The sequence below is a fragment of the Streptomyces sp. NPDC048417 genome (genome assembly GCF_040651615.1).
Classification (GTDB): Bacteria; Actinomycetota; Actinomycetes; order Streptomycetales; family Streptomycetaceae; genus Streptomyces.
Window position 1 is genome coordinate 285,838 of record NZ_JBEZKI010000003.1, and the last position, 111,655, is coordinate 397,492.

107 protein-coding genes, 1 tRNA gene and 3 pseudogenes (1 of these 111 cut by a window edge) are annotated in these 111,655 nt (G+C 70.3%); 54 read left to right on the forward strand and 57 right to left on the reverse strand.

All coding sequences use genetic code 11. From position 1 onward, the window contains the following. A protein-coding gene (locus AB0D59_RS06205; protein ID WP_362561389.1) for a DUF4097 family beta strand repeat-containing protein crosses the window boundary here: on the reverse strand, positions 1–630 show its 5' portion. Its footprint begins 36 nt before the window's first position; 630 of the gene's 666 nt are visible here — the first part of the coding sequence; its start codon is at positions 628–630; its stop codon lies off the left edge, out of view. A gap of 232 nt (positions 631–862) precedes the next feature. Here AB0D59_RS06205 and AB0D59_RS06210 point away from each other — a divergent pair, with 232 nt between their 5' ends. From AB0D59_RS06210 to AB0D59_RS06220, 3 genes are all read left to right on the forward strand, one after another. Next, complete coding sequence (locus AB0D59_RS06210; RefSeq protein WP_362561392.1) at positions 863–1,642, forward strand: helix-turn-helix domain-containing protein; 780 nt, start codon at positions 863–865, stop codon at positions 1,640–1,642. 71 nt (positions 1,643–1,713) lie between these two features. Then, entirely contained in the window at positions 1,714–2,631 is a 918-nt protein-coding gene (locus tag AB0D59_RS06215) for a 1-phosphofructokinase family hexose kinase (RefSeq protein WP_362561395.1), read from the forward strand. Between the two features lie 141 nt (positions 2,632–2,772). Then, on the forward strand, positions 2,773–3,114 hold the full coding sequence (locus AB0D59_RS06220; RefSeq protein ID WP_362561733.1) for a peptidase inhibitor family I36 protein: 342 nt from the start codon (positions 2,773–2,775) through the stop codon (positions 3,112–3,114). A gap of 69 nt (positions 3,115–3,183) precedes the next feature. Here the strand turns inward: AB0D59_RS06220 and AB0D59_RS06225 are convergent, their stop codons facing one another. Continuing rightward, positions 3,184–4,119, reverse strand: a complete 936-nt coding sequence (locus AB0D59_RS06225) for a carbohydrate-binding protein (RefSeq protein WP_362561397.1) — start codon at positions 4,117–4,119, stop codon at positions 3,184–3,186. Positions 4,120–4,237: 118 nt separating this feature from the next. Beyond that, positions 4,238–5,899 (reverse strand): diguanylate cyclase CdgB, encoded by a 1,662-nt coding sequence (gene cdgB / locus AB0D59_RS06230; protein WP_362561400.1) that lies wholly within the window; start codon positions 5,897–5,899, stop codon positions 4,238–4,240. 340 nt (positions 5,900–6,239) lie between these two features. Here cdgB and AB0D59_RS06235 point away from each other — a divergent pair, with 340 nt between their 5' ends. Then, the gene (locus tag AB0D59_RS06235) at positions 6,240–6,812 is read left to right on the forward strand and encodes a flavin reductase family protein (RefSeq protein WP_362561403.1); all 573 of its coding nucleotides are present in this window, start codon (positions 6,240–6,242) and stop codon (positions 6,810–6,812) included. Between the two features lie 272 nt (positions 6,813–7,084). Here AB0D59_RS06235 and arfB read toward each other — a convergent pair whose 3' ends face one another. Further along, entirely contained in the window at positions 7,085–7,513 is a 429-nt protein-coding gene (arfB, locus tag AB0D59_RS06240; RefSeq protein ID WP_362561406.1) for an alternative ribosome rescue aminoacyl-tRNA hydrolase ArfB, read from the reverse strand. A gap of 181 nt (positions 7,514–7,694) precedes the next feature. Between arfB and AB0D59_RS06245 the strand changes: the two genes are divergently transcribed. Beyond that, entirely contained in the window at positions 7,695–8,270 is a 576-nt protein-coding gene (locus AB0D59_RS06245) for a TerD family protein (RefSeq protein WP_351484356.1), read from the forward strand. 64 nt (positions 8,271–8,334) lie between these two features. Here AB0D59_RS06245 and AB0D59_RS06250 read toward each other — a convergent pair whose 3' ends face one another. Further along, the gene (locus AB0D59_RS06250; RefSeq protein WP_362561409.1) at positions 8,335–8,634 is read right to left on the reverse strand and encodes a DUF397 domain-containing protein; all 300 of its coding nucleotides are present in this window, start codon (positions 8,632–8,634) and stop codon (positions 8,335–8,337) included. After that, on the reverse strand, positions 8,631–9,488 hold the full coding sequence (locus AB0D59_RS06255) for a helix-turn-helix transcriptional regulator (RefSeq protein WP_362561412.1): 858 nt from the start codon (positions 9,486–9,488) through the stop codon (positions 8,631–8,633). Before AB0D59_RS06255 ends, AB0D59_RS06250 begins: the two co-directional genes overlap by 4 nt. A gap of 191 nt (positions 9,489–9,679) precedes the next feature. On the opposite strand from AB0D59_RS06255, the gene AB0D59_RS06260 reads away from it, so the two are divergent. The 6 genes and pseudogenes from AB0D59_RS06260 (at position 9,680) to AB0D59_RS06285 (ending at position 13,651) form a co-directional block, all read left to right on the forward strand. Then, positions 9,680–10,054, forward strand: coding sequence for an ATP-binding protein (locus tag AB0D59_RS06260; protein ID WP_362561735.1), 375 nt, complete (start codon positions 9,680–9,682; stop codon positions 10,052–10,054). A 257-nt stretch (positions 10,055–10,311) separates the two neighbouring features. Next, a complete protein-coding gene (locus AB0D59_RS06265) occupies positions 10,312–11,232 on the forward strand; it encodes a helix-turn-helix domain-containing protein (RefSeq protein ID WP_362561415.1) in 921 nt (306 codons plus the stop codon). A gap of 93 nt (positions 11,233–11,325) precedes the next feature. After that, the gene (locus AB0D59_RS06270) at positions 11,326–12,258 is read left to right on the forward strand and encodes a hypothetical protein (RefSeq protein WP_362561418.1); all 933 of its coding nucleotides are present in this window, start codon (positions 11,326–11,328) and stop codon (positions 12,256–12,258) included. A gap of 104 nt (positions 12,259–12,362) precedes the next feature. After that, positions 12,363–12,452 (forward strand): annotated as a pseudogene (locus tag AB0D59_RS06275) (helix-turn-helix domain-containing protein); the annotation flags it as partial. A 52-nt stretch (positions 12,453–12,504) separates the two neighbouring features. After that, the gene (locus AB0D59_RS06280) at positions 12,505–13,107 is read left to right on the forward strand and encodes a Uma2 family endonuclease (protein ID WP_362561421.1); all 603 of its coding nucleotides are present in this window, start codon (positions 12,505–12,507) and stop codon (positions 13,105–13,107) included. A 19-nt stretch (positions 13,108–13,126) separates the two neighbouring features. Then, on the forward strand, positions 13,127–13,651 hold the full coding sequence (locus tag AB0D59_RS06285) for a GNAT family N-acetyltransferase (RefSeq protein WP_362561424.1): 525 nt from the start codon (positions 13,127–13,129) through the stop codon (positions 13,649–13,651). On the opposite strand, the gene AB0D59_RS06290 is transcribed toward AB0D59_RS06285, so the two are convergent. Continuing rightward, positions 13,648–15,033, reverse strand: coding sequence for a M1 family metallopeptidase (locus tag AB0D59_RS06290; protein ID WP_362561737.1), 1,386 nt, complete (start codon positions 15,031–15,033; stop codon positions 13,648–13,650). The genes AB0D59_RS06285 and AB0D59_RS06290 overlap by 4 nt on opposite strands. A 49-nt stretch (positions 15,034–15,082) precedes the next feature. On the opposite strand from AB0D59_RS06290, the gene AB0D59_RS06295 reads away from it, so the two are divergent. Beyond that, the gene (locus AB0D59_RS06295) at positions 15,083–15,583 is read left to right on the forward strand and encodes a hypothetical protein (RefSeq protein WP_362561738.1); all 501 of its coding nucleotides are present in this window, start codon (positions 15,083–15,085) and stop codon (positions 15,581–15,583) included. 175 nt (positions 15,584–15,758) lie between these two features. After that, positions 15,759–21,203: a hypothetical protein gene (locus tag AB0D59_RS06300; protein ID WP_362561427.1), complete on the forward strand. Its 5,445-nt coding sequence runs from the start codon at positions 15,759–15,761 to the stop codon at positions 21,201–21,203. 53 nt (positions 21,204–21,256) lie between these two features. On the opposite strand, the gene AB0D59_RS06305 is transcribed toward AB0D59_RS06300, so the two are convergent. Next, a complete protein-coding gene (locus tag AB0D59_RS06305) occupies positions 21,257–21,943 on the reverse strand; it encodes a pentapeptide repeat-containing protein (protein WP_362561430.1) in 687 nt (228 codons plus the stop codon). A gap of 288 nt (positions 21,944–22,231) precedes the next feature. Here AB0D59_RS06305 and AB0D59_RS06310 point away from each other — a divergent pair, with 288 nt between their 5' ends. Continuing rightward, complete coding sequence (locus AB0D59_RS06310; protein WP_362561432.1) at positions 22,232–23,737, forward strand: MFS transporter; 1,506 nt, start codon at positions 22,232–22,234, stop codon at positions 23,735–23,737. On the opposite strand, the gene AB0D59_RS06315 is transcribed toward AB0D59_RS06310, so the two are convergent. Next, entirely contained in the window at positions 23,730–24,602 is an 873-nt protein-coding gene (locus AB0D59_RS06315) for an aminoglycoside phosphotransferase family protein (protein WP_362561435.1), read from the reverse strand. The genes AB0D59_RS06310 and AB0D59_RS06315 overlap by 8 nt on opposite strands. Before the next feature lie 34 nt (positions 24,603–24,636). Between AB0D59_RS06315 and AB0D59_RS06320 the strand changes: the two genes are divergently transcribed. From AB0D59_RS06320 to AB0D59_RS06335, 4 genes are all read left to right on the forward strand, one after another. Continuing rightward, positions 24,637–25,293: a rhomboid-like protein gene (locus AB0D59_RS06320; protein WP_362561438.1), complete on the forward strand. Its 657-nt coding sequence runs from the start codon at positions 24,637–24,639 to the stop codon at positions 25,291–25,293. 9 nt (positions 25,294–25,302) lie between these two features. After that, on the forward strand, positions 25,303–26,709 hold the full coding sequence (locus AB0D59_RS06325) for an FAD-binding oxidoreductase (RefSeq protein ID WP_362561440.1): 1,407 nt from the start codon (positions 25,303–25,305) through the stop codon (positions 26,707–26,709). A gap of 100 nt (positions 26,710–26,809) precedes the next feature. Then, positions 26,810–30,058 carry a Tat pathway signal protein gene (locus AB0D59_RS06330; protein ID WP_362561442.1) on the forward strand — a complete coding sequence of 1,083 codons (3,249 nt, stop codon included), beginning with the start codon at positions 26,810–26,812 and terminating at the stop codon, positions 30,056–30,058. 100 nt (positions 30,059–30,158) lie between these two features. Then, the gene (locus AB0D59_RS06335) at positions 30,159–31,922 is read left to right on the forward strand and encodes a SpoIIE family protein phosphatase (RefSeq protein ID WP_362561444.1); all 1,764 of its coding nucleotides are present in this window, start codon (positions 30,159–30,161) and stop codon (positions 31,920–31,922) included. Between the two features lie 308 nt (positions 31,923–32,230). Here AB0D59_RS06335 and AB0D59_RS06340 read toward each other — a convergent pair whose 3' ends face one another. Together AB0D59_RS06340 and AB0D59_RS06345 are read right to left on the reverse strand one after the other, a co-directional pair. Then, entirely contained in the window at positions 32,231–32,410 is a 180-nt protein-coding gene (locus AB0D59_RS06340) for a hypothetical protein (protein ID WP_362561446.1), read from the reverse strand. Between the two features lie 106 nt (positions 32,411–32,516). Further along, positions 32,517–33,584, reverse strand: a complete 1,068-nt coding sequence (locus AB0D59_RS06345) for an alpha/beta hydrolase (RefSeq protein WP_362561449.1) — start codon at positions 33,582–33,584, stop codon at positions 32,517–32,519. Between the two features lie 317 nt (positions 33,585–33,901). On the opposite strand from AB0D59_RS06345, the gene AB0D59_RS06350 reads away from it, so the two are divergent. The 6 genes from AB0D59_RS06350 (at position 33,902) to AB0D59_RS06375 (ending at position 39,606) form a co-directional block, all read left to right on the forward strand. Then, complete coding sequence (locus AB0D59_RS06350; protein ID WP_362561451.1) at positions 33,902–34,540, forward strand: response regulator transcription factor; 639 nt, start codon at positions 33,902–33,904, stop codon at positions 34,538–34,540. Beyond that, positions 34,537–35,580, forward strand: a complete 1,044-nt coding sequence (locus AB0D59_RS06355) for an ATP-binding protein (RefSeq protein WP_362561453.1) — start codon at positions 34,537–34,539, stop codon at positions 35,578–35,580. The genes AB0D59_RS06350 and AB0D59_RS06355 overlap by 4 nt, the downstream gene beginning before the upstream one ends. 171 nt (positions 35,581–35,751) lie before the next feature. Beyond that, positions 35,752–35,913: a hypothetical protein gene (locus AB0D59_RS06360; protein ID WP_362561456.1), complete on the forward strand. Its 162-nt coding sequence runs from the start codon at positions 35,752–35,754 to the stop codon at positions 35,911–35,913. A 281-nt stretch (positions 35,914–36,194) separates the two neighbouring features. Further along, positions 36,195–36,539: a hypothetical protein gene (locus AB0D59_RS06365; RefSeq protein WP_362561458.1), complete on the forward strand. Its 345-nt coding sequence runs from the start codon at positions 36,195–36,197 to the stop codon at positions 36,537–36,539. 110 nt (positions 36,540–36,649) lie between these two features. Then, the gene (locus AB0D59_RS06370) at positions 36,650–37,369 is read left to right on the forward strand and encodes an ABC transporter ATP-binding protein (protein WP_362561460.1); all 720 of its coding nucleotides are present in this window, start codon (positions 36,650–36,652) and stop codon (positions 37,367–37,369) included. Positions 37,370–37,512: 143 nt separating this feature from the next. Continuing rightward, positions 37,513–39,606 (forward strand): hypothetical protein, encoded by a 2,094-nt coding sequence (locus AB0D59_RS06375; RefSeq protein ID WP_362561463.1) that lies wholly within the window; start codon positions 37,513–37,515, stop codon positions 39,604–39,606. 265 nt (positions 39,607–39,871) lie between these two features. Here the strand turns inward: AB0D59_RS06375 and AB0D59_RS06380 are convergent. Further along, a tRNA-Thr gene (locus AB0D59_RS06380) sits at positions 39,872–39,945 on the reverse strand. 216 nt (positions 39,946–40,161) lie between these two features. On the opposite strand from AB0D59_RS06380, the gene ugpC reads away from it, so the two are divergent. The 3 genes from ugpC (at position 40,162) to AB0D59_RS06395 (ending at position 42,916) form a co-directional block, all read left to right on the forward strand. Then, positions 40,162–41,298, forward strand: a complete 1,137-nt coding sequence (ugpC, locus tag AB0D59_RS06385; RefSeq protein WP_362561464.1) for a sn-glycerol-3-phosphate ABC transporter ATP-binding protein UgpC — start codon at positions 40,162–40,164, stop codon at positions 41,296–41,298. A gap of 338 nt (positions 41,299–41,636) precedes the next feature. Further along, the gene (locus AB0D59_RS06390) at positions 41,637–42,098 is read left to right on the forward strand and encodes a hypothetical protein (RefSeq protein WP_351709132.1); all 462 of its coding nucleotides are present in this window, start codon (positions 41,637–41,639) and stop codon (positions 42,096–42,098) included. 86 nt (positions 42,099–42,184) lie between these two features. Beyond that, on the forward strand, positions 42,185–42,916 hold the full coding sequence (locus AB0D59_RS06395) for a nucleotidyltransferase family protein (protein ID WP_362561466.1): 732 nt from the start codon (positions 42,185–42,187) through the stop codon (positions 42,914–42,916). 126 nt (positions 42,917–43,042) lie between these two features. Here AB0D59_RS06395 and AB0D59_RS06400 read toward each other — a convergent pair whose 3' ends face one another. The 6 genes from AB0D59_RS06400 to AB0D59_RS06425 form a co-directional block, all read right to left on the reverse strand. Next, complete coding sequence (locus AB0D59_RS06400) at positions 43,043–44,701, reverse strand: DoxX family membrane protein (protein WP_362561468.1); 1,659 nt, start codon at positions 44,699–44,701, stop codon at positions 43,043–43,045. A gap of 153 nt (positions 44,702–44,854) precedes the next feature. After that, positions 44,855–45,796 carry a 23S rRNA (guanosine(2251)-2'-O)-methyltransferase RlmB gene (gene rlmB / locus AB0D59_RS06405; protein ID WP_362561470.1) on the reverse strand — a complete coding sequence of 314 codons (942 nt, stop codon included), beginning with the start codon at positions 45,794–45,796 and terminating at the stop codon, positions 44,855–44,857. Between the two features lie 98 nt (positions 45,797–45,894). Beyond that, positions 45,895–47,292, reverse strand: coding sequence for a cysteine--tRNA ligase (gene cysS, locus AB0D59_RS06410; RefSeq protein ID WP_362561472.1), 1,398 nt, complete (start codon positions 47,290–47,292; stop codon positions 45,895–45,897). A gap of 161 nt (positions 47,293–47,453) precedes the next feature. Beyond that, positions 47,454–47,948, reverse strand: a complete 495-nt coding sequence (gene ispF, locus AB0D59_RS06415) for a 2-C-methyl-D-erythritol 2,4-cyclodiphosphate synthase (protein WP_362561474.1) — start codon at positions 47,946–47,948, stop codon at positions 47,454–47,456. Next, positions 47,938–48,702: a 2-C-methyl-D-erythritol 4-phosphate cytidylyltransferase gene (gene ispD, locus AB0D59_RS06420; protein ID WP_362561476.1), complete on the reverse strand. Its 765-nt coding sequence runs from the start codon at positions 48,700–48,702 to the stop codon at positions 47,938–47,940. Before ispD ends, ispF begins: the two co-directional genes overlap by 11 nt. A 270-nt stretch (positions 48,703–48,972) precedes the next feature. Then, positions 48,973–49,455, reverse strand: a complete 483-nt coding sequence (locus tag AB0D59_RS06425) for a CarD family transcriptional regulator (protein WP_003953493.1) — start codon at positions 49,453–49,455, stop codon at positions 48,973–48,975. A 602-nt stretch (positions 49,456–50,057) separates the two neighbouring features. On the opposite strand from AB0D59_RS06425, the gene AB0D59_RS06430 reads away from it, so the two are divergent. Continuing rightward, positions 50,058–50,723 (forward strand): DUF461 domain-containing protein, encoded by a 666-nt coding sequence (locus AB0D59_RS06430; RefSeq protein ID WP_362561478.1) that lies wholly within the window; start codon positions 50,058–50,060, stop codon positions 50,721–50,723. 220 nt (positions 50,724–50,943) lie between these two features. On the opposite strand, the gene AB0D59_RS06435 is transcribed toward AB0D59_RS06430, so the two are convergent. Both AB0D59_RS06435 and AB0D59_RS06440 read right to left on the reverse strand, forming a co-directional pair. Continuing rightward, positions 50,944–51,624 (reverse strand): response regulator transcription factor, encoded by a 681-nt coding sequence (locus tag AB0D59_RS06435; RefSeq protein WP_010358452.1) that lies wholly within the window; start codon positions 51,622–51,624, stop codon positions 50,944–50,946. After that, on the reverse strand, positions 51,621–52,883 hold the full coding sequence (locus AB0D59_RS06440; RefSeq protein ID WP_362561481.1) for an ATP-binding protein: 1,263 nt from the start codon (positions 52,881–52,883) through the stop codon (positions 51,621–51,623). Before AB0D59_RS06440 ends, AB0D59_RS06435 begins: the two co-directional genes overlap by 4 nt. A gap of 221 nt (positions 52,884–53,104) precedes the next feature. On the opposite strand from AB0D59_RS06440, the gene phoU reads away from it, so the two are divergent. Further along, positions 53,105–53,794: a phosphate signaling complex protein PhoU gene (gene phoU / locus AB0D59_RS06445; protein WP_362561483.1), complete on the forward strand. Its 690-nt coding sequence runs from the start codon at positions 53,105–53,107 to the stop codon at positions 53,792–53,794. Positions 53,795–53,967: 173 nt separating this feature from the next. Beyond that, positions 53,968–54,123 carry a hypothetical protein gene (locus tag AB0D59_RS06450; RefSeq protein ID WP_351746889.1) on the forward strand — a complete coding sequence of 52 codons (156 nt, stop codon included), beginning with the start codon at positions 53,968–53,970 and terminating at the stop codon, positions 54,121–54,123. A gap of 143 nt (positions 54,124–54,266) precedes the next feature. On the opposite strand, the gene AB0D59_RS06455 is transcribed toward AB0D59_RS06450, so the two are convergent. The 3 genes from AB0D59_RS06455 to AB0D59_RS06465 form a co-directional block, all read right to left on the reverse strand. Continuing rightward, positions 54,267–55,238, reverse strand: coding sequence for an alpha/beta hydrolase (locus AB0D59_RS06455; protein WP_362561486.1), 972 nt, complete (start codon positions 55,236–55,238; stop codon positions 54,267–54,269). 307 nt (positions 55,239–55,545) lie between these two features. After that, the gene (locus tag AB0D59_RS06460; protein WP_362561489.1) at positions 55,546–56,499 is read right to left on the reverse strand and encodes a hypothetical protein; all 954 of its coding nucleotides are present in this window, start codon (positions 56,497–56,499) and stop codon (positions 55,546–55,548) included. Between the two features lie 199 nt (positions 56,500–56,698). Continuing rightward, the gene (locus tag AB0D59_RS06465) at positions 56,699–57,967 is read right to left on the reverse strand and encodes a helix-turn-helix domain-containing protein (protein ID WP_362561491.1); all 1,269 of its coding nucleotides are present in this window, start codon (positions 57,965–57,967) and stop codon (positions 56,699–56,701) included. 419 nt (positions 57,968–58,386) lie between these two features. Here AB0D59_RS06465 and AB0D59_RS06470 point away from each other — a divergent pair, with 419 nt between their 5' ends. The 7 genes and pseudogenes from AB0D59_RS06470 (at position 58,387) to AB0D59_RS06500 (ending at position 65,403) form a co-directional block, all read left to right on the forward strand. Beyond that, positions 58,387–60,828, forward strand: coding sequence for a SpoIIE family protein phosphatase (locus AB0D59_RS06470; RefSeq protein WP_362561740.1), 2,442 nt, complete (start codon positions 58,387–58,389; stop codon positions 60,826–60,828). Positions 60,829–61,074: 246 nt separating this feature from the next. Next, positions 61,075–63,045 carry a SpoIIE family protein phosphatase gene (locus AB0D59_RS06475; protein ID WP_362561494.1) on the forward strand — a complete coding sequence of 657 codons (1,971 nt, stop codon included), beginning with the start codon at positions 61,075–61,077 and terminating at the stop codon, positions 63,043–63,045. A gap of 213 nt (positions 63,046–63,258) precedes the next feature. Next, positions 63,259–63,786 carry an SMI1/KNR4 family protein gene (locus AB0D59_RS06480; RefSeq protein WP_362561497.1) on the forward strand — a complete coding sequence of 176 codons (528 nt, stop codon included), beginning with the start codon at positions 63,259–63,261 and terminating at the stop codon, positions 63,784–63,786. 138 nt (positions 63,787–63,924) lie between these two features. Further along, positions 63,925–64,335: a VOC family protein gene (locus tag AB0D59_RS06485; protein ID WP_362561500.1), complete on the forward strand. Its 411-nt coding sequence runs from the start codon at positions 63,925–63,927 to the stop codon at positions 64,333–64,335. A gap of 154 nt (positions 64,336–64,489) precedes the next feature. Then, a pseudogene (locus AB0D59_RS06490) lies at positions 64,490–64,675 on the forward strand (DUF6415 family natural product biosynthesis protein); the annotation flags it as partial. Next, positions 64,672–64,896 carry a hypothetical protein gene (locus AB0D59_RS06495; protein ID WP_362561503.1) on the forward strand — a complete coding sequence of 75 codons (225 nt, stop codon included), beginning with the start codon at positions 64,672–64,674 and terminating at the stop codon, positions 64,894–64,896. The pseudogene AB0D59_RS06490 and the gene AB0D59_RS06495, both read left to right, overlap by 4 nt. Before the next feature lie 231 nt (positions 64,897–65,127). Beyond that, entirely contained in the window at positions 65,128–65,403 is a 276-nt protein-coding gene (locus AB0D59_RS06500; RefSeq protein WP_362561505.1) for a ribosomal protein L7/L12, read from the forward strand. A 104-nt stretch (positions 65,404–65,507) separates the two neighbouring features. On the opposite strand, the gene AB0D59_RS06505 is transcribed toward AB0D59_RS06500, so the two are convergent. Continuing rightward, positions 65,508–66,269 (reverse strand): phosphoglyceromutase, encoded by a 762-nt coding sequence (locus tag AB0D59_RS06505; RefSeq protein ID WP_362561507.1) that lies wholly within the window; start codon positions 66,267–66,269, stop codon positions 65,508–65,510. 165 nt (positions 66,270–66,434) lie between these two features. Here AB0D59_RS06505 and AB0D59_RS06510 point away from each other — a divergent pair, with 165 nt between their 5' ends. Then, positions 66,435–67,790, forward strand: coding sequence for an MFS transporter (locus tag AB0D59_RS06510; RefSeq protein ID WP_362561509.1), 1,356 nt, complete (start codon positions 66,435–66,437; stop codon positions 67,788–67,790). Positions 67,791–67,898: 108 nt separating this feature from the next. Here the strand turns inward: AB0D59_RS06510 and AB0D59_RS06515 are convergent, their stop codons facing one another. Further along, entirely contained in the window at positions 67,899–69,041 is a 1,143-nt protein-coding gene (locus AB0D59_RS06515) for a hypothetical protein (RefSeq protein WP_362561511.1), read from the reverse strand. A gap of 219 nt (positions 69,042–69,260) precedes the next feature. Then, entirely contained in the window at positions 69,261–69,806 is a 546-nt protein-coding gene (locus tag AB0D59_RS06520) for a DUF2000 domain-containing protein (RefSeq protein WP_362561514.1), read from the reverse strand. Between AB0D59_RS06520 and AB0D59_RS06525 the strand changes: the two genes are divergently transcribed. After that, a complete protein-coding gene (locus tag AB0D59_RS06525) occupies positions 69,805–70,614 on the forward strand; it encodes an AraC family transcriptional regulator (RefSeq protein WP_362561516.1) in 810 nt (269 codons plus the stop codon). The two genes, AB0D59_RS06520 and AB0D59_RS06525, sit on opposite strands and share 2 nt — an antisense overlap. Here the strand turns inward: AB0D59_RS06525 and AB0D59_RS06530 are convergent. The 3 genes from AB0D59_RS06530 to mshA form a co-directional block, all read right to left on the reverse strand. Continuing rightward, on the reverse strand, positions 70,593–72,266 hold the full coding sequence (locus tag AB0D59_RS06530; RefSeq protein ID WP_362561743.1) for a glycosyl hydrolase family 28-related protein: 1,674 nt from the start codon (positions 72,264–72,266) through the stop codon (positions 70,593–70,595). The genes AB0D59_RS06525 and AB0D59_RS06530 overlap by 22 nt on opposite strands. 174 nt (positions 72,267–72,440) lie before the next feature. Then, positions 72,441–72,941, reverse strand: a complete 501-nt coding sequence (locus tag AB0D59_RS06535) for a YbjN domain-containing protein (RefSeq protein WP_362561518.1) — start codon at positions 72,939–72,941, stop codon at positions 72,441–72,443. Further along, entirely contained in the window at positions 72,934–74,271 is a 1,338-nt protein-coding gene (gene mshA, locus AB0D59_RS06540; protein WP_362561520.1) for a D-inositol-3-phosphate glycosyltransferase, read from the reverse strand. The genes AB0D59_RS06535 and mshA overlap by 8 nt, the downstream gene beginning before the upstream one ends. Positions 74,272–74,654: 383 nt before the next feature. Here mshA and AB0D59_RS06545 point away from each other — a divergent pair, with 383 nt between their 5' ends. The 3 genes from AB0D59_RS06545 (at position 74,655) to AB0D59_RS06555 (ending at position 78,276) form a co-directional block, all read left to right on the forward strand. Further along, complete coding sequence (locus AB0D59_RS06545) at positions 74,655–75,374, forward strand: class I SAM-dependent methyltransferase (protein ID WP_362561744.1); 720 nt, start codon at positions 74,655–74,657, stop codon at positions 75,372–75,374. A gap of 189 nt (positions 75,375–75,563) precedes the next feature. Next, positions 75,564–76,673, forward strand: coding sequence for a C40 family peptidase (locus AB0D59_RS06550; protein ID WP_362561523.1), 1,110 nt, complete (start codon positions 75,564–75,566; stop codon positions 76,671–76,673). Between the two features lie 289 nt (positions 76,674–76,962). Next, positions 76,963–78,276, forward strand: a complete 1,314-nt coding sequence (locus AB0D59_RS06555; RefSeq protein ID WP_362561526.1) for a SpoIIE family protein phosphatase — start codon at positions 76,963–76,965, stop codon at positions 78,274–78,276. A gap of 246 nt (positions 78,277–78,522) precedes the next feature. On the opposite strand, the gene AB0D59_RS06560 is transcribed toward AB0D59_RS06555, so the two are convergent. From AB0D59_RS06560 to AB0D59_RS06570, 3 genes are all read right to left on the reverse strand, one after another. Continuing rightward, entirely contained in the window at positions 78,523–78,864 is a 342-nt protein-coding gene (locus tag AB0D59_RS06560; RefSeq protein ID WP_362561746.1) for a DUF2516 family protein, read from the reverse strand. Positions 78,865–78,990: 126 nt separating this feature from the next. Beyond that, positions 78,991–79,635, reverse strand: coding sequence for a hypothetical protein (locus tag AB0D59_RS06565; protein ID WP_362561528.1), 645 nt, complete (start codon positions 79,633–79,635; stop codon positions 78,991–78,993). 77 nt (positions 79,636–79,712) lie between these two features. Then, on the reverse strand, positions 79,713–80,216 hold the full coding sequence (locus AB0D59_RS06570; RefSeq protein ID WP_362561531.1) for a helix-turn-helix domain-containing protein: 504 nt from the start codon (positions 80,214–80,216) through the stop codon (positions 79,713–79,715). Between the two features lie 269 nt (positions 80,217–80,485). Here AB0D59_RS06570 and AB0D59_RS06575 point away from each other — a divergent pair. From AB0D59_RS06575 to AB0D59_RS06585, 3 genes and pseudogenes are all read left to right on the forward strand, one after another. After that, positions 80,486–80,578 (forward strand): annotated as a pseudogene (locus tag AB0D59_RS06575) (SAM-dependent methyltransferase); the annotation flags it as partial. Between the two features lie 376 nt (positions 80,579–80,954). Further along, positions 80,955–82,652, forward strand: a complete 1,698-nt coding sequence (locus AB0D59_RS06580; protein WP_362561533.1) for a stealth family protein — start codon at positions 80,955–80,957, stop codon at positions 82,650–82,652. 15 nt (positions 82,653–82,667) lie between these two features. Continuing rightward, positions 82,668–84,521, forward strand: a complete 1,854-nt coding sequence (locus tag AB0D59_RS06585; protein ID WP_362561534.1) for a stealth family protein — start codon at positions 82,668–82,670, stop codon at positions 84,519–84,521. A 124-nt stretch (positions 84,522–84,645) separates the two neighbouring features. Here the strand turns inward: AB0D59_RS06585 and AB0D59_RS06590 are convergent, their stop codons facing one another. From AB0D59_RS06590 to AB0D59_RS06630, 9 genes are all read right to left on the reverse strand, one after another. Beyond that, the gene (locus tag AB0D59_RS06590; protein WP_362561537.1) at positions 84,646–85,017 is read right to left on the reverse strand and encodes a VOC family protein; all 372 of its coding nucleotides are present in this window, start codon (positions 85,015–85,017) and stop codon (positions 84,646–84,648) included. Between the two features lie 165 nt (positions 85,018–85,182). Next, positions 85,183–85,746: a DUF6817 domain-containing protein gene (locus tag AB0D59_RS06595; protein WP_362561748.1), complete on the reverse strand. Its 564-nt coding sequence runs from the start codon at positions 85,744–85,746 to the stop codon at positions 85,183–85,185. Positions 85,747–86,073: 327 nt separating this feature from the next. Next, complete coding sequence (locus AB0D59_RS06600; protein ID WP_362561540.1) at positions 86,074–86,559, reverse strand: HAD domain-containing protein; 486 nt, start codon at positions 86,557–86,559, stop codon at positions 86,074–86,076. A gap of 15 nt (positions 86,560–86,574) precedes the next feature. Continuing rightward, positions 86,575–88,569: an AAA family ATPase gene (locus AB0D59_RS06605; protein WP_362561543.1), complete on the reverse strand. Its 1,995-nt coding sequence runs from the start codon at positions 88,567–88,569 to the stop codon at positions 86,575–86,577. Positions 88,570–88,609: 40 nt separating this feature from the next. Further along, positions 88,610–89,224 (reverse strand): TetR family transcriptional regulator, encoded by a 615-nt coding sequence (locus AB0D59_RS06610; protein ID WP_362561545.1) that lies wholly within the window; start codon positions 89,222–89,224, stop codon positions 88,610–88,612. A gap of 24 nt (positions 89,225–89,248) precedes the next feature. Beyond that, a complete protein-coding gene (locus AB0D59_RS06615; protein WP_362561750.1) occupies positions 89,249–91,306 on the reverse strand; it encodes an aminoglycoside phosphotransferase family protein in 2,058 nt (685 codons plus the stop codon). A 407-nt stretch (positions 91,307–91,713) separates the two neighbouring features. Beyond that, a complete protein-coding gene (locus AB0D59_RS06620) occupies positions 91,714–92,580 on the reverse strand; it encodes a winged helix-turn-helix domain-containing protein (RefSeq protein ID WP_362561548.1) in 867 nt (288 codons plus the stop codon). A gap of 317 nt (positions 92,581–92,897) precedes the next feature. Continuing rightward, a complete protein-coding gene (locus tag AB0D59_RS06625; protein WP_362561550.1) occupies positions 92,898–93,692 on the reverse strand; it encodes an HAD family hydrolase in 795 nt (264 codons plus the stop codon). Next, the gene (locus AB0D59_RS06630) at positions 93,641–94,516 is read right to left on the reverse strand and encodes a winged helix-turn-helix domain-containing protein (RefSeq protein ID WP_362561552.1); all 876 of its coding nucleotides are present in this window, start codon (positions 94,514–94,516) and stop codon (positions 93,641–93,643) included. The genes AB0D59_RS06625 and AB0D59_RS06630 overlap by 52 nt, the downstream gene beginning before the upstream one ends. A 143-nt stretch (positions 94,517–94,659) precedes the next feature. Between AB0D59_RS06630 and AB0D59_RS06635 the strand changes: the two genes are divergently transcribed. Further along, entirely contained in the window at positions 94,660–94,851 is a 192-nt protein-coding gene (locus AB0D59_RS06635; RefSeq protein WP_362561555.1) for a hypothetical protein, read from the forward strand. A gap of 78 nt (positions 94,852–94,929) precedes the next feature. Here AB0D59_RS06635 and AB0D59_RS06640 read toward each other — a convergent pair whose 3' ends face one another. The 3 genes from AB0D59_RS06640 to AB0D59_RS06650 all read right to left on the reverse strand — a co-directional run bounded on the left by AB0D59_RS06640 (position 94,930) and on the right by AB0D59_RS06650 (position 98,164). Continuing rightward, positions 94,930–95,844, reverse strand: coding sequence for a GntR family transcriptional regulator (locus AB0D59_RS06640; protein WP_362561557.1), 915 nt, complete (start codon positions 95,842–95,844; stop codon positions 94,930–94,932). Between the two features lie 346 nt (positions 95,845–96,190). Beyond that, positions 96,191–97,435, reverse strand: a complete 1,245-nt coding sequence (locus tag AB0D59_RS06645) for a GNAT family N-acetyltransferase (protein WP_362561560.1) — start codon at positions 97,433–97,435, stop codon at positions 96,191–96,193. 135 nt (positions 97,436–97,570) lie between these two features. After that, complete coding sequence (locus tag AB0D59_RS06650) at positions 97,571–98,164, reverse strand: aerial mycelium formation protein (protein ID WP_362561563.1); 594 nt, start codon at positions 98,162–98,164, stop codon at positions 97,571–97,573. 158 nt (positions 98,165–98,322) lie between these two features. Between AB0D59_RS06650 and dtd the strand changes: the two genes are divergently transcribed. Next, positions 98,323–98,748 carry a D-aminoacyl-tRNA deacylase gene (gene dtd, locus AB0D59_RS06655; RefSeq protein ID WP_362561566.1) on the forward strand — a complete coding sequence of 142 codons (426 nt, stop codon included), beginning with the start codon at positions 98,323–98,325 and terminating at the stop codon, positions 98,746–98,748. Positions 98,749–99,086: 338 nt separating this feature from the next. Here dtd and AB0D59_RS06660 read toward each other — a convergent pair whose 3' ends face one another. The 8 genes from AB0D59_RS06660 to AB0D59_RS06695 all read right to left on the reverse strand — a co-directional run bounded on the left by AB0D59_RS06660 (position 99,087) and on the right by AB0D59_RS06695 (position 104,763). Beyond that, the gene (locus AB0D59_RS06660; RefSeq protein ID WP_362561568.1) at positions 99,087–100,052 is read right to left on the reverse strand and encodes a folate-binding protein; all 966 of its coding nucleotides are present in this window, start codon (positions 100,050–100,052) and stop codon (positions 99,087–99,089) included. A gap of 10 nt (positions 100,053–100,062) precedes the next feature. After that, on the reverse strand, positions 100,063–100,524 hold the full coding sequence (locus tag AB0D59_RS06665; protein ID WP_351746990.1) for a Fur family transcriptional regulator: 462 nt from the start codon (positions 100,522–100,524) through the stop codon (positions 100,063–100,065). 29 nt (positions 100,525–100,553) lie between these two features. Next, positions 100,554–101,129 carry an FABP family protein gene (locus AB0D59_RS06670; protein WP_362561570.1) on the reverse strand — a complete coding sequence of 192 codons (576 nt, stop codon included), beginning with the start codon at positions 101,127–101,129 and terminating at the stop codon, positions 100,554–100,556. Positions 101,130–101,337: 208 nt separating this feature from the next. Beyond that, a complete protein-coding gene (locus AB0D59_RS06675) occupies positions 101,338–102,174 on the reverse strand; it encodes a hypothetical protein (RefSeq protein WP_362561573.1) in 837 nt (278 codons plus the stop codon). Beyond that, entirely contained in the window at positions 102,171–103,073 is a 903-nt protein-coding gene (locus AB0D59_RS06680) for a hypothetical protein (protein ID WP_362561575.1), read from the reverse strand. The genes AB0D59_RS06675 and AB0D59_RS06680 overlap by 4 nt, the downstream gene beginning before the upstream one ends. Continuing rightward, entirely contained in the window at positions 103,070–103,762 is a 693-nt protein-coding gene (locus tag AB0D59_RS06685; RefSeq protein WP_362561577.1) for a hypothetical protein, read from the reverse strand. The genes AB0D59_RS06680 and AB0D59_RS06685 overlap by 4 nt, the downstream gene beginning before the upstream one ends. Before the next feature lie 159 nt (positions 103,763–103,921). Next, entirely contained in the window at positions 103,922–104,281 is a 360-nt protein-coding gene (locus AB0D59_RS06690; RefSeq protein WP_362561580.1) for a DoxX family protein, read from the reverse strand. After that, positions 104,278–104,763, reverse strand: a complete 486-nt coding sequence (locus AB0D59_RS06695) for a cupin domain-containing protein (protein ID WP_362561582.1) — start codon at positions 104,761–104,763, stop codon at positions 104,278–104,280. The genes AB0D59_RS06690 and AB0D59_RS06695 overlap by 4 nt, the downstream gene beginning before the upstream one ends. Before the next feature lie 106 nt (positions 104,764–104,869). Between AB0D59_RS06695 and AB0D59_RS06700 the strand changes: the two genes are divergently transcribed. The 3 genes from AB0D59_RS06700 to AB0D59_RS06710 all read left to right on the forward strand — a co-directional run bounded on the left by AB0D59_RS06700 (position 104,870) and on the right by AB0D59_RS06710 (position 106,417). Beyond that, the gene (locus tag AB0D59_RS06700; RefSeq protein ID WP_362561752.1) at positions 104,870–105,724 is read left to right on the forward strand and encodes a LysR substrate-binding domain-containing protein; all 855 of its coding nucleotides are present in this window, start codon (positions 104,870–104,872) and stop codon (positions 105,722–105,724) included. 63 nt (positions 105,725–105,787) lie between these two features. After that, positions 105,788–106,036: an antitoxin MazE7 gene (locus AB0D59_RS06705; RefSeq protein WP_362561584.1), complete on the forward strand. Its 249-nt coding sequence runs from the start codon at positions 105,788–105,790 to the stop codon at positions 106,034–106,036. A 3-nt stretch (positions 106,037–106,039) separates the two neighbouring features. Then, positions 106,040–106,417 (forward strand): toxin Doc, encoded by a 378-nt coding sequence (locus tag AB0D59_RS06710; protein WP_362561586.1) that lies wholly within the window; start codon positions 106,040–106,042, stop codon positions 106,415–106,417. Positions 106,418–106,480: 63 nt separating this feature from the next. Here AB0D59_RS06710 and AB0D59_RS06715 read toward each other — a convergent pair whose 3' ends face one another. Further along, the gene (locus tag AB0D59_RS06715) at positions 106,481–107,221 is read right to left on the reverse strand and encodes an SDR family oxidoreductase (RefSeq protein WP_362561589.1); all 741 of its coding nucleotides are present in this window, start codon (positions 107,219–107,221) and stop codon (positions 106,481–106,483) included. A 125-nt stretch (positions 107,222–107,346) separates the two neighbouring features. Between AB0D59_RS06715 and AB0D59_RS06720 the strand changes: the two genes are divergently transcribed. After that, the gene (locus tag AB0D59_RS06720) at positions 107,347–107,907 is read left to right on the forward strand and encodes a helix-turn-helix domain-containing protein (RefSeq protein ID WP_362561591.1); all 561 of its coding nucleotides are present in this window, start codon (positions 107,347–107,349) and stop codon (positions 107,905–107,907) included. Here AB0D59_RS06720 and AB0D59_RS06725 read toward each other — a convergent pair. Together AB0D59_RS06725 and AB0D59_RS06730 are read right to left on the reverse strand one after the other, a co-directional pair. Then, positions 107,885–108,079 carry a DUF397 domain-containing protein gene (locus tag AB0D59_RS06725; RefSeq protein ID WP_362561594.1) on the reverse strand — a complete coding sequence of 65 codons (195 nt, stop codon included), beginning with the start codon at positions 108,077–108,079 and terminating at the stop codon, positions 107,885–107,887. The two genes, AB0D59_RS06720 and AB0D59_RS06725, sit on opposite strands and share 23 nt — an antisense overlap. Beyond that, entirely contained in the window at positions 108,061–108,903 is an 843-nt protein-coding gene (locus AB0D59_RS06730) for a helix-turn-helix transcriptional regulator (protein ID WP_362561597.1), read from the reverse strand. Before AB0D59_RS06730 ends, AB0D59_RS06725 begins: the two co-directional genes overlap by 19 nt. Before the next feature lie 176 nt (positions 108,904–109,079). Between AB0D59_RS06730 and AB0D59_RS06735 the strand changes: the two genes are divergently transcribed. After that, positions 109,080–109,454, forward strand: a complete 375-nt coding sequence (locus AB0D59_RS06735; protein WP_362561599.1) for a hypothetical protein — start codon at positions 109,080–109,082, stop codon at positions 109,452–109,454. Between the two features lie 23 nt (positions 109,455–109,477). After that, positions 109,478–109,840, forward strand: coding sequence for a DsrE family protein (locus AB0D59_RS06740; RefSeq protein WP_046732507.1), 363 nt, complete (start codon positions 109,478–109,480; stop codon positions 109,838–109,840). Between the two features lie 24 nt (positions 109,841–109,864). Here AB0D59_RS06740 and AB0D59_RS06745 read toward each other — a convergent pair whose 3' ends face one another. Continuing rightward, complete coding sequence (locus tag AB0D59_RS06745) at positions 109,865–110,266, reverse strand: helix-turn-helix domain-containing protein (protein ID WP_351747012.1); 402 nt, start codon at positions 110,264–110,266, stop codon at positions 109,865–109,867. Between the two features lie 107 nt (positions 110,267–110,373). On the opposite strand from AB0D59_RS06745, the gene AB0D59_RS06750 reads away from it, so the two are divergent. Beyond that, entirely contained in the window at positions 110,374–111,219 is an 846-nt protein-coding gene (locus tag AB0D59_RS06750; RefSeq protein ID WP_362561603.1) for an NAD(P)H-binding protein, read from the forward strand. A gap of 35 nt (positions 111,220–111,254) precedes the next feature. On the opposite strand, the gene AB0D59_RS06755 is transcribed toward AB0D59_RS06750, so the two are convergent. Continuing rightward, complete coding sequence (locus AB0D59_RS06755; RefSeq protein ID WP_351328377.1) at positions 111,255–111,518, reverse strand: DUF3099 domain-containing protein; 264 nt, start codon at positions 111,516–111,518, stop codon at positions 111,255–111,257. Positions 111,519–111,655 lie beyond the last annotated feature (137 nt).

Sequence of the window (111,655 nt, forward strand, 5' to 3'; positions counted from 1 at the left end):
GGTGGCGCGGATGTCGAGTTCGGCGGTGCCGTCGTTCTTGAGGGCGTTGCTGACGCGGCCGTAGTCGGTCCCGGCGTCCAGGGCGGCCGAGACGCCGGCGGCGGCGCCGACCGAGATGTCGCCGTCCTGGGTGCGGAGCACGACCGCGCCGCGCACGGCCTCGGCGATCCGGATGTCACCCCGCGCGGTGCTGATCTCCGCGGGGCCGCCCAGCCGGCCGACCTCGACATCGCCGTCGAGGGCGGTGAGGCGGACGCTCGCGGCCTCGTCGATCTTGATCTGGCGGTACGCGCCTTCGAACGCGATGTCGCCGAGGCGTCCGACACCGCGCAGCTCGGCACCGCTGGTGCGGGCCTCGACACGGGAGCCGGCGGGCAGCTTGACGGTGACCTCCACCGACCCGGACGGGCCGAAGAGCTGGTTGCCGGAGGCCGCGGCGGTGATCCGCAGGACGCCGTCGGCGTAGGCGACGGTGGTCTGCTCGGCGGTCTTGACGTCACGGTTCCGGGCGGGGTTGGCTGGCAGCACCTCGACGGTGGTGTCGGTGCGGTCCGCGGCGATGAACTGGATGCGTCCGGCGGGGATGTCCAGGACGGCGGAGATCGGGGCCGGGGTGTCGAACTTCTGCATCGTCTTCTCCTGTGACTCGCCGTTTCCGATGAACGAAAAGCTACGTTGCATTCACTGATCCAGCAACAGACTCGTTGCGCAAAATCGCCATCATTGCAGGCCGCAGCTCAGAAATTGTTGCATTGACCTTCGAGGTGAATGCAACGATGGTCATACGTTCGTTGCAATGACTTGGAAGTGAACGCTATGCTGGAGGCCGCAAGGACCGCCGAGGGGCACGAAGGAGACCGCGATGCCGGGAGGCAGGCTCACCCAGCAGGAACGCCAGCAGATCGCGCTGGGACTGGCCGACGGCCTCGCCTACGCCGAGATCGCCAGGCGCCTCGACCGTCCGACCTCGACGGTCACGCGCGAGGTGCTGCGCAACGGCGGCCCCTCCGACTACCGCGCCGACCTGGCCCACCGCGCCACCGAACGCCGAGCCCACCGCAGCAGGGGGACCGCGCCCCGAGGAGCCGGGGCGCCGCCGCCGGCCCACGGACGTGACCCGGAGGCCGTGCGCGAGTACGAGGAGACGCTGACCACCGTCATGATGGCGTCGGGCATGACCGCGATGCCGGCCCGGGTGATGGCCTCCATCACCCTCACCGACACCGGCAGCCTCACCGCGGCCGAACTCGTCGAGCGCCTGAAGGTCAGCCCGGCGTCCGTCTCCAAGGCGATCGCGTTCCTCGAGAGCCAGGGCCTCGCCCGCCGGGAACAGGGAGAAGGCCGCCGCGAGCGCTACATCGTCGACGACGACATCTGGTACCAGTCGATGATGGCCAGCGCCCGCTCCACCGCGCAGATGGTGGAGATCGCACGGCAGGGCGTCGGCGTCCTCGTCCCCGGCACCCCGGCCGCCACCCGCCTGGAGAACATCGCCCGCTTCCTCGACTTCGTCAGCGAGAGCATCGCCCGCGCCGCGGAACAGGCCCGCGAGGTCCTGCACACCAAACCCGAGGCAACCTCCCCCGAGGCAACCTCTCTTGAGGGGCGGCTTGAGGGACGGCTTGAGGGACGGCAGCTCTAGGCCGGTCGCCGTCTCTTTGGCATGATCGACCCCCGACGGACGGCACAGGCATGCGCGAGGGAGGTCGCCCGGTGATCCTCACGGTCACGCTGAACACCGCTCTCGACATCACCTACCGGGTCGGCGCGCTGCGCCCGCACGCCTCGCACCGCGTCTCGGAGGTGACCGAACGGCCGGGCGGCAAGGGCGTGAACGTGGCCCGGGTGCTGGCCGCCCTCGGGCACGAGACGACGGTGACCGGTTTCGCGGGCGGCGCGACCGGGCGCACGGTACGGGAGCGGCTCGCGGACACCCCGGGCGTGCGGGACGCACTACTGCCGGTCACCGGGCCGACCCGCCGCACCATCGCCGTCGTGGACCAACTGACCGGTGACACGACCCAGTTGAACGAGCCGGGCCCGCAGATATCTCCCGCCGAGTGGGGCGCCTTCCTCGACCACTACGAGGAACTGCTGCCCGGCGCCTCGGCGGTGGCGCTGTGCGGCAGCCTGCCGCCGGGAGTGCCGGTGGGTGCGTACGCGGGCCTGATAAAGAGCGCCCGGTCGGCCGGTGTCCCCGTCCTCCTCGACACCAGCGGGGAGCCGCTGCGGCGCGGGGTGGCCGCGCGCCCTGACCTGGTCAAGCCGAACGCCGCCGAACTGGCCGAACTCACCGGCTCCCACGACCCGTCACGCGCCACCCAGGACGCCCGGCGCCGCGGCGCCCGCACGGTGGTCGCCTCCCTGGGCCCACAGGGCCTGCTGGCCCGCGCCCCGGAGGGCCACTGGCGCGCCACCCCACCCACCCGTGAACACGGCAACCCCACCGGCGCCGGCGACTCAGCGGTCGCCGGCCTGCTCTCCGGCCTGGTGGACCAACTCCCCTGGCCGGACCGCCTGTCCCGGGCCGTCGCGCTGTCCGCGGCGACCGTACTGGCACCGGCGGCGGGCGAGTTCGACCGCTCGGCCTACGAGAAACTTCTGGCGCGCGCGTCGGTGACGGAGGTCTGACAGCTCTGCAATCCTCGCAGGATATGCCCGCCTGGCATTTTGGCCGAGAAGCACCCTTCCCTTTACGTCAACCGAATGATCGGATGATCATCCATCGCTATATGACCAATAGCGAGAGATGCAGGGGAACCTCATATGAGTATGCTTAAGAAAAGCCTGACAACGGTGGCTGTGACCGGCGCATTGCTGGCTGGCGCCTTTTCCACGCCGGCCGCGGCAGCTGATCCCAACACCTGTCCGTCAGGGAAGGTCTGCGGATGGTCGAAGCCGAACAGGACCGGAACCAGGACCGTCCTCTCCGTAACACCCGGCTGCTATCCCTTCACCACTGCCCGGTCCGTCTCGAACCAGACGTCCTATCGCATAGAGTTCTGGCGCATCACCACCGGCTGCGACGCCGGTACCCGGCTAGTCACGCTGAAGCCGCACACCTATTCAGACAACCCCGGCACCGTTGACGGTATCGCAGTCTACGGGAGTTAGTCAGGCCAGCGGCCTCAGCCTCATGACAGTCCGCCGGGCTACCCGGCGGACTGTTTGGCCATCAGGCCCTTATTGCAGCCACAACTGGTCGAAGAGTGCGTCGCACTGATTACCCTCATTGCAGGCTATCTCAATAACATTGGCCCCCTTGCTCAGGGTGACCGGAGCCCACGTACTCTGCCAGCCTTTTTCGTAGTCCCCTTTGGGGGATCCGATGAAGTTCTTCAGGCCGATTGGCTGATTGTTCACCTTACCGTTCACCGACAGCGTGGCGTTGGCATCGGCACCGGGGATGCTGTAGCGCGCGTACAGCCGGAAGTCTCCGGCTTTCTCGATGCCGTTGACCGTCCAAGTGATCTTGGCTCCGACATGGTTGAAGTCCGTCACGTAAATCCCGCCATCGGACTTTGCGCCCTTCACGTCCGAGGCAAGGGTCGCGCCGCCGTCCAGGTGCAGCGCCTTCGCGTCTATCTTCGGCAGCTGACCCGACACCGAGCTCGTGCTCGACGGCGACGGCGAGGCGCTCTGGGACGTGGACGTGGAAGGGGAGGCGTCGCCGCTCGCCTTGTCGTCGTCGCCGTTGCCGTTCAGCATCGCGACGCTGATGCCTATGACGACCGCGGCGACCACCGCGATGGCGCCGATGAGGAGGCCCTTGGTGTTCGGGCCCCGGCCGCGGCCGCCGCCCGAGGACGGCATCGGCGTGCGGGTGGTCGGCGCGCTGCCCGGGAAGGTCTCCGGGGCCTGGTAGGCCGCGCTCGGCGGCTGGCCGTAGCCGCCGGGCTGCTGCTGCGGGATGGTCTGGTTGCCGCCGTACTGCGGTGCCTGCTGCTGTCCGCCGTACGTGCGCTCACCGACCGAGCGCACTCTGCTGACCGCGTTCGGGTAGCCATAGCCACCGGAGCCGGACGGCGGCTGGGCCCCTCTGGCCTGGCCGTCGGCGTACAGATAGCCGAACGGGTCGTCGTCCTCGGGCGTGCTCGCGCCGTTGTCGCCGGGCGTCATCCCTTGGTACTCCTCAACAGGTGCGGGCGGATGCGGTACAGGTATTGAGAGTCGAGCCTACCCGGTCTGGCTGAGCCAAACGGGTGACTCGGACCGCATCAATGCGATGACCTGGGAATCATCCGGCACGGCGATGTTGTTTGGGACGAGATCGTTTCTCTACGTACATCCGCTCGTCGGCGGATTTCAGGACTTCGTCCGCCGTCATGCCGCAGTGCGCCCATCCGATGCCGAAGCTCGCGCCCACCCGGACCGCCCGGCCCTCGGCGCGGATCGGCTGGATGATCTCGTTGCGCAGGCGTACGGCGAGGTCCTGGGCGTCGGCCTTGCCGAGTCCGTCGGCGAGGATCACGAACTCGTCGCCGCCGAGGCGGGCCACGGTGTCGCCGTCGCGGACACCTCGGGAGAGCCTGCGGGCGACCTCGATGAGGACCGCGTCGCCCGCGTTGTGCCCGAACCGGTCGTTGATCGACTTGAAGCCGTCGAGGTCGCAGAAGAGCACCGCGAGCCCCTTGGCGCCGTCGTCGCGGCCCTCCTCGGGGGCGACGGTGTGCACATGGTGGTCGTAGCCGTCGTACGACGACGAGCCGCCCGCCGTGCCGGCGAAGTCGAAACCGTGGCCGTTGACGTCGTAGGCGGGGTGCCCGTAGGCCGCGTCCAGGGATTCCAGCTCGCCGGCGTGCCCGGCGCGCCGGCAGAGCCGGGAGGCGAGGCGGGAGCGGAGTTCCGCGGAGTTCGGCAGGCCGGTGAGGGAGTCGTGGGAGGCGCGGTGGGCGAGCTGGAGCTCGCGGCGCTTGCGCTCCTCTATCTCCTCGACGTGGGTGAGGAGGAAACGGGGACCGTCGGCGGCGTCGGCGACCACGGAGTTGCGGAGCGAGACCCAGACGTAGGTGCCGTCGCGGCGGCCGAGGCGGAGTTCCGCGCGGCCGCCCTCCGCCGACGTGCGCAGCAGGGTGCCGATGTCCTCGGGGTGGACCAGGTCGGAGAAGGAGTAGCGGCGCATCGCGGAGGCGGGGCGGCCCAGCAGGCGGCACAGGGCGTCGTTGGTGCGCAGTATTCGGCCGTGCTGGTCGCCGCCCATCTCGGCTATCGCCATGCCGGAGGGGGCGTACTCGAAGGCCTGCCGGAAGGACTCCTCGCTGGCACGCAGGGCCTGCTGCTCGCGCTCCAGCCTGACCAGTGCCCGCTGCATGTTCGCACGTAGACGCGCGTTGCTGATCGCGATCGCGGCCTGGAAGGCGTACATCTGCAGGGCCTCGCGGCCCCAGGCGCCGGGATGCCGGCCGTTGCGCGGGCGGTCCACGGAGATCACGCCGAGCAGTTCGCCGCAGGAGCTGCCCGAGATACCGGGCGTGTACATGGGGGCGAAGAGCCGGTCGGAGGGGTGCCACTCGTCCTCGAAGCGGGGCGCGGGGCCCTCGGTGTACCACTGCGGGACGTCGTCGTCGTCGAGGACCCAGCCCTCGGTGTGCGGTATGAAGACGAGGTCGCCCCACTTCTCGCCCATGTTCAGCCGCCGCTCCCAGGAGTCACGGGAGCCGACCCGGCCGGTGATCAGGGCCTCGGCGGCGGAGTTGCCGGAGAGGGCCGCGACCACGAGATCGCCGTCGGGGCGTACGAGGTTCACGCACGCCATCTCGAACCCGAGGGCGGTGATCACGCCGTCGGCGACGGTCTGCAGTGTGTCCGCCAGACTGCGGGCGGTGTTCATGTCGGCCATGACCTGGTGCAGTTGTCGCAGGGACGCAAGACGGACGTAGGGTTCCGACTCGGTCTCCATGTTCGCCCTCCCCCCGAGACCTCGCAGCGAATCAAGGGTCTGCTTCGGCGCTACTTTCCCTTGCCACTGAATCACAGCGCGCTGCCCACTCGGTACACAGGGTCAACAATAAATGCCCCTTGTGACTCAAGTCACAGGAGAACGTGAGCAATTGCGTGGAGTTTCTGCGTTTTCCCTGTGTGTTTACTGAACACAGTCTTTGTGCGCGTGGGACATGATGCACGCATCTCCGGCGACCGTGATCCGCGGTCCGGTACCGGCCTTCGTTCTTCGGTCCTAGGACCCGGCTCGGGCCGATGGCCGATGCGGGCGCACAGGGGCCGACACTAGCGTTTCCGGCGTGCTGAAGACTCCCTCCCTCACCGCCACAGAAGCCACCGGGCATGCTGTGGGGGTGAGCAACGAAGCGTTCAAGGCGGCCCTGGCCCGGCTCGCCGCGGGCGTGGTCCTGGTGACCGCGCAGGAGCCGTCACTGGACCCTGACGACCCGCTGGCACCGACGGGCGAGGACGTCGGCATGACCGCCACGGCGTTCATGTCGGTGTCGCTCGACCCGCCGTTGGTGCTGGTCAGCCTGCGTGAGGGCTCCCGGATGGACGACCTGCTCGACGAACAGCCGCGGTGGGCGGTCTCGGTGCTCACCGAGAGCCAGCGCCACATCGCCGGCCGCTTCGCGATGAAGGGCCGCATCAGCGACCGCCTGCTCTTCGAGGACATCCCGTACGTGCGCGGCGAGGCCTCGGGTGCGCCCCTGGTCGGCGGCGCCCTCGCGACCCTGGAGTGCCGCACCGAGCAGCGGGTGGTGGCCGGGGACCACACCCTCGTGATCGGCCGCGTCCTCACCGCCGAACTGCCGAGCGCGGAAGGCGGACCGCTGATGTATTTCCGGGGCCGATACCGGCAGCTGGAATGAAACCGCGCGGTCTGTTTTTCAATTTCCGCGGGCACGTGCCGAAAGGCCGATCCAGGACGCGAAGCGATGCGATGCGATCGCGAACGGATGCGAAAGACACGACCCGTGCCGGGCGACGACCGACCGGTCGACTGCTCGCGGCCGAGAATTCCGGTGGCCCCCTGGCGATCTCCCCGCAGGGAAGAGCCGGCCGCGGAGAAGATCTGCCGGAGGAGATCCGACGGAGAAGATCCGACGGAGAAGATCTGACGGAGAGGATCTAAAGGCGACCGTTACGACCAGTCGCGGCCCGTCCGGCCCCGCTTGGTGTCCGAGCGCTGCTTCTTCTCGCGCAGCCGGCGTTCGTTGATGCCGCGTGGGATGCGGGTCGGTGTGCGGGGCTTGGGCGGGGGCGCGCTGGCCTCGGCGAGGAGGGCCGCGAGGCGTACGGCGGCGGTCTCGCGGTTGCGCCACTGGGAGCGGTGCTCGGACGACCGTACGACGACCACGCCGTCGACGAGCCGCCCGGCCAGCCGTGCCAGCGCTCGCTCCTTCCACACCGGCGGCAGTGCCTCGGTGTTCGCGAGGTCGAAGCGCAGCTCCACCTGCGAGTCACTGGTGTTGACGTGCTGCCCGCCCGGCCCGGACGACCGCGAGAAACGCCAGTTGAGCTCGGCCTCGGGGAGCGAGACGGAGCCACGGATGACATACGGACCGGCCATGCCCCCATGGTCGCGCGCCTGACCGGCACACGTCACGCGAATATCGCCCATCACCCGTTTGGCAAAGAAAGTAAAGGGAGCTGGAACCTTCGGTACCCCTCGTGGCGTTCATACGGGTAGCTGTAGCTTCAAGCCCGTACGCCGCACGGCCGTACGCAAACGAGGGAAAGGACTCCCGACCATGGCTGTAAGCCTGTCCAAGGGTGGCAACGTCTCGCTCACCAAGGAGGCTCCAGGCCTGACCGCCGTCACCGTGGGCCTCGGCTGGGACGTCCGCACCACCACCGGCACGGACTTCGACCTCGACGCCTCGGCGATCGCGGTCAACACGCAGGGCAAGGTCTATTCCGACGCCCACTTCGTCTTCTTCAACAACAAGCAGACCCCGGACAACACGATCGTCCACACGGGCGACAACCGCACGGGCGAAGGCGCCGGCGACGACGAGGCGATCAACGTCAACCTGGCGGCCCTCCCGGCCGACATCGACAAGATCGTCTTCCCGGTCTCGATCTACGACGCGGAGACCCGCTCGCAGAACTTCGGCCAGGTCCGCAACGCCTACATCCGCATCGTCAACCAGGCCGGCGGCGCCGAGATCGCCCGCTACGACCTCTCCGAGGACGCGGCGACGGAGACGGCCATGGTCTTCGGCGAGCTGTACCGCAACGGCGCGGAGTGGAAGTTCCGCGCGGTGGGCCAGGGCTACGCGTCCGGCCTGGTCGGCATCGCCCAGGACTTCGGCGTCAACGTCTGACGGTCGCTGCGCTGTGCGGGAGCCCCTGGCCGGGTGGGTACGGCCGGGGGCTCCCCGCGTCCGCTCACTTCACGGGCGCTGACGCGTACGACACGAAGGCCGCCCAGGCGGAGGGGGAGAGGGCGAGCCGGGGGCCGGGGGTGGTGGTCGTGTGCGTGTACGCGTACTTGGAGTCGCGGATGTGGATGGTGGTGGGGGTGGGGGCTATTTCGAGGCAGCTGTCGCCCTCAGGACCGTCGCTAAAGCTGCTCTTGAACCAGGCGAGGGCGACTTCGACGCAGGACTCGCCGTCATTGCCACCGCTGTAGCTGCTCTTGAACCACACCAGTTCGGAAGCGTCCCCGGAGGGGGCCTTGGGGATCATGTTTCTCCCAGCAGTTGCTCGATGAGGGCCAGCGACTCACGTGGTGAGAGCGCCTGCGCCCGGATGGTGCCATACCGCAGCTCAAGGATGCGGAGCTGTTTCGGGTCGGATGTCGCTCGGCCGTTGAACGCGCCGTCAGAGCGCCCCACCGCCGTACCGTCTGGAAACTTCAGCACCTCGATCCGTCCGTCCAAACCGGAGTGGACCTCAGAGCACAACGGCATCACCTGGAGCGTGACGTTGTGCAACCGTCCCGCCTCCAGCAGGTGTTCAAGCTGCCGTCGCCACACCATTGTGCCTCCGATAGGACGGCGCAGCGGCGCCTCTTCCAGCACGAAGTGCATGGAAGGAGCGGGGTCACGCTCGAAGACCGACTGCCGAGCCAGACGAGCCGTCACCATGCGTTCCACGTCGTCCGGTGAGTAGGGCGGCTGCGCGGCAGAGATCACGGCTCGCGCGTGCTCAGGCGTCTGAAGCAGCCCGGCGATGATGTTGCACTCGTACAAGCCGATCTCAACGGCCTGCCCCTCCAACTTGGCCAGCTCCCGCACCTTCTTCGGGTACCGGACCTTCTTCACGTCCTCCCACATCGCGGAGACCTGGCCACCCGCGTCCAGGACCTCGTCCGCCCGGTTCAGGTACTCCTGACGGGGAATCCGCTTCCCGCCCTCGACCTTGTAGACCATGTCCTCGCCGTAACCGACCACCTCCCCGAACTCGGCGGCACGCATCCCCACCGCCTCCCGCCGCAGCTTCAGCTGACGCCCGACGGTGGCGATGACCGCCACGCCCCAGTCGTCGTCCGGGTCGACCTCCCAGCCCGGCTCGGTCACCTCGCCGCTGTCCACGCTCATCGCACACCCCTTTGTGCCGTACGCCCGTACCCGCGACCGCCCCTACCCGTACGACCGCCCCCGACAGCCAGGACAGCACTGGACAAGCACCGGACAGTCACCGTACGCAAGGGCTTCGTCACTGGTCACGGTATGCGTGCTCGGCCACGCTGAGTGACGTGAACGATGAAATCTCCACCCCCGTCCGCAACATGAGCCTGCGGCTCTCGTCCACGCCGCGGGGCGCCCGCCTGGCCCGTCTGCTGGCCGTCGAGCAACTGCGTGCCTGGGGGCTGCCGTTGGATCCGGCGAGGCAGATCGTGGCCGAGCTGGCGGCGAACGCGGCAACGCACGGGCGGGTGCCGGGACGCGACTTCGGCCTCACGCTCTACGTCGTGGGAGACACCCTGCGGATCGAGGTCACGGACACCCGGGGTGACCGCACGCCGCACACCCAGCCGCTCGCACCGGACGCCGAGTCGGGCCGGGGCCTGGTCCTCGTGGAGGCGCTCGCCGACAAGTGGGGCGTGGCACCGGGGCTGTCGCCGCGCAAGACGGTGTGGGCCGAGATCGGGGTGTCGCCGTAGCCCGGAAACGCGGGCGTCGGTCGCGAGGGACGTCACCACCTAAGGAACGACGGGGAGAAAGAACCCCACCAAGCCCCACCCCTCCCGCCCGTCGCGCAGCGTCACTCCCGCGAGTGAATATGCCCAAGTGGGCTGGATTTGGGGCGGGTTGCGTGCCCTACGCTCTGTGCAACAGAACCGCAGAAAAACTTCGGCCCTCGCCGGGACGGGCAATCCCAGTGCGAGGGCCTGACCACCAAGGAAGAGAACGCTTCCCGATGGATACGGAAAACCCTAGCGCGCCCTCGTGCGCCGAGTCCCGCGCTGCCGCCAAGAAGCACCCGAACCGGGGATCCGGCGGCCTCCTGCACGACAACGCCCGCCACACCTCCCACTTCGTGGTGATCGGCAACCACCTGGCCCAGCACCCCGATCTGTCGGGGCTCGCGGTCGGGATCGGCGTGCACATCCAGTCGCTTCCGGCTGGTTCCCGGGTCGACATCAAGACGCTGGCGGAGCGCCTGAAGGAGGGCAGGACCCGTATCGCGGCCGCGCTGCGGGAGCTTGAGGCGGTCGGGTACCTGCGCCGCGAACGCGTACGCCTGCCCGACGGCCGCATCATCACCCGCACGGTCTCCTGCAACCGGCCCGGCCACAGCAGCCGCGCCCATCAGCCGGAAGCCGCAGCACGACCGAAGACACCGCAGAAGCCGGCCCGCAAGGCCCTCCCACCCGTGCCACGCCCGGCCTGCCCCTCCCCCGCGCTGCTCCACACAGCCCTCGACATCCTCACCGGCCTCCGCCGCCGCGACCCCCGCCTCCTCCTCTCCGCCACCGACGCCGAACACCTCGCCCCGGGCGTCGCCGCCTGGCTGGAGCGCGACATCGCCCCCACAGCCGTACGCCACGCCCTCACCGACAACCTGCCGGCGGAACCCCTGATCCGCCCGGCCGCCTTCCTGGCCCACCGCCTGGCCGCACAGCTTCCGCCCCCGCCCCCGTTCCGGCCTCCGACCGCACCGGCCGCGCAGCCCAGACACCCGTTCCAGACCTGCGACGGCTGCGAGCGCCCCTTCCGTGCCCCCGCACCCGGCCGCTGCCGCGACTGCCGATCCGATCTCCCGGAGGCCGCCCAGCAAGCGCCCCGCCACATGCCTCGGCAAACGGACATACTTCACACAACGAGGTGTGTGGGATGACTGGTGGCAGCGCCGCAGGCTGCCGGGCACGAACGACCGCTCGCCATCCGAGGAAAGTGCCACCCCGGCACGCGGCTATCTGGAGGTGCGACTGTGACCGGCGACAGCTGGCGTGAGCGCAGGCGCGCGCTCCTTGGAGGCGACCAGGCCGAGTCCCAACGCGCTGCCCGTCTCCTGGACGCATTGGGCACCGAGGAACGGGACGACGAGGAGATCGAGGCGGAACACCGGGCGAGCCGACTGGCGGCAGCACGTGAGTACGCACCGGACGCTCTGCTCGAAGAGGAACTCCAACTGCGGCTGACCGGGCCGGACGCAGACGGCGGTGCTCTCCGCTTCCAGTGGGGCGATGCACTTCTCGAACCCGTGGAGCACCTGGTCTCCGTTGCCGCAGGTACGCCGGTACAGCTAGAACTCACGGGCATCTCGGCAGGCAGCACCGTCGTACACGCCCGGCCCGTCACCCCACCCGTCGAGTCCGCCCGAACCGACGCCCTCGACGCGCCCCCCACATCCGCTGCCTCCACCGGTCTCGGCACCCTCACCATGCTGCTCGACGCTCTTGAGTCGGAACGCGACATCCGCGAATGGGCGAAGATCTTCGACGCGGTCGAAACGGTGTCCCGGGCCCTGAGCAGGTACGCGCTGGACCTGGGCGTGACCTGGTACGGGGCTGACGGCAGCCTGCGCCGCGCCCGCTTGACCGAACAGGGCAGGAATTACGTGAAACGGTTGCGGGAGACCAGGGATCGCGACCAGGAGATCACCATCTCCGGTCGCATCACCGAACTACGGGAAAGCGGCCTGGTGAAGGTCAAGACGGGTACCGCCAAGAACGCACCCGCATACGACGTCCGCTTCGAGGAACCTGACGAACTGCTGCGCATGCGTCCCGGTCTCGGCGACAACGTCCACTTCCGGGTCCGATTCCGGCAGCAGCTGGACTCCATGGGTATCGCGCGGTCCACCGAGTACACCTATTTGGGACCAGCCGCGGAACAGCCCTCACTTCCGCTTGAGCCCTGATCAGAGCGTCCGGAAGGCACGATGAACGCCGAGGTCGGCCCCGGGGGCGAACTGATCACCCGCCCCGAACAAGACCACGAAGGACGACGCTTTCGCCAAAGCCGCAGAACTGCGACAAGTGCGACCGCGGCTTCCGCGCACCCGCCCCGGGACTGTGCCGTGACTGCCGAACCGATCTCCCCGAGGACACCTAGCATGAAGGCGACGATCCTTGCCCCTGGGCACAGACGACGAGGAGCGAGCGCCATGACCATCGCACCGGACGACGCGCAGCAGGGCGCCTCCCATGTCTATCGAGCCATGCGGGAACTCGTTCAGTCCATGGACGACTCACTGCCTGGCAAATTCGAGATCACCAAGGAAGGAATCGTCCACGACATGACGTCTCCGGGGGGACCACACGAAGTGACGGCAGCCCATATCAGCCGCCGCCTGGAGAGGACCATGCCGGACGAGTTGTTGGCGCACAACGGCACACCGGACGTGGAGGACGCGCCAGAAGGGATCATGCGTCACCCCGACGTGATGGTGATCGCGTGGGACGACCTGAACGTCGAGGGCTCCATCGATCCGCACACCCTCATCGCCGCCATCGAGGTTGTCTCCCGCTCCAACCCTGACAACGACTGGGTCACCAAGATGCGTGACTACCCCCTGATCGGCGTCCCCGTCTACGCGGTCTTCGACCCCCGCACCGGCACCGGCGCCGTCCTCACCGACATCCACCCCACCCCCGACGGCCCGCGCTACGCGACCCGCAAGGACTTCGTCTACGGCGAGGACGTCACCATCGCCGACTGGACCATCGCGACGGACGGCCTGCCCCGCTACCCGCCTCCGGGCCAGTAGGGCCGGATAAGTTGCCCGCATGATCCTCGCCCCCCTCCCCCTCACCCCCGACCGCGACATCCCGGCCCCGGTGCTCACCGAGCTCACCGCGCTGTACGCCTCCGATCGGGAGTTCCAGGCGCTCAGCGGGGACTTTCCGGATCCGGACGACATCCGGCCGGAGCAGGTGGCCGGTGCGCTGGCCGAGGAACTGGCGAACCCTGAGGTCGAGGTGTTGCTGGCGCGTGCCGAGGGGCAGCTGGTCGGGGTGGTCGTCACGCTGGCCCGGCACCCTGACCCGGCCGACCCGGATCCGTGGATCGGGCTGCTGATGGTGGACGCGGCGGCACGGGCGCGGGGATACGGGCGGCGGATCGCGGAGGGCGTCGAGGAGAGGTTCCGGGCGGCGGGGCGGGACGCCCTACGGCTCGCCGTATTGGAGAACAACCCGAAGGGGCTCGCCTTCTGGACGGCCCTCGGGTACGAGGTGATCGGGCATCGCCCGGATCGTCAGCTCGGGCGTCCGTGTGCGGTGCTGCGCAAGGAACTGGGCCCGGGTTTCTAGGGCCGGGACGGTTTGCCGTCGCCGTACAGCCAGTTCTTCCAGATCGCGCCGAAGTCCTTGCCGGGGGCCTTCTTCTCCACGTACGCCGTGAACTCGGCGGTGTCCGCGTTGCCGTGGCGGTGGGTGGCGGCCCAGCCCTGGATGATGTCGTAGAACGTGTCGTCGCCGACCTTCTGGCGGATCTTCTGGAGGACCATCGCGCCCCGGTCGTACACCGGCCGCTCCGAGATGTACGCGGCGCTCGGCGGCTTCGCGGGCGGGAACCCCCAGAGGCCGGCGTCGTCCTTGGGGGTGGCGTAGGTCTTGTCGAAGGTCTGCTGGGCGCTGGGCCCGCCGTGGTCCTCGGCCCAGAGCCACTCGGCGTAGGTCGCGAAGCCCTCGTTGAGCCACATGTCCCGCCAGGTCCTCGGGGTGACGGAGTCGCCGTACCACTGGTGGGCGAGTTCGTGGACGAGGGTCTCGGTGTCCGGGGCGCCGGGGAAGACGGGCCGGGTCTGGGTCTCCAGGGCGTACCCGGCGTCGGCCGGGCGGTCGACGATCACGCCGGTGGAGGAGAAGGGGTAGGGGCCGAAGTTGTAGGCCTCCCATTCCATGATCTCGGGGAGCTTCGCCAGTACCGCCCGGCTCGCCTTCACCTGCGTCGGGTCGACGGCCGTGTACACCGGCAGGCCGTCGGAGAGGGTGGAGCGGGTCACCGTGTAATGGCCAACGGCGACCGTGGCCACATAGCTCGCCATCGGCTCGGCGGTGTGCCAGACGAAGGCGGTACGGCCGTTCTTCGTCGTCTCGCTCTTCAGCTCCCCGTTGGAGACGGCCTGGAGGCCCTTCGGGACGGTGACCGTGATGTCGTACGACGCCTTGTCGGAGGGGTGGTGGTTGCCGGGGAACCAGGCCATGGCGCCGACCGGCTCACCGAGGCCGAGCGCGCCGTCCGCGGTGCGCAGCCAGCCCTCCTTGGAGCCGTCGGGGTCGATGATCGTCTCCGGGCGGCCCGAGTAGCGCACGGTCGTGGCGAAGGTCTCGCCCTTGTCCAGGTCGTCGTGCGGACGGACGGTCAGCTCCTGGCCGGCCCGGTTCCAGCGGGCCTCCCTGCCCTCGACGGTAACCGAGTCGACGTGCAGCCCCCGCAGGTCGAGGTCGAACGCGGACAGGTCCTGGCCGACCCGTGCGGTGATCACGGCGGTGCCGGTGAGGCGGCGGGTGCCGGGGTCGTAGCCGATGTCCAGGGCGTAGTGGCTCACGTCGTAGCCGCCGTTGCCCGCCTTCGGGAAGTACGGGTCGTGGACGCCCGCGCCGCCCGGGGCGCCGTGCACCCCGCCGTCGCACGCGGCCAGCACGAGGCAGAGCAGGACGGACGGGAGAACGGGCACGGATCGGGGCATGGATCGGGGCACGCACGTGATCGTAGGACGCCATGACACCATCGACGACGTGCTCGACATCGGCTACGCCCTCTCCAACCGGTTCCCGGACCCGCCCCAGACCGACTACCGGCGGGTGGACGTCCACGCGCTGCGCCACGACCTGTTCTGCGGGGACGTCTACCTCGCGGACACCAAGGCGGACCGCGAGCTGTCCACAGCCTGGGGATGGGTGCCGGTGCTCGACTTCGCGTGGGCGCTGTGCGACATCGTGGAGCGGATCGACCGCGACCCGGCGGGGTCCCGGGCCGCCCGCCCCCAGCACGCCGAACTCGACTTCACCGAGTCCACCGACCGCATGCTCTTCGAGCGCCGCTTCGGCTGGGTGGACGTCGAGGCCGACTGGATGCCGGCCGAGGAGGCACCCCTGACCTTCTCCCACGCCGAACTGCGCCGGGAGGCACGGGACTTCCTGCACGACCTGCTCGCCGACCTGACCGACATGCACGAGGGCCTGGCCGACAACCCGGCGATCTGGACGCTCCAGGCCCGTTTCCCGAGGGTGTCGTAGCCTTCCCTGGCACCTTCCGGGGCGCCTTCCCGGAAGCCTTCCCAGGCGCCTTCCTGAGCGTTTGAACGACCTCCGGATGTACGGAAGTTGACTGCCCACCGAGGCGGGAGTGACAAGTGGGGCGGGAGTCCACGGAAGGCGTTCCGTCTGACCCGGCCGCCCATACGTTGACTCCGTGCGGACGCAGCGACAGGCAGGCGACAGCGGAAAAGACGCCTCTCCCCCGGCACCGGTACCGGTCACCGCCAAGCCCATCGGCTCCACCGTGCCCGTCGGGCCCACCACGTCTGTCGGGCCCACGGAACACGCTCTGCTCGCCCTCATGGGGACCGCCGGGAACGCGGCAACCACGCAGGCGCTGCGGGACGCGAAGGGGAAAGGCGTCTCCCGGCCGTCGGCGGTGCGCAGCCGGCCGGTGGCGCCCGTGGCCCCCGTCGAGGAGGAACACACCGCGCCGGGGCTGGTGCTGCCGACGTACCTGATGGACTTCCAGGCCGCCGGACTGTCCACGGCATACGGGCTGACCGGGCACGAGTTCGTACGGAACGCGGTGGCCGCCGTAGTCGGGCACGGCGACGGCACAGTCGCCGACATCGGCGCCGAGCTCGCCGCCCGCCCCGAGTCGTTCTACGGGCAGGGCCGCGCCTTCGCGGTCCAGGGCAGGACCGGCAAGGAGTGGTTCGACGTCACCGTCAGCATCTCCCGCGCCCCCGACGACCGGCCGCCGGTCTTCCATCCCAAGGACCTGCTCGCGAACACCGTGCCGGACCCGGACGGAGCGCCGCTCGCCGCGGTGGACGAGGCCGAGGGCAAGGACACCAAGGTCGACGTCCAGCACAACACCGCCGCCACCGTCGCGACCACCGCGAGCGGCGGATCCAGCACCGGCCTGGGCGGCATGGGCTTCGGGCTCGCGCCCGTCGTACCGGGGCTGTGGCTGGGCGGCGCCGGGCTGGCGAACGCGCAGCCCTGGCAGTCCTCGCGGGAGTCCCGCAGCCAGCGCAACGTGGCCGAACCACGGGTGCTGCGCAGCGAGAAGGGCTCCGTCGAGGCGCCGCGCAAGGTGCGGTACGGGGTACGGATCAAGAAGCACGGGGCCGCGAACGAACAGATCTTCCACGGCTCGGGCACCCTCGCCCAGCGCGTGCCCACCGAACACCTCGTCCCGGCCGGTACCGCGGCGCCCGCCGCTCCGGGGCCCCTCCCGGCGGACACCGCCCGGCGCGTCTCGCTCGCCGACTCCATGGCCCCGGTCGCGGTGACCGACAGCGCGGCCCCGCACCAGGGCGGCGGCGGGCTCTTCGACGCGGTCGCCACCGTCCTGCACCCCTCGCTCACCGCCCCCGGGGCACCCGGACGCGCCCGCCTCTACGAGGCGACCTCCACGGCGACCGTCCTGGAGGACCTGCCCCGGCTGCTGCGCGACGGCGTCACGGGCGAGGACCTGGCCGCCAAGGACGGCAGCAGCGTCGGCAGCTACCGCATGCGCGCCGAGATCACCGGCATGTCGCCCGCCTGGGGCACCGGCGGGACCCAGCTGCGCACCCATCAGCAGACCCAGCACACGGTCACCGAGAGCGCGGGCAAGGGGCGTGCCGTCACCGGCGGCCTGGGCCCGGCCATCGGCGTCGGAGCGGTCGGGAACGCCGCCGTCGTACGGGCCACGGCCATGCCGGTCGCGGCGGCCCGCAAGGCGCGGTTCACGGTGGCCGAGCAGACCGTGTCGAGCCGCCAGGGCGCGGAGGTGCGCGGCGACAAGGCGCTCTACCTAGCGACCGTCCGGTTCACCGCGGAGGGCACGGGGCCGCGCTCGGCCGAGATGATCCTGCGCCCCGGGACCCGGGTCGCCCGGCACACGATGCGGGTGTGGATGAGCCTGCGGGCCGACGAGGCGCGGTCGCTCGGGCTGCCGCTGCCGCCGGACATCGAGGCCAAGGAGGCCGAGAAGGCCAAGGGGTTCATCGAGAAGCCGAAGCGGACCGACGAGAACGGCGACGAGGTCGACGTCGAGCGGCACCTCCCCTTCGGCGCCATGGGCTCCAGCGTCACCCTCAGCCGGCTCGACACCGGTCCCATGGTCCGGGCCGTACAGGAGCTGTTCGCGACCGATCCCCGGCTGGCCGGCTACCTGCCCTCCTTCGGCACGGACGCAGTGGCTTCGGTGCCGGGCAGGGAGGAGGCCGCGCTCCAGCGGCGCAACCACCGCGAGCTGATGGCCGCCCTGTCCGAGACCAACCTGCGGGTCAACAAGGACCAGTTGACCTCGACCGGCATCCGGGTGCGGCTGCGCCGCAAGACCACCCTGCACGCGCACGACGTGCAGCTCCGCGTCACAGGGCAGCTCCGCGAGACCGGCTACCTCGGCGACACCGACGACTGGCTGGTGCGCAGCCACTCCGGTGTCACCGGCAACGCGCAGAGCGGACGGAGCAGTTCGCGCTCGATCGGCGGTCTTGTACTCGGGCAGGCCAGGATCGTCCCCGGCATCCTGACCGGCTCGGCCCGCTACGAGAGGCACCGCACCGGCACCCGCCGCAACCAGGCCGGCCCCACCACCCGCACGGACGTCCTCACCAACGGCTCCGAGCAGGCCAGTTCCTTCGGGGCGGCCCTGCGCCTCGACGTCGACGTCACCATGACCTCCCGGCAGCGCAAGCTCGGCCGCGCCCTCACCCCCGGCTCCCCGGGCCAGGACGCACCCGAGCCGACGCGGCTGGCCGGACTGCATCTGGACGAGCAGGACGTACGGCTGGTCACTCCCACCGAGTTCACCCTCGACGAGGAGGGCAAGCGGCGGCAGGACGCGGTGGGCGACCGGCGGCGGGCGCAGCCCCCGCGGCCCGAGCACGCCGTCACCGCGGAGGGCATCGGCGACCTGGCCACGCTCGTGCCCCGGCCGTCCATCGGACAGGCGCTGCGGGACTGGCAGCTGGTGGAGACGGTCGGCGACGGACAGGCCGTCCGGGACCTCGCCTTCCAGCTGCTGTCCCGGGCCGCCGCCCGCAACAAGGGGGTACGCGAGGATCCCGCGCTGCAGGCGGAGGGGCTCGCGCCACGGCTGGCGATCGAGGAGCGGTTCGGCCCGCAGGCCATCACGGCGGCTTTGCGGCAGGCCGCGTCCGCCGGGTGGGTGGTGAAGAACCTGCGCTATCCGCGGCGGCTCGCCGCGCTGAACGGGGCCGTGGGCACCCGGTTCACGCTGGCCAACCCGAAGTTCCTGCACCGGGGCGCGGGTCCCGGCACGGAGACCTTCGTGCTCGGCGGCCACCAGGCCGCCGGCCAGGAGGGGCAGGGCACCACCAGCACCTGGCAGTTCGGCGCCACCGGCTCGGAGAACGGCCCCGAGTGGCGCCTGGGCCAGGGCCTGTCCGGGAGCCGCACCACGAGCGAGGGCGACGCCCGGTCCGCGACCCTGTCCGGCACGGTCGAGCGCAACGCCCACACCCCGAAGAAGGCGCCGCTCTACCTAGTCCAGTGCGACCTGCTCGTCACCATGGTCGCCGAGGTCAAGGTCACCGGCGGCGGCCCCTACGTGGCGACGGCCGCCCGCACCCTGCCGGCCGAGGCGGCGGTGTGGCTGACGGAGGCGCAGCTGCCGGCGTCGATCCGCAGGCAGTTGAAGCTCGATCCCGAACCGGCGCCGATGACGATGCCGTCGTCGTCCCGGCAGGAGCGGCGACCGGCGGAGAGCTCCCGCGCGGGCGCCGAACGCGAGGCCCGGGAAGGGGCCCGGGAAGGGGCCCGGGAAGGGGCCCGGGAAGGGGCCCGGGGAGAGACCCGGGAAGGGGCCCGGGGAGAGACCCGGGGAGAGACCCGGGAAGGGGCCCGGGGAGAGACTCGGGGAGAGACCCGGGAAGGGGCCCGGGGAGAGACTCGGGGAGAGACCCGGGACGGGATCCGCGCCGCGGGTTCGACGGACACGGCCGGGTCGTCCACCCCCGCCAAGCCCACCGCCACCGCCACCGCCACCACCGCCACCGCCACCGCCACCGCCACCGCCACCGGGTCCACCACGTCCGCGCCGCCGCGCACCACCGGACCGTCCTTCGGCCGCACGCTGCCCCTCGGCTTCGGCATGATCGAGAACCTGCCGAACTTCGTGCCGCTGCTGGCCCGGCTGCGTACCCGCCTCGCGGAGAGCGGGCAGCAGAGCCTGGCCGACGACCTGCTGCCCCGGCGGCAGCTGGCGGACCGCAACGACAACGTGCAACGGCTGCTGCGCGTCCTGGACCGCGACGGCAGCGCCGGACTGCTCTCCGGCGCCATGGACGGCGGGGTCACCGTCGAGCTGTTCGACGGCCGCAGAACCCCCTACTGGGCGGTGTTCAAGGTCAACCGCCTGGGCGACGGCGCCTACGACGGTACGGCGGACGACGGCCGGGACCTGGAGTACATCACCGCGGCCGTCGCCCAGCAGGCCACCTCCCACGACGAGGGCGTGACGACCGGCGCGGAGGGGATCTTCGCCGGCTCCGGCAAACCGGACGGCGGCGCCGGGCAGCTGAAGAGCATGGGCGGGGCGGCGGGGCTCGGCGTCGGCTCCGGCGGCTCGCGGCGCTCCGGTGCGTTCGGCCGCGGCCAGCTCGGCATGAAGACGGTCGCGGAGGCGAAGACCGCGAAGTCGTCGAAGACGCGGGTGCCGATCGAGGCGACCCTCGAACTGCACCGCGGCGACCGCCGGCTGGCGCTGGTCTCCCTGGGCCGCCAGGCGCTGACCCACCGCGTCCTGGAGAAGGACCTGGCCGCCCTCGGCCGGCTGACCGCACCGCGCCGGCAGCCGGTGGCACCCGCTCCCGGCCCGCAGGGCGACCGCCCGGCCGCACTCGGCGGCTGGCGCTCCGGGGGTGTGCGGCTGCCGATGGAGGCGCAGGTGAACGGCTTCCAGGGAGCCCCGCAGGTACGGGAGCTGGTCGGCGACGCGGTCCGGGAGGCGGGCGGCGGTGAGCGCTTCCGGGCCAAGGGCCAGGCCGCCGCGTACACCCTGACCGAGGCCGTCTCCACCGAGTGGCTGATCGCGGCGCTGCCGCTGCTGACCTCCGCCGGGGCGGAGCTGCCGCCGGTGCACGCCACGGGAGCGGCGGGCCAGGACCTGCGGGCGTCCCTGCACGCGCGGCTGCGGGACGGGCGGGTGCTGGGCGTCGGCGACAAGATGACCTTCGAGACGGTGGGGCAGAGCCACCTGGACGCGCCCCGGCCCACCCAGACGGACGGTCAGAGCTCCGCCGAGCACGGCAGGTCGGCGCGCGGCCTGGCGGGCGCGGGACTGCTCAACGCCGACGAGTTCCGCCTCAACCAGCTGATGGGCAACGCCGGTGGCTCCGGCGGCGCGGCCGACGCGGCGGTGAACGCGTCGGGTTCGATGCCGCTGCACAAGCCCAAGTCCGCTTCGGTCCTGGTGCAGTTCACCCTCGACGTGCGGGTGGTGGCGAGGGTGAGCAACCGCCTGCGTCCCGGCCGTACCGGCACCGCCGTGCGGGAGCTGACGCTGCCCCGGCCGGTGGTGATCCGCATGCCGGAACCGGTGGTCCGCCGCATGCTGGCCGCCCAGCAGGACCGCCTCCAGGATCCGGACGACCACCTGGGCCTGCGGAAGGCGGCCGCGGCCACGCCCCCGGACTGAGCACCGCGACCGGCCCGGCCACGCCCCCGGACTGAGACCGCGGCCGGCCGGGCTCACCCCTCCACGCGGATCCCCAGCCGCACGGCCAGCACCGGTGCCAGGTCCAGCAGTTGGGACGTGCTGATCACCGCCCCGGCCAGTCGCTCCACCCCTCTGCTGATCTCCAGGGACGCGGCGCCCCGCAGATCGACGTCCTTCATCGTCACCCCGGTGAAGTCGGCCTCCTTCAGGGTGCAGTCGACGAACTCCACCCGCTCCAGGACGGCGTCGCCGAAGTCCGGTTCCACCAGGACGCAGCCCTCGAAGACCACGTCTCTGAGCTTGGCCGTGCGCAGGTTGAGGTAGTCGATCTTGCCGCCGCGGATCACCACGCGCTCCAGCACGGAACCGTGCAGCTGGGTGCCGCCCAGGCGGGCGTCGACCAGCTCGACGTCGCGCAGGGTCGCGTCGGAGAGGTTGGTGCCGACGCCTCTGGCCCCGGTGACGACCGTGTCCAGCAGACGGGCGTGGCGCAGCCCCGTCTCGTCGAAGGCGCAGCCCGTCAGAGCGCAGTCCATGAACCGGGCGCCCGCGCCGTCCTGCCCGACGAAGTCCGCCTCCCGGAACTCCAGCCCGTCGTAGTCCCCGTCCGGCTCCAGCCCGCCGCCGCTCCAGGGTTCCAGCTCGGGCAGCCGCACCTCCGGCCGCCGCGCACCCTTCACCCTGCCTCCGCCGGTCCCACCGGCCGCTGTCCTCGCCATGCCCCCATAGTGCAGGCCGCCACTGACAATCACCCCGGCCCGCGATGACGGCCCGCACGACCTGGCGATGTCACATTCCGGCCGCCTCGATCCGTCCTATCGGCGAGCCGTCGTGACGGCGAGGAGAGCGCGGCCCGGGGCCGGCCCGCCCTTCCCGCCGGCCGCGGCGGCTACCGCGCACCGCGCCCTGGAGACCCGGGCGACCATAGGAAAGGTGGTTCTCGAACCATGACCAGGAACAACACATCCCGGGATGCGACTCATCCCGATTCGTGGTCTTCTGACCGAATGAGCAGCGCCCGAACGGGTGAATCCCACACCGGTGAGGACGGAGCCGACCCCCACCGCTGGTGGGGCCTGGTGGTCATCGCGCTCGCCCAGCTGATGGTCGTCCTGGACGCGACGATCGTGAACATCGCCCTCCCCTCCGCACAGCGCGCCCTGGGCATGTCCGACGGCAACCGCCAGTGGGTGATCACCGCCTACACGCTCGCCTTCGGCGGACTGCTCCTGCTGGGCGGCCGGATCGCCGACCTGGTCGGCCGCAAGCGCACCTTCGTCATCGGGCTCGTCGGATTCGCCGCCGCCTCCGCGTTCGGCGGCGCCGCACAGACCCCGGGGATGCTCTTCGGTGCCCGGGCCCTCCAGGGCGTCTTCGCCGCCCTGCTCGCGCCCTCCGCGCTCAGCCTGCTGACGACGACCTTCACCGACCCGCGGGAGCGCGGCAAGGCCTTCGGTATCTACGGCGCCCTCGCGGGCAGCGGTTCGGCGATCGGGTTCATCGTCGGCGGGCTGCTCACCGAGTACCTGAACTGGCGCTGGTGCCTGTACGTCAACGTGCCCATCGCGATCCTCGCCGTCGCCGGCGCCACCGCGCTGCTGCACGACCGCCCGGGCCAACCCGGCTCCCGGCTCGACGTGCCCGGCGCACTGCTGGGCTGCGGCGGGCTGGTCGCGATCGTCTACGGCTTCAGCGAGGCCCAACCGCGCGGCTGGAGCGACGGGCTCGTCCTCGGCCTGTTCGCGGCGGGGGTCGTACTACTCGCCGCGTTCGTCTGGTGGCAGAACCGCGCCCCCAGCCCGCTGCTGCCCCTGCACATCGTCAAGGACCGCGACCGCGCGGGCAGCTTCCTGACGATGGCGCTCGCGACCGTCGCCATGTTCGGCCTGTTCCTCTTCCTGACCTACTACCTCCAGGTCATCCTCGGCTACTCCCCGGTCCGGGCGGGCCTCGGCTTCCTCCCGCTGACCCTGGCGATCATCACCGGCTCCACCCAGATATCCGCGCGGCTGCTGCACCGCGTGGCCCCGCGCATGCTCATGGTCCCCGGCATGCTGCTGGCCGCGTGCGGCCTGCTACTCCTGACCCGGATCACGGTCCACTCCTCCTATCCCACCGAGATCCTGCCCGCCCTGCTGCTGATGGGCCTCGGCATGGGCCTGACCTTCATGCCGGTCTTCGCCACCTCCACCGCCGGGGTCGCCCCGCAGGACTCCGGTGTCACCTCGGCCACCGTCAACACCTCGCAGCAGGTCGGCGGTTCCATCGGTACGGCGCTGCTCAACACCATCGCCACCAGCAGCAGCGCCACCTACCTCGCCGCCCACCTCCACAACCCCGCCCAGAAGGCCGCCGTCGTTCCCGAGGCCGTCGTACACGGCTACACGGTCGCCATCTGGTGGGCGGTCGGCGTGATGCTGCTGGCCGGTCTGGTCGCGGGCCTGCTGGTGACGGCGAAGCCGCCGAAGCACGACGCAGCGGCCCAGGCCCCGGTGCCGGAGCCGGTCAGCTGAGCAGTTGGCGGGCGATCTCCAGTTGCTCCTCGCCGAGGCGCCCCCCGCCCTCGATCGTCCAGACCGCGTTCTGCAGGACCCGGGCCAGCGTCCAGGCGCGGGCCCGGGCCCGGTCGAGGCCGAGGACGTCCGCCATGGCGTCGAAGCGCCATCGCACCTCCCCGGCGTCGAAGCGGTTCCACAGAGCCGGGAAGAGGTCGAAGCCGGGGTCGCCCACGAGCGGTTTGGGGTCGATGGCGAGCCAGGGGGCGCGGTCGGAGGCGAGCACGTTCTCGAAATGAAGGTCCCAGTGGAGTAGGCGGTCACCGGGTTCACCGACGACCTCGGCCAACGCCGCCGCACAGTCCGCGAGCAGCCGGCGCTCGGCGGGGTCGGGGTGGGAGGGCAGTGCCGCCGCGGCCCGCTCCCCCAGCCGTGGCGCGACGTCACCGAGGCGTCGCAGCCCCGCCGGGGGCTCGGCGGCCGTCAGCCGGGCCAGCAGCCGGGCGACGACCAGGGTCGCCTCGCGGGTGTCCGGCAGGTCCGCGAGGTGCCGTCCCGCGTCGAGCCGTTCGAGCAGCAGGGTGCCGGTCTCGTCGTCCGCTTCGAGGAGCCGGACCGCCCCGTCCCCGTCCCAGGCCCGCAGCGCGACCGGCTCTCCGGCGGTCTCGTCGTCGACGTCCTGGAGTTTGAGCACCGCCCGCGAGCCGTCACCGACCCGCAGCACCGGCAGGACCAGCGCGCAGCGGCCGTACATCGAGGGCCCGTCGAGCCGCAGCCCCCACCGGTCCAGGAACCGCTCGGCCCGTGCGGGCAGTGCGGCGACGAAGGCGCGGCCCGCTGTGCCTTCGTACCGGGCGATCAGCTCATCCGGAATGTCAATCACCCACCCGACGTTACGGCCGTGCATAAATCACCTCATGCGAATTTTCCGGGGCCTCGGCAGCAGGGTGTGGGCGTATGTCCGCAGCGCCCCCGGCACGTACATCTGGCTGGCGATCCTCTTCGTGACGACCGTCGCGCTGCACCACATGTCACCCGAGTTCGAGCAGCAGTTCCTGCGGCACCGGTCCACCAACATCCGTGAGCTGTCGGACAACCCCGTACGGGTGCTGGTCGCCAGTGCCATGTGGATCGAGGGCGGGCACTGGGTGCCGTACGCCTTCCTGTACACCGTCTTCCACGCACCGGCGGAACGCTGGCTCGGTACCGGGCGCTGGCTGGCGGTGTGTGCGGCCGCGCACGTGCTGGCCACCCTGATCAGCGAGGGTGCGCTGCTGAAGGGGATCCACGACGGCATCGCCCCGTACACCGCGGTCAACACCCTGGACATCGGGGTGAGTTACGCGCTGGCCGGGGTGATGGCGGTGCTCGCGTACCGGATCGCGGCGCCCTGGCGGTATCCGTACATCGCGGTCGTGCTGCTCGTCTACGGGCTGCCGCTGACCGAGTCGCCCACCTTCACCGACCTCGGACATTTCGTCGCCACGCTGATCGGTCTCGCCTGCTATCCGCTGGTCAGAGGCCGCGGAAAAGCATGGAATCCGAAGGAGACACTGGCCGCCCTCAAGAGTTAACGTCCGGCCATGAGCAGCTCGGCAAGCAGTGTCGTCAACGGCGGCATCTCCTTCTGGTACGCGGACGACGGCCTCCCGGCGGTACGGGAGCCGCTGGACGGTGACGCGTCCGCGGACGTCGTGATCGTCGGCGGCGGGTACACCGGCCTGTGGACCGCGTACTACCTGAAGAAGGCCGCCCCCTTCCTCCGTGTCACCGTCCTGGAGCAGAAGTTCTGCGGCTACGGAGCCTCCGGCCGCAACGGCGGCTGGCTCTACAACGGCATCGCCGGCCGCGACCGGCACGCCGCGCTGCACGGCCACGAGGCCGCCGTACGCCTCCAGAAGGCCATGAACGAGACGGTCGACGAGGTCCTCGCGGTCGCGGCGGCGGAGGACATCGACGCCGATCTGCACAAGGGCGGGGTGCTCGAAGTCGCCAGCACCCCGGCCCAGCTGGCCCGTCTCAAGGCCTTCCACGAGCACGAGCTGTCGTACGGCGAGAAGGACCGCGAGCTGTACGGCGCCCGGGAGACCCGGGAGCGGATCCGGATCGCCGACGCGGTCGGCTCGACCTGGACCCCGCACGGCGCCCGCCTGCACCCCGTGAAGCTGGTGAAGGGGCTGGTCGCGGCCGTGGAGGGCCTGGGAGTGCGGATCCACGAGTCGACCCCGGTGACCGAGATCCGGCCCAGGCACGCCGTGACCCCGTACGGCACGGTCCGCGCCTCCTACGTCCTGCGCTGCACCGAGGGCTTCACCGCGAACCTCAAGGGCCAGAAGCGCACCTGGCTGCCGATGAACTCCTCGATGATCGCCACCGAGCCGCTGACCGGGGAGCAGTGGGAGTCGGTGGGCTGGGCGGGCGGGGAGACCCTCGGGGACATGGCGCATGCCTACATGTACGCCCAGCGCACGGCCGACGGGCGGATCGCGCTCGGCGGGCGCGGGGTGCCGTACCGGTTCGGGTCCCGGACGGACAACGACGGGCGGACCCAGCAGGCGACGATCGAGGCGTTGCGCGAGATTCTCGTGCGGTTCTTCCCGGGCCTGGCGGGGGTGGGGATCGAGCACGCCTGGTCCGGGGTGCTCGGGGTGCCACGGGACTGGTGCGCGACCGTCACCCTCGACCGCTCCACGGGGCTCGGCTGGGCGGGCGGGTACGTCGGCTCCGGTGTCGCCACCACCAACCTCGCCGCCCGGACCCTGAGGGACCTGGTGCAGCTCGACTCCGGGCAGGGCGGGCGCACCGGGCTGACCGAACTGCCGTGGGTGAACCACAAGGTCCGCAAGTGGGAGCCGGAGCCCTTCCGGTGGCTCGGCGTGCAGGGCATGTACGCCACCTACCGCGCCGCCGACCAGCGCGAACGGCTCCACCCGAGCGCCGAGTCGTCCCGGCTGGCGCGGGTCGCGGACCGGGTGGCGGGACGGCACTGACGCACGGCGGGGCGCGGGCGCCCCTGGAAACCGGTTGAGGCTGTGTCACACCTGTGTGCGACCATCGCCCCACCATTCATATTCCAGGGGGGAATTGACGGTGCACTCCGCGACCGGCGCCACCTTCGGCACGACGGCGAGACCCGGGCGGCTCACCGCCGTGCCCGTCCTCGTCGTCGCCCTGCTCGCCTCGCTTCTCACGCTCACCGGTGCCGGGTCCGCCCGCGCCGACGACCCGGTGTGCGCACCACTGGCCCTCGCGTCCTTCGGAGACCCCGGCGACGCCGTCGGCAAGGTGACCGTCCCGGCCCAGGAGACGGCCTGCTTCACCGTGACGGCCCCGGACGCGGGCCTGTACATGGTGTCGCTGGACGACAGCCACCACGAGGCGTACACCCAGCTGTCCGCCGCGGACGGCACCCCGGTGGACTGCTACGACGAGGAGTTCTCCGAGCAGGGCCGCTGCCAGGTGCCCGCGGCCGGCACCTACACCCTCACGGTCGTCAACAGCGGCTGGGTGGACCCGGAGGACGCCCAGGTCACCGTCGTCCCGCTGGGCTCGGCCACACCGGGCTGCTTCGAGGCCGCCGGCACCAACTGGGACCAGCCGCTCACCACGCGCACCAGCGTGAGCCCGATCGAGGTCGACTGCCAGGGCATCGACGCCCGGCCCGGCGAGCGCATCCGGCTCACCGCCGTCACCAGGGTCTACGGCGGCGCGACCGCGTGGCTCACCGACGCGACCGGCGCCCGGATCTGCCCGCACTTCCCGGAGGACGGCGAGGACAGCTGTGTGCTGCCCGGCAGCGGCCCCTACCGGGTGATCTCCCAGGTGGACTCCGCGGAGGGCGGCTTCCCGGCCGACTACACGGTCACCGCCCGCCGCCTGAACGACCCCCAGGGCTGCACCACCGCCTCCGTCCGCCCCTACGGCGCCCTGGACCCGCAGGACCTCACCGTCGGCGGCTGCTACACCTTCACCACCGACAAGGCCGGCCTGTACACCGTCCACTACGTGAACGAGGACCGCGCCACCGGCCCGGTCCAGGTCTACGGCACGGACGGCAGGACCGTGTGCCGCGCGGGCAACGAGCCGTGCCGGGTGCCCGCGGCCGGCACCTACACCGCGATCCCCGAGGGCTCCGCCCGCCAGCGCGTGGTCGTCCTCGACCGCGCCTCCGACGCGGGCTGCACGGCGACCGGATACGGCCTGCACCAGGGCGAGCTGAGCACGCCCGGCCAGTACGACTGCCTGACCCTGGCCGCCCCGCAGAACGCCCGCATCGCCGTCCTCAGGCCGCTCGCCTCCTCGGGTGTCGAGGCCGACCTGGAGGTCCTCGACCGGGACGGCACCGCCCAGTGCTCCGTGCAGGAGATCTCGGACGGCACCTGCGCACTCACCGGCACCGCGCCCTACCGGACGCTGGTGCACACCGAGAACCAGGCCGAGGGCGCGACCGGCCCCTACGCCCTCGCCCTGTACCGCACCGACGCCGCGGGCGACTGCCCCGTCCTGCCCGCCGGCAGCTTCACCGCCGACGGCGCCAAGGCCACCTTCGCCACCGGCGACGGCGTCTTCTCCCAGTGCCTGAGCATCCCGGCGGACGCCCACACCGGCACCGAACTCCTCCAGCTGACCGCCACCTCCGGCGACGTACCGGCGAGGTTCTCGGTGCTGGACTCCACCGGCAGGAAGGTCTGCGAGCGCTCCGCCGCCACCAACGGCTGGACGGTGTGCTCGCTCACCCCGGGCAAGGCCCACACCGTCCTGGTCACCGGCCGCGACCAGGCGGCCGCCTACACCCTGACCCGCCGGGACGTCACCGCCACCGCCGCCTCGGCGGGCTGCACGAGGACCGCGGCGGCCAAGGTCGGCGGCCCCTCGGTGAAGGGCACGGCCGGCGCCGCCGGCACCGTCGACTGCGTCCAGGTCACCACCCCGGCCGCCACCGACGTCGTCCACGTCAGCGCGCGGGACGCGCTGGGCACGGCGAACATCGCGGTGATCGGCGGTGACGGCAAGGTCGAGTGCTCCTACCGCAACAGCTCCTGCGCGGTCACCGGCTCCACCACCCACCAGGTGCTCGTCCAGACCCCGGCGGACCTGAAGTCCGCCCCCGAGTACCACCTGGACGCCCTGCGCATCGCGACCGCCGACGGCCCCGCACCCGAGTGCACCAGGGTCCCGTCCGTGTCGTACGGATACGGCCCGGTCACCGGCACCCTCGACGAGGCACACAGCGCCGTCTGCGCGGTGCTGCCCACGGCCGGCTTCGACCGTTTCTCCGCCGACATCAAGGACACCACCGGCGCGACCGCCAAGGCCGTACCGGCGCTGTACAACACGACGTCCTGGCGCAACGGCTGCACCCGCTACATCGGCGAGGACGGCGAGGGCTACGACTGCGCCACGCTCGGCTCGTCCACGGCGCTCACCCCGACCGTGTTCCTGCTCGGCCTCCCCGAGACCACGTCCGGCACCGCCTACATCGCCCGGCTGGCCTGCCAGTTCACCCTGTGCGGCACCGACAAGGTGAGCGTCACGGGGATCAGCCCGGCCGCCGGCGTGAGCGGTACGAAGGTCAAGGTCACGGTCACCGGTACGGCTCTCGGCCCGAACACGGAGGTGCGGCTGAGCCGGTCCGGCCAGACCGTCTCCGCGAAGGCCGACTCGGTCGCCGCCGACAACCGCTCGGTGACGGCGACCCTGGACCTGACCGGCGCGGCCGCGGGCGACTGGAACGTCAGCGTGTTCACCACCTGCTGCGAGTACCCGCTCGGCGGCTTCACGGTGACCCAGCCCCAGCTGACCGGCACGGCCGCACCGAAGATCACCGGCACCGCCAAGGTGGGCGCCAAGGTCGCGGCCACGACCGGGAGTTGGTCGGCAGCCCCGTCCTCCTACACGTACCAGTGGAAGGCCGACGGCAAGGCGATATCCGGCGCGACCGCCGCGTCGTACACCGTCCCGGCGGCCCTGCTCGGCAAGAAGCTCACCGTGACCGTGACGGCCGTCAAGAGCGGCTGGCTGAGCGGGTCGGCCACCTCCGCCGCGGTGACGGTCGCGAAGGGAGACGCGCCCAAGGCGACCAAGCAGCCGACGGTCAGCGGCACCGCCAAGGTCGGCAAGAAGCTGACGGCGGCGCACGGCACCTGGAGCCCGGCGGCGACCTCGTACGCGTACCAGTGGTACGCGAACGGCAAGGCGATCAGCGGGGCCACCAAGTCCACGCTGACCCTGAAGGCGGCCCAGAAGGGCAAGAAGATCACCGTGAAGGTCACGGCCCGCCGCACGGGCCACAAGGACGGCACGGCGACCAGCAAGCCGACGAAGACGGTCACCGCCTGACTGATGGGTCACACCTGCCGGGCCTGGAGATGCGCCCCATCACCCCACCGCACACGATGGGAAAGGGACCGCCCAGGCCCGGACGGGCAGGAGAGACCAGGTGAACGCTGAACGACTCCCGTCGGCGTGGCTCTTCCCCGAGACCACGGACACTCCACCGGCGATGACACCGGAATCCCACGTCGACGGCGTGGACAGGCCCTGTGAGTGCGGCCTTCTGCGGCAGATCGTCGAAGGCACCTCCGCCCCGGTCGTCATCGTCGACGAGCATCTGCGCTACACCTACGTCAACCCGGCCTGGACCGCCGTCACCGGGGTCCCCGCCGCCGACTGGGTCGGCAAGAAGTTCGGCTCGGTGCTGCCCGACGTCCAGACACCCGACGACGTCCTCATCGAGGTACTGGCGGACGGAAAGCCGCGTGAGGTGACCGTGACCGGGAAAACGCTGGTCCCCTCACCCGTGGGCCGCAGGATCTGGCGCTCGGTCTTCCACCGGCTGGAGTCCCACGGCCGGGTCATCGGCGTGTGCGGCATCGGCGTCGAGGTCAGCAACCTGCGCCAGTACCTCGACGACCTGGAGACCGCACACCAGCGGCTCGCCCTGCTGGACGCCGCGGCAACCCGGGTGGGTACGACCCTCGACGTCGAGACCACCTGCGCCGAACTGGCCGACTTCCTCTCCCCGTCGCTGGCCGACGTGGCCGCGGTGGGGATCGTCGAGGAGGAGTTCCTGGGAGCGCCCCCGCCGCCGCCCGGAGTGCTGCGGCTGCGGAAGATGAAGCTCACCGCGGCGCCGGAGGTGCAGCTGCACCTGCACGGACTCGGCGGCCCGCAACCCTACGTCGACCTTCCCCGGGGCGGGGTCACCCGCAACTGCATGGACAGCGGACGGCCGTGGCTGAGCAACATGGCCTCCGAGGAACTCCTGGAGAAGGTGAACCCCGATCCCGAATACGTGAAGATCTTCCGCACCGCCGGCATGCACTCGGTCCTGATCGTGCCGCTGCCCACGGCCGGCCGCAGCGTCGGCACCGTGATGCTGCTGCGCGGCGGCGACTCCGCCCCCTTCAGCGAGGACGACGTCCTCACCGCCCAGGGCGTCGCCGCCCGCGCGGCCACCTCCATCGACAGCGCCCGCCGCTACACCGGGGAGCACACGATGACCCTGGAGCTCCAGCGCGCCCTGCTCTCCGAGCCGGACCGCCCGCACCCCAGCGTCGAGGTGGCCACCCGCTATCTGCCCTCCGGTCGCAGCGCGCTGGTCGGCGGCGACTGGTACGACTCGGTCGCCCTGCCGGGCGGCCGCACCCTGCTGGTCATGGGCGACGTGATGGGGCACGGCTTCCAGGCCGCGGTGGCGATGAGCCAGTACCGCTCCGTGCTGCGCACCGTGGCCGCCTCCGGTCTGCCCGTCGACGAGATGCTGGGCGAGGCGGACCGCCGGGCCGCCCGGATCGGCCTCGACCGGGTCGCCACCTGCCTGCTCGTCCTCGTCGACCCCGAGCACGGCACCTGTACCGCGTCCACGGCCGGCCATCTGCCACCCGTCGTCCTCCGCCCGGACGGCAGCGCCGAGGTCCTGGACCTCACCGCCGGACCGCCTCTCGGCACGGAGCTCGGCGACTACGAGATGACAACGTTCTCCCTGGAGCCGGACGCGGTCCTGCTGCTCTACACCGACGGCCTGGTGGAACAGCGCGGCGCGGACATCGACGACGCGATCCGCGGACTCACCGAACTGAGCCTGCCGGCGGACGGCTCCCTGGAGCACCTGGTCGACACCCTGCTGACCCAGCTGACCAGCGGAATCTGCGAGGACGACATCGCACTCCTCGCGGCACGGCAGCGCTGCGAGAACGAATAGAGAGCCTCCTGGGGGGATCATGCGGTTGCCGGTCGCCGGGTTCCAGTGTTTCCGCCTCGCGACGCGTCAGAGGTGTATCAGAACGTGCGCTTTGCGCACTCTGGGACACTGTTCCAGGCGGTCACGGCGGTTGACATGATCACCACTGCTCGGGCCTCAGCGATCTCCGAACGCATGCGGTCGAGCAGCGAATTCACGTCGCCGGTCCTCTGGGTCGCCTCCCTCGCCGGGATGCCGGTACGGATCCGCCATGGACAAAGCATCCGGCACGTGGCAAGTCGTAGGTGACCGGTCGGCGTGGCGCCCATCTACAGACAGGTACGGGTGAGCCAGTCGTCGGAACTGTACGTATCCCTGGCTGGATCCGGCACCGTGGCGGGCTGTACCTCCACCAGTTGCTCCGGCCGAATGCGCTCCGGCAACTTACCGAACCAGGGACGCTGCCCGGTATCGGCGGCATCCGAGAAGCCTGTCTTCTCAGGTGTCATTTCGTCCTCCTCAGTTGTGAGACACCGCGGCTCGGCGCCGGGCAGCCTGGTGGGCTTCGCCTTCCTTGTCGGACGACTTGTACCGCAGCAGAAGCGACACGGCTGGTCAGAATCGGTCGACGTCGAGAATGGCTCGGGCGAATGCTTCGGGGGCTTCCTGCGGCACGTTGTGGCCGATCCCCTTGAGCGTCCGGTGGTCATAGGGGCCCGTGAACTTGCCCCGGTATGCCGCGCCGTCGCCGGCCGGGGTGAAGGGATCCAGCTCCCCGTCGAGAGTGATGGTCGGCACCCCGATGGCTGGCGCAGCCGCGAGGCGTGCCTCAATACCGTCGTAGCGGGGGTCGCCCTCGGCCAGGCCCAGCCGCCAGCGGTAGTTGTGGATCACGATGGGGACGTAGTCCTCGTTGTTGAATGCCGCCGCCGTGCGGTCGAAGGTGGCGTCGTCGAAGTTCCACGACGGGGAGACGTTGTGCCAGATGAGCTTCGCGAAATCGTGCCGGTACTTCTCAAAGCCCAGCGCGCCACGCTCGGTCGCGAAGTAGTACTGGTACCACCATGCCCACTCGGCCGCAGGCGGCAGCGGCAGCGGCAGCTTGTTCTTCTCCCGGTTGGTGATCAGGTAACCGGTCACGGAGACCAGAGCACTGCACCGCTTCGGCCAGAGGGCGGCGATGACGTCGGCGGTCCGCGCCCCCCAGTCGAAGCCTCCGAACACGGCCTTCTTGATCCTCAAGGCATCCATCAGGGCGATGATGTCGTAGGCGATCACCGACTGTTGCGCGTTGCGGAACGTGGTCGACGAGAGGAAGGTCGTGGTGCCGTGTCCGCGCAGGTAGGGAACGATGACTCGGTAGCCCCGGGCCGCCAGCAGGGGCGCGACATCCACGTAGCTGTGGATGTCGTACGGCCACCCGTGCAGCAGGATGACGGCTGGTCCGTCGGCCGGGCCGGCCTCGGCGTAGCCGACGCTGAGCTCGCCCGCCCTGACCTGCCTCAGCATCGGGAAGGACCTGTCGCCCGAGTCCGGCGGCAGCGCCGTCGCCGCCTTTTCGGCGCCGGGCCCGGAGGACGAGGACGCCGCAGCCGCGGGGCCGCTCAGGCCGACCAGTGATGCCGCAGCCGTTCCCGCCGCGCCCGCGCCGATGACCTTGCCGAAGGTACGCCTGTCGATCATCTGTGAACCGTTCTGTCCGTGTCGGCCGGCCGGCGCTTCGCGCCCGACCGAGGTCTCCCACCAGCCATCGTGATGCTCCGACACCCTTCGGGGCCTCAGTGTCCGTCCGCAGTCGTCCTTCGGGTTTCCCGCACCCGCCGCTTCGGCATCCGCCACTTCGGCACCCCGCTTCAGGGTTCACCCGATCGCTCCGCCCATCCCCGGAGCCCGGGCCGACCGGCCTCACGCAGTACCTTTGCTCCCATGAATGCCAACCGCGCCGAGCCGGGGGTGGAGGCTGTGCCGGGGGTGGAGGCTGTGCGGGGGGGGTGGAGGCTGTGTCACGTCTCAGCGTGGTGATCGCCGATGATCACCCCGTGGTCCGTGCGGGCATGCGCGCGCTGTTGTCCCGGGACGAGTCCTTCGAGATCGTCGCCGAGAGCTCGACGGTCCCGGAGACCGTGCAGGCCGTGGCGGAGGAGCAGCCGTCCGTGCTGGTCCTGGACCTCACCATGGCGGGACAATCCAGCCTACCCTCGATCCCCGACCTGCTCGCGGCGTCACCCGGTACCCGCATTCTGATCCTCACGATGCAGGAGGATCCCGCATTCGCCCGCGCGGCCCTGCGGATCGGAGCGGCCGGATATCTGCTCAAGGAGGCGGCGGCGGAGGAACTGGTCGGTGCGGCTCGCCAGGTCGCTCAGGGAGCCACATACCTCCAACCTGCCATGGGCGCCCGACTGGCCATCGCGGACGCCGGCGCTCCCGGTGCCGTTGCGGATGTCTCTCTGACAGCGCGCGAGCTTCGGGTTCTCTCGCTGCTCGCCCTGGGCCACACCAACCAGGAGGTCGCGAAACGTCTCTACGTTTCCGTTCGGACGGTGGAGACCCACCGCGCCAGGATTCGGGACAAGCTCGGGACCGAGACACGGGCGGAACTCATCGCCGCCGCTCGCGAGCGCGGACTGCTGGGATGAACAGCAGGCCACGGGCCAAGGCCGGCCCGGTCATGGAGGCCGCCGGCGCCACGCTGCTCGTCATCGCCTTCGCGGTCGAGGTCCTCCAGCAGCAGCCTCGCTGGGTGATGCGTTTCTCCCTCGGCGCCGCCGTCGCCCTCATCGTCGCGGCGGCACTGAGCAACGCCGTCCGGAGGGCATGGCTGGCGGCGCTGTGCGGGCTCGCACTCATACTCGCCGTGTCACAGCTGGTTCGCATGACCAAGGAGCCGCTTTTCAACGGCCTGAACATCGTGCCTCTCCTGCTGATCGGCTGCGCCGTCATGCTCGGCCGCAGTGCGGTAGCGCGCCGCCGTGATCTCGCGCGGGAACGGGCTCACGCCCGTAGCGACGGCGAAGAACGAGAACGGCGGCGCTGGGCCCGTGAGTTGCACGATGAGACCCTTCAAGAACTGGCCGCTGTTCAGATCGTTCTGTCCGCCGCCGCCGGCACGGCCCAGTCCGCCGCCATGAACGAGGCCATCGACCAGGCACAGAGCTTGATCGCGAACCAGATCACATCCCTGCGGCACCTGATCGTGGAAATGCGGCCTCTCGCCCTCGATCAGCTCGGACTCGCGCCCGCTCTTGAGACGTTGTGCCAACGCACCGAGGACACCTTCGGACTGAACGTCGAGCTGCGCGTCGGAGCGGAGTGGCACGGGCTTGAGGACGAACTGTCGCCGGAGGCCCAGGCCCACGTCTACCGCATCGTGCAGGAAGCCGTGAACAACGCGGTCAAACACGCTCAGGCGAGCCACCTTCTCGTGGAACTCGACAGCGACGACCACGCGATCAGTGTGGCGGTCAGGGACAACGGCCGCGGGATGGACCAGCCACCTTCCACACCGGTCAACCCGTCCGCGCTCCGCACGGTGACCTCCACAGGAACCGGGCTGTCGGCCATGCACGAGCGCGGCCACCTGCTGGACGGGCACCTCCACGTCGGTTCCGCCCCAGGTGAGGGAACCTGCGTCACCCTGCTGATACCCCGCCATGCCAAGCGACGTTCCAGGCGGTAGGCATGCCCTGGAGTATCCGAACGCAGACGTGCCCCCGGGGCGGGCAGGGAATCCCGATTCCAGCACGGTAGGCGTGTTGGCGGGACCGGGTAACGCCACGGACCCGAGTACCGCCCGAGTTGAACGCCGCCTCCGAGATCCCCGCCCTCCATGGGCTCGGTCGGAGACTGCGTGGACAACGCACTGACGCAGTCCTTCTGCGCCTGTTTGCACGTCGAGCTGCTCAACCGACGACACGCCGGGATCGAGCCGGACTCCCCAGACGCCCGACCCTTCGTCGACGGGCTCGTCCGCGCCTACACGGAGTTCGCCAACCGTGAGGACGACCCGTAGTCCCGCTCCTGGCGGCTGCGGCGGCTGGAGGACGGCCACGACCCGCGCGTCGGGCGGTACTGGCTGCTCCTCGGCGTGATCAGCGGCCGACCCGCCGCCCCAACCCGAAACTCGGCGAAACCTCACAGAACACCCGCACATCTCCCCCCGATTCCCCCTCGTGCGGATCTGTGTGGACACGTCAAGTACATGTATGCGATCTTGGCGGCTGCGCCGGAGTGGGAACAAGTGTTCACCAGAACTTCGGTGTGTTTTTGTACGGCATTCCAAAGGAGTACCTGATGCACGTCAAGCAGCTTTTCGCAGCCGCACTGATCGTCGGTGGCGGGGCAGCCATTGCGACCCCGGCCGCGGCGGCCGAGATCCACGTCTCGATGGATGGCGCCGGCTACGCCGACACCTACTACAACCGGGCGGTTGCTCAGGTCTGCGACTCTTCGACGGACAACCACTCCGTCGCGGTGCAGTACTACCGTTCCGCCAGCTCCAGCACCCTGCGCACGATCTGGGTGAAGACCGGCTCATACACGTGCAACTCGAGCGACACCGGCAGCTCGATCCTGAAGGCCCGCATCGAGGAGCAGGAGCTGACGGGCGCCGACAAGTACAGCGCCTGGGTTAGCTGAGTACGAGCCAGAAGCGACAACACGGACTTAACGGTCTCATGCCCGCATCCCCCGGAGCCTGCAGCTCTCCGGGGGATGCGGTGCTGTTCCCCCTTCCCCAGAAAGCGCCAATGATTCCCGCAACCTCCTTCCCGGGCCCTTCGGCACCGACGACCCAACGCGTCCTGAAAGCGGTTGGTCTGCAGTACGAGATCCCCGGTCGCACTCTGCTCGACTCGGCTGAGCTCACGATCCGGGCGGGCGAGTCCGTCGCCATCACCGGCCCGTCCGGGAGCGGCAAATCCACCCTCCTCGCGTGCCTGCTCGGGCTGGTCAGGCCAAGGGCTGGTCAGATCGAGATCGCAGGCAAGGACATCACACGCCTGAGCACTGGAAAGCTGGCGCGTCATCGCCGCGACACCATCGGCATGGTCTTTCAGTTCGCCGAACTGCTCAACGAACTCTCCCCTGTGGAGAACGTCGCCCTGGCTGCCCTTCTCAAGGGCGGTGACAGACGGGCCGCATACCAGCGCGCGGAAGAGCTGCTGACAGAGCTGGGCGTCCCCGTGTACCACTGCGACACCGCGGACCTGTCCGGAGGTGAACGGCAACGAACGGCGCTCGCTCGTGCCCTGATCAACGAGCCGGCCTTGCTCCTCGCCGATGAACCAACTGGAGCGCTGGACGAGGACAATCGGGAGAGCGTGGCCGACCTCCTCTTTTCCCTCCCGCCGCGGTGGAACTGCGGGCTCCTCGTGGTCACTCACGATGCCTCGGTGGCAGCGCGAGCGGACAGGCAGCTGGAACTGCGACACGGGCAACTGCTGCCTCAGGGCGGGGCTGTAGCGTAATGAGGCGACACAAAGCGGCTCGCACCTCCACCGGACTGACGAACGCCCTGCTGCGCATCGGCCGCAGCGCCGCACTGGGTACGGAGAGCGGACGGCTCCGCCTGGTCGCCCTCTGCGCCGCCACTTTCGCGGTCGCTGTCTCCTTGGCCGCATACGTCGTAGTCGTCGCCACCTACGAAGGACGCGACACCGTTCAAGCGGCTCGCAGTCCGCAGGTGGTGTCCGAGTCACACAAAGCCGAGGCGATCGCACGCTGGCAGGAGTCGTTCGACACCATCGGGGGCGAACAGTACTCCGTCATCTACGTGGAGCCCCTCACCGAGAACGCCACACCGCCGCCAGGCCTCCGTTCCTGGCCCGCACCCGGGCACTCCGCCGTCTCCTACGGTGCTCTTGCGGCCGGTGCCGACGAGGAGATCGCCACCCGCTTCGGTTCGATGGACGTGCCGTTCGAGGCCGACGGCCTGGCAAGTACCGCCGAACACCTGATTTATGTGCGGCCAACCGGTCACGTGAAAGAAGGGTTGTACGTCAAGGGGTGGGGAAACGCCGCCGGAATGCTCTTCGGCGAGCCGGCGTCCGTCCAACCGGCCACGGGCTTCTACGTCCTGATCGCCGCGACGTGGCTCACTCCCGCCCTGTGCCTCACCGTCATCGCCGCTCGCACCGGGTCGGCAGCCCGGGACCGACGGCAGGCCGTGCTGCATGCCCTGGGTATGGGACGCCGCCACCGGCTGCTGATCGACCTCGGAGAAGCCGGCCCCCCCGTCCTTGTCGGCAGCGCCCTCGCCTGCCTGGCCTTGTGGATCTACCAAGGAACGAACTGGCCTCTCCCCGGCGTCGACTACGTCATGACCGCAGGCTATGTGCAGAAGCATGCAACCTCGCTCTACACCTGTGCCATCGCCGCGGCAGTCGTCGTCACAGCCGTGGCCCTGACCGTGCAGCCTCGAATGTCGGTGTCACCTCATGTGCGGCCGGTCGCACGGGACCGCCGGTCGCTCCTGCGCACCGCGGCGTGGCTGTGTCCACTCGCTCTGGGCGTCGCCTTCTACGGTCCCGGGCTGCTCGGGTTCGACGACAACGAGTTCCTCTTCCTGGTGCCCTACACCGTGGGTGCGTTGCTCGCACTGTGCTCACTGCCCTCAGCACTGGCGCTGTTCACCGCTCGCTGCGGAAAGGCGCTGGCCGCGTGGGGTCGCCGGTCCTCCAGCGCTTCCTCATTGCTGGCCGGACGCTGGCTGGCGACCAAGCCGGCGGCTCTCGCCCGAGTCATCGTCAGCGTCGTCATGGTCCTGGGCGTCTCCGCCCAGTTGTACACCTGGAACAACAGAGTCAGTCCCAGCGAAGCCGGCGCACGTCAGGTGCAGCAGGTGCTGTCGGACTCGGTCATCAAGGTCCAGGGGGTCGACAGGAACTCTGCCCAGCGACTCCGTTCCTTCGTCGACTCGTTGCCTGACGGACTCGCCGAACTGGCGGTGTATGAGCCCAGCTCCCCGGTGGCCGGACAGCTGACCATGCAGATCAGTGGCTCGCGGGCGGCACTGCAGCAGGCGGGCCTCCCGCTGCCCGGAGCTCGACGACAGGTGAGCGTCACCACGGCCAACACGACGTCGGCGCGAGGACGTGCCCTGGCCTCCGTCACCACCTCGGGCCGCCCGGCCGACGTGGCGACGACCGTGGGCCCGGTGACGTCCCCGAACGGGCTCGCCTGGGTGTACATCGTCGCCCAGCCCGGACAGAAAGTGTCCGGACCTGAGATCAAGCGACTGGCCAATGCTCACCTACTGCCCGGATGGACCGCGGACCCCCCGGGGACCGAATGGACATCAGGTCTCGCTCTCTACCAGAAGCAGGGCTGGTGGCTGCCTCTTTTCGCACTGGGTACCGTCATGTTGCTGGCGTTCACGACCTGTCTCGCGAGCATGGCCGAGTTCCTTCGATTCGGCCGGTCCATGGCACCGGTAGTGGTGATTGCGGGCAGCCGACGAGTATTCGTCCGAACGACCCTCCTGGTTTTCCTCGGCGGCTTTACGATCGCCGTAGCGGCCGGCGCGGGTTTTGCGCTTCTCCTCACGTTGCCCATGCTGAAGCCGCCGATCAACGCGCAGGGCGTTCCTCTGCCCCTGGCGGGCGTGGCGGTTTCCATCGTCATGGCGATCGCCTGCGTGATAACAGGCTGGTCCATATGGATCACGCTTCGCGAGACAGCACGGTGGCGGCCTGCAGGGGAATAGCGGACTGCAGGGTCACGGGCCGGCACGTCCGCGACGGGTGGGAGGTCGAAGCGTCCGAGCCGAAGACCGACAGCGGCTTCCGCCTCGTGGCCCCGAAGATCACCTCGGACACGCTCGGGGACAGCGACACCCGGATCACCCGGGACATCCACCCGAGCGTCCTCCCTCACGTCGGCAACCGACCCGCTGCGTTCTCGACAGGTGACGCGAGCTGGCACATACGCCATAAGGCCAGGTCACAGGCTATGTGACCTGGCCTCGCCAGAGCCCCCTGTCGGATTCGAACCGACGACCTTCGCTTTACAAGAGCGGCGCTCTGACCAGCTGAGCTAAGGAGGCGTGCAGGCATCCCGGATGCGTGCCAATGCAGTGTACCCAGCTCCCGAGCCGGCCCTGTCGAAAATTTCCGCGAAGTTCACAGGGGTCCAGGTACTGACATACGGGGTGAACGCCGGGTACCGTCCAGAGCCAGTTCACTCACGTGGACTACACCAACCACCTTCCTACAACGGATCGTCCGGCACGTTCCTGCCGGTAGAAGGGGGCCTCTGAGCCATGGCCACTGTCACGTTCGACAAGGCGACCCGGATCTACCCGGGTTCCACCAAGCCCGCCGTCGACGGCCTCGACATCGCGATCGAGGACGGCGAGTTCCTCGTCCTGGTCGGCCCGTCGGGTTGCGGCAAGTCCACCTCGCTGCGGATGCTCGCGGGCCTGGAGGACGTCAACGGCGGCGCCATCCGCATCGGCGACCGCGACGTCACGCACCTGCCGCCCAAGGACCGGGACATCGCCATGGTGTTCCAGAACTACGCCCTGTACCCGCACATGTCGGTCGCCGACAACATGGGCTTCGCGCTCAAGATCGCCGGCGTCAACAAGGCGGAGATCCGGCAGAAGGTCGAGGAGGCCGCGAAGATCCTCGACCTCACCGAGTACCTGGACCGCAAGCCGAAGGCCCTCTCCGGCGGTCAGCGCCAGCGTGTCGCGATGGGCCGCGCCATCGTGCGTGAGCCCCAGGTCTTCCTCATGGACGAGCCGCTGTCCAACCTGGACGCCAAGCTCCGTGTCTCGACCCGTACGCAGATCGCGTCCCTCCAGCGCCGCCTGGGCATCACCACCGTCTACGTCACCCACGACCAGGTCGAGGCCATGACGATGGGCGACCGGGTGGCCGTGCTCAAGGACGGTCTGCTCCAGCAGGTCGACTCGCCGCGCAACATGTACGACCGCCCGGCCAACCTCTTCGTCGCCGGCTTCATCGGCTCCCCCGCCATGAACCTGGTCGAGGTCCCGATCACCGACGGCGGTGTGAAGTTCGGCAACAGCGTTGTCCCGGTCAACCGCGAGGCCATCCAGGCCGCCACCGACAAGGGCGACCGCACGGTCACCGTCGGCGTCCGTCCCGAGCACTTCGACATCGTCGAGCACAACGGCGAGGCCGCCTCCGCCCTCTCCAAGGACACCGAGGACGCCCCGGCGGGCCTCGCGGTCTCCGTGAACGTCGTCGAGGAGCTCGGCGCCGACGGCTACGTCTACGGCAGCGCCAAGGTCGGCGACGACCTCAAGGACCTGGTCGTCCGCGTCAGCGGCCGCGCGGTCCCGGAGAAGGGCGCCACGCTGCACGTCGTGCCGCGGCCGGGCGAGACCCACGTGTTCTCGACCTCCACGGGCGAGCGTCTCTCCGACTGACCGGTCGATCCGGCTGGCCGATCTGGCGGTCCGACCCGACGGACCGACCGGCCCGACGGACCGATCCGGCTGGCCGATCTGACTGACCGATCCGAAGGACCGCGATCCGGCGGACCGATCAAGCAGAGAAACCTCTGACCAGGGTGAACTTCCCCAGGTTGACGGAAAGGGCCCCGCAGCCAGCTGCGGGGCCCTTTCCGTTGCCCCGATTTACCCCGGCAAGCGGGTGGTTTTCGAGCCGTGTACGTCAACCCCGTACCCGAAACAGGGCACTTCTCCATCCCCCGAACCGGTGACTAAATGTCGCCAAATCATTACCGCACGCTACCCTCACACGCGTGAAGCACTCCACCACCCCTCAGACGCGACGCGGCCATCGGGGCGGCCCTGCCCGCCGGATCGGCCGCACTCTCGCCCTCGTCCTGCCCGTCGTCCTGGTGCTCTCCGGGACCCTCGCCGTCACCCGCGTCAACTGGACGGGAAGCCCGCGGAACTCGGTGCTCACCGCGACCGACGTGACCGACGCCGACGTCTCCTCCAAGGCCGTCTCGCGGGCCCCCCAGGACGTCCTGCGCGAGCAGCTGATGACCGAGCTCCAGGACAAGAACCCGGGCCAGGTCCTCACCCACCTCCAGCAGGCGGTCAACGGCCATCCGTCGCTGGCCCAGCACTGCTCGTCCATCGCCCGCGCACTGGGCCGGGCCGCGGTGCGCATCTACGGCGCCTCGCGCGCCCAGTCGTACGCCCGCCCGGTGTGCGACACGTCCTTCGCGTCCGGCGTGCTGGCCGCGCACAGCTGAACACCGGCCGGTAAGCGGGTAACAGCTCCTTAAGGGCTGTCCTACGGCCGGAGGCCGAGCCCGGGGCGCGTCGTACAGTTCGGGGCATGACCCATCCGAACGCCGCGTTGCGCCCCACTCAAGCCGTGGTCCTGGCCGGTGGCCAGGGCTCACGGCTTCGTCCGTACACCGACGACCGGCCCAAGCCGATGGTCGAGATCCCTGGTACGGGCACGCCGATCATCGGCCACCAGTTGACCTGGCTCGCCGAGGAAGGCGTCACGGACGTGGTGGTCTCCTGCGGCCACCTCGCCGACGTCCTGCAGAAGTGGCTGGACTCGGCCGACCTGCCCCTCTCCGTCACCACGGTGGTGGAGAGCGAGCCGTTGGGCCGGGGCGGCGGCCTGCGGTACGCGGCCGCGCATCTGCCGCACACCGACCGGCCCTGGTACGCCACGAACGGCGACATCTGGACGCGGTTCTCGCTGCGCGACATGGCCGACTTCCACACGGAGCGCGACGCGGTGGCGACGCTCGCGCTCGCCCGCCCGCGGATCCCGTGGGGCGCGGTGCAGACGGACGGCTTCGGGCACATCACGGACTTCATCGAGGCGCCGCCGTCGACGTTCGAGATCAACGCGGGTGTGTACGTCTTCTCGCCCGAATTCGCCGAGATGCTTCCCGAGCGGGGAGACCACGAGCGGACGACCTTCCCGCACCTCGCCCGGAGCCGGCGGCTGGCCGGGTTCCCGATTCCGCAGGGGGCGTACTGGCGGGCGATCGACACGGCGAAGGACCTGACGGAGGCGGCGAAGGAACTGGCGGCGCTGGGTCGCTAGACCGAGAAGGGCTACGGCCGTTCCTCCCGGTCACCCTCCTTGTTTCTTTCCTCATGTTCTTTCTTTCCTCATGGTGATGGGCCCCACGCCGCAGGGCGTGGGGCCCATCACCATGAGGTGGCCGTGCTAGCCCAGCAAGCCGCCCACCAGGCCCGGCTGGCCCGAGGACGTCGAGCCGCCGCCGGTGCTTCCGGTGCCGGTGCCCGTGCCGCCGGTCGGGGCTGAGCCGCCCGTGGTGGAGCCGCCGGACGTGGGGCCGGCTGTCGTCGGTGCGGGCGCGGTGTGCTGCGGCGGGGCCTGGCCCGTCGTGCCCTGGGTCTGGCTGGGGGTCGTGCTGGTGGCGCCGCTCGTGGTGCGGTCGGCGCCCGGGGTCGTCGCCGCCCCGGAGGGGCTCGCGCCGGCCGTGGCGCCCCCGGAGGGCGACGCGGGAGCCGACGGGGTCTTCGCGTGGCTCCTGGCCGATTCGCCGGGCAGCGGGGAGCCCGGGAGGTTGTTGCGGGGGGCCTCGCCGGGGCCGGGGACGACCACGCGGCTGGAGTCGCGGACCGCGCCGCCCAGGAGGGAGCCGACGAGGAGGGTGAGGCCGATGGTGATGGCGGTGATCAGGGCGCCGCGGCGGAGCACGTAGGCGCGCAGGTCCCAGATGTCGGAGTGCGGGCCCAGGCGTCGCCAGGCGCTGCCCGCGAGGCGGCCGTCGACGGAGTAGACGGGGGCGCCGGCGATGATCAGTGGGGACCAGGCGGCGAGATAGATGATGTCGGGGGCGTCGTACGCGGGGACGGTCTTCCAGCTGACGGTGACGATGAGCGCGGCGGAGAGCAGCGCGCCGACCACCGCGGCCACCCGCTGCCAGCAGCCGAGGACGGTCAGCACGCCGACGATCACCTGGAAGAAGGCGATGACCAGGCCGGAGCCGACCGGGTGCTGGAGGGCGAACTGACGCAGCGGCTCGGCGACATCCCAGGGGTGCAGCGTGTTGAGCCAGGTGACCATGGAGCCGCGCTTGCCGCCGTCGAAGTAGACGGGGTCGCACAGCTTGCCCATGCCGGCGTAGATGGAGATGAAGCCGAGGAAGATCCGGAGCGGGAGCAGGACCACGCCCAGGTTCATCCGGCGGCCGGGGTAGTAGGCGTGCCGGGCCGGGTCGTCGCCGTGCCGCCTGGTCGACGACGGCTCCTCGAAGTCCTCGAACTCGTCGTCGGCGTAAGCCGGTTCGTCGTAGGCCGGTTCGTCGTAGGCGCTGCCCGTCGTCCGCATGGGCGGCAGCAGCCGGGACTCGCCCGAGGCCGGGGAGCGCGGATGGCCGACCAGCGGGGTCTCGACGGTCCGATCCAGGTCGCCGTAGCCGTCGTCGACGCGCGGGATGACCTGGGTCGCGCCGGCCGGTTCGACAAATTCCTCGGCGTACCGGACGCTGCCGCCGCGGACGGCCTGGAGCAGCCGGTGGGCTCCGGTGTCGTCGGGCGCGGACTTGCCGCTCCACACGAGCGGGCGGCGACGGCCGGACGCCGCCCCCGCTCTGCCCGCCGGGCCGGCGACCGGAATGCGCGCGGTGTCCTCGGTGGCGCTCAGGTGCCGTGCGACCCGGGGAGATTGGGCACGCCGTGTCGATACGCCCAACTGCACGCGGAAACTCGCGTGGTTGACGATGACCTGCGCCGGATCGCTCGGCACCTTCACCATGCTCAGCGCGGGAGCGTCGTCGGGCCCGGAAGTGAATCCGGAGCGGAATCCCGGCGAGCGGTCCCCCGTAGGTGTGCGGGGTGTTCTGGTGTCCACACTCATCTAACCGAGTGACGTGGAGTTAGGACACTGCTTTGACCGCCCCGAAGTGTCCGGACCCCGTCAAGGATGCGCAGGACGTCGGAATTACCCCGTGCAGGTGAGGTTACGGACGTTTGTTCAGCCCCGGCGGCGCGCCGCCGGGTACCGCCGCCGTCAGGCCCGCTGCCGGGCCGCCTCGTACAGCACGATCCCGGCCGCCACACCGGCGTTGAGCGACTCGGCACCACCCGGCATCGCGATCCGCACCCGGTAGTCGCAGGTTTCGCCGACCAGCCGGGACAGGCCCTTGCCCTCGCTGCCCACGACGATGACGACGGGGCCGGAGAGCGCCTCCAGGTCACCGATCTCGTGTTCGCCGTCGGCGGCCAGGCCGACGACCACGATGCCGGCCTTCTTGTACGCCTCCAGAGCCCGGGTGAGGTTCGTGGCACGGGCCACCGGCGTGCGGGCCGCCGTACCGGCCGACGTCTTCCAGGCGCCCGCGGTCATACCGGCCGCGCGCCGCTCGGGCACGACCACGCCATGGCCGCCGAAGGCGGAGACGGAGCGGACGACCGCGCCGAGGTTGCGCGGGTCGGTGACCCCGTCCAGGGCGACGATCAGCGGGTCCACGCCCTCGTCGTACGCGGCCTCCGCCAGGTCCTCGGGGTGCGCGTACTCGTACGGCGGCACCTGGAGGACCAGACCCTGGTGGTTGAGACCGTTCGTCATACGGTCCAGCTCGGGGCGCGGCGCCTCCATGAGGTTGATGCCACCGCGCTCGGCGGCGAGCTGGAGAGCCTCGCGGACGCGCTCGTCGTTGTCGATGAACTGCTGGACGTAGAGGGTCGACGCCGGAACGCCCTCGCGCAGCGCCTCGACGACCGGGTTACGGCCGACGACCAGCTCGGAGGTGCCCTTGCCGCCCCGGCCGCGCGGCGCGGGACGGCGAACCGTCTGCTTCGCCTTGGCGTTGGCGACGCGGTTCTTCTTGTGTCCCTTGCGCATCTCGGCGGGCGGGGTCGGTCCCTTGCCCTCCAGGCCTCGGCGCCGCTGGCCGCCACTGCCGACCTGCGCGCCCTTCTTGCCGGACATGCGACGGTTGTTGGCTGCCATGGGTTATCCGTCTCCGTGAGCTTCGTTTCGTACGTACGTCTTATGCAGTGTGCCGCCCGGGGGGCCGGGCGGCACAGTCGATCTTGCTTGACCGGTGGTCAGGACTTGAGGGTCCACCGCGGGCCCTGGGGGCTGTCCTCGATCGCGAGACCGGACTGGTTCAGCTGGTCGCGGATGGCGTCGGCGGTCGCCCAGTCCTTGCGGCCGCGGGCGGACTCGCGCTGGTCGAGGACGAGTCGTACGAGACTGTCGACGACCCCGTGCAGGTCCTCGCCCTTCTCGGCCCCGCCGGACCAGTGTGCGGCGAGCGGGTCGAGGCCGAGGACGCCGAGCATGGCACGGACCTCGGCGAGACGGGCGACGGCCGCTTCCTTGTCGTCGGCGGCCAGCGCGCTGTTTCCCTGCCGGACGGTGGTGTGCACGACGGCCAGCGCCTGCGGGACGCCCAGGTCGTCGTCCATCGCCTCCGCGAAGGCCGGCGGGACCTCGGACGAGGGCTCCACCGCTCCCCCGGCCAGCTCGACCACGCGCTGCACGAACCCCTCGATCCGGGCGAACGCGGCCTCGGCCTCGCGCAGCGACTCCTCGCTGTACTCGATCATCGAGCGGTAGTGGGGGGTGCCGAGGTAGTAGCGGAGCACGATCGGGCGCCACGCCTTGACCATCTCGGAGACGAGGACCGAGTTCCCGAGGGACTTCGACATCTTCTCGCCGCTCATGGTGACCCAGGCGTTGTGCACCCAGTACTGGGCGAAGTCGTCGCCGTAGGCCTTGGCCTGGGCGATCTCGTTCTCGTGGTGCGGGAAGATCAGGTCGAGGCCGCCGCCGTGGATGTCGAAGGCCTCGCCGAGGTACTTGTGGGCCATCGCCGAGCACTCCAGGTGCCAGCCGGGCCGGCCGCGGCCCCACGGCGTCTCCCAGCTGGGCTCGCCCGGCTTCACGGCCTTCCACAGCGCGAAGTCCCGCTGGTCCCGCTTGCCGGTCTCGCCCTCGCCCTCCGGCTGGCGGAGGTTGTCCAGCTCCTGGTTGGAGAGCTGGAGGTAGTCCGGGTAGGAGCGCACGTCGAAGTAGACGTTGCCGTCGGCCTCGTAGGCGTGTCCGCGCTCGATCAGCCCGCGCATCATCTCGATCATCTCCGGCACGTGCCCGGTCGCGCGGGGCTCGTACGTCGGCGGGAGGCACCCGAGCGCGGTGTAGCCGTCGTTGAACGCGCGCTCGTTCTCGTAGCCGATCGCCCACCAGGGGCGGCCCTGGTCGGCGGACTTGGCGATGATCTTGTCGTCGATGTCCGTGACGTTGCGGATGAACGTCACGGCGTAGCCGCGGTATTCGAACCAGCGGCGCATGATGTCGAAATTGAGGCCGGAGCGAATATGGCCGATGTGCGGTGCCGCCTGCACTGTGGCACCACAGAGGTAGATCGAGACACAGCCCGGGGCGAGCGGGGCGAAGTCACGGATCTGCCGGGCGTTGGTGTCGTACAGGCGAATCGTCACGGGACCTAGGGTAGTGGGCCGACGGGAGTGGGTGGGACCGGTATGTACAGCGCCGTGGTCGGGTGCGGGTACACCGTGGCTTGTCGCGCCCCGCGGCGGAGCCGCGAAATAGATACCGCCCGCTCCCCTTCAGTAGGACCGCTCACGTTCAGTAGGACCGCTCACGCCTGTTCGACGACCAACGCCGTTGCAACAGCCATAAGGCCTTCTCCTCTACCGGGAAATCCGAGACCGTCCGTCGTAGCCCCCGAAACGGAAACCGGAGCCCCCGCCGCCTCCGAAAGGATCTTCTCGGCCTCGGCCCTTCGCTTTCCGATCTTCGGGCGTGGGCCCACGACCTGCACGGCGACGTTCCCGATCAGGAATCCCGCGTCCCGGACGATGCGTGCGGCCTCCGCCAGGAGGGTCACGCCGGACGCGCCCGACCACTCCGGCCGCCCGGTGCCGAAGTGCTGACCCAGGTCGCCGAGGCCCGCCGCCGAGAACAGCGCGTTGCACGCGGCGTGCGCGACGACGTCCGCGTCGGAGTGGCCGGCCAGGCCCGGGCCCTCGCCCTCCCACTTCAGACCGGCGCACCACAGCTCGCGGCCCTCCTCGAAGGCGTGGATGTCGGTGCCGATGCCGACCCGGGGCAGGAGCGGCTGGTCAGAAGCCATCGTTCAGCCTCCTGCGGGCCAGGACCGCCTCCGCGAGGACCAGGTCGAGGGGGCGGGTGACCTTGAAGGCCTCCTCGTGGCCGGGGACGACCACGACCCGTTCGCCGAGCTGTTCGACCATGCTGGCGTCGTCGGTGACGTTGTCGGTGACCGTCTCGTGGGCGCGGACCAGCGTCCTGCGGTCGAAACCCTGCGGGGTCTGGACCGCGCGCAGGCGGGCGCGGTCCGGGGTGGCGAGGACCGGCTCGGGGTCGCCTTGGACCGTCGCCGGCTCGACCTCCTTGACCGTGTCGGCGAGCGGAAGGGCGGGGACGACCGCGGGGGCGCCGTCGCGGACCGCCTGGATCACGGCGTCGACGGTGTCGACGGGAACCAGCGGGCGGGCCGCGTCGTGGACGAGGACGATGTCGTAGTCGGGGGGCAGCGCGTCCAGGCCGAGCTTGACCGACTCCTGGCGGGAGTCGCCGCCCGGGACGACGAGGAAGTCGGTGCGGTCGGGCAGCGCGTGCGCGTCGAGGAGGGACTTGACCTCGGGCGCGCCGTCGGACGGGGCCACGACGACGACCAGGGAGACCGCGCGGGAGGCGGCGAGCGCGCGCACGGCGTGGATGAGCATGGGCGTGCCGTTCAGCGCGCGCAGCGCCTTGGGGGCGCCCGGACCGAGCCGTACGCCCCGGCCGGCGGCGGGAATCACGGCGGCGGTACGCAGTTCCGTACGCGGTTCCGTACGCGAAGGACGCGAATCGTCAGACATCGGTTCCTGTCAGGTTTGTGTGCGGGCCTGGCGTGGGTATGGCCTGGGAAGTGCCGGGCGCGACGCCTTGACCGGACCCTTCCGTGACACTGGTCGAGCCAGCAGCCCGGGCCCGGCACGCTCAGTATCGGGGGTCTCCGCCGGCGCGGGGGGTTCCGAGTGCGCGCGTTCCGGGCACGGACATGCCGCAGCGCCCGGCGACAGGGTGTGTCATCGGGCACCGCGGCATTCAGTGTGCGGAGTTTCGGTGGTGTGCCGAGCTGGACGGCGTCAGGACGCGAGGACCTCGTCGAGCAGGGCCTCGGCCTTGTCCTCGTTTGTGTTCTCCGCGAGAGCGAGCTCGCTCACCAGGATCTGGCGGGCCTTGGCGAGCATGCGCTTCTCACCGGCGGAGAGTCCGCGCTCGCGCTCACGACGCCACAGGTCACGCACGACTTCCGCGACCTTGATGACATCACCGGAGGCGAGCTTCTCCAGGTTTGCCTTGTAACGACGGGACCAGTTCGTGGGCTCCTCGGCGTACGGCGCGCGCAGCACCTCGAAGACCCGGTCCAGTCCGTCCTGACCGACCACATCACGCACGCCGACGAACTCCGCATTGTCCGCTGGCACACGTACCGTCAGGTCACCCTGGGCGACCTTCAGCACCAAGTAGGTCTTGTCCACGCCTTTGATCTGGCGAGTTTCGATAGCCTCGATCAGCGCGGCCCCGTGATGGGGATAGACCACGGTGTCGCCAACCTTGAACGTCATGTGACAGGTACCCCTTCCGTGGCTATCCAGGGTAACACGGAAACCGGCGGTTCTGAATGGCGTTTTCGCAGGTCAGGGCATATCTCGGGGCTTGACAACAGCAACAGGAACGTGCTTCGCGAGCCGTCCGGAAGCAGGTATTCGCAGGTCGGAGCGGCTCTTCGGGCGAGGTGAAACGCGTACGTTACACACCTCCGGACACCCGCCCAAGTGGCCGAACGTCCCCATATGTCCACTTCCAAGCGTACGGCTTCCGCTACTCCGTTCGGCTGCCGATGCCGGATCGGAGGCGTTTCCGAAATTGATCACAGGCGTCCGACCGAACGGTACGTGATCAATTTCCCTGGCCGTCGCGCATTCCTTCACGGAAATTTTGCGCGCGGTGTTGCGAGCGAGTTATGTGAATGCCTGACGAGCGCCCCCCAAAGTGACCCGAGAGTCACTTGTGGAGCCGTGGGGGTACCGCTGCTCGAGAGAAGCGAGTGGCTTGGGGAGGGTCGGGTGCGGCCACGCGGGAACGGCTCGGTAACCTAAGGCCGCTGACAGACACTTAGGGCGGCTTTATAGGGGGCCGCCCGCGCGTTCAAGGAGTAGCCGCCGCCGTGAGCAGCAGCCTTCGACGCGGCGCCCTCGCCGCCTCCGCCATCGCCTTCTCCGTCGCATCGCTCGCCGCGTGCGGTGCCGGCAACAACTCCCAGACGCTGGAGATCAAGCCGGACAACGCCGCGACAAGTGTGGGTGACATCAAGGTCCAGAACGCGACCGTGATCACCCAGCCCGACCTCACCTCGACCGGCCCGGCCGTGGTCTCCGCGACCATCTTCAACACCGGCACCGAGCCGGAGACGCTCCAGTCGATCGTCGTCGCCGGCACCAACAAGACCGCCGAGCTGCACGCCACCAAGTCCCAGCCGCTGACCATCCCGGGCGGCGGCCGGCTGATCCTGGGCGGCAAGGGCAACGCCTCCGCGGTGCTGGGCAGCAGCCGCGAGGCGGTCAAGGACGGCAACGCGCAGAAGGTCACGTTCACCTTCAGCAAGACGGGTGACGTGAGCCTGCGCGCGTTCGTCGTGCCCGCCGAGAGCTTCTTCACGGGCTGGGGCCCGAGCGCGGTCCCGTCGGCCTCCGCGTCCTCGTCCGCCTCCTCCTCGACCTCCGGCTCTCCGGCGGCGGGCGCCACGGCGAGCGAGAGCGCCAAGGGCAAGAACAAGGCGTCCGAGAGCGCCACCCCGAGCGACTCGGCGTCGGAGTCGGCGAACGCGGGCTGAGCGACGGCCTGAAACAGCGAGGGCGGGAACCTTGGTTATCGGTTCCCGCCCTTGGCATGCCGAGCGTCACGGCTCAAACTTTTGGTGCACCCTCAAGGGGATTCCTGCTTCACAGCATCGCGCCCGCCCGGATTGCTCCGGGTCTTACCAACGCTCCACAGGCGTTTAGCCTCTCCGTCCACCCGACGGCGAGGGTTGCTCATCGTAGTCGATCGGCGACTTAGGGTTCAAACTTGTAGCCGAGACCGCGGACCGTCACCAGGTAGCGCGGGGCGCCCGGGTCCGGCTCGATCTTGGCGCGCAGGCGCTTGACGTGGACGTCGAGGGTCTTGGTGTCACCGACGTAGTCGGCGCCCCAGACCCGGTCGATGAGCTGCATACGGGTGAGGACACGGCCGGCGTTGCGCAGCAGCATCTCCAGCAGGTCGAACTCCTTGAGCGGGAGGTCGACCTTGGAGCCGGAGACCGTCACCACGTGGCGGTCGACGTCCATGCGGACCGGGCCGGCCTCCAGGGCGGCCGGGGTGACCTCCTCCGGCTCCCCGCGACGACGCAGGACGGCCCGGATACGGGCGACCAGCTCGCGGGAGGAGAAGGGCTTGGTGACATAGTCGTCGGCTCCTATTTCGAGCCCGACAACCTTGTCGATCTCGCTGTCCTTGGCCGTCACCATGATGACGGGGACGTTGGACCGGCCGCGCAGCTGGCGGCAGACCTCGGTACCCGGCAGGCCGGGCAGCATCAGGTCGAGGAGAACGAGGTCGGCGCCGTTGCGCTCGAACTCGTCGAGTCCGTCGGGGCCGGTGGCGGCCACGGCGACCTCGAAGCCCTCCTTGCGGAGCATGTACGACAGGGCGTCGGAGAAGGACTCCTCGTCCTCGACGACGAGCACTCGGGTCACGGAAGGACCTCCGGGGCGGGAAGCGGTTCGTACGGGGATGACTCGCTGGTGGACCGATCGGCCTCGTCATCGAGGTCGGGGTCGGGGTGCTGCGAGGCGCGGTCGCGGGCCGCGCCCGCCTCCGGCAGCCTGACAGTGAACGTGGAGCCCTGGTTCTCGGCGCTCCACACCGTGACCTCCCCGCCGTGCGAGGCGACCACGTGTTTGACGATGGCGAGACCGAGACCGGTACCGCCGGTGGCCCGCGAGCGGGCCGGGTCGACGCGGTAGAACCGCTCGAAGATGCGCTCCTTGTCCCTGTCGGTGATGCCGATGCCCTGGTCGGTCACGGCAAGTTCGATCATGTCGCCGCCGGGTGCGCTGAGCCGGCGGGCGGCTATCCCGACCCGGGTGCGGGCCGGCGAGTAGTTCACGGCGTTCTCGACCAGGTTGCCGAGGGCGGCGGCCAGCTGGCCGCGGTTGCCCCAGACGTGCAGGTCGGCGGTGCCGCCGGCGGCCATGGTGATCTGCTTGGTGCCGGCCTGGTGCCGGCACCGGTCGATCGCCTCGGCGACGAGTTCGTCCACCCGGACGGGCTCGGCGTCCTCCAGCGGATCGTCGTTCTGCACTCTCGACAGATCGATGAGCTCCTGGACCAGGTTGGTCAGGCGCGTGGCCTCGATCTGCATACGACCGGCGAAGCGCTGCACGGCCTCCGGATCGTCCGAGGCGTCCATGACGGCCTCGGAGAGGAGGGAGAGTGCGCCGACCGGGGTCTTGAGCTCGTGGCTGACATTCGCCACGAAGTCGCGTCGTACCGCCTCGATCCTACGGGCCTCGGTGAGGTCCTCGACGAGGAGCAGCACGAGCCGGGAGCCGAGGGGCGCCACCCGGGCGGATACGGCGAGCGCCTCTCCGCGTCCGGTGCCGCGCCGGGGCAGGTCCAGCTCGACCTGGCGTATTTCGCCGTCGCGCCGGGTGTCCCGGGCCATCTGGAGCATCGGTTCGACGGCGAGCTTGCCGCCGCGCACCAGTCCGAGGGCGTACGCCGCCGAGCTCGCCTTGACCACGATGTCGCCCTCGTCGAGGACGACCGCGGAGGAGCGCAGCACGCTCAGTACGGTGTCCACGCCCGGGGGCAGCACGGGGTCGGTGTGCAGAGAAGTCCTGGTCGGTCGCTTCTGGTCGCGTTCGCTCCAGCGGAACGCCAGCATGGCGATGACACCGGTAAGTACCCCGGCGATCGCTGCCGCTGCGGCGACCGCCGCGTTCACGTCCATGCAAACAGGTTAAGCAGGGGGTACGACATCCCCACAGTCCGCGAGGTGTCAGCTCGAACACTCGTCGCCCAGAGTTCACCTTGGAGCCAGTATTGGTTCATTTGCGAGGGCAGAAACGGACGCGCGGGGACCAGAACATGGGAGCGTGGGGTGCGCAGCTGGTTTCGGCCACGGCCCCCAGCCTCCGGCCCCCTGGAACAAACGTACGAGAGGGAACCCTGATGCGGGACGCGTACCACGAGGAACTCGACTCGATCGGCGACAGCCTGGTCGACATGGCCCGGCTGGTCGGATCGGCCATCGGGCGCGCCACGACGGCGATCCTCGACGGCGACCTCAAGCTCGCCGAGAGCGTCATCGAGGCCGACCAGAAGGTGGACGAGCTCCACCACGACCTGGAGGCGCGCGCGATAGCCCTGCTCGCCCGCCAGCAGCCGGTGGCGACCGACCTGCGGATCGTCGTCACCTCGCTGCGGATGTCCGCCGACCTGGAGCGCTCCGGCGACCTGGCGCAGCACGTGGCGAAGCTGGCCCGGCTCCGCTACCCGGGGAACGCCATCCCCCAGGACCTGCACGCGACCGTCCTGGAGATGGGGCAGCTCGCGCAGCGCCTGATGGCCAAGGCCGCCGAGGTCATCATCACCAAGGACGTCGACCTGGCCTTGCAGCTGGAGCAGGACGACGACGAGATGGACCTGCTGCACCGCACGATCTTCCAGCATCTGCTGGACGACCGCTGGAAGCACGGCATCGAGACGGCGGTCGACGTGACGCTGCTCGGCCGCTACTACGAGCGGTACGCCGACCACGCGGTCGCCGTCGCCAAGCGCGTGGTCTTCCTGGTCACCGGTGAGCACGCGGACGACCTGCAGCCGGACATCCAGCCGGTGACGGGCACCGAGGGGGCCTGACTCCGCCGCGTGGGTCTGCGGTCCGTCGGGTGGCTTGGGCTCGCGAGGTGGTGCGACGCGGGCGCTCGGGCGCCACTGTGCGCCGTTGATGCGCCCAGCGGAACAGGTATGGAATGGGCGGGGAATGGGCAAATGCACCACGCCCTACCTCTAGGGACCCCTAGGAGGGATCCATGGCCGAATCCCCCAGCACCACGCCCGACCCGACACAGCAGCGCGAGACCGAGCAGCCCGTCGAGATCAAGAACCTTCTGGTCATCGGCGCATGCGGGTGCGGCTCGGGCTGCGGCTGCGGCTGCCAGTCGGGCAGCCCCTGCCAGTGCGGCTGAGCCACCCGACGTACCCGTAAGGGCCCTCGACTTCGGTCGGGGGCCCTTTGCGGTCACGGTCAGGGTCCCTTTGCGGTCACGGTCAGGAGGCCTTCGCGGTCACGGTCAGGAGGCCTTCGCGGTCACGGTCACCAGGTTTGCGGTCAGGCCGGCAGGCCGGCGAGCCAGTCGACGAGCAGCCGGTTGATGTCGTCGGGCCGTTCCTGCTGGATCCAGTGCCCGCAGCCGTCGAGGAGGTGCGAGGAGACCAGGCCGGGCAGCGTGACCGGGTACGCCTCGATGGCCTCGGCCAGCCAGGTGGTGGAGGCGTCGAGGCTGCCGCCGACGAACAGGGAGGGCTGGGTGATCGGGGCACCGTCGTAGGCGGCGAGGTCCTCCCAGTCGCGGTCCATGTTCCGGTACCGGTTGAGCGCACCCGTGAGCCCGGTGCGCTCGAACTCCCCGACGTAGACGTCGAGGTCCCGCTCACCGAGCCAGCCGGGCAGCCGGCCGACGGGAAACCGGTCCCGCAGGGTGCCCCCCGCACCGACGAAGTGCGGGTCGGGAGCGTCGGGCCCGGGCATGGTGTCGCCGGAGAAGGCGGCGTAGAACCCCGCGAGCCACCCCCGTACATCGGGCTCGATCTCCCCCTCGGCCCGACCCGCCTCCTGAAAGTACGAGACGTAGAACTCCCCGCCCCCACCGCTGCCCATCCGCGCGAAGACGTCACTGGGCCGGGGGCCGCCGCGCGGGGCGTACGGCACGCTCAGCAGCCCCACGGCCCGGAAGACCTCGGGCCTGAGCAGCGCGGAGTTCGCGGCGACGGTGGAGCCCCAGTCATGGCCGACGACCACGGCCGACTCCTCGCCGAGCGCACGCACCACGGCGACGTTGTCCTCGACGAGCTCGCCCATCCGATAGGCGTCCGGCGCGACCGGCTTGCCGGAGCGCCCGTACCCCCGCACATCGATGGCGACGGCCCGGTATCCCGCCGCGGCGAGCACCGGCAACTGATGCCGCCAGGAGTACCAGCCCTCGGGAAAGCCGTGCACGAGCAGCACGAGGGGCCCGGTCCCCTGCTCGACAAGATGAATCCGCCGTCCACCACCGCAGACAACGCGATGCGTACCGTCCATGAGCCCTCCTCGGTCTCGGCCTGATCGCCTCACCAAGGATCATGCGAGCACCGGGCGCACGACCACGACCGCGTTTGCCGATCCGGCAACCCCACAAAGACCTCGTGACCGACGACCAACCTGGACGAGTACGGGATCGGCTGCTTCTCATGAGAACGGCGGTCGGCTGAGAACGGCGGCCCGCGCACCATCTGTGAAGCGCGCGCCGGAGCCGATGCGTGCCGGCTCCGGCGCGGAACGGTGACGGGTACTGCTACTGGTTGTTACTGGCTTACCGGCTTACCGCTTGCTTGTTACTGATTACTCGTTACTTGACGTCGACGAAGTCGCCCGCGGCCGACACGGCCGGGGTGGTGGTCGTACCGGCGAACGAGTAGCGCCAGTAGCCGTCGGTGGTCGCCTTGTAGGTCGTCCTGAGGTTGCCGTGGCTGTCCGTGGTGACGGTCTTGAGGGTCGTGTAGGTGCTGGTTCCCTTCTTGCGGAACTGCAGCTTGACCTTCTGCCCGGTGTAGCCGGCGTACTTGTGGGTGTCCCAGTTCGCCCGCGTGAGAGCGCCGGTGACGGTGAGGGTCTTGCCCTTCCTGACCGGCTCGGGCGCGGCGTTGGTGGTGAGCTTGGACAGACGGCGGACCGTGGGAGAGGCCTGCCCGGTCAGCTCGGCGGTGCCGATCTTGCTCACGTCGGCCGGGTCCGCGGGGTTCTGGCCGTTGAAGGCGACCGCCCAGGCCACTGCATGCCACTTGGCTCCGGCGTCGGCGTTGTGCAGGTCCGAGCGGGGGTAGATGTCGACCTTCCCCTTGCAGGACATGACGGTGACGACCTTCTCGTACGAGGACTCGGAGGAGGTCACGTCGCACGTCGCCGGCTGGTCGCCGTAGAGGTCGTTCGTCGGCTTGGTGGCGGAGCCACGGTAGAGGTCGAGGCCGACGTAGAAGTCCGATGCCGAGACGTCCACGTTGGTCGCGGTGAGAGTGAAGCTGTAGGGCACGTGTACGACGGCGTCCGTGCCCACGGTCACCGCGGACTTGCCGCTGTCGACCTTCACCTTGGAGAAGGTGACGGCCAGGGGGTAGGGCTGGTTGGCGGTCGCGGTGGTGGCCGTGAAGGCGGTGCGCGCGGTGCCGTCGGCGGACGCGTCGGCGAGCTGCCAGGGCCGTACGGAAGCCGGGGCGTCGGCGGCGGTGGCGACCGGAACGGCAACCCAGGTCAGCGCGGCGGCGCCGCAGGCGACGGCGAGGGCCGCGGTGGTGCGAATACGCATGCGTTCTCCGTGTCAGACGCGCCAGGAACGACAGCGGCAAACCGTCGTCCCCGACGCAGGCAATCCAGGGGCCGACCGGACCCGGTCGGCGTGGGTATGTGACTGAGACACGCCAATCCCCGGGAAGGTTGTGCTCGGGGACGGTGAACCGTCGACTGGCATACCTGGGAGTCCGGACGGCATCGCGAACTCGACGCCCTCAGTGGCGACGCCGAGGACTCTCACTGCGCCGGCGTACCGCCGTGCCGCCTCCGGGCGGCTGCATGACCGTGGAGCCGAGGTAGTTGACGGCGAGCAGGGCGACCTCAAGATCAGTATGTCCTGCCTGGACCGAGTGGCCCATGATCTTCTCGGCCTTGCGGATGCGGTAATGCACAGTGTTCTTGTGCAGGATTTCGCGGCTCGCAGTAGCGGTGTAATTGCATCCGGCCGCCAGGAAGTCATGCAGGGTCTCCCGCAACCGTGCGCACTGCTCGTCGTCAACGGCCAGCGGCCCGAGGATTCCGCCCACCCAGGTGCGCAGATCCGGGAGGTTCTTGCACATCAACGCGACCGGAGCGACCTGGGAGTACGCGGTGAACCGGCGGCCGGGACTCGCCGCCGTGGCAAGCTCCTGTGCGCGTAGCGCCTCCCTGTTCGTGCTGCGGAACCCCTCGATCCCGCGCTGCACGCTTCCGGCACACACCTGCACGGAGAATGCGCCGCTTTCGACCACACCGGCCAACCGTTCCCAGGAGACCTCGCTGTGCGAACCGAAGGGCAGCCAAGCCCAGGCCAGTCCTTCGTCTCGCGGTACGAACAGCGGCCTGGCGGGACAGTCGAGTTCTTCTGCGATCTCGTGGGTGAGCCGGTCGAGCCGGGCCAGCCCGGCGCCGTCACGCGTCAGCGCCGGCAGCCAGGCCGCCAACCCGAGGTGATTCTGTCGCAGGCGGTAGCCGAGAGCGGCCTCCGCCGAGTCGAGGTCCACCTCTTTCTCGGCGAGAACGTCTCGCACACGCGCGGTACGCACGGCGGTCTGGGCCAGCAGCCAGCGTTCTTGCTCCAGGTGATACACCTCGATGACATGCTCGGTGACGCTGTCGATGTAACCGAAGCTCACTTCCAGCATGCGCCGGTTGACGTCGGCGGAGACAACATCGTCGGCGCCCCGGCGAGCAAGCTCGTCCAGGCACCATTGCAGGAAACGCCAGTGCCCGATCCTGTAGGCCCGGATCAATGCACTGACAGGGATACCCCGCTGAGCCAATCTCCTGGCATGCTCATTGGGCGAGGCAAGCCCCTCAAGGTTTTCCAGAGGGATGTCATTCTCGAAGATGTGCAGCAAAGTGGCAACATTTTCCTTGACGCTCGCCAGCAGAATTCTTTCGAGGGGGTCGTCCCCCCTGACCTGCGGTATTTCAATGAGCAAGTGTTCCCACACGTCATGGGAGATCTCCGTGAGGCGTGACTCTACGTTTGCCGCACTCACGGACAGTTCCCGTGCGGGTTCCGGGCTCTCCCTGCCCATGCTCTGAAGGCTACAAGGTGAAAGAGCATGACACCCGCTTGGGAATCAGTGGTGAGGGAGACGGGGATCGGCACCGCTGAGCGGTGAGCGGTTTATTTCTATGTCACAAACCACAACCAGAAGATGGTGAGTTGTGCCCAGCGTCTGTACCGCTTTCCACTCCTACCCTCGTTCTTGCTGTCGCGATCGGGAGGGCACGGCCTCGATCACCGCGGACGGCGTGGAGCGGCGGCGCCCTGCATCAGCCGAGAGCCGCCGGATCGGCAGGAGGTAACCGTCAGGAGGACGGCCCAACCGTCGGCTGGTGCGACAACGATCGCCCCGCTGTCTCCGCCCCGATTCTCAGACATCCACGTGACGGGAGAAATCCGGTGACCGAGATGCTTCAAGGCAGCCTCTGTGAGCGACTGGACCCCCGAGAGACGCCCGACGCCGCCATCGCGATGATCGACGCCGAGGGCATGGTGGTGGGGTGGACGAGTACGGCACAGCGGCTTGTCGGTTACCCGGCCACGGAAATGGTCGGCCAGGCCGTCTCCACACTCCTGCCCCTTACCCGTCAAACGCTCCTGGACTGGGCGTCGACCGAGGAGTGCCTTGCCCGGGGTGGCTGGTCCGGCACCGCGACCGTCCGCCACCGCGACGGCCATACCCTCAAGGCGAGCCTGCGGTTCTCGCTGCTGTGGGGGCAGGACCAAGAAATCCATTGGCTCATCTCCGGCACCGACATCGCCTCGCTCTCCCCGGTGGCGACCACCGGATGGGTACGGGACTCACTTCTCACCCGTACACCGATCGGCGTGGTGGTTCACGACCGGGACCTGCACTGTGCCTGGACCAACGACGCGATGGAGCGGCAAGACGGCATTCCTCGCGATCAGCGGCTGGGACGCCGTCTCCCGGAGGCGCTGCCCGGCGTCGAAGCCGAAAGGCTCGAAGGGGTGATGCGGCAGGTCCTGGACAGCGGCATCACCACGGTCCACGAGTTTCGGGCGTGGCCGGCCTCTGATCCGCGACGTGAGCACGCAATCGCGGCCTCGTACTTCTGCCTGCAGGGCGCCGGCGGGCGGGCCATGGGGGTGTGCTGCATGAGTGTGGACGTCACCGTCAGCCGGCGGGCGCGCGAGCGGCTGGCCATCCTCAGCGAGGCCAGCATGTGCATGGGCAACAGTCTGGACGTGATGCAGGTGGGTCAGGAGCTGGCGGACCTTGCTGTGCCCCTGCTGGCCGACTACGTCAACGTCGACCTGGCCGAGTCGATCCAGTTCGGCGAAGCACCTTTCGCCCGCATCGGCTCGTTGGACGACCGCTGCCGCGTCCTCAGGCGCGCGGGCTTGGCCTCGATCCACCGTGGGGTCCCTGAGTCCCCGTGGGCCCGCGGTGAGCTGGTCGCCCTACCACCGAACTCGCCCTTCACCAGGGTTCTGTCCTCCGGCCGCCCTCATCTGGAACCGGTCCTGGACGGCTCTGCCGGCACCTGGTTCGATCGAGACCCCGACCGGGCGCGGACCATGCGTGAGACCGGCATGCACTCCCTGATGGTCGTCCCCATCCGTACGCGGCACGCCTTCCTGGGTATGGCGGTGTTCATCCGCACCGAGGAACTCATGCCGTTCCAGGAGGACGACCTGCTCCTCGCCGAGGAACTCGTCAGCCGGACGGCGCTTTCCCTGGACAACGCTCGCCGGTTCGCACGGGAACGCAGCGCGGCCCTCACCCTGCAACGCAACCTGCTCCCGCAGCGCTTGGTGGAGGGCACGGCCATCGAGACGGCCTCGCGCTATCTGCCGGCCGATGCGGACAACGGCGTGGGCGGCGACTGGTTCGACGTCATCCCGCTGTCCGGCGCCCGGACAGCGCTCGTCGTGGGCGATGTGGTGGGACACGGCATCAACGCCGCGGCGGCCATGGGCCGGCTCCGCACCGCAGTACACACGCTCGCGGACCTCGACCTGCCCCCCGACGAGCTACTGGCCCACCTCGACGACACAGTCCGGCGAATGGCCGAAGAAGACACCGACTCGCAAGACCCGACCCGCGTCACCGGTGCCACCTGCCTGTATGTCGTCTACGACCCCGTCACCCGGAAGTGCACCATGGCACGGGCCGGGCACCCTCCGCCTGCGATCATCGACCCCCACGGCAAGGTCACCTTCCCCGACCTGCCCTCCGGAACACCGCTCGGCGTCGGGTTGGGGGTCTCCTTCGAAGCCGTCGAGCTGGAACTGCCCGAGGGAAGCCGGCTCGCCCTCTACACCGACGGCCTGATCGAGACCCGCGACCACGACATCGACGCCGGGATGAAACACCTGGGCGACGCCCTGGCACGCCCCAGCCGGTCCCTGGAAGACCTCTGCTCCTCGGCGATCGCGACCTTGCCCACTCAGTCATCGTGCGACGACGTGACCTTGCTCGTCGCCCGGACTCATGCGCTGCGCCCAAGCCAGACCACGTGCTGGGAACTGCCTCGCGACCCGTCCGTCGTCCACCACGCCCGCACCCTGGTCACCCGACGACTGAGCGAGTGGGGATTGGAACGTCTGGAGGCATCCACCCAGCTGATCATCAGCGAACTGGTCACCAACGCTGTCCGCCACGCCACCGGCCCGATCCGCCTCCGCCTGATCCGGCACCAGGTCCTGACCTGCGAAGTCTCCGACACCAGCGACACCCTCCCCCGGCTGCGTCACGCGCGCCCCAGCGACGAAGGCGGCCGCGGCCTCTACATCGTCGCGCAGCTCTGTCGGCGCCACGGAGCCAGGTGCCTGACGAGCGGCGGCAAAACCGTGTGGGCCGAACAGGAACTCGACCCCGGCATCTGAGGCGGCAAGCGCGACGAAGAAGGCCGGATCATCGAGGCCCGGCGGCGAGTGGGACGGCGAGGACCAGGAGCAGGATCAGGATCACCCCGTCGCGGCCTCTCCACGGCCGGTCACCACCGTTTCCAGCGGGTTCCCTGTCTTCGTCACTCAATACGGCGGCCAAACCCGTCCTTCACCGGGACATCGCAGCAAAATGCGCGAAAATTACTGGAAGGGCTTTTTTTGGCGTTTGCCAGGGAGTCACAGATGGACGCCTCGGACGAACTCCTTCGAGGGGCTGACCCGGCGGCTCTTCTGACGCTGGACGGTGCCATCCGCAGTCTCAACTCTGCGATGGCCACAGCGCTGGGCAGGCCGGCGGAGCAGTGCCTGGGACGTGACTTCGGTGATCTGTGGCCCGCAGGCCAGCGGATGTCGGCCGACAGTCTCGTGCGCCACGCCGCCAAGGCGAAGGCGGTCGCGATGCGGGTGCTGGACTTCCCCGGGCGAGGCGGAGCACCCATTGCCTCCTTGATCGAGGCGCAGCAAGTGAAGGATCTCGCCAGTGACGGGCAACTGATCTGGGTGCACGCGCTGGACGCGCGAAACGACCTGGCCAGCCTGCTGATCCCGTTCCGGCTGGCCACCTCGGCCGCCCACCTCGGCCTGTGGATGTATTCATCCGACGAGCACCAGCTGGAGTGGCTCGGCGGCGCGCCCGCCCTGGCCGCGCTCTTTCCCGACCCCACAGTGTCGCTTTCCACATTGATCTCGGCAGTGCACCCTGACGACCGGGAGGCCCTGGGTCAGCTCCTGCGCTCGGCCTCCACCCAGCAGTCCCCCTGGGTGAAGTTGAGGTACCTCCCCCCGCACCAGGGCTGGCACCAATTGACCGCTCAGACCCGTCGGATCCAGTTGGGATATCGCGGCCCGGAGCAGATCTTCGGAATACTCCGTGACAACACCAAGCAGGAGGAGCGCAAGGCCAGGGCGCAGGCCGCGCTGGCCACCGAGCGACAGCGCGCCAAAGACATCGCCGACTTCTCCTCCGCCTTGATCACCGCAGCCACGGAGCAGGAGCTGCAGCAGGTCGCCCTGACCCGGCTCGCCGCCACCTTCGGCGCCAGCGGCGCCCTGCTCGCGCTCGTCGACGAAGGCCGCCTGCGCGTCTCCACCGATGCCGGGATAGCCATGTGGGAGGTCGACGTCATGCACGGCCTACCACTGGACCATCCGAGCGCCCTGCCCGAGGCGATCCGCACCGGCAAGCCGCAGCTCATCACCGGCCGAAGGGACTACATCCGCCGCTGGCCACACGGGGCAGAATTTCCGCGGCTCGGCCGACTCGGCTCGGACTACACCACGTCGATCACCCCCCTCAGCGAGGCAGGCAATCAGCCGCTCGGTGCGTGGCTGGTGACCTACGGCAGCGGATACCGGCCGTCCTTGGACGAGTTGACCCTCATGGGCCCTCTGGCCGACCTGGCAGGCCAGGCACTGAGGCGCATCAGGTTGCAACACGCACGAGTCGAGCTGGCCACCGCGCTGCAGAAGACCATGCTTCCCACACTGCCCGAGCACCTCGCGGGCCTGGAGGTCGCCGCCCGCTACCGACCGAGCCGCGACGGGCTGGACATCGGCGGAGACTGGTACGACGCCTTCGTGATGCCCGACGGCACGGTCGCGATGGAGATCGGCGACGCCCAAGGGCACGACGTGGACGCCGCCGCCGCCATGGGACAGGTACGCGCCTCCATGCGCGCGATCGCCGCCCACGAACCGGATCCCGCGACCGTGCTGACGCGCACCAACGAGCTGCTCGTCACCATGGGCGCAGCACGATTCGCCAGCTGCACCATGCTGCACATCGACCCGGGCGACGGACGGGTCACCGGCGCCAGCGCCGGCCATGTGCCGTTGCTGTGCGCGCGCAAGGACGGCAGCCACAGCATCCACGAGCTGCCGGGCGGGCCCCTCCTGGGAGTCGTGCCCGACGTCGAGTACCGCGAGGAGATCTTCACCCTGGACGAGGACAGCGTGCTGGTCATGGTCACCGACGGCGTGGTCGAGGGACCGGGCCTCACGTTGGAAGCCGGACTGGAGCGAGCCGGAACAATGGCCGGCGCGGCCCTCCACGACGGACTGAACGCCGAGGAGACCGCCGACCGCATCCTCGACGCCGCGGCCGCGGTGGACCACCTCGACGACGTGGCCGTACTGGTCGTCCGACGCGCATGACGGCGCCCACGTCCTCACGCCTCGCTGCCAGACCGCCCCTCGCGCTCATTCGCCGAGCGGGGTGTTCTCGGTGACTCGACCAAGCCGGCCACGGAAGCGACGTTCCGTCGCCAGCCATTCCGCAGGCACCTACGCGATTGCAGACGCACGCTTCCCTCGCCCGCACCTTCCATATCCAGGTTCGGTGTCAGTGGTAGTCGCTAGCGTGTCCGCGTGTTTTCTACTGATGACCGGCAGTTCCCTGCGGCCCTCGCCGCCGCTCTGGCGCTCCCGTTCGACTACGACGACGGCAACGGTGTGGACTTCGAACCCTTCCCGACCTTCCTGTCCGGTGAGGAGACCACTGACTGGTTCCGGGCCTGGACGGGCAACGCGGAGCTGGACGGGGACAGCTTCCGCGTGTTCGGCAAGGACGGCTCGGGCGGATACGCGGCCCTCTGGCTCATCCGCCCGGACCGCCCGCTCGTCGACCAGCCTGTGGTCTTCCTCGGTTCCGAGGGCGAGACCGGTGTCGTGGCACGCGATCTGGGTGCCTTCCTGTGGCTCTTGGCCGGGGGGTACGGCCCTTGGGAGGCGGCCACCTCGTACGAGCCCGAGTGGACCCCGCGTCACAACCATGAACTGACCGCCGTCGCCGAACGATTCGCGGCCGACCACAGGCAGTCCGCGGTTGCCGTCATCGAGCAGGCGACCCAGGAGTTCCCGGACTTCGACGACACCGTCATGGAGCTCTGCCGCTGACCGTCCTCGCACCCGGCCGTACGTTGTTCAGCTGCCGAGTCGAGCGCCCAGCAAGCCCCGCCCTGCCAGGAGACCGCAAGCCGGAGGCTTATAGGGCCTGTCTCGAAGTCGGGTGTGAGCTTGTGCCAAGATCTCGGGATGCTGCGACTGACCGATTTCATTATCGACTGCCCGGACACGATGAAGCTGGCGGCTTTCTACTCCGAGGTGACGGGCCGTCCGATCAAGGAAGGCAGCTCCGAGGACTGGGCCGGCATCCAGTTCGGCGAGATCGAGCTGGCATTCATCCGGGTGGACGACTACCGCGCTCCGCAGTGGCCCGACAGCGAGCACCCCAAGCAGTTCCACCTCGACTTCGAAGTGGACGAGATCGAGTCCGAGCAGCGCCGCGTCCTCGACCTCGGCGCGACGCTGAGGCAGGACTTCGTCGGCCCCAACGGCTACGGCTGGCAGGTCTACACCGACCCGATCGGCCACCCCTTCTGCCTGTGCCGCAACAAGGGCGTCATCTGGACCGACCAGGGCCCGATCTGGCCCAAGCGCGACTGATTAGCCACCCACTTCCTCACCCACCACTCTCCCCAGCGCCCCCTCCATCCCGGTGCCGGCTGATCCCCCGCCGAAGGCATGTTCTTGATCGGGCCGCGATATGCGGTGATCGACTCATGGCCACCGGCCCTATCCATGGGCGCGCGCGTCGGCGCAGGCCGCTCGCCTGCACAAGGCCTCTGCCGACCGCGCCGCCGCGCTGGCGTGCATCGGCGAGGCGGAGATCCGCCTGTGCCTTGGCCCCGGCGACACCGACGCGATCCGCGGTTCCGTCGCCGCCCGGCTCGCCCACTCGGTGAAAACCCTCTGCGGGCACTACGAGCGGCTGGCCCCGCGGTGACGGCGTCACCCATCGAGGAGCGGAAGGACCTGGCGACACGGAAGGCGGAAGCCCTCCGCTCCGGAGCACGCGCCGCCGGCTACTGCGCCCTGGTCCACCCCGGCGGTGGAGCGTCCTGCACCAGGCCGCCCCACAGTGACCAAAGGCATGTGGACTACTACAACGGCCGGAAGAAGGTCGGCGACGCCAGCGGCACCGAATGGGCTGAGTGGACCGAGTAGACGTCCGGTCCGGGCGCGGCCGACGTGCCGGGGTCGGTGGGCGGCTGCTCCGACGCCCCGTCTCGGGCGTCCGCTCGGTCCGCTGTCGGGTCCTCCCCTCCCTGTGCCCGGCGGCGACCACTGACTGCACCAGGGCGAAAAGAAGAACTCCGATGGTCCGTCATCGCCTTCGCCGAGCACCTCGGCAATTGAGGACTCGTACTCCCCTAACCAGAGAGGGGCGGGAGGGCGATGGCAGACAGGTACTTCTTGCTGGTGTGCGACGACTCGCCCCATGACGTGGTGCTCACCGGCCCTGGTGTCCGTGTGCTGGACGTCGCCCAGGTCGTGCGTCGACTGACCGGGCTGAGCCTCTGGCGCAGCGAGGTTCTGGCGACGCAGGTACCCGCCGTGGTTCTCGAGGGCGTGCCCCGGGAAGAGGCCGCTGCGGCCGCCGTAGCCCTCTGCGAGGCGGGAGCCCGGGCAGAGGCGAGAGAACAGCCGGAGCCGGACTTCCTGAAGCACTGAGCTCGGCCCCGAGCAACCCGCTGACGGCCCGGACATGGCTCCAGCAAAGCGACAAGACCCCTGCCAGCGGAGAAACCGCAGGTAGGGGTCTTGATCAGGCAGGGTTACTTCTTCTTGCCCTGGTTCTTCACTGCCTCGATCGCCGCTGCCGCCGCATCGGGGTCGAGGTAGCGGCCGCCGGGGGTGAGGGGCTTGAAGTCGGCGTCCAGGTCGTAGTAGAGGGGGATGCCCGTCGGGATGTTCAGGGACGCGATGTCGGCGTCCGAGATGCCGTCGAGGTGCTTGACCAGTGCGCGCAGGCTGTTGCCGTGGGCGGCGACCAGGACCGTGCGGCCGGTCAGGAGGTCGGGGACGATGCCGTCGTACCAGTACGGGAGCATGCGGTGGACGACGTCCTTGAGGCACTCCGTGCGGGGGCGCAGCTCCGGGGGGATCGTCGCGTAGCGGGGGTCGGAGGCCTGGGAGAACTCCGAGTCGTCGGGCAGCGGCGGGGGCGGGGTGTCGTACGAGCGGCGCCAGAGCATGAACTGCTCCTCGCCGAACTCGGCCAGCGTCGCCGCCTTGTCCTTGCCCTGGAGCGCGCCGTAGTGGCGCTCGTTCAGGCGCCAGCTGCGGTGGACCGGGATCCAGTGGCGGTCGGCCGCTTCGAGGGCGAGCTGTGCGGTGCGGATGGCACGCTTCTGGAGCGACGTGTGGACCACGTCGGGGAGGAGGTCGGCGTCCTTCAGGAGTTCGCCACCGCGGACCGCCTCCTTCTCGCCCTTCTCGTTGAGGTTGACGTCCACCCAGCCGGTGAACAGGTTCTTCGCGTTCCACTCGCTCTCGCCGTGGCGGAGGAGGATCAGCTTGTACGGTGCGTCGGCCATGGGTCAGAGCGTAATCCACGTGTTCGGGGCGGAGTGCCCGCGCCCGGAGGGCGTCCCAGACGTCGGACAGTTGACTGCTTTTGTTAATTGAGTGGCTCAGGTGAGCGAGGGAAAAGTAATGTCCACTCATTCCTTGCGTCACTTACACCTTGTCCTGGGGGAGCCATGCCGTCCGTCGCCCTGCGGCGCACTGTCCGGGAGACCGTCGCCGGTCTGCCCCGTGAGTTCTGGTGGCTGTGGACCAGCACCCTCGTCAACCGGCTGGGCGCCTTCGTCGCCACGTTCATGGCCCTCTATCTGACGCTGGACCGGGGGTACAGCGCCTCCTACGCCGGGCTCGTCGCCTCCCTGCACGGACTGGGCGGGGTGGTCTCCGCCCTCGCCGGCGGGGTGATGGCCGACCGGCTGGGGCGGCGGCCGACCCTGCTCCTCGCCCAGGGCTCCACCGCGGGGGCCGTCGCGCTGCTCGGGTTCGTGCAGGATCCCGTCGCCATCGCCGGCGTCGCCTTCCTCGTCGGCATGGCCTCCAACGCCTCCCGGCCGGCCGTGCAGGCGATGATGGCCGACATCGTGCGGCCAGAGGACCGGGTGCGGGCGTTCTCGCTGAACTACTGGGCGATCAACCTCGGGTTCGCCGTGTCGTCCATGGGGGCCGGGTTCATCGCCCAGGTCAGCTACCGCGCCGGGTTCCTGATCGAGGCCGGGATGACCGCCGTCTGCGCCGTCCTCGTCTTCGCCAAGCTGCCCGAGTCGCGACCTGAGCGCACCGCCAAGGAGGGCAACGCCAAGGACGACGCGGTCAGTCTCGGGACCGTGGTGCGTGACGGGCGGTACATGGCCGTCGTCGGTCTGTCCTTCCTCGTCGCCCTGATCTTCCAGCAGGGGTCCGTCGGACTGCCGGTGGCGATGGGCGAGGCCGGGTTCTCGCCCGCCGACTACGGCATGGCCATCGCGGTGAACGGCGTGCTGATCGTCGTACTCCAGATTCCCGTCACGCGGGTCATCGAACACCGTGACCCGCGGTCGCTGCTCATCGTCTCCTCCCTCCTCGCGGGGTACGGGTTCGGGCTCACCGCCTTCGCCGGGTCCGTCGGCGTCTTCGCGCTCACCGTGTGCGTGTGGACGCTCGCCGAGATCGTCAACGCGCCGACCCAGACGGGGCTGGTGGTGCGGCTCTCGCCGGTGCACGGGCGGGGGCGCTATCAGGGCATGTACTCGCTGTCCTGGTCCGCCGCCGCGCTCATCGCGCCGCTGATGTCCGGTGTCGTCATCGACCGGTTCGGGGCGCGGTGGCTGTGGGGGGTGTGCGCGGTCGTGGGGACGGCGGCGGCGTTCGGGTACGGCCTTCTCATGCGGCGGCTGCCGGAAGAGCGCGGGCCGGAAGAGCGCGCCCCGGTCGCGAAGGACGCGGTCGAGGTCGAGGCAGAGGTCCCAGAGGTCCCAGAAGCCAAGGACGCGGTCGAGGTCGAGGTCGAGGTCCCAGAGGCCAAGGACGCAGTCGAGGTCGAGGCGCGCGCCTGACCGGCGCGCGCCCTGTCCTCGCCCTGACCGACGAGACCCGACCCCTCAAGACCCGACCCACAGAGCCCGACCCACAAGGCCCGACCCACAAGGCCTGACCCGGCCGCCTCAGTTCGTGCAGCCCGTCACCACGGTGGGGCTTCCCGCGCAGTTCGTCGGGATGTTGCGGGTGATGCTCGAGGCGATGACCGTGAACGGGTTGGTCGTGAAGACGCCTCCGGGGGCCATCGTGGAGGCGTTGTTGCGGACGTTGGTGTGGTCGAGGGTGACCGATCCGGCGTCGTTGTAGATGCCGCCGGCCTGGGAGTTGCCGGGGCCGTTCGCGCTGTTGCGGAGGATCTCGCTGCCCTTCAGGACGAGCACGCCGCTGCCGGTGGCGTTGTAGACACCACCGCCGACGCCCGCCGTGCCTCCGACGACGTTGCCGCTGACCTCGGTCTTCTCCACCCTCAGCTTCGACAGGTTCTGGATTCCGCCGCCCTCGTCACCGGTGGTCGTGTTGTTCGTGATCTTGCTTTCACTGACCTCCAGCGATGCGGTGCCGCTGTTGGTGAGGCCGCCGCCGCTGGTGGCCGACGTGTTGCGCCTGACGACGCTCGCGTGCACGAAGGCGTTGCCGGCGTCCAGGAAGAGAGCTCCGCCGACGGTCCGGGCGTGATTGCGGCTGAACTCGGAGTCATCCACGCTCAGCGTGCCCCTGTTGTACAGCCCGGCACCGCTGATGGCGTTGTTGAACGCGAGCCAGCCACGCCGTACGACCGCCGTGGCGCCCGTCGACACCGCCACACCACCACCGCTGTTGTTCAAGGAAGTGTTGTCGATCACGTCAACGCCGACCAGCGTGAGTCTGCCGCCGGAGTCGACCAGAATGCCCCCGCCGTTGCCGCTGGTGCGCCCGCCGCGGACGGTGAGGTCCTCCAGACGGAGGTTGCCGCCGGAGGTGACACGGAAGATCCGGAACGAGGCGGTCCCGAGTCCGTCGCGGACGATCGTCGCACCGTTGCCCCGGATCGTGAGGCTCTGGGTGATGGGTGGCAGACCCTCACCGCTGCTGTCAAAGACAGAGGTCAGATGGTAGGTGCAGTCTCGGGAGAGGGAGAGCGTCGCGCCCGGTGACGCCGCGACGATGGCAGTGGTCAGTGCCGTCGTGCTACAGGGAACCTGCGTCCCGTCATCCTGGCCCACGGCGGTCGCCGCTCCGGCCGTCACGCCCGTCACGCTCGTGACGACCGCCGCCGCCACCGCTGCCATGCTGCTGAATCTGATGAGTCGCATGACAGTCAGATGCGTCGTTCGCCAGGAGATAGGGCGAGTGTGATGATCAGATCACCCGGTCACGCCATGTGATTCCTCCGACCGGCCCAGTCCGCCGGTCCACCGGTCCCCCGGTCCGGCCACCGGCCCAGTCCGCCGGTTCACGGATACATCCGGCCTCACGAATACATCCGGCCTCCATGGATACATCCACCCTCACGGATGCATCCGCGCCCCCTTCAGTACCTTGTCCACCCCGTTCCGCGGCCCGTACACCGCGAGACCCACCAGGTCCAGCTCCGCCGTCGGCACGGCCCGGACGGCCGCGCGGTTGTCGCGGTCGTTGCCGGTGGTGAACAGGTCCGCGGTGAACACGGCCCGGGGCAGCGCCCGGCTCAGCGCCCGCTCGTGTGCCGCCTTCATCGTCTCCTTCGTGCCCTCGAAGACCAGCACCGGCTGCCGGAACATCGGCAGGTACGCCACCCCGTCGGCGTCCTCGTACGGCTCTCCGACCACCTCGGGGACCGTCGCGCCCAGGCCGCTGACCAGGAACGCGGTGACATTGAGGCGCTGCCAGGGCTCCAGGTCGTCCCGCAGCAGCACGGCGATCTTCGTGTCGAAGCGGACCTCGGAGCGGACCTCGGAGCGGACGTCGGAGCGGACGTCGGAGCGGGCGTCGGACGGGGTGGGCGCGATGGGTTCAGTGCTCATGCAATGAGACTGCCGATCGTCGTACGGCCTCGTCTTGTACGTTCTTTGCATGGACGCCCGGCAGCACCTCGCGGAGGAAGTCACCGCCTGGCGGCCCCGTGTCCCGGGCGTCACCGAGGTCTTCCACGCGCACTTCACCGAGTACGCGTATCCGATGCACGTCCATGACGCCTGGACGCTGCTCATCGTGGACGACGGCGCCGTACGGTACGACCTCGAACGGCATGAGCACGGCACCCCGGGCGACACCGTCTCCCTGCTGCCGCCGCATGTCCCGCACAACGGCTCCCCGGCCACGGCGGACGGCTTCCGCAAGCGCGTGGTCTACCTGGACGGCACCCTCCTCGGGGACGAGCTCATCGGCGCGGCCGTCGACGGACCCGACCTGCGCGACCCGCTGCTGCGGCGCCGCGTCGGCCGGCTGCACGCCTCGCTCGCCCGCCCCGGCGACGAACTGGAGGCCGAGAGCCGGCTCACCCTCATCGGCGAGCGGCTGCGCGACCTGCTCCGCCCCCGGCTCACGGCAGCACCGAGGCCCTCCGATCCGGCCCTCGCCGGCGCCCTCCGCGAGCTCCTCGACGAGCGGGTCGGCGAGGGGCTCGCCCTGGACGAGGCCGCACGGCTGCTGCACGCCCACCCGGCCCACCTGGTACGGGCGTTCAGCGGCGCGTACGGCATCGCCCCGCACCAGTACCTGATGTCCCGCCGGGTCGGCCGCGCCCGACGACTGCTGCTCGACGGCGTCCCGCCCGGCGAGACGGCCACCGCCACCGGCTTCTACGATCAGGCCCATCTCACCCGGCACTTCAGGAAGCTGGTGGGGGTGCCCCCGGGGCGCTACCGGTCCAGCGCGCGCTGAGCCTCGTACAGGTTCCTCGGCCGCACCTCGTCCCAGGTCCCGTACAGCTCGAGGCGGGAGTGCAGGTCACCGGTGAAGTCCGGTACGTCGATCTGGTCGGACTCCGTCACCTCGTTCAGGCCGACCGTCGCGGACCAGGGGGCGAGGCCGTCCAGCCGCATCAGGCCCGCGCGGCCGTTGGTCACGCGCACGTTCCAGTGGGTGAAGCGGGCTCCGAACAGCGGCCCCGCGTTGGCGTCGCCGCCGTGCCGGCCGTTGTTGTTCACCGTGATGTCGGTGCGGACGTTGGCGAAGGGCAGGCCGCGGTGGGAGTCGAAGGTGCCCATCTGCATCTCGCCGCGCGACCACACGTTGTGCGACGACAGCCCCTCGACGTTGATGCCGTGGAGCTGGGTGTCGGAGGGGGCCGGGACCGTGCGCTGCTCGACCGTGAAGTCCTCGATCAGGTTGTCGTGCGAGCCCTCGCGGCAGAAGTAGGGGTGGTGCTCGCCCCGGCCGCCGACCCGGGTGCGGCGCAGGGTGCAGGCGGAGGCGGCGACCAGGCCGAAGCCGTTGTCGACGTTGCGGACCGTGACGTCGTCCACCCAGCAGTCGTACGCGCACTGCAGGACGACCCCGTTGTAGCCCTTGTCGAGGAGGTGCGGGGACTGCGGGGTCTCGACCACGTCCAGGGTGAGCCCCTCGACCCCGGATCCGGTCAGCTCGCTGACGTGGGTGGTGAGTTGGGGGTTCCATTCGGGGCGCAGGTCGACCGGGAGCGGGCGCTCCAGCGTCACCCGGTGTCCCCGTACGGCGGTGACGCGGACGGGCCATTCGTAGGGGACGTAGGAGAGCAGCTTGGTCTTGTCCTCCCAGTAGTACGCGGCCGGGCCCGGGCCGTCGCCCGACATGTGCTGGAGGAGGGTGTGGGCGGAGTCGTCGGAGACGCGGAGCAGGACCAGGCGGCCGGGGCGCAGCCGGGACGGGTCGGTGACGGTGACCGTCCACTCGCCCCGGCGGGCGGGGGCGAGCGGGGTCAACTGCTCCCACTCGTCCCGCTTGTTGCCGGTCCAGCCCTCGAACGGCCAGTCCTGCGCCTCGATCGCGGCGGTCAGGGAGTCCCAACGGGCCTTGGGGGCCAGCCAGATCAGACCGCCCGCCCAGGACCACGCCGACTTCGTGCCGCCGTAGCGGGAGCCGTACGGGCCGATCAGCTCGGTCAGGTTCTTCGTCGCGTGCAGCGTCGTACGGCCGCTGCCGGCGCCGCGCAGCACCACGTGGTCGTAGGCGAGGTGGACCAGGCCGTCGATGCGGAAGGTGCCGGGCGGGATGGTGACCGTGCCACCGCCGGCCCTGGCGGCAGCGGCGATGGCACGGTTGATCGCGGGGGCGCAGTCGGTGACGCCGTCGGCCACCGCGCCGTACGCGCGGACGTCGGCCACCACGGGAAGGCGGCGGATCCGCGCCGCTCCGGCCCGGCCGACGTACGGGATCTGCGGGTGAGTGAAGGGGGTGCGGGTGAACTCCCGCCAGAGAGACGGGACTTCGCCACCCGATGCGGAGACGACGGCTTCCGCCGCCCGGGCGGGGGTGCCCGCGACGGCGGTCGCGGCGACCGCCGTGGCGCCGGCGAGGAGGCTCCGTCTTGTCATGCCGTGGTGCGCGCTGTTCATTCCGGCGGTGCTCATTCCGTACGTCCTTCCCATGGCGGCTCTTCATGGCCGCTGTTCATGCGCGGCTATTCATGGTTGTGAACGACGTTCATATGTGCGTCGGCCGTGAGCATGCCACGACGCCCCGTCACCTCGAAAGAGTCGTGCAGGGGTCAATCAGGTCTGGACCTGAAGTCAGTCAGCGGGGCGTTCGATCAGGTGCGTGAACGCGTCCAGATTCCGCGTCGACTCGCCCCGGGACACCCGCCACGCGTACTCCTTGCGGATCGCGGCGGCGAAGCCCAGTTCCAGGAGGGTGTTGAAGGCGCCGTCCGCCGCCTCCAGGACCTGGCCGAGCAGGCGGTCGATCTCGGCGGGGGTGGCGGAGGCGAGCGGGAGCCTGGCGGTGACGTAGATGTCGCCGAGGCGGTCGACGGCGTAACTCACGCTGTACAGCTTGAGGTTGCGCTCCAGGAGCCAGCGGTGGACGGCCGGTTCGTTCTCGTCGGGGTGCCGGATGACGAAGGCGTTCAGGGAGAGGGAGTGCCGGCCGACCAGGAGGGAGACGGTCGTCTTCAGCTTGCGGGTACCGGGGAGCTGTACGACGTAGTTGCCGGGCCCGGGGCTCTCCCACTCCAGTTCGGCGTCCTTCAGGACCCCCTCGATGACCTGTGCGGCCTTGTCCACATCACCCATGGGCCGAGCGTACGCGACGGCGGTGGGACTGGGTCGCGGCCATGTAGACGTCGGCGGTGGCGGCGGCCGCGGTGTCCCAGCCGAACGACTGGGCGTGCCGGGCGGCGGCGTTGCCGAAACGGTCCGCCAGGGACGGGTCGTCGGCGAAACGGCACAGCACGCGCGCGTAGTCGGCGGGATCGTGACCGCGCACCAGGAAACCGGTCTCGCCGTCCCGTACGGCCACGGGCAGACCGCCGACCGAGGCGGCGAGGACGGGGGTGCCCGCCGCCTGCGCCTCTATCGCCACCAGGCCGAAGGACTCGCTGTAGGACGGCATGACCAGCACGGAGGCCGCCCGGAACCAGTCCGCCAGCTGCTCCTGGCCGACCGGCGGCCGAAAGCGGACGACGTCCGCGACGCCGAGCCGCGCGGCCAGCTTCTGCAGCCCCTCCGGCTTGGCGAGGCCGCTGCCGCTGGGGCCGCCGACGATCGGTACGACGATCCGGGAGCGCAGCTCGGGCCGCTCGTCGAGGAGGACGGCCACCGCCCGGAGCAGCACGTCGGGCGCCTTCAGGGGCTGGATGCGGCCCGCGAAGAGCGGGATCAGCGCATCCTGCGGAAGGTCCAGGCGGGCGCGGGCGGCGGCGCGGCCGTCGGCGGGGCGGAAGCGTTCCAGGTTCACGCCGGGGTGGACGACGGCGACCTTGGCGGGGTCGGCGCAGTAGTGGCGTACGAGTTCGTCGGCCTCTTCCGAGGTGTTGGCGATGAGGCGGTCGGCCGCGGAGACGATCTGGGTCTCGCCGATCACGCGGGCGGCGGGCTCGGGGGTGTCGCCGTCGGCCAGGCTGGCGTTCTTGACCTTGGCCATGGTGTGCATCGCGTGCACCAGGGGGACGCCCCAGCGCTGGGCGGCGAGCCAGCCGACGTGGCCGGAGAGCCAGTAGTGCGAGTGGACGAGGTCGTAGTAGCCGGGGCGGTGACCGGCCCAGGCCTGCATCACGCCGTGCGTGAAGGCGCACAGCTGGGCCGGGAGGTCCTCCTTGGCGAGGCCCTCGTAGGGGCCGGCGTCGACGTGCCGGACGAGGACGCCGGGGGCGAGCTCGACGCACGGCGGCAGGCCGCCGGAGGTGGCCCGGGTGAAGATCTCGACCTCGATGTTGATCGCGGCGAGGCGCTGCGCGAGCTCGACGATGTAGACGTTCATGCCGCCGGCGTCGCCGGTGCCGGGCTGGTGGAGCGGTGAGGTGTGCACGGAGAGCATGGCGACGCGGCGGGGCCTGCGGTGCAGCCGAAGCCGTGAGGGGGCCGCCGGAGAGCGACGCCCGAGCCTGCTGACGTACTGGCTCACGTGGCGGTCCTCCTAGTTGCGGGCATGCCTGTCGGAGGGTGTGGGGACCCTCCGAGAAGCTGCAACGCGGAGCGGTGGGTTCCCATTCCACGGGGTGGGGCTTTTGCCGGAGTATTACCTTGGGTCGCTCAACCGTTCGAGGGCGGGAGGCGTCGAGGTGGCGAGCCCGCGCGTTCGAGTGCGGGCGAGCGGGGGCCTGTCGCGCCCACGCGGCGGCAGCCGCGCATGAACACAGCCCCGGGCCCCTTACGGGGCGCTTTACTCTCGTAGGCATGACAGCCCGCGCCGCATCCCTCCCCCGCTCTCGGCTTCGCTCGAGCGGGGGGACCCCCATCGTGGGAACGGTGACGCGCGGGACCACGAACCCCAACCGGCTGCGCCGTATGGACCGGTGGATCGCCGCGACGCACGGGGCCGCGTTGCGTCGCGCCGTCGACCCCGTGGCCGTGGACCTCGGGTACGGCGCCGCCCCCTGGACCGCCGTCGAGTTGCTCGGGCGGCTGCGTGGCGTCGACCCGCGCGCGCGGGTCGTCGGGATCGAGATCGAGCCGGACCGGGTCGCCGCCGCGAAGCCGTACGAGCGGGACGGGCTGGTCTTCCGGCACGGCGGGTTCGAGATCCCGGTCCCCGGGCGGCCGTTGCTCGTTCGCGCCGCCAATGTGCTGCGGCAGTACGACGAGAGCGAGGTCGCCGCCGTCTGGGCGCGGCTGTGTGCGCGGCTCGCGCCGGGCGGGCTGCTGGTCGAGGGGACCTGTGACGAGATCGGGCGGCGCCATGTGTGGGTCGCGCTCGGGCCCGAGGGGCCCCGGACGGTGACCTTCGCGACCCGGCTCGGCTCCCTGGAACGGCCGTCGGACCTCGCCGAGCGGCTCCCGAAGGCGCTGATCCACCGCAATGTGCCGGGCGAGCCGGTGCACGCGTTCCTGCGGGACTTCGACCGCGCCTGGGCGGCGGCCGCGCCCTATGCGTCGTACGGCGCCCGGCAGCGGTGGATCCGGGCGGTGCGGGATCTGACCGGGGACTGGCCGGTGACGGACTCGGTGGTGCGCTGGAGGCAGGGGGAAGTGACGGTGGCATGGGGGGCGTTGGCGCCGTCGACCTGACGCCGGCGGGCGCCGGGAACGATCTCGGTGAGGTGTTCGTCACACAGGCGGGGAGATCATCATGCTCGGGGGGGAAACCGGGGAGGAACCCACCTGGCACTACCTCTGTCGGTTTGCGGCGTGACATGGCACGATCCTCCACGTGCTGGAAGTTACTGACGGTTAATCAGTTTTTTTGGGGGGTCGGTCATGGGACCGGACAAGCACGACCTCCGGGCGGGTGGGCGTCGCGGAATCCTGGCAGCGGCCGTGACCGTGGTCTGCGCGGTGACCGTACTGGCGGCACCCGGCACGGCGTTCGCGGCACCGAGCCCCACCCCTTCCCCCAGCAGCTCCCCGAGCGCCTCCGTGACTCTCCCGCCCGACAAGGACCTTGAGGCCGTACGGGAGAAACTGGACGATCTCTACCATGACGCGGCCGTCGCCACCGACGCGTACAACGCCGCCGAAGAGGCCGCCGAGAAGCAGTCCGCGGAGATCGTCGACCTGGCCAAGAAGATCGTCAAGGGGCAGCAGAAGCTCGACGGGCTGAAGGCGCGGGCGGGCCGGGCGGCGGCCGCCCAGTACCGCACCGGCGGGCTGCCCGACAGCGCCAAGCTGCTGCTGAGCGACAACCCCTCGCAGTTCCTGGACGGGGCCGGGCGGGTGCTCCAGGGCGAGCGGGCCACCAAGGGCCTGATCAGGGAACTGACCCAGACGCAGCAGGACTTGAAGCAGTACGCGGCGGACGCGGCCGACCAGTGGACCAGGCTGGAGGCGGGGCGCAAGGCGAAGGCCGCCGCGAAGAAGAAGATCACGCAGCGGATCGCCGCCGCGGAGAAGCTCCAGTCGACGCTGGAGAAGAAGCAGAAGGCGCGGCTCGCCGAGCTGGAGCGGGAGGCCGCCTACAAGGCGCAGACCGCCTGGCTGGACACCGGGATACTCGACGAGATCCACAGCAAGGCGTCCGCGGCGGGCCAAAAGGCGGTCGCGTTCGCCACCGCCCAGGTCGGCAAGCCGTATGTATGGGGCGCGGAGGGCCCGGACTCGTACGACTGCTCCGGACTGACCTCGCAGGCCTGGGCGAGCGCCGGGCAGCCGATCCCGCGCACCTCGCAGGAGCAGTGGAAGCAGCTCAAGCACGTCGACGTCAAGGACATGCGCCCCGGCGACCTGATCATCTACTTCGACGACGCCAGCCATGTCGCGATGTACGTCGGCGACGGCGCGATCATCCAAGCCCCGCGCCCGGGGCGGACGGTGTCGATCGGCGGCGCCGGGGCGATGCCGATCCTCGGGGTGGTACGGCCGGACGCCTGAGCACCGCCAGGCGCTTTGAGTGTGATGTACCTTTCGTGAGCTGCGCCATGTGACCCAGTGCACGCCAACACCCTTTGAAACCCGGGCACCACGTGACCTTCGTCATCCCCGCCGGATGGCCTTCTTGTCCAACTGCGTTACGCCACGCGGCATATGCCAAAGGCTTGAGACAGAGCGACGCGGCTCACACCATTCCGTTGCGGCGGCCAGTACCGCTATGGTCCCCGTCGGGTGGGTCGAGGTCCCTCGCCCCGCCATGCCCTCGGGGGGAGGGAAGGAACCCAACACGATGCCCGTACCCGTACCGCGGCAGAGAGCGATCCCGGCCGTGGAGAGTGGTCAGGCGCCGGTCGCCATACCCGCACAGGACGGCGGCCCCCTCAAGGAAGAGGCCAACCGCACGGAAGCCGTCGCCCCGAACAGCGGCGGCACCACTCTCACCCTGCTGCTGATCGAGGACGATCCGGCCGGTTCGCCGGTGCTGCCCGAGTTGCGGGACGCGTCCGGCAACTCGATCCGCGTCCGTACCGCCCGCAACCTCACCGAGGCCGAGCGGCTGCTGACCGACGACGTCCACTGCATCCTGCTGGACCTGGCACTGCCGGCGCCGGGCCGCGTCGACGACGACGCCGACGAGCTCGCCGTGCTCAAGCACGTGCTCAGGCTCGCGCCCCGGCACGCCGTGCTCGCGCTCACCGCCTCCGGTGACGCCGAGCGCGGTGCCGAGGCCGTGCGCGTCGGCGCGCAGGACTACCTCTTCCGGGACGAGCTGGACGGCCGGCTGCTGAGCCGTGCCATCCGGTACGCCGTCGAGCGCAAGCGTTCCCTCACGGTCGAGCGCAAGCTCGCGGAGGGGCGGGTACGGGCGCAGGAGAACCGCCGCCTCGAGCGGGGCCTGCTGCCCACGCCGCTCCTGGACGGCTCCTCGCTGCGTTTCGCCGCCCGCTACCGCCCCGGCCGCTCGCGCGCGCTGCTCGGCGGTGACTTCTACGACACCGTGCGCACGCCCGACGGGACCGTGCACGCGATGATCGGTGACGTCTGCGGGCACGGCCCGGACGAGGCCGCGCTCGGTGTGGAGCTGCGGATCGCCTGGCGTGCGCTGACCCTGGCGGGGCTGTGCGGCGACGAGCTGCTGGGCACGCTCCAGGAGGTGCTGGAGCACGAGCGCTCCGACGAGGAGATCTTCGCGACGCTCTGCACGGTCGACATAGCGCCGGACGGGCGCCGGGCCGGGCTGTGCCTGGCCGGTCACCCGGCCCCGCTGGTCGCCCGGCCCGGACGGCCGGCGGAGCTGCTGCCGTACGACAACAACGGGCCCGCGCTGGGACTGCTGCGCGGGGCTCGGTGGCCGCGGATGCAGGTGGAGCTGGGCGCCGAGTGGAGCCTGATGCTCTACACCGACGGGCTGATCGAGGGCCGCGTGGGCTCGAGCGGTGAGCGGCTCGGTCAGGAGGGCATGGTCGAGATGGTGCGCCGGCAGCTGGGCGAGGGGCTCAGCGGCGAGGCGTTGCTGCGCGCGGCGGTCAACGAGGTGCGGGAGATGAACGGGGGCGAGCTGACGGATGACGTCGCCCTGGTGCTGCTGGACCGGCCGGCTTGACCGGCTGCTCGCCGTGGGAGGGGCGGCCGTAGGCCGTCGGAGGGGGCCGTAGACCCTCGGAGGGCGGCCGTAGACCCTCGGAGGACGGTCGTAGACCCTCGGAGGACGGTCGTAGACCCTCGGAGGACGGTCGTAGACCCTCGGAGGACGGTCGCTTCGGGCTGGTCGCGCCCACGCGGCTGAGCCGCATGTCGCTACAGCCCCGCACCCATGCGGGGCGCGCCCGCTGAGGCACGCCCCGCGGGATCACCGGCCGCCGTTGTACGGGCCGTACGGGCCGTCGCTGCTGCTGCCGCCGCCTCGGCGGCCGAAGCCGCCGCCGGAGACCTGCCTGAGGGCCGGGCGGACGTCGACGAAGAAGACGATCGTGGCGACCAGGCCCGCCAGCTGGAGGAAGAGCATGGGCACCAGGAGGTTCACCGCGACCGCGATGCCGAGGATGATCAGCCAGAAGCCCTTGTTCTGCTTGTCCGCGGCCCGGTACGCGTCGTCCCGGAAGAGCGCGGCCATGACCAGCGCCACCACGGCGAGGACCAGCATGGCGAGGTAGAGCAGCCCCAGAAAACTTGAGAAGCCCTGCATCAGCACAACGTCCACCACCCGTTTCGGCTTGTTCCCACGCGGCCACCGTACCCGCTGGGCCGATCCCGCTACCCCGATAACGGGCCGGACACCCGAGGAGTGCCCGGCCCGTGCGTCCCGTCGCCCTGCCGGTTACTTGGCCGGCGGGGTGGTCTTCTTGGCCGGGGTGGCCTTGCGGGGCGCCGGGGCCTTCTTGGCGTTGGCGTTGGCGGCCGGAGCCTTCTTCACCGCGGCCGGCTTGGCCTCGGCGGCCTTCGGCTGCTCCGGCTTCTTCTCGTCGGCCTTGACCACGACCGGCTCGGGCTTGCCCTCGACGGCGATGGCCAGGTCCTCGATCTCGTCGGCGGCCTCGCCGCGCCAGGTCTTCACGGCCTGCTCGCCGTGCTCGGCGACCTTCTCGTAGGTCTCGCGGGCCTTGACGGCGTACTCGGCGGCCACGCCGACCTGGCGCAGCGCGAAGTCCTGGGCGGACTCGCCGAGCTTCTTGAGGTCACCGTCGAGGGAGACGATGAAGTCGTTGACCCTGGCCTGGAGGCTGGCCTGCGCCTCCTTGGCCTTGGCTCCGGCCTCCTTGGCGCGGCTGGCGGCCTTCTCCTGCACAGCCTTCGGGTCGGCCTTGCGGACGGCGTCGATGCGGGCCGGGGCCTCGGCGCGCAGCTGCTCGACCAGGCCGGGGACCTTCTTGGCCTGCTGGAGGGCGAGGTCGGCGGTGCCGGCGGCGAAGTAGAACGGAGTCGGGTCGCTGAGGGTCTTGCGCAGGTCGTCGGTGATGGCCATGGTGATGGTCCTCCCGGATTCGGGTTCGGCTGAGGGTTTTGTGGTCCGCGGCGCGGCGGCTGGCGCGCTTGGCCGGCTCATCCGGCCGTCCGCCGCGGATCGGTGTCGCTGCCGGCATCGCTGCCGGTGTCGCTGTCGGCGTCACCGCCGATGTCACTGCCGGCTTCGCTGCCGTCGCCCCGCACACCGTCGGCCTCGCTGCCGGCGGCACGCGCGCTCTCCTCGCCCGACCCGAAGCCGTTCTCTTTCCGGAACGACTGGTAGATCTGCAGCAGCACCTGCTTCTGCCGCTCGTCGAGGGTGGGGTCGGCGAGGATGACCGCACGGGTCTCCACCTCGTTCAGATCCCGCTCGGCGTCGAGGATGCCGGCGCGGACGTACAGCGTCTCGGCGGAGATCCGCAGGGCCTTCGCGACCTGCTGGAGCACCTCCGCGCTCGGCTTGCGCAGCCCGCGCTCGATCTGGCTCAGGTACGGATTGGACACCCCGGCGGCGTCGGCGAGCTGCCTGAGCGACAGTTGCGCGTTGCGCCGCTGTTCGCGCAGATACTCACCGAGATTGCCGACGTTGAGCGATGCCATACCCCCACCCTGCCTCACCCTCGCTAACAATTGCAAGCACCCGCTTGCAAAAGTGTGTCGCGCCGCATCCGGACGGCCGAGTCGTGTCCCCAGTCCTGCCTCTGTGATGTCCGGTGTCCTGCCTCTGTGATGTCCGGGCCGTCTCGGAGATCTCCGGGCAGGTGGGCTGACGTCTCAGCCGTCTCCGGGCATGCGCCCCGCACTGGCGCGGCCTGGCACTCTCCGGCACTGAAGAGGACGCCGGGTTTCACGATGGGGATGGTCGCAACAGCGCGGGGACTGCGATCGACATGCTCGGCGGCCACGCCACCATGCCCTACACATCCGTCGTGATCACCTCGACCCGCTCCGATACGGCCTGACCGACGCAGACGTCGGGCGTCGCCGGGCGCGAGGGGAGACAGGCCCCCCGCGCGTCCGACCCCGCGCTCGTGCGGGGCCCCCGCCGGGTCCGTCCGGGGCAGTGATCGCGTCCCGGTCGGGCTGTGCGGTGAGGGCGGTGCCGTCCGCGCCTCCGTCTTCTTGCGGCGGCACGCTCCCCCACTCTCGGCTTCGCCGCCTCTCACCACCGGTGACGGTGGAGCCGGCGGCTCCTCTTAGCACACGGACGCATGAGTCGGTTGTGTACAAGATCAGTTTTTTCTCAATTCTCCGAGAAAATTTCTACAACCATCCGCCTTAGATGTCCGTCTGGTTAACGCAAGGGTGTGTAGAGGTTGATGTAGAGGAGCTCAGAACGTGACCGTGCGTTCCTTTGCCCGGCGGGTGCGACCGCGAGTCGAGCGGAAGGCCGCCGAGAAGGTGTGGCAGCTGCGTACCCTGCGCCGCCGCCGCAGGGCAGCGGTCACGGACCCGGTGCTCCGCCCGGTGGCGGTGCGCGGCCAGCAGCTCTACGGACGGGTCGTGACCCGGTTCACCGCCGCCGAGGCGGCCGCCGCCAACCTCGGCCTGGTGCTCGCCGCGCTGGAGCAGGAAGGCATCCCCTACTTCCTGGTGCCGGCCTCGCGCACCCGCCACACCATCGGCGTGAACGCCCTCGACCGGGAGCGTTTCCTCACCGCCCTCGAGGCGCGGAACGCGGGGAAGGCGGTGTTCATCGGCAGACCGCTGCCCGGCGGAAAGCTCAAGCACCCCGCCCTGTTCATGGACGGCGTCCTGCCGGCCCCGCTGCGTACGGCCCCGGTCCTGCGCATCGGGGAGAACCACCTGGGCCCCGCGGGCCAGCTGCTCGCCGGCCCGGAGCTCGCCTGCGACGTCGAGTTCTGGGAGGACGGGGCAGAACTCCTCGCCTCCGACAAGGGCCCCCGGCGCCTGGCCGCGGTCCAGCCGCAGGCGTCCGAGGACGTCTTCGCGGAGTCCCTCGTCGCACCGCGGAACAACGGGATCACCGACGTACTGCCGGCGTCCGAGCAGAAGCCGGCCCTCGTGCGGATCGGCGACCGGGAACTGCCGAGCTTCGCCGCGCTCACCCGGCCGACCGTGAACGACGTGACCTTCCCCGTCGACGTCGTATACACCTGGGTGGACGGCGAGGAGCCGGAGATGCGGGCCAAGCGCGCCCGGTACCAGGAGCGCGGCACCGCCGAGATCCTGGACAAGGAGACCAACGCCTCCCGCTACACCAGCCACGACGAGCTGAAGTACTCACTGCGCTCGCTCGCCATGTACGCCGACTTCGTCCGCCACATCTACATCGTGACCGACGGCCAGAAGCCGCACTGGCTCGACGACACCGCCCCGGGGATCACGGTCGTCGACCACCGCGACATCTTCCCGGCGGACGTCCTGCCCGTGTTCAACTCGCACGCGATCGAGACCCGGCTGCATCACATCCCCGGCCTGTCGGAGCACTACCTCTACTTCAACGACGACGTGTTCGTCGGCCGCCGGGTCACCGCGGAGCACTTCTTCCACGGCAGCGGTCTGATGAAGATCCCGGTGTCCCCGCTCAAGATAGGCGTCGGCAAGCCGCACGCCGAGGAGACGGCCACCAACTCCGCGAGCAAGAACGTCCGCCGGCTGCTGCTGGAGCGGTTCGGGCGGATGACCACGAACAACTTCATGCACACCCCGCTGCCGCAGCAGCGGGAGACACTGCGGGACCTGGAGGAGCTCTTCCCGGAGGACATCCGCCGCACCACGGCGTCCCGCTTCCGTTCGCCGCAGGACATCGCCCTGACCGCCCCGCTGCTCTACCAGTACGCGCTGATGACCGGCCACGGCGTGCCGGGCCGGTTCGGCTTCCGGTACGTCAACATCAGCCGCCCGGACGCGGAGGCCCGCCTGGCCGATCTGCGCCGCAACCGCCGCTTCGACTTCTTCTGCCTCAACGACGTCGACGTGCCGCCCGAGGAGCGGGAGCGGGTCGGCGCCCGGATGAACGAGTTCCTGGAGGACTACTTCCCCTTCGCGAGCCCCTTCGAGAAGCAGGACTGACGGGGGCCGGGGGGCATGGACATCCGTCACCGCTTCACGGCGCCCGCGGGCCTGCGCGCCGCCGGGAGCCTTCTGGTACGCCTGTGGACCTGGGTGACCGCCAGGCTCTGGGCACTGCGCGCTACCCGGGCCCGACGACGCCTGCGGGCCGCCGTCCCCGGAACGCGCGGGATCACCCTCGGACCGACGCGGCTGTACGGCCGTACGGTCGCCGCGTACACCGCCTCGGACGCCGTCGAAGCCGATCTCGAACGCGTCTGCACCCTCCTGGAAGGGCTGCGCGTCCCGTACTTCCTGGTTCCCGCCGACCACGGGCACGGCGCGCCGCGGCAGGTCGTGGGCGTCGAGGAGTCGTACCGCGGCGCGGTCCTCGCCCGGGCCGCCCAGCGCTTCGCGGGCACCGCCGGGTACGTGGGTGCCGTCGGACCGGACGGCGCCGTGACGGCCGCGGTGCTGTGGGCCGACGGCAGGCTGCCGCGGGCCCTGCGGCGGGCCGCGGTGCTCCGCACCGGTGTGGTGCGCCTCGGCCCGGGAGGGCAGGTGCTCAGCGGCCTCGAAACGGGGTGCGACATCGAGTTCTGGCGGCACGGCCGGGACCTCGGCGCCGGCTCGGACACGGCTGCGGGCATCGCCCCGGGTACGGCCGCGGGCACCGATCCCGCCTGGCTCACCGTGCCCGGCAGCCGGCTGCCGGACGTCTTCGGCCCGGCGCTCGTCGCCCCGCGCCGCAACCCCGTGACGGAAGTGCTCCCGGTGACCGCGCGGCAACCGGCCACGGTCGCGGGGCGCCACCGCACCGTCCCGACGTTCGCGCCGTTCGCCGAGCCGGGCATCGACGAGGTGCTGTTCCCCGTCGACGCCGTGTACACCTGGGTCGACGGGGACGACCCGGCGATGGCCGCGAAGCGCCGCGCCCATCAGGAACTCTCCGACAACGCCATCGCTCCGCGCGAGACCGGCGCCTCCCGCTACACCAGCCATGACGAACTGAAGTACGCACTGCGCTCACTGGAGATGTACGCCGGGTTCGTCCGGCGCGTCTATCTCGTGACCGACTCCCAGATCCCCGCCTGGCTGGACGCGGACGCGGAGGGCCTGACGGTGATCGACCACCGGGACATCCTCCCGGCCGACGCGCTCCCCGTCTTCAACTCCCACGCCATAGAAAGCGGCCTGCACCGCATCCCCGGCCTGTCGGAGCACTACCTCTACTTCAACGACGACGTCTTCATCAACCGCCCGGTACGACCCGAGCACTTCTTCCACGGCAACGGCATCGCCCGTATCCCGCTGTCCCCCCTGAAACTCGGAGTCGGCGCCCCGCACCCGCTCGAACCGGCCCCGAACTCCGCCGGCAAGAACGCCCGCGAGGTGATCAGGCGCTTCCACGGCAGACACATCACGCACAAGTCGCTGCACACCCCGCATCCCCAACTGCTCTCGGTCATGCGGGAGATGGAGAGCCTCGGAATCGAGGAACTCGAACGGACCGCCTACTCGCGCTTCCGCTCCACCTCCGACGTGGCCCCCGCGTCCACGCTCCACCACCACTGGGCGATGGCAACCGGCCGGGCCGTCCCCGCCGACTACCGCTTCCGCTACGTCCAGCTGGGCACACCGGACATGCGCCGCCGCCTGGCCCGCCTCACGGCCGGCGAGGACATCGACTTCTTCTGCCTCAACGACGTGGACACGCCCCCGGAGACCAGGCCGGCCGCCCAGGCCGCGATCCACACCTTCCTGGACCGGAAGTACCCGTTTGCGAGCCGCTTCGAAGGAGCACCGCGCAGCACCGCCCGCCCTGTCGCACCGCTCACGACGAGAGTCCCCTCCCAGCCGACGCGGGAGGAAGCACAGCGCCGCGAGTGAACAGGCCCGGAACCGCCACCCGCGCGGCACGGATCACACGACGTCGCCACCGACCTCCGGGCCCTGTCCGCGTGCATGGCGTGTGGTCCCCGAGTGGTCCGAGGACCAACCGTGTCCTGCCCGGTCAGCCTCGGCAGATACAGAAGGGGTGGCCGGCCGGATCGGTGAGAACCCGCGCCCGGGCGGCCTCGTGTGGCTGGTGTTCCGGCTTGCCCGCGCCCAGCTCCAGCAGCCGGGTCTCGGTCTCGTCCAGATCCACGACGTCGAAGCAGAGGTGCAGTTGCTGGGGAACGGTCTGCTCGGGCCAGCGCGGCGCCCGGTAGTCGTCGACCCGCTGAAAACCGATGAGGAGGCCGTGCTCACCGTTGAGGCCCGCGAAGTCGGCGTCCGACTTGGGGTGCGGTTCCAGACCGGTGGCCTGCTGATAGAAGGCCGCCAGAGCCGGCGGGTCGGGGCAGTCGAGCGTGATCGCAACCAGCTTCATCTGCAGGGACATGGCGCCTCCGGGCCGACCAGTGGACTTGCGCGAGGAACAGCCTAGGGGCGGCTGCCTACGGTTGCGCAGAACAGGACAGCAGCGGGCCGGGGGGGGACCGGACGTCCGGTCAGGGTCGCGTGTCCGGTGCCCAGTCGCGCAGGACGAAGGCGGTCATCTCGTCGCTCATGTCCCCCCGAGCACGCTCCGGCAGGACTCCCAGGCCGGTTGGCTCAGCAGTGGGCGGAAGCGGGTGAACAGGGCGAGCAGGCCGGCGCCCCACTTCTCGCGGAAGGCCGGGTCCAGGCCGGCGAGGTCGAGTTCGTTGGCGGCCGTCAGTTCGGCGAAGTCCCGGCACGGCCGGAGGCCGGGGACGCGGGCGCGGCCGGTGAACCGGTCGTGGACGGCGGCGTCGGCCTGCGCGAGTGCCGGATACGTGGCCTTCCGGTCGCACGAGCCGTACAGGTACACCAGGGCTTCGGCCTCCGCGCCGATCACCGCGACGAGTTCGGCACGGCGGCTCACGGGCAACAGTGCGGTGGGGAAGCCGTCGGTGCCGTAGAACGCGTGGCAGAGGCCCGCGAGCCGGAGGGCGGGCCGGGCACCCCATACGGCGAGTTGCTCCTCGACGCGTTGGAGGTGCGCGAGGAGAGTCCCCCCGGGGTGGGTGATCTCGGCGGCACCGAGATCGCGCAGGAGGGCGACGGCCTGGACGGAGGCGGCGGCGGCAGGGAGATCGGGCACGGACAGGATCCTCCCCCCGCACGGGGGCCGGTACCCGTGTCGGTGACCCGGTTCTCGACACGCCCTCCGCGACGACGCGGTCCATGCGGGCCGACGGTTCGGCGAAGCCCGGCGAAGTCCAGCGGGATGGATAGGGTCGTCAGCCGTGGGCCCCAGCCGCAGGTCGCCAACCGTCAACCGGCACCGTCAACCGGCAACCGGCAACCGGCAACCGCCACCCTTCAACCGTCGCCTTCCAAACCGGCACCCGGCACCAGGCACCCGCCAGCCGGCAACCGCCACCCGCATCCGCCACCCGCAGGCCGCAGGCCGCAGGCCGCCACCCGCAGGCCGTCAGGCAAGGTCCCTCAGCCAGGTTTCCATGGCCACGAAGTCCGTGTCCGTCAAGCCGAACTCGTGGGCGACCCGGTGGAGCAGGGCCGGCTCGTGGTGGTGGATGGCGACCCAGGCGCGGTCGGCCTCGGTGATCTCGTCGTCGACCCAGATGAACGGCCGCTCCCCCGCCCACTCCACCAGCGGCCGCGTCTTCCAGTGCAGCAGGGCGGGCGGCTCGTCCTCGTCCGGCCACTGCACGACGGGCAGCGGGGGCAGGCCCAGCCAGGGGGCGACGGTGGTGTTGGCGTCGTCCATCCAGGTGGTGGCCCAGACGAGCTGGCAGCCGAGCGCGGCGAGGCGCGGGCCCAGTGCCGGGTCGATGCGGGTGAGCAGGGGGTTGGACGGGGTGGAGGGCGCGTGCGCGGTCTCGTAGACCGGGTAGGCGTGGGCCTCCGGGGCGCCGAAGGGGATGAGGGGACCGTCGATGTCCAGGAAGAGAAGCATCGGGGACAGGATCCCTCAGAACGGCAGCGGCCTCGCGTGCACCACGTCCAGCCTCGACACCGCCCGGGTCAGCACCACGTACAGCCGGTGCAGCCCGCGTTCCTCGCCCTCCGCCACCGCCGCCGGTTCCACCGCGACGACGTGGTCGTACTCCAGCCCCTTGACCAGGCTCGCCGGGACCAGGGCCACTCTGGCGCCGAGCCGGTCCGCCTCCGCCGGGTCGATGCCCGCGGCGGTGAGCGCGGCGCGTACGTCCGCCACCTGCGCGTCCGCCGCCACCACGCCCACCGACCCCTCGCGGGTCAGGGCCTCGCGTACCGTGGCGGCCGGCACGTCCCGTGTCGGCCGGAGGGTCAGCTCTCCGTCCGCGCGGTAGGACCGGGCCGGGGGCACGTCCGTGTCCAGGTGCTCGAGCAGCCGGTTCGTCAGGTCCACGACCGCGGCGGGAACGCGGAACCCGGTGGTGAGCGGGACGACCGCCGCGTCCGGCTTGCCCAGGTGGCGCAGTACGGTGTCCCAGCTCCGCGCCGACCAGGGCGTGGTGGCCTGGGCCAGGTCGCCGAGGACGGTGAGCGAGCCGAAGACGGCCCGGCGGGCGATCGCCCGGCACTCCATGGGAGAGAGGTCCTGGGCCTCGTCGACGACGATATGGCCGTAGCCCTCGGGGTGTTCGACCAGTCCGGCGATCTCGTCGAGGAGGACCAGGTCGGCGGGTGACCAGCGGGCGGACTTGTGGGAGCGCGGCGGCCGGGGCCAGCGCAGGGCCTGCTGCTCGGAGGGGTCGAGGAGCCCCTCGGCCGCCCGCGCCAGCACCTCGGCGTCCGTGAGGAGTGCGGCCAGCACCTCTTCCGGGCGCACCTTCGGCCAGACGGTGTCGAGGCAGGCGCTCATCGCCCGCGACCGTTCGAGGCGGCGGGTCCAGGCGGCCGGCTGCGGCCCCGCCCGCCGTTCGGCCTGGAGCTGTACGGCCCGCATCGCCCGCCCCCGCACCCGCTCGCGCCCGACGGCGTACGGCGGCTCCTCGCGCCGTACCGCCGCGACGATCTCCGTCAGCGCGGCGGCGGACACCCGCCAGGTGTAGGTGCCGTCGGAGAGGGAGAGCGGGTGGACGGCCTCGGCGGACACCTGGGCGTACAGGGCGCGGCGCAGGACCTCGGCCATCCGGGGGTCGTGCTTGAGCGCGGCGGCCCGGGCGGAGTCGGTGCCGGTGGCCGGGTGGCGGGCGATCTCGTCGGGGAGGGTGGTCTGGCGTACGCCGGTCTCGCCCAGGGCCGGCAGGACCTCGGAGATGTAGGAGAGGAAGGTGCGGTTGGGGCCGAGGATCAGCAGGCCCGAGCGGCGGATGCGCTGGGGGTGGGTGTAGAGGAGGTAGGCGGCGCGGTGCAGGCCGACGGCGGTCTTGCCGGTGCCCGGGGCGCCCTGGACGCAGACGGAGGCGGTGAGGTCGGCGCGGACCAGGTCGTCCTGGTCGGGCTGGATGGTGGCGGCGATGTCCCGCATGGGGCCGACGCGGGGCCGTTCGATCTCCTGGGCGAGGAGCGTGCCGGGGCCGGACTCGCCCGTGGTCAGCCGCTCGTCCTCCCATCCGGTGAGGTCGGCGGAGTCGCCGCGGCTGCCCGGCGCCCAGCCGAACCGGCGCCGTACCGCGACGCCCTGCGGTTCGTCGGGTCCGGCCTGGTAGAAGGCGCGGGAGACGGGCGCCCGCCAGTCGACGACCAGGGGCGGGGCGGTCGGCTCCTCGCTGATCCGCAGCCGGCCGATGCGGTAGCTCTGCCCGGCGTGCTCGCCGGACTCGAAGTCCAGCTTGCCGAAGAACAGCGGGCCCTGGGGCAGCTCGCGCATCTCCTTGGCCCGGCTGCGCAGCCGGTAGCCGAGGACCTCGGCGTCGGCGCCGGAGGCGGAGACGTCCTCGCCGGTGACGACATGCTCGGCGGCGCCTTCGACCATGCGGGCGAGGGCGGCCCGGCAGGTGTCGTGGTGGGCACGTTCGCGGTCGAGTTCCTGCTGCATGGGAACAGCGTAGACGAGAAAACGTAACCCGGTTAAATTTTTAACCCGGATCCCCGAGCTCCGGCAGAGCCCGCTCCAGCCGCTCGAAGGCCCGCTCCGCCGCCCGCACCGCGTCCTCCCGCACCTCCTCCACCCGCTCCCCTGCCACGATCCGCCGCCAGTTGTCCTGCGCGAGGATCCGCTGTACGGCGATGATCTGGCCGGCGGCCAGCCGGGCGTCCAGGGTGCCGCCGAGGGCCTCGGCGAGCGCGGCCTCGGACCGCTCCAGATAGGTGTGCTGGCGGGCGACCAGGGTGGCCGTGCTGTTGAGGAGGGTGTGGAAGGCGAGGACCTGCGGGTGGTCGTTGAGCCCGGTGATCGGGTCGTTGCGCCGGAGGCCGTCGAGGAAGCGCTGCCGCAGTACGCCGACGGGCGAGTCCGCCCCGGCGACCAGCCGCGCGGCCTCCGTCTCGTGGTCGGCGATCCGGTGCAGCACCAGGTCCTCCTTGACCGGGAAGTACCGGAACAGCGTCGGCTTGGAGATACCGGCCGCGGCGGCCACCTCCGCGACCGGCACCGCGTCGAACCCCTTCGCCAGGAACAGCCGTACGGCGATGTCCGACACGTCCTCGTACATCCGCCGCTTCTTGCGCGCGCGCAAGCCCGTCTCACCCATGGGACCGAGCCTACGCAGCGGGCGTCAGGCGAGGGCGCGGGTGAGGTAGGGGTTGGCCCGGTAGGGGACCGTGAGTCCCAGGGAGGCGGTGGCCGCGGCCAGGGTCATGGTGTACGTGTCCACCGCGCGGCGCACGTTCGGCGCGTCCAGACCCGCCCCGGTGACCAGGCGGTCCAGGTCGACGTAGGCCGACCGGACGATCTCGGTCCACCGGTACACCCGCCAGTCCCGCTGCCAGTCCACGGTGAACCTGTCGGGCAACAGGCGCTCCCAGCGGCGGAACATCCGGTCGCGGATCTCCGGCCGGGTCGGGGTCAGATGCATGTGCCGGACCAGGTCGTAGAGCGGGTCGCCGACCAGGGCCATCTCCCAGTCGATGATGGTCAGCGCGAGCGGGTCGTCGCGGCGCACCAGGTTCCAGGGGTTGAGGTCGCCGTGCAGCAGGGCGGGGGCGCGGGAGCTGAGCCGGTGCCGGGCGAGGATCTCGCGCAGCCGGGCGGCGTCGGGCAGGCCGAGGAAGCGGGCCAGCTGCTGGGACTCCTTGGGGAGGCCGGCGACGAGGGCGAAGAGCTGGTCGCTGAGCCACTCGTAGAAGTACGGCTGGCTCGCGACCGGGTCGACCTCGGTGTAGTCGACCTGGGTGAGCTCGGCCAGCTGGTCGACGAGCCGGTCGGCCTCGTGCGGGCGAAGGCCGTGCACGGGGTGGTCGGGTCTGCGGTCGATGTCGGCCGGGCCCTCGTAGGTGTGGATGGCGAAGCGGTCCCGGGAGTGCGCGAAGAGGTAGTGCGAGTGGCTCTCCCCGAGGGCCAGGACCCGGGGTGCGGCCACCCGCGCGCGGGAACGCTCGATCGCCCGCAGCACCGCGTGCTCGCTGAGGTAGCTGCGCTCACGGCGCAGCACGTGGGGCACCTTGCGGCGGACCACCACGGGACGTTCGATGCCCGGCACCCGGATCACCGAGTTGAGGTGCGCGGTGCCCTTGAACACCTGGCGGGCCGTCGCCGCTCCTTCGAGCAGCAGGGCCGAGGACACCGCGTGGTAGGGAAAGTCGGGGTGCTCCGGGACCCGCCGGTCCGGCTTCCATTCGATGACACCGGTGATCCGGCCGCGCCGGGTGCCGTCGACGGCCGGGGACGTCGCCCAGCGGGCGAGGATCCTCTCGATCTCCCGGTCGCCGGGCACCGTGCGCAGCCGCAGCGGTTCGGCGCCCGCCGTCAGCGCGCGGCGGACGGCCGCCGTCGCCCGGTCCAGGCTCTCCTGGTCGAGGGACTCCTCCAGGGACTGGGCGGCCCGCATCACGTCGGGGTAGACGGACTGCGCCCGCTCGAAGTCCACGTAGTGCCGCAGGTCCTTGCCCGTCCCGTGCACGGCGGCGGGCCGCACCGCCTGCATGGCCGCCGCCCACGCGTCGACGGCCTCGTCCCACTGGTGCTCCGGGTACCGCATCCGGACCAGGTGGGTGGCGAGGTCGTGCAGCGGGTCGCCGTAGCTCGCCAGCTCCCAGTCGACGCAGATGAGGGGCGCGGGGCCGTCGTACGACATGATCAGGTTGTCGCGGTGCAGGTCGGCGTGGAGCAGGCCGTAGGGACGCCGGGCCATCCAGGGCACCCGGTCGGCGAACCGGAGCAGGGCGTCCTCGGGAATGCCCAGGGCCGCGAACAGCCCCCCGAACGCGGGCCAGTTGGCCTCGCGGATCTGGAGGTCGGCCATCCGGGCCAGGGTCCGCAGGAATCCCTGGCTGTCCACGTGGTTCCGGGGCCAGATCGACGGCAGCGGCGGCAGCGCGCTACCGCGGACCTGGGTCATCTGGGCGAACAGCTCCGCCAGGTCCTTCAGCAGCAGGTGATCGACCGGCTTGTCGTTCGGGCAGACGGCGGAGAGCGGAACCCCCTCCACATAGCTGTGGATGGTGAAGCGATTCCCCTCGAAAAGGCACGCGGGCACGTTGGGCAGCACGCCCTGGATCGCCCGCAGGATCGCGGCCTCGTTCTGCCAGGTCCTGATGACCACCGGCAGCGCGTCCGGCCTGCGGACCCTGACGGTCACGGCGGTGCCGGGCTCGCGGCCCAGGTGCCGGGCCATCGGCTCCGTCAGCGGCAGGACGTAGTTCTGGTTGTGGAAGCCGCTGCTCGCGAGCCCCCGGGTCGCGGCGTCCCGCAGAAACGCGTCGTACTCGTCGACGGGCAGCGGTCTGCCGTTGTCTCCTCCGTTCACGACGTCAGGGGGGACAGGCGGTACACCCACTGGCCGCTCCGGGGTCGTGCGCGCGAGATCGCGAGGAATGGGGCAGGGAAACGGTAATGCCGGACAACGCGCGACACGACTGGAAGCCTGGCCGAGTGACCCCGTCGGGTGGTGGTGGGCACTCGTCTGCCGGTCCCTGGTCGGCCGAGGCCGGTTCTTTCGCCGTGCCTGACACACGCACTGGTACGCGTGAACCCGAGCTGTTGCTCAGACGATTGGCCGCATGCTAGCGCACGGCGACCGGGTCAGACCGTGAGCAGGTCCCACACCGAGTTGAACCACCTGGTCGTGTTGGCGACGAAGACCGAACCGGGTGACTTGGGGTCCGAGTCGCCGACGTGGTGGGTGAGGGTGGCGCCGAAGCCCAGGACGTCCACGGCCTCCACTTCCGTCCCGTCGGCCAGGATCACCGTGCGCAGGATCGGCTCGTAGAAGCCGTGCAGCACCTCGTCGTGGTTGATGACGTACAGCTTGAAGGTCGGGGTGAGCTCGGTGCGGCGGACCTCCAGCCGCACGTCCGGCACCAGGTTCTCGGTGTGCAGCTGGTCGAGGACCGTACGCAGGGACGCGGTGTGGGCCTCGGTGATGGCGCGCAGCCGCGCCGGCAGGCGCGGGTCGTCCTTGTTGTCCCTCGCCCGGGGGTACGGCATGTTCTGGGTCTCGGCCGGAAGCAGCATCCGCAGGTGGATCCGCCGGGGCGAGATGTCGCCCGCCCGGATCCGCTCGGCCTGGATACGGATGTGGGCGTCCAGGCTCTCCGAGGTCAGGGTGGAGATGTCCAGGGTGACCTCGTCGCGTTCGAAGGCCTCGCCGATCAGCGGCCCCAGCGTCATCGGGTGGTGCCGGGACCGGCTGGCGCGGGGTGCCGAGGACTGTATGTGCTGCCGCATGACGACCCTGGAGCGCTTGCCCCGGCCGCCCTCGATCCACCCCTCGCTGCCCAGCTCGCGCAGGGCCCGCTGCACGGTGTCGCGGGAGACGCCGAACTCCTGCGCGAGCGTCTCCTGGGACGGCAGGAAGGAGTCCAGCGGATAGCCGCCGTCGGAGAGCCGGACCCGGAGCTCCTCCGAGACCCGCCGGAACGCGCCGCCGTCTTTCGTCCGCTTGGTCACATGCCGTACGTACCTCGTGCGGGTCCCCGGCAAACAACTTCCAGTCATGCAACTCGTCAGTCAACTAACCGGTTACTGGATCTAGTTGCCTGGGCATTCCAGCGGTAGGCAGTCAACTTCTCAGTCAACTCCGGAACTTGAGAGGTTGACGGACAGCTGCAGGGTCAAAGGGGGGTGGAAAGCCATGACCATCCAGATGTTCGGGATCGGCGTGCAGGCCGACGACCTGATTCAACTGGCGTTCTGGGCGACGGGTTTACTGGTGTCACTGACGGCGTGGATCCGCAGGCGCCGGCAGCGGGCGCGCGATCTGGCGGCTAGCCCCGCAGAATCGCCAGCAGCGGCTCCAGCGAGCCCACGACCCACTCCGCCCCGGCCTCGGTCAAAAGCTTGGCTTTCCGTTCGTTACGCGCGTAGCCCAGGAACGGCACCCCGGCCCTCCGGGCCGCCTCGAGGTCCGAGGGGGAGTCGCCGATCATCAGGGCCGCGTCGGGGGCGGCGCCCATCGCGCTGAGGGCGCGGTTGAGGCAGTGCGGGTCGGGCTTGAGGTGCTGGAGGTCCCCGGTGCGGCCGTAGAGGTGCGGGTGGAAGCAGGAGATGAGCTCGCGCTCCTCCAGGTAGGCCCGGACCACCCGCGGGGAGTTGTTGGTGGTGATCGCCATCCGGGCGCCGTGCGCCCGCCAGGTCTGTATGAGGATGTCCGCGTACGCCGTGGGCATCGCGGTCGACGTGGCCAGCAGCTCCTCGTTGGTGAGACGTTCCTCCAACTCGGCGACCAGGTCGCTGCCACGGCGCCGGTGGTCCACCGCCCGCAGCACCAGGTGCGGGTCGAGGGAGTCGCGCTCGGTGCCGGTGACCAGGCCCCGCAGGCCGCGGCCCTCCAGCCAGCGCACCAGGTCCGCGGCCACCCGGTCCGCCGAGTGGCCGGCGAACAGCCGGCAGATCGGCCCGTCGAAGTCCCAGAGGACCACTTGGGCACGCGTGATCAGATCTCGCAGCTGCTCGGTCGCGCGCGCCGTCTCTTCCGTCACTGGTTCAGTCTGCGTCGTATCAGAAGTCACTAGGAGAGTGTCAGGTCCGTGGTGATGGTTTCCCAGAGGGCGTCGAACCACTTCTGCGATTGCTCCACGAATGCGGCATCCCGGTGACCTGCCCGCTTCTCGAAGGAGAAGAGCAGCGACTCGGAGCCGACGGCGTCGTACATGTCCAGCATCCCGCTCTCGGTGAGCTCCTCGCGGCGCATGACCATGTAGTACCCGAACAACGCCTCCGCGTCGTTGAGCAGATACAGCTTGGCCGGCGGGGTGAACGGCAGGGCCCGGAAGGTGACGTTGACCTCGATCTTGTGGGTGGAACGCAGCGACTGGAGGTTGTACTGGAGGACCTGGCCCTGGGCGTTGCGCATGGCGAGCCAGCGGTTGTGTACGGCGTCGTCGTCGCCCTCGACCGGGACCGGGAAGGCGAGGTTGATGTCGCGGCCGGGAAGCAGGACGCGGACGTCGATGCTCTCGGGGTGGATCCGGCCCTCGTGGATCAGGCGCAGGGGTTCGGCGAGCGCCGGCAGCAGGCTCTGGGCGGTGAGGCAGGCGGCGTCGATGCGGACGTGCGGGGCGGCGAACGCCTCCGTCATGCGGGGGCCGAGGCCGACCATCGTCGGCTGGGGCTCGTCATGGGGGCGCGGGCCGGGCTCGGCGATCCGCGGCGGGCTGCCCTTGCTGACGTTGCTGAGGAGACCGTCGTCCTGCAGCACCCGCACGGCCTGGCGCACGGTACCCCGCTCCACGCCGAACTCGTCGGCCAACTCGGCCTGCGTGGGCAGCCGGTCGCCCACCCGGAGCTCGCCCCTGCGGATGCGTTCCCGCAGGGTGTCGGCGATCTCCTGGGGAGTGAGTCTGCTTGCGCCGTTCACTGCCACGTTCTCCTGAGTCACGACCAAACGCTACAACTTTGATTTATTTGGCGGGAGTTGTTTGAGAGTTGTTTATAAGTCCTGACCAACTGGGGACAACTTAAGCATAGTTGGTTACCAACTTGGTCGAGTTGGTGGAAGCTTTGCTTCCCGACGATGGGGGAACCGCCATGCCTGCCGCCCTCGCACTGCTCTCCGCCGTCTTCGTCGTCGGCTTCGAGCAGATGATCCAGTCGAAGTACGGTGCCACTGGCATTATCGGTCTGCTCTTGCTCACCGTGGGGATCAAGGCCAAGAGCCCGGCGGTCAGCTCCGTCGGCGCGGTCCTGCTCGCCCTGCTGCTCACCGGTCCCGCGCTGTGAGGAGTGGCGCGGCGAGGACCGGTTCGGCAAGGACCAGTTCGGCAAGGACCAGTTCGGCAAGGACCGGCTCGCTGAGGACTAGGCCGTCAGCTGCAATTCCGAGCTGATCGTCTCCCACAGGGCGTCGAACCACCGCCTGGACTGGTCCACGAACGCGGTGTCCCGCAGCCCCGCGCCCTGCTCGAACGCGAAGAGCATCGACCGCGTGCCCTCGGCGTCGTACGTCTGCAGGTGCTCGTGGCCGATCTCCCGCTCGTGGCGCCCCAGCGTGTAGTACGCGAACAGCGCCTCCACCCCGTTGAGCAGGTACAACTTGACCGGCGGGGTGAAGGGCAGGGCCCGGAAGGTGACCTGGACGTCGATGCCGTGCGTCGCCCGCAGCGCCAGCAGGTTGTGCCGGAGCACCTGGCCCTGGGCGTTGCGCTGGGCCAGCCAGCGGTTGTGCACCGCCTCCTCGCCCGAGGCGTCCAGCGCCGTCGGGAACGCGAGGTCGATGTTCCGGCTCGGCAGCAGCACCCGGACGTCGATCTTGGCCGGTTCCAGGCGCCCCGCGTGGATGAGCCGCAGCGGTTCCCCGAGCGCGAGGTTGAGGGAGACCGAGGTCAGACAGAGCGCGTCGATCCGCACCTGCGGGGCCGCGAAGGCCGCCTCTATCCGGGAGACGAGGGCCACCATGGTGGGCTGCGGCGGCGCCTCCCGGCCCACGGCGAGCCGGATCAGGCCCGGATCAGGGGCGACTGTCGCCGGCGCGCCCTTCGAGGCGTTGGTGAGCAGATGCTCCGACTGAAGGATGCGCAGCGCCTGCCGTACGGCCCCCCGCTCGACGCCGAACTCGTCGGCCAGCTTGGCCTGGGTGGGCATGCGCTGGCCCGGCTGCAGCACCCCTGACCTGATCTGGGTACGCAGCGCGTCGGCCACCGTACGGTGTGACGCCAGAGGCCGCTGTGGCCTCTCCCGCCCACTGGCGGCAGCGCGTTCCGGGTCCACGGACAAACAGTACAACTTCCCGCCATCTTTCGGCAGTTCCCGGGAAGGTGGTTATGAGTCGCTTCCAAGTGGAGATAAGTACAGTGGAGTTGGCTACCAACTTCTGCAACATGGTCACACTTCCTCGGTGGTTGGCCGACGGGGTTCCCTTCCGGAGGGGAGCCGGGAGCCCGGTCAACCAGGGCGGCCGCCGAGGCGCACGACCAACGCACAGCACCTGAGCACAGTCACAACTGAACACCGACAACTGAACATCCGCAGATCCGCACGGCCACAACTTCACAGCTCGCTACGGATGAGCACATCTGGACAAGGTGATTCAGGCACCGCCGCCGGCAGGAAGGAGACCGTCTCAGAAGATGTCCGGGCACCAGGGGCGCCCGGACGCGCGCAGCAGGGCGTCGGCCTCCCGGGCGGCGCCCACTCGCTCTTCCTGGACCCGTCCGAGGGCGTGCAGCCGCGCCACGGACTGGTCACCCAGCCAGACACTCGCCAACTCGGCGATGCCGAGGGTGAGTTCGGGGGCGTCGGTGGTCGGGGTGCAGGACGCCCCTTCGGGGGAGGCGTCCAGCCGGAACCGGCCGCCGGCCAGCCTCTGCCGGTCCACCACCTCAAGCACCAGCGACCCCGCCGTGTCGTACGTCCGCGCCTCCAGGGCCCGTACGACGTCCAGGATCCGCACCCACAGCCAGTCCACCTGCCTGGTGATCCGCGCGGCGCGCGGGTCGGGGAAGTAGTGCGGCAGCAGGTCGTCCGGCGACCGCCAGCCGCTCTTCACCCTGGTGATCCAGTCGATCGAGCACAGGTAGTGCCACAGAGCGCGCTCGGCCGCGGGTCCCGTGGCGAGCAGCCAGTTCACCTCGGCCGTGTTGTGCGGCTGGCTGTCCTGCCAGTTGTCGTCCGACTCGTACGACACGATGCCCTCGACCTCGCCGCCAGGCGCCCGGTACACCGCGTAGTACGGCTCGGTCCAGTCGGTGTCGAAGCGGATCTCGCCGGTGTTCACCCGCCACCACAGCCAATCACGGCTGACCGCGCCGGGCTGCGTACGGCGGACGCGTTCGTGCAGTTCGGGGCCGAGCTTGCGGACGTCGTCGGCGTCGACGAGGTCGATCCGCCCGCCGTCCTCGGGGCGCGACCAGCGCGGGTCCAGGCCGGCCCGCGTGACCTCGACCGTCCACTCCGTCATCGTGGCCGCCGGGCCGAAGCCGTAACGGCCGTAGATCCGGTACTCGGCGGCGATCAGGGTCGCGACCACGTCTCCGCGCTCCTTCGCCGCGGCGAGGTCCTGGCTCATCATGCGGGTGAGCAGGCCGCGGCGGCGGTGGGTGGCGGTGACCGTGACGTTGGAGATGGCGTCGGCGGGGACGGTCGCTCCGCCGACGGTGGTCAGTTCCTGGGCGAAGGACCGGAACGTCGCCACGCAGCGGGGGCCGTCGAAGGCGCCGAGGAGTCTGCCCGGGACGAACTGCCGCCGACGGGCGTCGAGTTGGTCGGCCGTGAGCACCGGTTGCTGGAGGAATCCGGTGGCCAGGGCGCGGTGCCAGTCCCCGAACTCGGGTTCGGTTATGGGGCGGACTTCGACGGCGTCGGTCATGACAGCACGGTAGGTGTTCGATCGGGGTCGTGCCGACTGAATTTCGGCTGGGCCTGCGGGGGCCTTTCGCGCCCACACGGCGGTAGCCGCCCATCGACACAGCCCCGCGCCCCTGAAGGACAGGGGCGCTCAGCCCTACGTCAGCAGATCGTCGACCTGGGCCTCGCCCTCCCGGTAGCGCCTTGCGATCTCCCCGCTGGAGTCGTCGGCCGTCCGTTGCAGTCGCTGCCGCCGTCTCGACACCTCCTGCTCGTACCGGACCAGCCTCCCCATCGCCGTCGTCAGTTCCGGGTCCGTGCGGGCCGCCAGGTCGGACAGCTCGACCTCTGCCAGCATGTCGGCGGCCAGGCGGCCGTACTCCTCGTTGTGCGGGGTGCCCAGGGTGACGTGGCGGGCCGAGGAGCGGTGGCGGGCCGGGGCGTCGGTCAGGATCTCCGGGAGGCGGTCCACGACGGCGGCCGCGCCCGCCGGGGAGCGGCGGGCCAGTTCCGCCCGCAGGATGTCGATACGGCCCTGGAGCAGCCGTCTCACGTAGCTGAGGTCGGCCTCGTCGCGCTGCGCGTCCCGGCGCAGGACGCGCAGTTCGGGCAGGCTCAGGCGCGCCAGGTCGTGCTCCGGCGGCTCCGCGGGCAGTGCGATGCCCTCGCCGCGTTGTGCGGGCGGCCGGGGCAGGCTCTGCGCGCTCTGCGCGCCCTGCGTCCTCAGTCGCCCGGTACTCGGTGTGCTCATACGCCTCTACCGTCCCCTCGACCGGCGTGTGGAAGCATGGTGCCACCCCAAGTGGCCGCAATGTGACCGAGTGCCCCCGAACGGCCGTAGATGTGAGGTTAAGGATCAATAGTGGGCCCCCCGCGGGGGCCGCCGGGGCACCGGGCATGATGGTCCGCATGCGAGCTGTGGTTCAGCGGGTGGACGGCGCGGGCGTCGTCGTCGACGGTGAGACGGTCGGCGCGATCGAGGGCGAGGGGCTGTGTGTGCTCGTGGGCGTGACCCACGACGACACCAAGGAGAAGGCGGCCCAACTGGCCCGGAAACTCTGGTCGATCCGGATGCTGACCGACGAGAGGTCATGCAGTGACATCGACGCGCCGCTGCTGGTGATCAGCCAGTTCACGCTGTACGGCGATGCGCGCAAGGGACGGCGGCCGACGTGGAACGCGGCGGCGCCGGGCGAGGTGGCCGAGCCGCTGGTGGACGAGGTGGTGGCCCGGTTGCGGGCCCTGGGGGCGACGGTGGCCACCGGGCGGTTCGGGGCGCAGATGCGGGTGTCACTGACCAACGACGGGCCGTTCACCGTTCTGCTGGAGATTTGAATCCTCCCCTCCCTCAGGTCAAGGGAGGGGATTCCTGGCTCAGGCAGCCATCCGGGGCAGCGCCTCAGACGGTCTTACCGGGTCAGCCTTTCCTTCGTCTTCTTGCCGCGCTCGGCGTACGGGAGGTCGGGCTTCGGATGTGGTCGTCGCGGTCTCTTTCACACCCCGGTCCACGCCGTTCACCGCACCCGTCTCCGGCAGTTGCTCGACGGCGGCGGGGAACACGTGCACACCGTGTCCAAGTGGTCGCCGCCCGTTGCCAATCATGTGTGTCAACGGCATATCCCGCAGCGTGCTCGCGGAGATCCACAGCCTGTGGACCGGTCCCCGCAGCGGGCTTACGGTTCGACGATCACTTCCTGTGCCGCGGCCGTGTCTCCCGCGATCAGCCGGGCGTCCAGCGGGACGTTGCGCTTGACCAGTGCCAGGGCCACCGGACCCAGTTCGTGGTGGCGTGCCGACGTCGTCACGACACCGATCCTGCGGCCGTCCTCGCCGTCGTCGGCCAGCCGGATCTCCGTGCCGTGCGGCGGCAGGTGCACGTCGCTGCCGTCCAGGTGCAGGAAGACCAGGCGGCGGGGCGGCTTGCCGAGGTTCTGCACCCGGGCCACGGTCTCCTGGCCCCGGTAGCAGCCCTTCTGCAGATGCACCGCGCTGCCGATCCAGCCCAGCTCGTGCGGGATGGTGCGGTGGTCGGTCTCGAAGCCGAGGCGGGGCCGGTGGTGCTCCACCCGGAGGGCCTCGTACGCCAGCAGGCCGGCCGCCGGGCCCGCCTTCTCCGCGAACGACTCCAGGTCGGCGCGGGGCAGGAAGAGATCACGACCGTACGGCGTCTCGCGTACGACGGCACCGTCCGGCGGCTCGGCGATCGAGCCGGCCGGCAGGTGCACGACCGCGAAATCGCCCGTTCGGTCGGCGACTTCCACCCGGTAGAAGAACTTCATCGACTCCAGGTAGGCGATCAGCGCCGGAGCGGTGCCGGGCTCCACATGGGCCCAGACCGTCGTGCCGTCGTCGACCAGATACAGCGCGTGCTCGATGTGGCCGTGCGCGGAGAGGACCAGCGCCTCGGTGGCCTCGCCGACGGGCAGCTCGCTGACGTGCTGAGTGAGCAGGAGGTGCAGCCAGCCGAGCCGATCGTCGCCGGTCACGGTGACGACACCGCGGTGCGAGAGGTCCACGAAACCGGCACCGTCGGCGAGGGCGCGCTGCTCGCGGAACAGGTCGCCGTAGTGGGCGGCGACACCTTCGTCCACGCCCTCGGCGGGGACGGCGCCGGGCAGGGTCAGCAGGGGACTCTTCATATGAGTAAGCCTACGACTCGGTAATTGAAGTCTGGACGGCTGCGGCCTTGGCTCTCTTGCGCGCGCAGTCCTGGCAGCGGCCGAAGATCGCGAAGTGCTTCATGTCGGTCTCGAAGCCGAACTCCCGCCGCAGCTTGGCGGTGAACTCCGCGGCGACCGCCACATCCGCCTCGATCACGTTCTCGCAGTCGCGGCAGACCAGGTGGATGTGATGGTGCCGGTCGGCGAGGTGGTAGGTCGGCGCACCGTGCCCGAGGTGGGCATGGCTGACCAGCCCCAGCTCCTCCAGGAGCTCCAGGGTCCGGTAGACCGTGGAGATGTTGACCCCCGACGCGGTCTTCCTCACCTCACCGAGGATGTCGTCGGGGGTCGCGTGCTCAAGGGTGTCCACAGCTTCGAGCACGAGTTGCCGCTGCGGCGTCAGCCGGTAGCCGCGCTGCCTTAGGTCGCTCTTCCAGTCGGTGCTCACCACACCGAAAGTCTAGAACTACTCTGCGGGAACTACTTGAAGAAGGCGATGCCGTCGTCCGGCATATCGGCGGGCAGGGCCTTGGCCCAGCGCTCGACCTCCTCCGGGGTGACGACCTTCTTCAGGTGCGCGGACATGTACGGGCGCAGCTCGACCTCGGGGGTCTGCTTCTCCCCCACCCACATCAGGTCGCTCTTGACGTAGCCGTACAGGCGCTTGCCACCGGTGTACGGGGCGGAGGCGGCGGTGCGGGCCACGGCGTCCGTGACCAGGTCGATCTGGGGCTTCTTGTCGGCCATCTCGCCGTACCAGATCTCGATCACGCCGTCGTCGCGGGTCATCGTGACCTCGACCCTGCGGTTGGCGTCGATGCGCCAGAAGCCGTGCTCGGTCTCCAGCGGGCGGACCTTGTTCCCGTCGTTGTCCAGCACCCAGGTCTGGGAGTGGTACTCCAGGAAGTCACGCCCGTCGTGGCTGAAGGTGGCCTCCTGGCCGAAGTTGCACTTCTCCGAGCCCGGGAAGTCGTGGACGCCCGCGCCGGCCCACTTGCCCAGCAGGAAGGCGAGCGGAACCAGGTCCTTGTGCAGGTCGGACGGAATCTCGATCATGACGGCGGTTTCCTAGGCGGTGGGGATCAGCGCTGGCCCTGGTAAAGCTTCTTCACGGTCAGTCCGGCGAAGGCGATGACGCCGACGCAGACCAGGACCAGCAGGGTTTCGAAGAAGATCTCCACGGGTGCTCCTTGAGCGGGGGTGGGCGTACGTAAAAGAGCCGGGCCCCAGCTTACGCGGCCGGGGCCCGGGGCTCTTGGCGAGGTCAGTCGAGCAGTTCGCCCTGGAGGGTCACCGTCTGCTGGTAGGGGATGGCGAGTGCCCGGCCCTTCCTGGACTGGACGATCACAGCCAGGGCGTCGCCGGAGGCGAGGTAGGCCTCCCGGACCTGCTCGGCGCCGTACGGCTTGACCTCACGGATCGGGGCCGTGTGCACGTCCTCGACGTGGGCGGCCACCGGGAAGTCCAGGTCGCGCTCGTAGACGTCGCCGCCCCGCATCCGGTACTTCGGCGCCTCGTACGAGGTGAGCTCGTCGCTGAGCAGGTGGTCGGCGACCGCCGCGGTGTCGAACTGCAGCAGGTAGACGCGGGTGTGCGTGCCGTCGGCGGTCGTCCAGCCGCGGGCCGCGATGTGCCGCAGCCCGTTGTCGGTGAGCAGCTGTCCGATGTCCTCACGGTCCGACGCGACGGAGAACTCCTTGAGGAACGTCCCTGTCGCCAGCCAGCCGTCCGTCCCCTTGAGCGCCGCGTCCGCGGTGGCACCCTCCGGCGCGGGGAGAACGAGTTTCCGCAGGTCGGCGAAGTGCGTACCGGCCGGGTTGCGGGCATCGTCGTTCGGTCCGGGGCTCCCGGACGGCAGCGGCGGCCGCACCAGGGTGGGGTACGTCCAGCGCCCGTCGGAGTGCGTGGCGAGACCGGGGACATCGGTCCGGTCGAGCCGGGTCACGCCGTAGGCCGTCCCGGCCCCGGCGACCGCGAAGACGGCCACAGCGGAGACCCAGCGGAGCGTGGCCCGCAGCACGCGACGGTCCTTCTTCGGGGGCTGCGGCGGGACATCGGCGAGGTCGTCGAAGACCTCCGGCTGGTTCGTGTCCGTGGTCATACCGACGCCCCCGGCTCCTTGATGCGGTCGAGCTGTGTGCGGAGCATGGCCGCCGCGCTCTTCTTGTCCAGCGGTTTGCCCGCGGTCGCCGTGGCGGTGACCAGGACGTCGCCCACGTAGCCGGTGCAGAACATCGTGTCGAGCTTCTCGGCCGAGTCGGCCGGCGGCAGGAAACACGAGGCCGAGTCCTCGTACCCCTCGATCTCCGGGCCCTTCCGGAACACCTTCAGCGCGTCGATGAGCTCCTTCTGGACGGCCGCCATGGAACGGACCGTCCGCTGGTTCCCCATCTGCGCCAGCACGATCTCCATCGTGTACTCGTAGCCCGGCGTCCCGGCCGTGTTCACATAGCTGCGCATCGCCATGCCCTTGACCGGGTTCCGGTCGATCTGCCGCTCCAGCTGCTGCCGCTGCGAACGCGGCAGGTCCTTGATCGACTCCTTGCGCAGCAGGGTTGCCTGTTCGCCGGACAACGCGGCGTCCGACCCGAACTCCGCCATGTCCGGGCCCCGCCCGTACGTGTCGCCGTCGTACGGCAGCAGCATCCCCCGGAGACCGCTGCCGTCGGCCGCCTTCGTCTCCTTGGCCGCCTTCGGCAGGCTCCAGACGGGAGCACCGGGGTCGCGGTCCGCGCCCTGGACGGTGACGACGGTGCAGGCGGCCCCGGCCAGCACGGCGGCGGCCAGGACGCCGGCAGCGCCGACGACAGCGATACGACGACGGTTACGCGGCCGCTTCTCGACAAGCGGCGGCTCGGCGGCGGTCGGCTCGACGGGCATCGGCTCCTCGGCGGGCGCAGGCTCGACGGGCACCGGCTCGACGGCCGTCGGCTCCTCGGCGGGCACCGGCTCGACAGGCACCGGCTCAGGGCTCACGGACGGTTCCGGGTTCTCGGTCACAGCCGCTCCATCTGCCGCTTCGCCAGATCCAGCACCTTGGCCTTCGGGATCGGCTTCGTGTCGTAGATCCAGATCTCCATGGCGATGTCCCCGCGCCACGCATGCGCCTCGGCGGAGTACACGCCCACGCCGTAGGAGGTGTCGGGCTTCTTGTGGACGTACGCCATGCCGTCGCCCGTGCCGGGTATCGGCCAGCTGTCGGTGCCGTAGTCACCGTCCGGCTGGGCGTAGTAGTAGGCGTTGTCCGCCGCGTCGGCGGCCTCCGTGCCCGTCTCCTCCTGGCGGTACTGGACCAACCGGATCTCGACGTTGAACTCGTCGCTCTCCCGCCAGTCGGTGATGGCCGCCCGGCGGAATTCCCGCTTGCCGACCAGGTTACGGAAGGCACCGGCCGGGTACTTGTACGTCTCCGCGTACGCGGAGACGTACAGCCACCCGTCGCCGGCCGCCGCGTACAGCCCCTTGCGCGCCCCGCTCGGCTTGCTCAGCAGCAGCTTGCGCAGGTCGCCGTCCACCTTGACCTGCCGGTCCTGGGCGGCCGACAGCGGCTCGGGGCCCGGGCCCTTCGCCTGCGCGAGGGACGGCTGGGAGAGGGGCGGCAGGGCGGTCGGCTCGCGGTCGGCCTGGACCAGGTACCCGACGCAGGTGCCGACGACGACGCCGAGTACGGCGGCGGTGGCGATCAGCACGCCGGTACGGCGTCTTCTCGGTCTTCCCGGAGGTGTTTCTGGAGGTGTTTCTGAGGCGTCCAATGGATCCCCCTGTGGAAACGGGAGCGCGGTTCCTTGATCCGCGCGCCACAGGAGACTCATGGCCGACTCACTGAGTTGTACAACGATTAATCACGATCAGGACACCGCCGCGAGCCAGCCGGTCACCGCCGCCGCCAGCAACGCCGTGACGTTGAGCGCGACCTGACGGTCCCCCGTCTTCAGGTGGACCCGGATCGCGCCGATCTGGAGGACGACGAACCCAGTCGCGGCCACGACCGCCGGCCAAGTGGCGACGCCGGTCAGGCGCGGGAGCACCAGGCCGAGCGCGCCGAGCAGTTCCACGGTCCCGATCGCCCGCACGGCCGCCATCGGCATCCCGTCCACCCACGCCATCATCGGCCGCAGCCGCTCCCGGCTCCGGACGACCTTCAGCCCGCCCGCGTAGAGGTAAAAGAGGGCGAGGAGACCGGCGACGATCCAGTACGCGACGCTCATGAGGCGGGCTCGGTGGCGTAGCGGCTCATCACCTCGACGTTCGCCCGCGCGGTCGGTGCCGCTCCGGTCGCGAACAGGTCCCGCAGCTCCCGGAAGTACTGCACGTACAGGTCGGGCGTGAACGTGCTGAGCATGACCGCCGGTGCGTCGGTGACGTTGGCGAAGGTGTGCGGGGCGCCGGGCGGCACCATCACCAGGGTGCCCGCGGTGGCGTCGTAGTCGTCCTCCCCGACCGTGAACCGCACGGATCCGGAGATGACGTAGAAGCCCTCGTCGTGCCCGGCGTGCCGGTGCTGCGGCGGGCCGGGGGTGTGCGGCGCGAGCACGGACTCGGCGATGCCGAGCCGGTGGCCGGTGGTACGGCCGTCCTCCAGGACACGCATCCGGGTGGTGCCGAGGACGAGCACCTCGCCGTCGTCCGGGCCGACGACGGATACAGCGGGCTCATCGTGGTGGTCGTGGGGGTGGTCGTGGGTCGTCATGTCTCGATTCCACGGCCGGGACGTACGGCTGTCCAAGACCTGTTCCGCCGCCTCGATACCCGATCGGTATCGTGGCTGTATGGAGGGGATGAAGCGGATGGAGCGGATCGAGCTGCGGACGCTGCGCTACTTCGTGGCCGTCGCCGAGGAACTCCACTTCGGCCGGGCCGCCGCACGGCTCCACATGAGCCAGCCCCCGCTGAGCCGGGCGATCAAGGGGCTGGCGGGCGAGATCGGCGCGGCGCTCTTCGAGCGGTCCTCGGCCGGTGTCGCGCTCACCCCCGTCGGAGCCGTGCTCCTCGACGAGGCACGGGCGCTTCTCGACCGGGCCGACCGGCTGCGCGTACGTGTCGCCACGGCGGCGGGTGCCACCACCCTCACCGTCGGCCTCCTCGGCGACAGCACGGATCCCGGCGTGCGCCGGCTGGCCCGCGCCTACCGCGAACGCCACCCCGGCGTCGAGATCCGCATCCGCGAGACCGACCTCACCGACCCCACCTGCGGGCTGCACGCCGGGCTCGTCGACATCGCCCTGACCCGCGCACCCTTCGACGAAACCGGCCTGGTGGTACGGGAGTTGCGGGCCGACCCGGTGGGTGCGCTGCTGCGCGCCGACGATCCGCTGGCCCGCCGGGAGAGCCTGACGCTGGCCGACCTCGCCGACCGGCAGTGGTTCCGGTTCCCGGCGGGCACGGACGGCCGCTGGCAGTCGTACTGGAACGGCGGGGCGGTGCGGGAGGGGCCGGTGGTGCGGGCGATCCAGGAATGCCGGCAGGCGGTGCTGTGGAACGGCACGGTGGGCATGACGACGACCGACCACGAGCCGGGCGCCGGGCTGGTGACGGTGCCGGTCGTGGACATGCGGCCGAGCCGGGTGGTGGTGGCGTGGCGGGAGGGCGACACGAGCCCTCTGCTCCACTCATTCGTCCGGACAGCGACCGCCGCGTACCGCACCGCGTGAGGGCGCCGGTCTCGGCGTAAGTGACGGTGGCCAGAGCGGTATACCGTGCGGCATACTCGCTGCATGGCCGATACCACAGTCAAGATCGACGACGCCACCAGGGACATACTGCGAGAGCTGGCAGACGCACAGGGGCTCTCCATCAAGGAGTACCTCGCCCGGTTGGCTGTGGAGCACCAGCGTGAACGAGCCCTCACCACGGCGACCGCCGCCTTCCGCCGCGTGATCAGCGAACCCGGCGTCCAGGAGGCCTTCGACGCCGAGTTCGGCGGGCTCCCGCCCGTCACCGAAGACACCGGACGGGTGGCCTGACCCTTGGAACTGCACGTCGACCACCGGTGGTTCCTGGATCGCCAGGAAGACATCCTCCACCGCGACCTCACCGTCAACGACCTCTCCGTCCTCGTCGGCATGGCGGCTCGCCACCGCGTCAACACCCCACATCTCGACCACTCGGACCCGGATGCGTACTGGCGGGCCGCGACATTTCTCGAAGAGATCGTTCTGCTGCGCCCGCTTCCCGCCCGCAACGAGCTGTTCGGATACGGTGTCGCCGTCGCCTACCTGGAAGCCTCCGGGAAACGCGTGGAGACGAAGTTCGAACTGTGGCGCGACCTCATCCATGACATTCGCGCGCTACGACTCGATTCGTACAGCATCGCCGAGCGGCTCCGATCCTGGCGAGCGCCCTGATCAGCCGACGGCAAGGCGACCAGTGGCACCCTGAAGCACGTACCGGCCAGGCGCCCTCGGGCGTCAGGCCTGCGCGGTGGGCCGGACGACGATCTCGCTGATGTCGACACCGGCGGGCTGCTCGATCGCGTAACCGATCGCGGACGCGACGGCGGAGGGCGGCATGGCGATCTCGTCGCGCTGCCGGGTCAGCGCTGCCGCCGTCTCGGGACTCCCTCCCTTGCCCACCCCCTCGGTGTCGGTGAACCCGGGCGAGACCAGGGTGACCCGCAGGTCGGGTCCCGACTCCTGCCGCAGCCCCTCGGTCAGCACCTTCACCGCCGTCTTGGTGGCCGCGTAGACACCCATCGGGGATTTCACGACGTAGGCCGCGGTGGAGGCGACGTTGACGAACTGGCCGGCGCGCTGCCGCCGGAAGACCGGGAGCGCCGCCCCGATACCGTTCAGCAGACCGGTGATGTGCGTCGCGACCATCGCGTCCCAGTCGTCCTGGCGCAGTTCGTCGAACGGCGACACCCCCATCGTCCCGGCGTTGGAGACCAGGACGTCCAGGCGCCCGAACCGGTCGACCGCCGTGTCCGTCAGCCGCCCCAGGTCCGCACGGCGCGTCACGTCGACGACGACCCCGACGGCCGAGCCTCCCTTCGCCGTGATCTCCTCCACCACCGCGGCCAGCCGGTCCTCGCGCCGGGCCCCGAGCACGAGCCGTGCACCCTTCTCGGCGAGGTAGACCGCCGTCGCCGCGCCGATGCCGCTGCTGGCACCCGTGATCGCCACGACCTTGCCCTCGATCCCTGGTGACATGATCAACGCCCTTCCAAAGGGGATGTGCGCAGGCCAGAGCATGGCCTACGATGAAAGTGGAGGCGCCACCACTTATCCCAACGCTAAGTGGACGCGCCCCCATTTAGCAAGTCGAAGGAGATCCGGTGCGGGCTGACGCACAGCGCAACAGAGACAAGATCCTCGCGGCCGCGGTGCGGATGTTCGCCGACGAGGGCCTGGACGTGCACCTGGAGCGCATCGCCAAGGAGGCGGGCGTGGGCAGCGCGACCCTCTACCGCAACTTCGCCACCCGGGAGGCCCTGATCGAGGCCGTCTACCGCAACGAGGTGGCCCAGCTCTGCGACGCCGTCCCCGGCCTGCTCGCGGCGCAGCCGCCCTACGCGGCCCTGCACGCCTGGACCCGCCTCTTCCTGGACTACGTCACCACGAAATACGGCATGATCGACGCCCTGCGCGCCATCGCCGCGACGGGAAACAGCCCCTACGGCCAGAGCCGGGACATGATCCGGGCCGCCATCACCGCGCTGATGGACCCCTGCGTGGCCGCCGGCACGATCCGCACAGACATCACCCCCGCCGACCTGGCCACCGCCCTCGAGGGCATCGCCCTCACCTCGGCGCGCCCCGAACAACGGGACCGCGCCGAACGCCTGCTCGACCTCACACTGGACGGCCTGAGGGTCAGCGAGCGACTCCGTCGATGAAAGCCGACCAGGCGGAGGCCCCGAAGAGGAGGGCTCCGCGATCGGGAGCCTTGCTGTCACGGACGGGCACGAGGGAGGGGATGTCGGCGGCGACTTCGAGGCATTCGCCGCCGTCGGAGTTGCTGTAGCTGCTCTTGCGCCACGTCATGCTGCTCAGGTCGAGGGCTCGCACGGCACTTCCTCCAACAAACGCAAGATGAATATCCGCGACTCAGCAGGGCTTAGCGACAGGTCACGAACGTCATCATAAGTGCGGTGCAGCGACTCAACCCGGCTGGTTTCTTCGATCAGTTCGCCCCGCACGTCGTTTTCGGTATAGGCAACCGTACGGCCTTCCATCAGGCGCAGGAACATGACAGACATGCTGTCCAACCGGTGCAGCCCCGCACCAAACGGCAGTACGTGCAGGGTGATGTTCGGGCGTCCTCCCGCTGCCACCAGATACTCCAGTTGTTCGCGCCATTCCCAGGGGTCACGCAGTGAGTTGCGCAGCACGGCCTCCGAGAGAATGACGCGAAACGGAGGGGCGTCCTCGCCTTCCAGTACGGCCTGCCGTCCAATGCGCGCAACGACCTGCTGCTCCAACTCCTCGTCTTTCAAGCCACCCGCCGCCAGCGCCTCACGCACGTAGGCAGGGGTTTGCAGCATCCCCGGCGGACGACTCACGGCGTAGTGCCACAAGCTCGTCGCCTCGGCCTCCAACGACATGTACCGCCGATACTGCTCCTTGAACTGCGACGGATCCCCAACCGCCAACTCCCACATGGCCAGCAACAACCCCGGCGTCCCGTAGTACTGGTCCAGCGCCTCCACGATCTCCGGGCTTCCCAGGCTCCGCCCGCTCTCCATCTTGCCGAAGTTGGAGGCGTCCCAGCCCAGTTCCTCGGCCAGCTCCCTCAGGCTCACCCCCTTCTCGGCCCTCAGGTGCCTTAACTCCTCCGCGAACCGTTGCCTGGGCTCCTGACTACGCCCCGTCACCACGCGCCTCTGCGGCACCGCACCCCTCCCTGGTACGCCATGGAATTTATGGAATTAGCGCCGCCAGACGGGGAAGAACCGCTCGCCATCGGCGTGCCGACGCCACCTCCGGGCCATGCTCGTAGCAGCCTCGATACCCAGAGTAGTCCAACTCACGCATTTCGTATAGATGTTGGACGAAAGGAGCAAATGCCATGGAGCCCGGAACCTTGTTCTACGACACCGCCACCGACCAGGTCGGCGAGTACCGGGACCAGTCGGGGCCGTACGCGATGCTGCGTCCCGTCGGCGGCGGCAGGGAGTGGCAGGCCGATCCGGCGACGCTACGCCCAGCTACCGACAGAGAGCGGCTCAGTGCCGGGGTGCGCGCGGCGAACGACCGAAGTACCTGGGCCGTACCGTCGTCCCCCGACGACCTGAGCCGACCACCCCGGCCCGTCCCCGGCTGCGCCGAGTGCGCGGACCTCGGCGATCGAAGAGAGACCGCGCTGGTCGCGTACGACCACAGCGCGGCCACCGACGCGAACGTGCTGCTGCGCCAGCACCAGCGCGCGGAGCACCAGCCCTGACGCGACCCGATTACGCTGCACGCATGGCGAAGAAGCTCGTGATCAAGGTGACGGCCGGGGCGGACGCCCCGGAGCGGTGCTCGCAGGCGTTCACGGTGGCGGCGGTGGCCGTCGCCAGCGGCGTCGAGGTGTCGATGTGGCTGACCGGCGAGTCCGCGTGGTTCGCGCTGCCGGGGAGGGCCGCCGAGTTCGAGCTGCCGCATGCCGCTCCGCTGCCGGACCTGGTCGACTCGATCCTGGCGGGAGGCACGCTCACGCTCTGTACGCAGTGCGCGGCCCGCCGGGACATCACGGAGAAGGACGTCATCGAGGGCGTCCGGATCGCGGGTGCGCAGGTCTTCGTGCAGGAGGCGATGGCGGAGGGGACGCAGGCGCTCGTCTACTAGGACCGCGCTTTCTCGAACCGCGCTTCAGGGGCGCGGGGATCCCGCCTCGTCGTAGCGCTGCCGGGCCGTCTCGACGTCGTCGAGGTGGGTGCCGGCCCAGTCGGCGAGGTGGGCGAAGAGCGGGGCGAGGGTGGAGCCGAGGTCGCTGATCTCGTACTCGACGCGCGGCGGCACCTCGGGGTGGTAGGTGCGCACCACCAGGCCGTCGCGCTCCAGCTGGCGCAGCCGCTGGGTGAGCACCTTCGGCGTGATGCCCTTGATACGGCGCTCCAGCTGGACGAACCGCTGGCGGCCGAAGGTGTGCAGGGACCAGAGGATCGGTGTGGTCCACCGGCTGAAGACGATGTCCACGACCGGGGAGACCGGGCAGGCCAGCTCGGGGTCGGACAGGGGGTCGGGCGCGGGCCGTCGTGTCGCGGTCGTCATGAGCCACACCCCTCTGAGGTAGTCACTTTCCTCTAGGTACCTACTATACCGGCGCTGTTAGCGTCGCTGTCATCGCGGAAGACCACCGGAAAATACGGGAGTTGACAATGATCGTGGTGACGGGTGCGACCGGGAACGTGGGCCGGTCGCTGGTGGCGGCCCTGGCGGAGGCCGGGGAACGGGTGACGGCGGTGTCGCGGGGGATCGCCCCGGTCGACCTGCCGAGCGGGGTCGTACAGGTGCGGGCCGACCTGGCCGAGCCGGAGAGTCTGCGGCCCGCGTTCGACGGTGCCGAGGCGCTGTTCCTGCACGACGGCGGCACGGGCGGCCACGGGCTCGACGCGCGGGCGGTGCTGGCGGTGGCCCGGGACGCCGGGGTGGCTCGGGTGGTGCTGCTCTCCTCGCAGGGCGTGGCGACCCGGCCGGAGTCGCCCTCGCACGGCGGAGCGATGCGGGCGGTCGAGGACGCGGTGCGCGAGTCGGGCCTGGCCTGGACGATCCTCAGGGCCGGCGGCTTCGCCTCCAACGCCTACGCCTGGGCGGAGTCGGTACGTGCCGAGCGGACGGTCGCCGCGCCGTTCGGTGACGTCGGGATCCCGGTGGTCGATCCGGCGGACCTCGCGGAGGTCGCTGCCGTGGCCCTGCGCAAGGACGAACACACCGGCCGGGTCTACGAGTTGAACGGTCCGGCGGCCGTCACGCCACGCGAGCAGGCGGCGGCCATCGGTGCGGCGCTCGGCGAGCCGGTGCGGTTCGTGGAGCTGACCCGGGACGCGGCGCACGCCCGGATGGCCGCGTTCATGCCGGAGCCGGTGGTGGCGACGACGCTGGCCGTCCTCGGCGAGCCCAACGCGGGCGAGCTGCGGCTCAGCCCGGACATCGAGGGAGTGCTCGGCCGTCCGCCCCGGCCCTTCGCCACGTGGGCCCTGCGCAACGTCGAGGCGTTCCGATAGAAGCCGGGCACGACAGGAGGCGGGCAGGTCGGGCCTCAGGACCGGGGGCGCTTCTTCCCGTCCAGCTCGTCCCACCACTCGTCGGACTTGGGGTCACCGGAGGGGTCGTCCCACCAGCGGTCGTCGGGACCCCGGCGGTTCGCGACCATCGCGGCGACGGGCGGGATGACCATGGCCACCACACACATCCCCACGGCGGCGGGGACGGACCAGATGCGCACGACTCCCCAGGCCAGGACGAAGAGACCGATACAGATCCCCATCATGACGAAGTACACGCGACGACGCCGGGCCAGCATGAGTCAAGGGTAGGTCGGCGAAGAAGCTTGAGCACGGCCCCGCCCCGGGACCGCCGGACGGAGGCCGGCACAGCGTCCCGAAGCCTGCGAAGCAGTGCGAGAGACGCGTCAAAAAGGGGCCACGCGACGACGCCGGG

What these genes read in the sequence shown, in the direction of transcription:
- AB0D59_RS06210 (WP_362561392.1), top strand. Translation starts at nt 863, where the DNA reads ATGCCGGGAGGCAGGCTCACCCAGCAGGAACGCCAGCAGATCGCGCTG.
- AB0D59_RS06220 (WP_362561733.1), top strand. Translation starts at nt 2,773, where the DNA reads ATGCTTAAGAAAAGCCTGACAACGGTGGCTGTGACCGGCGCATTGCTG.
- AB0D59_RS06225 (WP_362561397.1), bottom strand. Translation starts at nt 4,119, where the DNA reads ATGACGCCCGGCGACAACGGCGCGAGCACGCCCGAGGACGACGACCCG.
- cdgB (WP_362561400.1), bottom strand. Translation starts at nt 5,899, where the DNA reads ATGGAGACCGAGTCGGAACCCTACGTCCGTCTTGCGTCCCTGCGACAA.
- arfB (WP_362561406.1), bottom strand. Translation starts at nt 7,513, where the DNA reads ATGGCCGGTCCGTATGTCATCCGTGGCTCCGTCTCGCTCCCCGAGGCC.
- AB0D59_RS06245 (WP_351484356.1), top strand. Translation starts at nt 7,695, where the DNA reads ATGGCTGTAAGCCTGTCCAAGGGTGGCAACGTCTCGCTCACCAAGGAG.
- AB0D59_RS06250 (WP_362561409.1), bottom strand. Translation starts at nt 8,634, where the DNA reads ATGATCCCCAAGGCCCCCTCCGGGGACGCTTCCGAACTGGTGTGGTTC.
- AB0D59_RS06255 (WP_362561412.1), bottom strand. Translation starts at nt 9,488, where the DNA reads ATGAGCGTGGACAGCGGCGAGGTGACCGAGCCGGGCTGGGAGGTCGAC.
- AB0D59_RS06260 (WP_362561735.1), top strand. Translation starts at nt 9,680, where the DNA reads ATGAGCCTGCGGCTCTCGTCCACGCCGCGGGGCGCCCGCCTGGCCCGT.
- AB0D59_RS06265 (WP_362561415.1), top strand. Translation starts at nt 10,312, where the DNA reads ATGGATACGGAAAACCCTAGCGCGCCCTCGTGCGCCGAGTCCCGCGCT.
- AB0D59_RS06280 (WP_362561421.1), top strand. Translation starts at nt 12,505, where the DNA reads ATGACCATCGCACCGGACGACGCGCAGCAGGGCGCCTCCCATGTCTAT.
- AB0D59_RS06285 (WP_362561424.1), top strand. Translation starts at nt 13,127, where the DNA reads ATGATCCTCGCCCCCCTCCCCCTCACCCCCGACCGCGACATCCCGGCC.
- AB0D59_RS06290 (WP_362561737.1), bottom strand. Translation starts at nt 15,033, where the DNA reads ATGCCCCGATCCGTGCCCGTTCTCCCGTCCGTCCTGCTCTGCCTCGTG.
- AB0D59_RS06305 (WP_362561430.1), bottom strand. Translation starts at nt 21,943, where the DNA reads ATGGCGAGGACAGCGGCCGGTGGGACCGGCGGAGGCAGGGTGAAGGGT.
- AB0D59_RS06310 (WP_362561432.1), top strand. Translation starts at nt 22,232, where the DNA reads ATGAGCAGCGCCCGAACGGGTGAATCCCACACCGGTGAGGACGGAGCC.
- AB0D59_RS06320 (WP_362561438.1), top strand. Translation starts at nt 24,637, where the DNA reads ATGCGAATTTTCCGGGGCCTCGGCAGCAGGGTGTGGGCGTATGTCCGC.
- AB0D59_RS06325 (WP_362561440.1), top strand. Translation starts at nt 25,303, where the DNA reads ATGAGCAGCTCGGCAAGCAGTGTCGTCAACGGCGGCATCTCCTTCTGG.
- AB0D59_RS06340 (WP_362561446.1), bottom strand. Translation starts at nt 32,410, where the DNA reads ATGACACCTGAGAAGACAGGCTTCTCGGATGCCGCCGATACCGGGCAG.
- AB0D59_RS06345 (WP_362561449.1), bottom strand. Translation starts at nt 33,584, where the DNA reads ATGATCGACAGGCGTACCTTCGGCAAGGTCATCGGCGCGGGCGCGGCG.
- AB0D59_RS06355 (WP_362561453.1), top strand. Translation starts at nt 34,537, where the DNA reads ATGAACAGCAGGCCACGGGCCAAGGCCGGCCCGGTCATGGAGGCCGCC.
- AB0D59_RS06365 (WP_362561458.1), top strand. Translation starts at nt 36,195, where the DNA reads ATGCACGTCAAGCAGCTTTTCGCAGCCGCACTGATCGTCGGTGGCGGG.
- AB0D59_RS06370 (WP_362561460.1), top strand. Translation starts at nt 36,650, where the DNA reads ATGATTCCCGCAACCTCCTTCCCGGGCCCTTCGGCACCGACGACCCAA.
- ugpC (WP_362561464.1), top strand. Translation starts at nt 40,162, where the DNA reads ATGGCCACTGTCACGTTCGACAAGGCGACCCGGATCTACCCGGGTTCC.
- AB0D59_RS06395 (WP_362561466.1), top strand. Translation starts at nt 42,185, where the DNA reads ATGACCCATCCGAACGCCGCGTTGCGCCCCACTCAAGCCGTGGTCCTG.
- AB0D59_RS06400 (WP_362561468.1), bottom strand. Translation starts at nt 44,701, where the DNA reads ATGAGTGTGGACACCAGAACACCCCGCACACCTACGGGGGACCGCTCG.
- rlmB (WP_362561470.1), bottom strand. Translation starts at nt 45,796, where the DNA reads ATGGCAGCCAACAACCGTCGCATGTCCGGCAAGAAGGGCGCGCAGGTC.
- ispF (WP_362561474.1), bottom strand. Translation starts at nt 47,948, where the DNA reads ATGGCTTCTGACCAGCCGCTCCTGCCCCGGGTCGGCATCGGCACCGAC.
- ispD (WP_362561476.1), bottom strand. Translation starts at nt 48,702, where the DNA reads ATGTCTGACGATTCGCGTCCTTCGCGTACGGAACCGCGTACGGAACTG.
- AB0D59_RS06425 (WP_003953493.1), bottom strand. Translation starts at nt 49,455, where the DNA reads ATGACGTTCAAGGTTGGCGACACCGTGGTCTATCCCCATCACGGGGCC.
- AB0D59_RS06440 (WP_362561481.1), bottom strand. Translation starts at nt 52,883, where the DNA reads ATGGACGTGAACGCGGCGGTCGCCGCAGCGGCAGCGATCGCCGGGGTA.
- phoU (WP_362561483.1), top strand. Translation starts at nt 53,105, where the DNA reads ATGCGGGACGCGTACCACGAGGAACTCGACTCGATCGGCGACAGCCTG.
- AB0D59_RS06450 (WP_351746889.1), top strand. Translation starts at nt 53,968, where the DNA reads ATGGCCGAATCCCCCAGCACCACGCCCGACCCGACACAGCAGCGCGAG.
- AB0D59_RS06455 (WP_362561486.1), bottom strand. Translation starts at nt 55,238, where the DNA reads ATGGACGGTACGCATCGCGTTGTCTGCGGTGGTGGACGGCGGATTCAT.
- AB0D59_RS06460 (WP_362561489.1), bottom strand. Translation starts at nt 56,499, where the DNA reads ATGCGTATTCGCACCACCGCGGCCCTCGCCGTCGCCTGCGGCGCCGCC.
- AB0D59_RS06470 (WP_362561740.1), top strand. Translation starts at nt 58,387, where the DNA reads ATGCTTCAAGGCAGCCTCTGTGAGCGACTGGACCCCCGAGAGACGCCC.
- AB0D59_RS06475 (WP_362561494.1), top strand. Translation starts at nt 61,075, where the DNA reads ATGGACGCCTCGGACGAACTCCTTCGAGGGGCTGACCCGGCGGCTCTT.
- AB0D59_RS06485 (WP_362561500.1), top strand. Translation starts at nt 63,925, where the DNA reads ATGCTGCGACTGACCGATTTCATTATCGACTGCCCGGACACGATGAAG.
- AB0D59_RS06500 (WP_362561505.1), top strand. Translation starts at nt 65,128, where the DNA reads ATGGCAGACAGGTACTTCTTGCTGGTGTGCGACGACTCGCCCCATGAC.
- AB0D59_RS06505 (WP_362561507.1), bottom strand. Translation starts at nt 66,269, where the DNA reads ATGGCCGACGCACCGTACAAGCTGATCCTCCTCCGCCACGGCGAGAGC.
- AB0D59_RS06510 (WP_362561509.1), top strand. Translation starts at nt 66,435, where the DNA reads ATGCCGTCCGTCGCCCTGCGGCGCACTGTCCGGGAGACCGTCGCCGGT.
- AB0D59_RS06515 (WP_362561511.1), bottom strand. Translation starts at nt 69,041, where the DNA reads ATGGCAGCGGTGGCGGCGGCGGTCGTCACGAGCGTGACGGGCGTGACG.
- AB0D59_RS06525 (WP_362561516.1), top strand. Translation starts at nt 69,805, where the DNA reads ATGGACGCCCGGCAGCACCTCGCGGAGGAAGTCACCGCCTGGCGGCCC.
- AB0D59_RS06520 (WP_362561514.1), bottom strand. Translation starts at nt 69,806, where the DNA reads ATGCAAAGAACGTACAAGACGAGGCCGTACGACGATCGGCAGTCTCAT.
- AB0D59_RS06530 (WP_362561743.1), bottom strand. Translation starts at nt 72,266, where the DNA reads ATGAACAGCGCGCACCACGGCATGACAAGACGGAGCCTCCTCGCCGGC.
- AB0D59_RS06535 (WP_362561518.1), bottom strand. Translation starts at nt 72,941, where the DNA reads ATGGGTGATGTGGACAAGGCCGCACAGGTCATCGAGGGGGTCCTGAAG.
- AB0D59_RS06545 (WP_362561744.1), top strand. Translation starts at nt 74,655, where the DNA reads ATGGACCGGTGGATCGCCGCGACGCACGGGGCCGCGTTGCGTCGCGCC.
- AB0D59_RS06550 (WP_362561523.1), top strand. Translation starts at nt 75,564, where the DNA reads ATGGGACCGGACAAGCACGACCTCCGGGCGGGTGGGCGTCGCGGAATC.
- AB0D59_RS06555 (WP_362561526.1), top strand. Translation starts at nt 76,963, where the DNA reads ATGCCCGTACCCGTACCGCGGCAGAGAGCGATCCCGGCCGTGGAGAGT.
- AB0D59_RS06565 (WP_362561528.1), bottom strand. Translation starts at nt 79,635, where the DNA reads ATGGCCATCACCGACGACCTGCGCAAGACCCTCAGCGACCCGACTCCG.
- AB0D59_RS06570 (WP_362561531.1), bottom strand. Translation starts at nt 80,216, where the DNA reads ATGGCATCGCTCAACGTCGGCAATCTCGGTGAGTATCTGCGCGAACAG.
- AB0D59_RS06585 (WP_362561534.1), top strand. Translation starts at nt 82,668, where the DNA reads ATGGACATCCGTCACCGCTTCACGGCGCCCGCGGGCCTGCGCGCCGCC.
- AB0D59_RS06590 (WP_362561537.1), bottom strand. Translation starts at nt 85,017, where the DNA reads ATGTCCCTGCAGATGAAGCTGGTTGCGATCACGCTCGACTGCCCCGAC.
- AB0D59_RS06600 (WP_362561540.1), bottom strand. Translation starts at nt 86,559, where the DNA reads ATGCTTCTCTTCCTGGACATCGACGGTCCCCTCATCCCCTTCGGCGCC.
- AB0D59_RS06605 (WP_362561543.1), bottom strand. Translation starts at nt 88,569, where the DNA reads ATGCAGCAGGAACTCGACCGCGAACGTGCCCACCACGACACCTGCCGG.
- AB0D59_RS06610 (WP_362561545.1), bottom strand. Translation starts at nt 89,224, where the DNA reads ATGGGTGAGACGGGCTTGCGCGCGCGCAAGAAGCGGCGGATGTACGAG.
- AB0D59_RS06615 (WP_362561750.1), bottom strand. Translation starts at nt 91,306, where the DNA reads ATGGCCCGGCACCTGGGCCGCGAGCCCGGCACCGCCGTGACCGTCAGG.
- AB0D59_RS06635 (WP_362561555.1), top strand. Translation starts at nt 94,660, where the DNA reads ATGCCTGCCGCCCTCGCACTGCTCTCCGCCGTCTTCGTCGTCGGCTTC.
- AB0D59_RS06645 (WP_362561560.1), bottom strand. Translation starts at nt 97,435, where the DNA reads ATGACCGACGCCGTCGAAGTCCGCCCCATAACCGAACCCGAGTTCGGG.
- AB0D59_RS06650 (WP_362561563.1), bottom strand. Translation starts at nt 98,164, where the DNA reads ATGAGCACACCGAGTACCGGGCGACTGAGGACGCAGGGCGCGCAGAGC.
- dtd (WP_362561566.1), top strand. Translation starts at nt 98,323, where the DNA reads ATGCGAGCTGTGGTTCAGCGGGTGGACGGCGCGGGCGTCGTCGTCGAC.
- AB0D59_RS06660 (WP_362561568.1), bottom strand. Translation starts at nt 100,052, where the DNA reads ATGAAGAGTCCCCTGCTGACCCTGCCCGGCGCCGTCCCCGCCGAGGGC.
- AB0D59_RS06670 (WP_362561570.1), bottom strand. Translation starts at nt 101,129, where the DNA reads ATGATCGAGATTCCGTCCGACCTGCACAAGGACCTGGTTCCGCTCGCC.
- AB0D59_RS06675 (WP_362561573.1), bottom strand. Translation starts at nt 102,174, where the DNA reads ATGACCACGGACACGAACCAGCCGGAGGTCTTCGACGACCTCGCCGAT.
- AB0D59_RS06690 (WP_362561580.1), bottom strand. Translation starts at nt 104,281, where the DNA reads ATGAGCGTCGCGTACTGGATCGTCGCCGGTCTCCTCGCCCTCTTTTAC.
- AB0D59_RS06695 (WP_362561582.1), bottom strand. Translation starts at nt 104,763, where the DNA reads ATGACGACCCACGACCACCCCCACGACCACCACGATGAGCCCGCTGTA.
- AB0D59_RS06705 (WP_362561584.1), top strand. Translation starts at nt 105,788, where the DNA reads ATGGCCGATACCACAGTCAAGATCGACGACGCCACCAGGGACATACTG.
- AB0D59_RS06715 (WP_362561589.1), bottom strand. Translation starts at nt 107,221, where the DNA reads ATGTCACCAGGGATCGAGGGCAAGGTCGTGGCGATCACGGGTGCCAGC.
- AB0D59_RS06735 (WP_362561599.1), top strand. Translation starts at nt 109,080, where the DNA reads ATGGAGCCCGGAACCTTGTTCTACGACACCGCCACCGACCAGGTCGGC.
- AB0D59_RS06740 (WP_046732507.1), top strand. Translation starts at nt 109,478, where the DNA reads ATGGCGAAGAAGCTCGTGATCAAGGTGACGGCCGGGGCGGACGCCCCG.
- AB0D59_RS06745 (WP_351747012.1), bottom strand. Translation starts at nt 110,266, where the DNA reads ATGACGACCGCGACACGACGGCCCGCGCCCGACCCCCTGTCCGACCCC.
- AB0D59_RS06750 (WP_362561603.1), top strand. Translation starts at nt 110,374, where the DNA reads ATGATCGTGGTGACGGGTGCGACCGGGAACGTGGGCCGGTCGCTGGTG.
- AB0D59_RS06755 (WP_351328377.1), bottom strand. Translation starts at nt 111,518, where the DNA reads ATGCTGGCCCGGCGTCGTCGCGTGTACTTCGTCATGATGGGGATCTGT.